This is a genomic window from Burkholderia oklahomensis C6786, from assembly GCF_000959365.1.
In the GTDB taxonomy this organism is placed as follows: domain Bacteria; phylum Pseudomonadota; class Gammaproteobacteria; order Burkholderiales; family Burkholderiaceae; genus Burkholderia; species Burkholderia oklahomensis.
This window is the reverse complement of the sequence record NZ_CP009555.1, coordinates 2,217,268-2,329,888: the sequence shown is the minus strand read 5'-3', so window position 1 is coordinate 2,329,888 and position 112,621 is coordinate 2,217,268. Positions and strand designations below refer to the sequence as shown.

Annotated in this window: 109 protein-coding genes, 1 tRNA gene and 1 pseudogene (2 of these 111 running past the window's edge); 41 read left to right on the top strand and 70 right to left on the bottom strand. The window is 65.2% G+C overall.

The window, feature by feature from the left end; genetic code table 11:
- On the bottom strand, positions 1-189 hold the beginning of the coding sequence (cynR, locus tag BG90_RS10535) for a transcriptional regulator CynR (RefSeq protein ID WP_010106447.1). 747 nt of this gene lie to the left of the window's left edge; the window shows 189 of its 936 coding nt (coding positions 1-189); the start codon lies at positions 187-189; its stop codon lies off the left edge, out of view.
- A gap of 116 nt (positions 190-305) precedes the next feature.
- Between cynR and BG90_RS10530 the strand changes: the two genes are divergently transcribed.
- The 3 genes from BG90_RS10530 (at position 306) to BG90_RS10520 (ending at position 2,859) form a co-directional block, all read left to right on the top strand.
- Positions 306-965: a carbonic anhydrase gene (locus BG90_RS10530; RefSeq protein ID WP_010106449.1), complete on the top strand. Its 660-nt coding sequence runs from the start codon at positions 306-308 to the stop codon at positions 963-965.
- A gap of 107 nt (positions 966-1,072) precedes the next feature.
- Positions 1,073-1,543, top strand: a complete 471-nt coding sequence (gene cynS, locus BG90_RS10525; RefSeq protein ID WP_010106451.1) for a cyanase — start codon at positions 1,073-1,075, stop codon at positions 1,541-1,543.
- A 116-nt stretch (positions 1,544-1,659) separates the two neighbouring features.
- Positions 1,660-2,859 carry an MFS transporter gene (locus BG90_RS10520; RefSeq protein ID WP_010106453.1) on the top strand — a complete coding sequence of 400 codons (1,200 nt, stop codon included), beginning with the start codon at positions 1,660-1,662 and terminating at the stop codon, positions 2,857-2,859.
- A gap of 306 nt (positions 2,860-3,165) precedes the next feature.
- Here the strand turns inward: BG90_RS10520 and gap are convergent, their stop codons facing one another.
- Together gap and tkt are read right to left on the bottom strand one after the other, a co-directional pair.
- A complete protein-coding gene (gap, locus tag BG90_RS10515) occupies positions 3,166-4,176 on the bottom strand; it encodes a type I glyceraldehyde-3-phosphate dehydrogenase (protein WP_010106455.1) in 1,011 nt (336 codons plus the stop codon).
- Between the two features lie 90 nt (positions 4,177-4,266).
- Positions 4,267-6,339 (bottom strand): transketolase, encoded by a 2,073-nt coding sequence (tkt, locus tag BG90_RS10510; RefSeq protein WP_010117095.1) that lies wholly within the window; start codon positions 6,337-6,339, stop codon positions 4,267-4,269.
- 218 nt (positions 6,340-6,557) lie between these two features.
- Between tkt and speE the strand changes: the two genes are divergently transcribed.
- From speE to BG90_RS10495, 3 genes are read left to right on the top strand one after another with little or no spacing between them, the layout of a single operon-like run.
- Positions 6,558-7,415 carry a polyamine aminopropyltransferase gene (speE, locus tag BG90_RS10505; RefSeq protein ID WP_010117096.1) on the top strand — a complete coding sequence of 286 codons (858 nt, stop codon included), beginning with the start codon at positions 6,558-6,560 and terminating at the stop codon, positions 7,413-7,415.
- A 39-nt stretch (positions 7,416-7,454) separates the two neighbouring features.
- Positions 7,455-7,871: a VOC family protein gene (locus BG90_RS10500; RefSeq protein ID WP_010117097.1), complete on the top strand. Its 417-nt coding sequence runs from the start codon at positions 7,455-7,457 to the stop codon at positions 7,869-7,871.
- Positions 7,868-8,629 carry a 16S rRNA (uracil(1498)-N(3))-methyltransferase gene (locus BG90_RS10495; RefSeq protein ID WP_010117098.1) on the top strand — a complete coding sequence of 254 codons (762 nt, stop codon included), beginning with the start codon at positions 7,868-7,870 and terminating at the stop codon, positions 8,627-8,629. Before BG90_RS10500 ends, BG90_RS10495 begins: the two co-directional genes overlap by 4 nt.
- 111 nt (positions 8,630-8,740) lie before the next feature.
- Here BG90_RS10495 and BG90_RS10490 read toward each other — a convergent pair whose 3' ends face one another.
- From BG90_RS10490 to BG90_RS10480, 3 genes are all read right to left on the bottom strand, one after another.
- Positions 8,741-9,307, bottom strand: a complete 567-nt coding sequence (locus BG90_RS10490; protein ID WP_010106462.1) for a barstar family protein — start codon at positions 9,305-9,307, stop codon at positions 8,741-8,743.
- A 16-nt stretch (positions 9,308-9,323) separates the two neighbouring features.
- Positions 9,324-9,755: a ribonuclease gene (locus BG90_RS10485; protein ID WP_010106463.1), complete on the bottom strand. Its 432-nt coding sequence runs from the start codon at positions 9,753-9,755 to the stop codon at positions 9,324-9,326.
- A gap of 328 nt (positions 9,756-10,083) precedes the next feature.
- A complete protein-coding gene (locus BG90_RS10480; protein WP_010111224.1) occupies positions 10,084-12,387 on the bottom strand; it encodes an NADP-dependent malic enzyme in 2,304 nt (767 codons plus the stop codon).
- 200 nt (positions 12,388-12,587) lie between these two features.
- Between BG90_RS10480 and thiL the strand changes: the two genes are divergently transcribed.
- Genes thiL through BG90_RS10465 form a run of 3 tightly spaced genes read left to right on the top strand, consistent with a single transcriptional unit; the run spans position 12,588 to position 14,698 of the window.
- A complete protein-coding gene (gene thiL / locus BG90_RS10475) occupies positions 12,588-13,589 on the top strand; it encodes a thiamine-phosphate kinase (protein WP_038802920.1) in 1,002 nt (333 codons plus the stop codon).
- A complete protein-coding gene (locus BG90_RS10470; RefSeq protein WP_010117102.1) occupies positions 13,579-14,151 on the top strand; it encodes a phosphatidylglycerophosphatase A family protein in 573 nt (190 codons plus the stop codon). Before thiL ends, BG90_RS10470 begins: the two co-directional genes overlap by 11 nt.
- Before the next feature lie 46 nt (positions 14,152-14,197).
- Complete coding sequence (locus BG90_RS10465; protein ID WP_010106473.1) at positions 14,198-14,698, top strand: CinA family protein; 501 nt, start codon at positions 14,198-14,200, stop codon at positions 14,696-14,698.
- 34 nt (positions 14,699-14,732) lie between these two features.
- Here the strand turns inward: BG90_RS10465 and BG90_RS10460 are convergent, their stop codons facing one another.
- The 18 genes from BG90_RS10460 to mpl form a co-directional block, all read right to left on the bottom strand.
- A complete protein-coding gene (locus BG90_RS10460; protein ID WP_010106475.1) occupies positions 14,733-14,954 on the bottom strand; it encodes a hypothetical protein in 222 nt (73 codons plus the stop codon).
- Positions 14,955-15,217: 263 nt separating this feature from the next.
- Positions 15,218-16,045 carry an orotidine-5'-phosphate decarboxylase gene (gene pyrF / locus BG90_RS10455; RefSeq protein WP_010106477.1) on the bottom strand — a complete coding sequence of 276 codons (828 nt, stop codon included), beginning with the start codon at positions 16,043-16,045 and terminating at the stop codon, positions 15,218-15,220.
- A 331-nt stretch (positions 16,046-16,376) separates the two neighbouring features.
- On the bottom strand, positions 16,377-17,450 hold the full coding sequence (locus tag BG90_RS10450) for an aldose 1-epimerase (protein ID WP_025989997.1): 1,074 nt from the start codon (positions 17,448-17,450) through the stop codon (positions 16,377-16,379).
- Between the two features lie 46 nt (positions 17,451-17,496).
- Positions 17,497-18,321: an SDR family NAD(P)-dependent oxidoreductase gene (locus BG90_RS10445; protein WP_025989998.1), complete on the bottom strand. Its 825-nt coding sequence runs from the start codon at positions 18,319-18,321 to the stop codon at positions 17,497-17,499.
- Positions 18,322-18,361: 40 nt separating this feature from the next.
- Positions 18,362-19,366 carry an L-arabinose ABC transporter permease AraH gene (gene araH, locus BG90_RS10440; RefSeq protein ID WP_010106490.1) on the bottom strand — a complete coding sequence of 335 codons (1,005 nt, stop codon included), beginning with the start codon at positions 19,364-19,366 and terminating at the stop codon, positions 18,362-18,364.
- Positions 19,367-19,483: 117 nt separating this feature from the next.
- A complete protein-coding gene (araG, locus tag BG90_RS10435; RefSeq protein WP_010117106.1) occupies positions 19,484-20,995 on the bottom strand; it encodes an L-arabinose ABC transporter ATP-binding protein AraG in 1,512 nt (503 codons plus the stop codon).
- A 111-nt stretch (positions 20,996-21,106) separates the two neighbouring features.
- A complete protein-coding gene (locus BG90_RS10430) occupies positions 21,107-22,108 on the bottom strand; it encodes an arabinose ABC transporter substrate-binding protein (RefSeq protein WP_025989999.1) in 1,002 nt (333 codons plus the stop codon).
- Between the two features lie 130 nt (positions 22,109-22,238).
- Positions 22,239-23,018, bottom strand: coding sequence for an SDR family oxidoreductase (locus BG90_RS10425; protein WP_025990000.1), 780 nt, complete (start codon positions 23,016-23,018; stop codon positions 22,239-22,241).
- Positions 23,015-23,704 carry a 2-dehydro-3-deoxy-6-phosphogalactonate aldolase gene (locus tag BG90_RS10420; RefSeq protein WP_025990001.1) on the bottom strand — a complete coding sequence of 230 codons (690 nt, stop codon included), beginning with the start codon at positions 23,702-23,704 and terminating at the stop codon, positions 23,015-23,017. Before BG90_RS10420 ends, BG90_RS10425 begins: the two co-directional genes overlap by 4 nt.
- 39 nt (positions 23,705-23,743) lie before the next feature.
- Entirely contained in the window at positions 23,744-24,757 is a 1,014-nt protein-coding gene (locus tag BG90_RS10415; protein ID WP_010106498.1) for a 2-dehydro-3-deoxygalactonokinase, read from the bottom strand.
- Positions 24,754-25,671, bottom strand: a complete 918-nt coding sequence (locus BG90_RS10410; protein WP_025990002.1) for an IclR family transcriptional regulator — start codon at positions 25,669-25,671, stop codon at positions 24,754-24,756. Before BG90_RS10410 ends, BG90_RS10415 begins: the two co-directional genes overlap by 4 nt.
- Before the next feature lie 263 nt (positions 25,672-25,934).
- The gene (locus BG90_RS10405) at positions 25,935-26,333 is read right to left on the bottom strand and encodes an EF-hand domain-containing protein (protein WP_010117109.1); all 399 of its coding nucleotides are present in this window, start codon (positions 26,331-26,333) and stop codon (positions 25,935-25,937) included.
- 91 nt (positions 26,334-26,424) lie between these two features.
- On the bottom strand, positions 26,425-28,059 hold the full coding sequence (locus BG90_RS10400) for a S10 family peptidase (RefSeq protein ID WP_025990003.1): 1,635 nt from the start codon (positions 28,057-28,059) through the stop codon (positions 26,425-26,427).
- A 480-nt stretch (positions 28,060-28,539) separates the two neighbouring features.
- Positions 28,540-29,310: a monofunctional biosynthetic peptidoglycan transglycosylase gene (gene mtgA, locus BG90_RS10395; protein ID WP_038802761.1), complete on the bottom strand. Its 771-nt coding sequence runs from the start codon at positions 29,308-29,310 to the stop codon at positions 28,540-28,542.
- 19 nt (positions 29,311-29,329) lie between these two features.
- Positions 29,330-30,208, bottom strand: coding sequence for a shikimate dehydrogenase (aroE, locus tag BG90_RS10390; RefSeq protein ID WP_045568130.1), 879 nt, complete (start codon positions 30,206-30,208; stop codon positions 29,330-29,332).
- Positions 30,205-32,283 carry a ribonuclease catalytic domain-containing protein gene (locus tag BG90_RS10385; protein ID WP_010122143.1) on the bottom strand — a complete coding sequence of 693 codons (2,079 nt, stop codon included), beginning with the start codon at positions 32,281-32,283 and terminating at the stop codon, positions 30,205-30,207. The genes aroE and BG90_RS10385 overlap by 4 nt, the downstream gene beginning before the upstream one ends.
- A gap of 115 nt (positions 32,284-32,398) precedes the next feature.
- On the bottom strand, positions 32,399-32,968 hold the full coding sequence (locus BG90_RS10380) for a YqiA/YcfP family alpha/beta fold hydrolase (protein ID WP_010106514.1): 570 nt from the start codon (positions 32,966-32,968) through the stop codon (positions 32,399-32,401).
- Positions 32,965-34,377: a UDP-N-acetylmuramate:L-alanyl-gamma-D-glutamyl-meso-diaminopimelate ligase gene (mpl, locus tag BG90_RS10375; RefSeq protein ID WP_010122141.1), complete on the bottom strand. Its 1,413-nt coding sequence runs from the start codon at positions 34,375-34,377 to the stop codon at positions 32,965-32,967. The genes BG90_RS10380 and mpl overlap by 4 nt, the downstream gene beginning before the upstream one ends.
- 193 nt (positions 34,378-34,570) lie before the next feature.
- Between mpl and BG90_RS10370 the strand changes: the two genes are divergently transcribed.
- The 10 genes from BG90_RS10370 to BG90_RS10325 all read left to right on the top strand — a co-directional run bounded on the left by BG90_RS10370 (position 34,571) and on the right by BG90_RS10325 (position 42,822).
- A complete protein-coding gene (locus BG90_RS10370; RefSeq protein WP_010106520.1) occupies positions 34,571-35,215 on the top strand; it encodes a hypothetical protein in 645 nt (214 codons plus the stop codon).
- A 4-nt stretch (positions 35,216-35,219) separates the two neighbouring features.
- Positions 35,220-35,774, top strand: a complete 555-nt coding sequence (locus BG90_RS10365; RefSeq protein WP_010122139.1) for a TlpA family protein disulfide reductase — start codon at positions 35,220-35,222, stop codon at positions 35,772-35,774.
- Between the two features lie 194 nt (positions 35,775-35,968).
- Entirely contained in the window at positions 35,969-36,421 is a 453-nt protein-coding gene (gene aroQ / locus BG90_RS10360; RefSeq protein WP_010106525.1) for a type II 3-dehydroquinate dehydratase, read from the top strand.
- Between the two features lie 66 nt (positions 36,422-36,487).
- Positions 36,488-36,961, top strand: coding sequence for an acetyl-CoA carboxylase biotin carboxyl carrier protein (gene accB / locus BG90_RS10355; RefSeq protein ID WP_010106527.1), 474 nt, complete (start codon positions 36,488-36,490; stop codon positions 36,959-36,961).
- Positions 36,962-37,046: 85 nt separating this feature from the next.
- The gene (gene accC, locus BG90_RS10350) at positions 37,047-38,414 is read left to right on the top strand and encodes an acetyl-CoA carboxylase biotin carboxylase subunit (RefSeq protein ID WP_010106529.1); all 1,368 of its coding nucleotides are present in this window, start codon (positions 37,047-37,049) and stop codon (positions 38,412-38,414) included.
- A gap of 2 nt (positions 38,415-38,416) precedes the next feature.
- Positions 38,417-39,319 (top strand): 50S ribosomal protein L11 methyltransferase, encoded by a 903-nt coding sequence (prmA, locus tag BG90_RS10345; RefSeq protein ID WP_010122137.1) that lies wholly within the window; start codon positions 38,417-38,419, stop codon positions 39,317-39,319.
- Between the two features lie 47 nt (positions 39,320-39,366).
- Complete coding sequence (locus BG90_RS10340; RefSeq protein WP_010122135.1) at positions 39,367-40,716, top strand: zinc-ribbon and DUF3426 domain-containing protein; 1,350 nt, start codon at positions 39,367-39,369, stop codon at positions 40,714-40,716.
- A gap of 67 nt (positions 40,717-40,783) precedes the next feature.
- Positions 40,784-41,287 (top strand): thiol peroxidase, encoded by a 504-nt coding sequence (gene tpx, locus BG90_RS10335; protein WP_010106535.1) that lies wholly within the window; start codon positions 40,784-40,786, stop codon positions 41,285-41,287.
- A 99-nt stretch (positions 41,288-41,386) separates the two neighbouring features.
- Positions 41,387-42,325, top strand: a complete 939-nt coding sequence (locus BG90_RS10330) for a carbohydrate kinase family protein (RefSeq protein WP_010122212.1) — start codon at positions 41,387-41,389, stop codon at positions 42,323-42,325.
- A 23-nt stretch (positions 42,326-42,348) separates the two neighbouring features.
- Positions 42,349-42,822 (top strand): outer membrane lipoprotein, encoded by a 474-nt coding sequence (locus BG90_RS10325; RefSeq protein WP_010106539.1) that lies wholly within the window; start codon positions 42,349-42,351, stop codon positions 42,820-42,822.
- A gap of 247 nt (positions 42,823-43,069) precedes the next feature.
- Here BG90_RS10325 and BG90_RS10320 read toward each other — a convergent pair whose 3' ends face one another.
- The 4 genes from BG90_RS10320 to BG90_RS10310 form a co-directional block, all read right to left on the bottom strand.
- Positions 43,070-43,669, bottom strand: a complete 600-nt coding sequence (locus BG90_RS10320) for a histone H1-like DNA-binding protein (protein WP_010106541.1) — start codon at positions 43,667-43,669, stop codon at positions 43,070-43,072.
- A gap of 28 nt (positions 43,670-43,697) precedes the next feature.
- Positions 43,698-44,024, bottom strand: coding sequence for a hypothetical protein (locus BG90_RS32475; protein ID WP_010106548.1), 327 nt, complete (start codon positions 44,022-44,024; stop codon positions 43,698-43,700).
- A 78-nt stretch (positions 44,025-44,102) separates the two neighbouring features.
- Entirely contained in the window at positions 44,103-45,317 is a 1,215-nt protein-coding gene (locus BG90_RS10315) for a ribonucleotide-diphosphate reductase subunit beta (RefSeq protein WP_025990533.1), read from the bottom strand.
- 366 nt (positions 45,318-45,683) lie between these two features.
- Positions 45,684-48,671 (bottom strand): ribonucleoside-diphosphate reductase subunit alpha, encoded by a 2,988-nt coding sequence (locus tag BG90_RS10310; protein ID WP_038802763.1) that lies wholly within the window; start codon positions 48,669-48,671, stop codon positions 45,684-45,686.
- Positions 48,672-48,695: 24 nt separating this feature from the next.
- Between BG90_RS10310 and BG90_RS37815 the strand changes: the two are divergent.
- Positions 48,696-48,978: pseudogene (locus BG90_RS37815) on the top strand (hypothetical protein).
- 152 nt (positions 48,979-49,130) lie between these two features.
- Here the strand turns inward: BG90_RS37815 and ampD are convergent.
- Genes ampD through BG90_RS10295 form a run of 3 tightly spaced genes read right to left on the bottom strand, consistent with a single transcriptional unit; the run spans position 49,131 to position 50,948 of the window.
- Complete coding sequence (gene ampD / locus BG90_RS10305; protein ID WP_010106555.1) at positions 49,131-49,721, bottom strand: 1,6-anhydro-N-acetylmuramyl-L-alanine amidase AmpD; 591 nt, start codon at positions 49,719-49,721, stop codon at positions 49,131-49,133.
- Complete coding sequence (locus tag BG90_RS10300; protein ID WP_038802764.1) at positions 49,718-50,035, bottom strand: PP0621 family protein; 318 nt, start codon at positions 50,033-50,035, stop codon at positions 49,718-49,720. The genes ampD and BG90_RS10300 overlap by 4 nt, the downstream gene beginning before the upstream one ends.
- Positions 50,036-50,048: 13 nt before the next feature.
- Positions 50,049-50,948: a cytochrome C assembly family protein gene (locus BG90_RS10295; protein WP_010117112.1), complete on the bottom strand. Its 900-nt coding sequence runs from the start codon at positions 50,946-50,948 to the stop codon at positions 50,049-50,051.
- 87 nt (positions 50,949-51,035) lie between these two features.
- Here BG90_RS10295 and ffh point away from each other — a divergent pair, with 87 nt between their 5' ends.
- Both ffh and BG90_RS10285 read left to right on the top strand, forming a co-directional pair.
- A complete protein-coding gene (gene ffh, locus BG90_RS10290; RefSeq protein ID WP_010117113.1) occupies positions 51,036-52,403 on the top strand; it encodes a signal recognition particle protein in 1,368 nt (455 codons plus the stop codon).
- Positions 52,404-52,500: 97 nt separating this feature from the next.
- Complete coding sequence (locus BG90_RS10285; RefSeq protein WP_010106566.1) at positions 52,501-53,052, top strand: hypoxanthine-guanine phosphoribosyltransferase; 552 nt, start codon at positions 52,501-52,503, stop codon at positions 53,050-53,052.
- A gap of 127 nt (positions 53,053-53,179) precedes the next feature.
- Here BG90_RS10285 and BG90_RS10280 read toward each other — a convergent pair whose 3' ends face one another.
- Positions 53,180-53,782 carry a MarC family protein gene (locus BG90_RS10280; protein WP_010106567.1) on the bottom strand — a complete coding sequence of 201 codons (603 nt, stop codon included), beginning with the start codon at positions 53,780-53,782 and terminating at the stop codon, positions 53,180-53,182.
- 24 nt (positions 53,783-53,806) lie between these two features.
- Positions 53,807-55,543, bottom strand: coding sequence for a proline--tRNA ligase (locus tag BG90_RS10275; protein ID WP_010106568.1), 1,737 nt, complete (start codon positions 55,541-55,543; stop codon positions 53,807-53,809).
- Between the two features lie 217 nt (positions 55,544-55,760).
- On the opposite strand from BG90_RS10275, the gene BG90_RS10270 reads away from it, so the two are divergent.
- Positions 55,761-56,411 (top strand): RNA pyrophosphohydrolase, encoded by a 651-nt coding sequence (locus BG90_RS10270; protein WP_010106569.1) that lies wholly within the window; start codon positions 55,761-55,763, stop codon positions 56,409-56,411.
- Between the two features lie 86 nt (positions 56,412-56,497).
- Entirely contained in the window at positions 56,498-57,055 is a 558-nt protein-coding gene (locus BG90_RS10265) for a CNP1-like family protein (protein ID WP_025990004.1), read from the top strand.
- A gap of 99 nt (positions 57,056-57,154) precedes the next feature.
- Here the strand turns inward: BG90_RS10265 and proB are convergent, their stop codons facing one another.
- The 4 genes from proB to rplU form a co-directional block, all read right to left on the bottom strand.
- On the bottom strand, positions 57,155-58,273 hold the full coding sequence (proB, locus tag BG90_RS10260) for a glutamate 5-kinase (protein ID WP_010117115.1): 1,119 nt from the start codon (positions 58,271-58,273) through the stop codon (positions 57,155-57,157).
- An 85-nt stretch (positions 58,274-58,358) separates the two neighbouring features.
- Positions 58,359-59,477: an Obg family GTPase CgtA gene (cgtA, locus tag BG90_RS10255; RefSeq protein ID WP_010106572.1), complete on the bottom strand. Its 1,119-nt coding sequence runs from the start codon at positions 59,475-59,477 to the stop codon at positions 58,359-58,361.
- Between the two features lie 184 nt (positions 59,478-59,661).
- Entirely contained in the window at positions 59,662-59,925 is a 264-nt protein-coding gene (gene rpmA, locus BG90_RS10250; RefSeq protein WP_004194025.1) for a 50S ribosomal protein L27, read from the bottom strand.
- 28 nt (positions 59,926-59,953) lie between these two features.
- A complete protein-coding gene (rplU, locus tag BG90_RS10245; RefSeq protein WP_010106580.1) occupies positions 59,954-60,265 on the bottom strand; it encodes a 50S ribosomal protein L21 in 312 nt (103 codons plus the stop codon).
- Between the two features lie 221 nt (positions 60,266-60,486).
- On the opposite strand from rplU, the gene BG90_RS10240 reads away from it, so the two are divergent.
- The 3 genes from BG90_RS10240 to BG90_RS10230 all read left to right on the top strand — a co-directional run bounded on the left by BG90_RS10240 (position 60,487) and on the right by BG90_RS10230 (position 63,403).
- Entirely contained in the window at positions 60,487-61,479 is a 993-nt protein-coding gene (locus tag BG90_RS10240) for a polyprenyl synthetase family protein (protein ID WP_010106582.1), read from the top strand.
- 30 nt (positions 61,480-61,509) lie between these two features.
- Positions 61,510-61,586 (top strand) — tRNA-Pro (locus BG90_RS10235).
- A gap of 164 nt (positions 61,587-61,750) precedes the next feature.
- The gene (locus tag BG90_RS10230; RefSeq protein WP_010117116.1) at positions 61,751-63,403 is read left to right on the top strand and encodes a site-specific integrase; all 1,653 of its coding nucleotides are present in this window, start codon (positions 61,751-61,753) and stop codon (positions 63,401-63,403) included.
- Positions 63,404-63,429: 26 nt separating this feature from the next.
- Here the strand turns inward: BG90_RS10230 and BG90_RS10225 are convergent, their stop codons facing one another.
- From BG90_RS10225 to BG90_RS36115, 8 genes are all read right to left on the bottom strand, one after another.
- Entirely contained in the window at positions 63,430-66,567 is a 3,138-nt protein-coding gene (locus BG90_RS10225; RefSeq protein WP_010117117.1) for a type I restriction endonuclease subunit R, read from the bottom strand.
- The gene (locus tag BG90_RS10220; protein ID WP_081469845.1) at positions 66,564-67,904 is read right to left on the bottom strand and encodes a restriction endonuclease subunit S; all 1,341 of its coding nucleotides are present in this window, start codon (positions 67,902-67,904) and stop codon (positions 66,564-66,566) included. The genes BG90_RS10225 and BG90_RS10220 overlap by 4 nt, the downstream gene beginning before the upstream one ends.
- Entirely contained in the window at positions 67,894-69,480 is a 1,587-nt protein-coding gene (locus tag BG90_RS10215; protein ID WP_010117119.1) for a type I restriction-modification system subunit M, read from the bottom strand. The genes BG90_RS10220 and BG90_RS10215 overlap by 11 nt, the downstream gene beginning before the upstream one ends.
- A gap of 263 nt (positions 69,481-69,743) precedes the next feature.
- On the bottom strand, positions 69,744-70,250 hold the full coding sequence (locus BG90_RS10210; RefSeq protein WP_010117120.1) for a hypothetical protein: 507 nt from the start codon (positions 70,248-70,250) through the stop codon (positions 69,744-69,746).
- Positions 70,251-70,437: 187 nt separating this feature from the next.
- Positions 70,438-71,241 carry a hypothetical protein gene (locus BG90_RS10205; RefSeq protein ID WP_124072253.1) on the bottom strand — a complete coding sequence of 268 codons (804 nt, stop codon included), beginning with the start codon at positions 71,239-71,241 and terminating at the stop codon, positions 70,438-70,440.
- Between the two features lie 133 nt (positions 71,242-71,374).
- Positions 71,375-72,169 (bottom strand): HesA/MoeB/ThiF family protein, encoded by a 795-nt coding sequence (locus tag BG90_RS10200; protein ID WP_010117122.1) that lies wholly within the window; start codon positions 72,167-72,169, stop codon positions 71,375-71,377.
- A 495-nt stretch (positions 72,170-72,664) separates the two neighbouring features.
- Complete coding sequence (locus tag BG90_RS10195) at positions 72,665-73,018, bottom strand: hypothetical protein (RefSeq protein ID WP_038802014.1); 354 nt, start codon at positions 73,016-73,018, stop codon at positions 72,665-72,667.
- Positions 73,015-73,473 (bottom strand): hypothetical protein, encoded by a 459-nt coding sequence (locus tag BG90_RS36115; protein ID WP_157135631.1) that lies wholly within the window; start codon positions 73,471-73,473, stop codon positions 73,015-73,017. The genes BG90_RS10195 and BG90_RS36115 overlap by 4 nt, the downstream gene beginning before the upstream one ends.
- Before the next feature lie 118 nt (positions 73,474-73,591).
- On the opposite strand from BG90_RS36115, the gene BG90_RS10185 reads away from it, so the two are divergent.
- A complete protein-coding gene (locus tag BG90_RS10185) occupies positions 73,592-73,960 on the top strand; it encodes a hypothetical protein (RefSeq protein WP_025990006.1) in 369 nt (122 codons plus the stop codon).
- A gap of 135 nt (positions 73,961-74,095) precedes the next feature.
- On the opposite strand, the gene BG90_RS34965 is transcribed toward BG90_RS10185, so the two are convergent.
- The 3 genes from BG90_RS34965 to BG90_RS10175 are packed head-to-tail and all read right to left on the bottom strand — an operon-like array spanning position 74,096 to position 75,758.
- Entirely contained in the window at positions 74,096-74,278 is a 183-nt protein-coding gene (locus BG90_RS34965) for a hypothetical protein (protein ID WP_124072252.1), read from the bottom strand.
- Positions 74,279-75,340: a serine/threonine-protein kinase gene (locus BG90_RS10180; protein ID WP_235363849.1), complete on the bottom strand. Its 1,062-nt coding sequence runs from the start codon at positions 75,338-75,340 to the stop codon at positions 74,279-74,281.
- The gene (locus BG90_RS10175; protein WP_025990007.1) at positions 75,300-75,758 is read right to left on the bottom strand and encodes a hypothetical protein; all 459 of its coding nucleotides are present in this window, start codon (positions 75,756-75,758) and stop codon (positions 75,300-75,302) included. Before BG90_RS10175 ends, BG90_RS10180 begins: the two co-directional genes overlap by 41 nt.
- 268 nt (positions 75,759-76,026) lie before the next feature.
- On the opposite strand from BG90_RS10175, the gene BG90_RS10170 reads away from it, so the two are divergent.
- Positions 76,027-76,887: an AAA family ATPase gene (locus BG90_RS10170; protein ID WP_010117130.1), complete on the top strand. Its 861-nt coding sequence runs from the start codon at positions 76,027-76,029 to the stop codon at positions 76,885-76,887.
- Positions 76,888-76,989: 102 nt separating this feature from the next.
- Positions 76,990-77,871 (top strand): replication initiation protein, encoded by an 882-nt coding sequence (locus BG90_RS10165; protein WP_010117131.1) that lies wholly within the window; start codon positions 76,990-76,992, stop codon positions 77,869-77,871.
- Between the two features lie 1,049 nt (positions 77,872-78,920).
- Here BG90_RS10165 and BG90_RS10160 read toward each other — a convergent pair.
- On the bottom strand, positions 78,921-79,223 hold the full coding sequence (locus BG90_RS10160) for a helix-turn-helix domain-containing protein (protein WP_010117133.1): 303 nt from the start codon (positions 79,221-79,223) through the stop codon (positions 78,921-78,923).
- A gap of 174 nt (positions 79,224-79,397) precedes the next feature.
- Between BG90_RS10160 and BG90_RS10155 the strand changes: the two genes are divergently transcribed.
- Positions 79,398-80,453 (top strand): hypothetical protein, encoded by a 1,056-nt coding sequence (locus BG90_RS10155; protein ID WP_010117134.1) that lies wholly within the window; start codon positions 79,398-79,400, stop codon positions 80,451-80,453.
- Positions 80,454-80,581: 128 nt separating this feature from the next.
- The gene (locus BG90_RS10150) at positions 80,582-81,790 is read left to right on the top strand and encodes a hypothetical protein (RefSeq protein WP_010117135.1); all 1,209 of its coding nucleotides are present in this window, start codon (positions 80,582-80,584) and stop codon (positions 81,788-81,790) included.
- Positions 81,791-81,859: 69 nt separating this feature from the next.
- On the opposite strand, the gene BG90_RS10145 is transcribed toward BG90_RS10150, so the two are convergent.
- The 3 genes from BG90_RS10145 to BG90_RS10140 all read right to left on the bottom strand — a co-directional run bounded on the left by BG90_RS10145 (position 81,860) and on the right by BG90_RS10140 (position 83,249).
- Complete coding sequence (locus tag BG90_RS10145) at positions 81,860-82,234, bottom strand: hypothetical protein (RefSeq protein ID WP_124072251.1); 375 nt, start codon at positions 82,232-82,234, stop codon at positions 81,860-81,862.
- A gap of 188 nt (positions 82,235-82,422) precedes the next feature.
- The gene (locus BG90_RS34955; RefSeq protein ID WP_010117138.1) at positions 82,423-82,608 is read right to left on the bottom strand and encodes a hypothetical protein; all 186 of its coding nucleotides are present in this window, start codon (positions 82,606-82,608) and stop codon (positions 82,423-82,425) included.
- A 284-nt stretch (positions 82,609-82,892) separates the two neighbouring features.
- Positions 82,893-83,249 (bottom strand): DUF7673 family protein, encoded by a 357-nt coding sequence (locus BG90_RS10140; RefSeq protein ID WP_010117140.1) that lies wholly within the window; start codon positions 83,247-83,249, stop codon positions 82,893-82,895.
- A 391-nt stretch (positions 83,250-83,640) separates the two neighbouring features.
- Between BG90_RS10140 and BG90_RS10135 the strand changes: the two genes are divergently transcribed.
- Positions 83,641-84,012: a hypothetical protein gene (locus BG90_RS10135; RefSeq protein WP_010117141.1), complete on the top strand. Its 372-nt coding sequence runs from the start codon at positions 83,641-83,643 to the stop codon at positions 84,010-84,012.
- Positions 84,013-84,026: 14 nt separating this feature from the next.
- On the opposite strand, the gene BG90_RS10130 is transcribed toward BG90_RS10135, so the two are convergent.
- The 4 genes from BG90_RS10130 to BG90_RS32450 form a co-directional block, all read right to left on the bottom strand.
- Positions 84,027-84,641, bottom strand: coding sequence for a M48 family metalloprotease (locus tag BG90_RS10130; RefSeq protein WP_010117142.1), 615 nt, complete (start codon positions 84,639-84,641; stop codon positions 84,027-84,029).
- 629 nt (positions 84,642-85,270) lie between these two features.
- A complete protein-coding gene (locus BG90_RS10125) occupies positions 85,271-86,134 on the bottom strand; it encodes a hypothetical protein (RefSeq protein ID WP_198140417.1) in 864 nt (287 codons plus the stop codon).
- A 68-nt stretch (positions 86,135-86,202) separates the two neighbouring features.
- Positions 86,203-86,484, bottom strand: a complete 282-nt coding sequence (locus BG90_RS10120; RefSeq protein ID WP_010117144.1) for a hypothetical protein — start codon at positions 86,482-86,484, stop codon at positions 86,203-86,205.
- Between the two features lie 2,705 nt (positions 86,485-89,189).
- Positions 89,190-89,510 (bottom strand): helix-turn-helix transcriptional regulator, encoded by a 321-nt coding sequence (locus tag BG90_RS32450; RefSeq protein WP_081469846.1) that lies wholly within the window; start codon positions 89,508-89,510, stop codon positions 89,190-89,192.
- 453 nt (positions 89,511-89,963) lie between these two features.
- Between BG90_RS32450 and BG90_RS10115 the strand changes: the two genes are divergently transcribed.
- The 7 genes from BG90_RS10115 to BG90_RS10085 all read left to right on the top strand — a co-directional run bounded on the left by BG90_RS10115 (position 89,964) and on the right by BG90_RS10085 (position 96,573).
- On the top strand, positions 89,964-91,259 hold the full coding sequence (locus BG90_RS10115; RefSeq protein ID WP_010106584.1) for an HlyC/CorC family transporter: 1,296 nt from the start codon (positions 89,964-89,966) through the stop codon (positions 91,257-91,259).
- Positions 91,260-91,366: 107 nt separating this feature from the next.
- The gene (locus BG90_RS10110; protein ID WP_025990010.1) at positions 91,367-92,644 is read left to right on the top strand and encodes a GspE/PulE family protein; all 1,278 of its coding nucleotides are present in this window, start codon (positions 91,367-91,369) and stop codon (positions 92,642-92,644) included.
- Positions 92,641-93,858 (top strand): type II secretion system F family protein, encoded by a 1,218-nt coding sequence (locus BG90_RS10105; protein WP_010117146.1) that lies wholly within the window; start codon positions 92,641-92,643, stop codon positions 93,856-93,858. Before BG90_RS10110 ends, BG90_RS10105 begins: the two co-directional genes overlap by 4 nt.
- Positions 93,859-93,902: 44 nt before the next feature.
- Positions 93,903-94,814, top strand: coding sequence for a prepilin peptidase (locus BG90_RS10100; protein ID WP_010106589.1), 912 nt, complete (start codon positions 93,903-93,905; stop codon positions 94,812-94,814).
- Positions 94,815-94,817: 3 nt separating this feature from the next.
- Positions 94,818-95,429, top strand: coding sequence for a dephospho-CoA kinase (gene coaE, locus BG90_RS10095; protein WP_010106591.1), 612 nt, complete (start codon positions 94,818-94,820; stop codon positions 95,427-95,429).
- 149 nt (positions 95,430-95,578) lie between these two features.
- Positions 95,579-96,334, top strand: coding sequence for a cell division protein ZapD (gene zapD, locus BG90_RS10090; protein ID WP_010106593.1), 756 nt, complete (start codon positions 95,579-95,581; stop codon positions 96,332-96,334).
- 35 nt (positions 96,335-96,369) lie between these two features.
- Complete coding sequence (locus BG90_RS10085) at positions 96,370-96,573, top strand: DNA gyrase inhibitor YacG (protein ID WP_010117147.1); 204 nt, start codon at positions 96,370-96,372, stop codon at positions 96,571-96,573.
- A 110-nt stretch (positions 96,574-96,683) separates the two neighbouring features.
- Here BG90_RS10085 and BG90_RS10080 read toward each other — a convergent pair whose 3' ends face one another.
- From BG90_RS10080 to secA, 4 genes are all read right to left on the bottom strand, one after another.
- Positions 96,684-97,133 (bottom strand): NUDIX domain-containing protein, encoded by a 450-nt coding sequence (locus tag BG90_RS10080; protein ID WP_010106595.1) that lies wholly within the window; start codon positions 97,131-97,133, stop codon positions 96,684-96,686.
- A complete protein-coding gene (locus tag BG90_RS10075) occupies positions 97,130-97,999 on the bottom strand; it encodes an ATP-binding protein (RefSeq protein ID WP_010117148.1) in 870 nt (289 codons plus the stop codon). Before BG90_RS10075 ends, BG90_RS10080 begins: the two co-directional genes overlap by 4 nt.
- Positions 98,000-98,019: 20 nt before the next feature.
- Complete coding sequence (argJ, locus tag BG90_RS10070; protein WP_010106597.1) at positions 98,020-99,261, bottom strand: bifunctional glutamate N-acetyltransferase/amino-acid acetyltransferase ArgJ; 1,242 nt, start codon at positions 99,259-99,261, stop codon at positions 98,020-98,022.
- Positions 99,262-99,418: 157 nt separating this feature from the next.
- Positions 99,419-102,205 carry a preprotein translocase subunit SecA gene (gene secA / locus BG90_RS10065; RefSeq protein WP_010106599.1) on the bottom strand — a complete coding sequence of 929 codons (2,787 nt, stop codon included), beginning with the start codon at positions 102,203-102,205 and terminating at the stop codon, positions 99,419-99,421.
- A gap of 672 nt (positions 102,206-102,877) precedes the next feature.
- On the opposite strand from secA, the gene BG90_RS10055 reads away from it, so the two are divergent.
- Positions 102,878-103,354 carry a DciA family protein gene (locus BG90_RS10055; protein ID WP_010106606.1) on the top strand — a complete coding sequence of 159 codons (477 nt, stop codon included), beginning with the start codon at positions 102,878-102,880 and terminating at the stop codon, positions 103,352-103,354.
- 37 nt (positions 103,355-103,391) lie between these two features.
- On the opposite strand, the gene BG90_RS34950 is transcribed toward BG90_RS10055, so the two are convergent.
- The 10 genes from BG90_RS34950 to ftsW form a co-directional block, all read right to left on the bottom strand.
- Positions 103,392-103,604 (bottom strand): hypothetical protein, encoded by a 213-nt coding sequence (locus BG90_RS34950; protein ID WP_124072249.1) that lies wholly within the window; start codon positions 103,602-103,604, stop codon positions 103,392-103,394.
- 34 nt (positions 103,605-103,638) lie between these two features.
- Complete coding sequence (gene lpxC, locus BG90_RS10050) at positions 103,639-104,556, bottom strand: UDP-3-O-acyl-N-acetylglucosamine deacetylase (RefSeq protein WP_010106607.1); 918 nt, start codon at positions 104,554-104,556, stop codon at positions 103,639-103,641.
- Positions 104,557-104,797: 241 nt separating this feature from the next.
- The gene (locus BG90_RS10040) at positions 104,798-105,304 is read right to left on the bottom strand and encodes a peroxiredoxin (protein WP_010106610.1); all 507 of its coding nucleotides are present in this window, start codon (positions 105,302-105,304) and stop codon (positions 104,798-104,800) included.
- Between the two features lie 184 nt (positions 105,305-105,488).
- Entirely contained in the window at positions 105,489-106,685 is a 1,197-nt protein-coding gene (ftsZ, locus tag BG90_RS10035; RefSeq protein ID WP_010117152.1) for a cell division protein FtsZ, read from the bottom strand.
- A 188-nt stretch (positions 106,686-106,873) separates the two neighbouring features.
- Complete coding sequence (gene ftsA / locus BG90_RS10030; RefSeq protein ID WP_010106614.1) at positions 106,874-108,106, bottom strand: cell division protein FtsA; 1,233 nt, start codon at positions 108,104-108,106, stop codon at positions 106,874-106,876.
- A 26-nt stretch (positions 108,107-108,132) separates the two neighbouring features.
- Entirely contained in the window at positions 108,133-108,885 is a 753-nt protein-coding gene (locus BG90_RS10025) for a cell division protein FtsQ/DivIB (protein WP_025990011.1), read from the bottom strand.
- Positions 108,886-108,905: 20 nt separating this feature from the next.
- On the bottom strand, positions 108,906-109,844 hold the full coding sequence (locus tag BG90_RS10020) for a D-alanine--D-alanine ligase (protein WP_010106617.1): 939 nt from the start codon (positions 109,842-109,844) through the stop codon (positions 108,906-108,908).
- A 1-nt stretch (position 109,845) separates the two neighbouring features.
- Positions 109,846-111,240: a UDP-N-acetylmuramate--L-alanine ligase gene (gene murC / locus BG90_RS10015; protein WP_010117153.1), complete on the bottom strand. Its 1,395-nt coding sequence runs from the start codon at positions 111,238-111,240 to the stop codon at positions 109,846-109,848.
- Positions 111,237-112,340 carry an undecaprenyldiphospho-muramoylpentapeptide beta-N-acetylglucosaminyltransferase gene (gene murG / locus BG90_RS10010; protein WP_010117154.1) on the bottom strand — a complete coding sequence of 368 codons (1,104 nt, stop codon included), beginning with the start codon at positions 112,338-112,340 and terminating at the stop codon, positions 111,237-111,239. The genes murC and murG overlap by 4 nt, the downstream gene beginning before the upstream one ends.
- Positions 112,341-112,461: 121 nt before the next feature.
- Positions 112,462-112,621 carry the end of a putative lipid II flippase FtsW gene (ftsW, locus tag BG90_RS10005; protein WP_010117155.1) on the bottom strand. It continues 1,127 nt past the right edge of the window, so 160 of the gene's 1,287 nt are visible here — the last part of the coding sequence; its start codon lies beyond the right edge, outside the window — the gene reads right to left on this strand; the stop codon is at positions 112,462-112,464.

Genomic DNA, 112,621 nt, shown 5'->3' with positions numbered 1-112,621 from the left:
CGCGGCGCCGAACTCGGTCAGCCGTACCGTGCGCGCCGAGCGGTCGAACAGTTGCACGCCGAGCGCGTCCTCGAGCTGCCGGATCTGCTGCGACAGCGTCGGCTGCGACACGTGCAGCGACTCGGCCGCGCGCGTGAAATTCCCCCGCTCGGCGACGGCGAGGAAATAGCGGAGATGTCGAAGCAGCATCGCGTCCCATGTATTGGTTATACCTATGCGAACAATAATAAACCGGTCTTGGACGCTATGGATCGTTTGCCTCATCCTTCGGTCATCGGCTCTCGCCATCGACCAAGGAGCACACGATGCAGGACATCATCGAAGGATTTCTGAAGTTCCAGCGCGACGCGTTTCCTCAGCGCTCCGCATTGTTCAAGCGCCTCGCCGCGAGCCAGCGGCCGCGCGCGCTCTTCATCTCGTGCTCGGACAGCCGCCTCGTGCCCGAGCTCGTCACGCAGCGCGAGCCGGGCGACCTGTTCGTGATCCGCAACGCGGGCAACATCGTGCCGTCGTTCGGCCCCGAGCCGGGCGGCGTGTCGGCGTCCGTCGAATACGCGGTCGCCGTGCTCGAAGTCGCGGACGTCGTCGTGTGCGGGCACTCGGACTGCGGCGCGATGACCGCGATCGCGTCGTGCGCGTGCCTCGACCATCTGCCCGCCGTGCGCGGCTGGCTGCGCTACGCGGACGCCGCGAAATGCGTGAACGAAGCGCGCGAGCATGCAGGCGAGCAGGCGCGCGTCGATTCGATGGTGCGCGAAAACGTCGTCGCGCAGCTCGCGAACCTCAACACGCACCCTTCCGTGCGGCTCGCGATCGAGCAAGGGCGCCTCGCGCTGCACGGCTGGGTGTACGACATCGAAACCGGCTCGATCGACGCGCTCGACGGCGCGACGGGCCGCTTCGTCTCGCTCGCCGACCATCCGGACGTGCGCGCGACGCCGCCGCGGCTCGATCGCGCCGCGTGACGCGTGACGCGTGACACATGACGCGTGACGCAGGTCGCGCAGCGCGTGTCGCGTCCCGCGGCGGCAATCTCCGTTCCCTTACCGATCACTCACCGCAAGGAGTCCATATGACCCAATCGCAACACAGCCAGTCCGCGCGCCAGGCGCTCACCGACCGCATCGTCGACGCGAAGACGCGCAAGAACCTCACGTTCGAGCAGATCAACGAAGGCACCGGCCTGAGCGTCGCGTTCACGACGGCCGCGCTGCTCGGCCAGCATCCGCTGCCCGCCGACGCCGCGCGCGTCGTCGCCGCGAAGCTCGACCTCGACGACGACGCGGTGCGCCTGCTGCAGACGATCCCCGTGCGCGGCAGCATCCCGGGCGGCATCCCGACCGATCCGACGATCTACCGTTTCTACGAGATCGTGCAGGTTTACGGCTCGACGCTGAAGGCACTGATCCACGAGCAGTTCGGCGACGGCATCGTCAGCGCGATCAACTTCAAGCTCGACATCAAGAAGGTCGACGATCCGGAAGGCGGCTCGCGCGCCGTCATCACGCTCGACGGCAAGTATCTGCCGACGAAGCCGTTCTGATCGCCGCTCCGACGTGCAGCGCGCTGCGGCGGGCCGGCCTCACGCGGCCCGCCGCGCGCCGCTCGCTTCGGTTTCGTTCGTCTCCCCCGACTCCATCCTTCTTCGCTACGCACCCCATGAATACCGTCACCGCCACCCCGCCCGCGCTGACGCGCGGGATGACGCTGCTGTTCGCGTGCGCTTGCGGCATCGTCATCGGCAACCTCTACTACGCGCAGCCGCTCCTCGCGGCGATCGCATCGAGCTTCGGGCGCAAGCCGGCCGAGCTCGGCTACCTCGTCACGCTGACCCAGCTCGGCTATGCGTGCAGCCTGCTCGTCGTCGTGCCGCTCGGCGACGTCGTCAATCGCCACGCGCTGATCGTGCGGCTGCTGTGCGCGAACGTCGTCGCGCTCGTCGCGGTCGCGTCGAGCACGAGCTACGGCTTCTTCATCGCGGCGAACGTATGCGTCGGCTTCGTCACGTGCTCGACGCAGTTGCTCGTGCCGTTCGCCGCATCGCTCGCCGACGACGCATCGCGCGGCCGCGCGGTCGGCACCGTGATGAGCGGTCTCTTGCTCGGCATCCTGCTCGCGCGCGTCGTGTCGGGCGCGATCGCCGACTGGCTCGGCTGGCGCGCCGTCTACGCAATCGCGGCGGCGGTCGTGCTCGCGCTCGCCGGTGTGCTCGCGACGAAACTGCCGAAGGACCGCCGCACCGCGCGCCTCGATTATCGAAAGCTGATGGGCTCGCTCGCGACGCTCGTGCGCAGCGAGCCGACGCTCGCGCTGCGCTCCGCGTACGGCGCACTCGTGTTCGCGTGCTTCAGCCTGCTGTGGACGGGCCTCACGTTCCTCTTGAGCGCGCCGCCCTATCGCTTCAGCGAAGGCGCGATCGGTCTGTTCGGCGTCGTCGGCGCGATGGGCGCGCTCGCGGCGGGCGCGGCGGGCCGGCTCGTCGACCGCGGCCACGCCCATGCGGCGACGGGCCTCTTCGCGGCCGCCGTGCTCGCATCGTTCGCGTTCATCGCGGCGGGCGCGCAGTCGCTCGTCGCGCTCGTCGCGGGCATCCTGCTGCTCGACGTCGGCGTACAAGGGCTGCACATCTCGAACCAGAGCGTCATCTATGCGCTCGCCACCGACGCGCGCAGCCGCATCACGACCGTCTATCTGACGAGCTACTTCATCGGCGGCGCGCTCGGCTCGGCCGTCGCGAGCGCCGCGTACCGCTTCGACGGCTGGCGCGGCGTGTGCACCGCGGGCGGCGCGCTGTCGAGCATGCTCGTCGCGCTGTGGTGCGTGGCGCACGGCATGCGCGCGAGGCGCGCGGCGCGCTGACGGGCGCGCGTCGGGCATCCGGCGTCGGGCCCGGACGTCGAGCGCCCGGCTTCGGGCTTCGGGCTTCGGGCTTCGGGCTTCGGGCTTCGGACCATTAGATCGTCGGGTTGCCGGGTTGTCGATGCCCGCGCGGGACGCGATGCCTGCATCGGAGACAGCGTGACGACGATCGCCGCATCCGTCGCCGTCGAACAGCAACGCATCGACGAAAAAAAACCGCGCCGATGAAAACTCATCGGCGCGGTTCGTTCGAGCCGTCGCTTCCGGCACGCCGCGGCGCGCGGAAGCGAGCGTCCCGCTGCGGGCTTACTTCGCGTTCGCGAGTGCGATTGCCGTGTCCAGCATGCGGTTCGAGAAGCCCCACTCGTTGTCGTACCAGCTCGACACCTTGACGAGACGGCCCGACACCTTCGTCAGCGTCGCGTCGAACGTCGACGAAGCCGGGTTGTGGTTGAAGTCGATCGACACGAGCGGCGCATCGTTGTAGCCGAGGATGCCCTTCAGCGCGCCTTCCGACGCTTCCTTCATGATCGCGTTGACTTCCTCGACCGTCGTGTCGCGCTTCGCGATGAACGACAGGTCGACGATCGACACGTTGATGGTCGGGACGCGAATCGCGTAGCCGTCGAGCTTGCCGTTCAGCTCCGGCAGCACGAGGCCGACCGCGGCCGCCGCACCCGTCTTCGTCGGGATCTGGCTGTGCGTCGCCGAGCGCGCGCGGCGCAGGTCTTCGTGGTAGACGTCCGTCAGCACCTGGTCGTTCGTGTACGCGTGGATCGTCGTCATCAGGCCGGTTTCGAGGCCGATCTTGTCGTTCAGCGGCTTGACGAGCGGAGCCAGGCAGTTCGTCGTGCACGATGCGTTCGAGATCACCGTGTGCTCGGCCTTCAGCACGTCGTGGTTCACGCCGTAGACGATCGTCGCGTCGACGTCCTTGCCGCCCGGCGCCGAGATGATCACCTTCTTCGCGCCGCCCTTCAGGTGCGCGCTCGCCTTTTCCTTCGACGTGAAGAAGCCCGTGCATTCCATCACGACGTCGACGCCCAGCTCGCCCCACGGCAGCTCGGCCGGGTTGCGGTTCGCGAGCACGCGGATCTTGTCGCCGTTGACGACGAGGTAGTCGCCGTCGACCTTCACTTCGCCCGGAAACTTGCCATGCGCAGTGTCGTACTGCGTCAGGTGCGCGTTCGTCTTCGCGTCGCCCAGATCGTTGATCGCAACGATCTCGAGATCGTGCTTCTTGCCGTTTTCGTAGAAAGCGCGCAGCGTGTTGCGGCCGATGCGGCCGTAACCGTTGATTGCAACGCGAATCGTCATGATGTATCTCCTGATGGCTGAAAAAATACTTCGTGCAGCTTCACGCGCGCCCGGCCGGCGCGGGGCGCGGCCGTCCGGGCGTGGAATGGATTACGCGAGCACCGCCTTCGCCGTTTCGACCACGCGCTCGATGGTGAAGCCGAAATGCTTGAACAACACGCCAGCCGGAGCCGACTCGCCGAACGTGTCGATGCCGACCACGCCGCCTTCGAGGCCCACGTACTTGCGCCAGAATCCGGTGACGCCCGCCTCGATCGCGACGCGGCGCACGCCGTGCGGCAGCACGCGCTCACGATATTCGGCGTCCTGCCGGTCGAACACGGTCGTCGCCGGCATCGACACGACGCGCGCGGCGATCCCCTGCTGCGCGAGCGGCTCGACCGCCTTCATCGCGAGCTCGACTTCCGAGCCCGTCGCGATCAGGATGATCTTGCGCGCGACGATCTCTTCGTCCCAGTCGCGCAGCACGTAGCCGCCCTTCTCGACGTTCGCGATCTGCGCGTCGGTGCGCGCGTTGAACGCGAGGTTCTGGCGGCTGAAGATCAGGCACGACGGATTCTGGTGCGACACCGCCTGGGTCCACGCGACGGCCGTCTCGACCGTGTCGGCCGGACGCCAGACGTCGAGGTTCGGGATCAGGCGCAGGCTCGCGACGTGCTCGACCGACTGGTGCGTCGGGCCGTCTTCGCCGAGGCCGATCGAATCGTGCGTGAACACGAAGATCGACGGCGCCTTCATCAGCGCGGCGACGCGCAGCGCGTTGCGGCTGTAATCGGAGAAGGTCAGGAACGTGCCGCCGAACGGCTTGTGGCCGCCGTGCAGCACGAGGCCGTTGATCGCGGCGCTCATGCCGAACTCGCGCACGCCGTAGTTGATGTGGTTGCCCCACGCCACGCCCGGGCCGTCCTGGTTCGCGCGCACAGCCTTCGACGCCTTCCAGTTCGTGAGGTTCGAGCCCGTCAGGTCGGCCGAGCCGCCGAGCAGTTCGGGCAGCACGGCGGCGAGCCCTTCGATCGTCTGCTGCGACGCCTTGCGCGTCGCGACCGTCTCGGCGCGCTCGTTCGCGCCGGCGACGATCGCCGCGGCCTTCGCGGCCCAGTCGGCGGGCAGCTTGCCCGCCATCCGGCGCTCGAATTCGGCCGCTTCCTGCGGGTACTTCGCGCGATATTGGGCGAACGCCGCGTTCCAGTCGCCTTCGCTGCGCTTGCCCGCTTCCTTCGCGTCCCACGCCGCGTAGACTTCCTGCGGAATCACGAACGGCGCCCACTTCCAGCCGAGCGCCTCGCGCGTCTTCGCGATTTCCTCCGCGCCGAGCGGCGCGCCGTGCACGTCGTGGCCGCCCGCCTTCGTCGCCGCGCCGTTGCCGATGCGCGTCTTGCAGCAGATGAGGGTCGGCTTGTCCGATTGCTTCGCCTTCGCGATCGCCGCGTCGACCGCGTCGACGTCATGGCCGTGCACGTCCGGAATCACGTTCCAGCCGTACGCCTCGAAGCGCTTCGGCGTATCGTCGTGGAACCAGTTGACGACGTCGCCGTCGATCGAGATCCCGTTGTCGTCGTACAGCGCGATCAGCTTGTTCAGCTTCAGCGTGCCCGCAAGCGAGCAGGCTTCGTGCGAGATGCCTTCCATCAGGCAGCCGTCGCCGAGGAACACGTACGTGTGGTGATCGACGATCTTCGCGTCGTCGCGGTTGAATTCGGCCGCCATCAGCGCCTCGCCGAGCGCCATGCCGACCGCGTTCGCGAGACCCTGGCCGAGCGGGCCCGTCGTCGTCTCGACGCCCGGCGTGATCCCGTACTCCGGGTGGCCCGGCGTCTTCGAGTGCAGCTGGCGGAAGTTCTTGAGCTCCTCGATCGGCAGCGCGTAGCCCGTCAGGTGCAGGAGCGCGTACAGCAGCATCGAGCCGTGACCGTTCGACAGCACGAAGCGGTCGCGGTCGGCCCAGTGCGGGTTCGCCGGATTGTGTTTCAGGTGGCGCGACCAAAGCGCGACGCCAATCTCGGCCATGCCCATCGGCATGCCGGGATGGCCGGAGTTCGCTTGCTGGACGGCGTCCATCGCGAGCGCACGGATCGCGTTGGCCATCAAAGTGGTGGGAGCGGGAGACGAAGTCGTCATGTCGAGTCCGGAGAACGAGTCGAGAAAACGGGGCACGGGCGGCATCCGGAAGCTCGCGGGCCAACCGTTCCCGGCGCGTGGTGCGGCGCCGGCAGGACGCGAAGCGGACGAGCAAACGGACGAGGCTGCAAAGCTTGTCATTTTAACAGATGCCCTCCGTGCAAGCCTTGTCCGAATCCGCCCGGCCGCGCGGTTTCTCGTCCGCCTTCCCACCCTCTATAATTCCCACCATCGGAACCGCCCCGCCAGCCGCACCCGCCGCCTTGAGCTCCACCCTCCTCTTCCACCCGACCCCCGACGTCGCCTACGGCTTTCCGAACGCCCGGCGGCTCGCGCGCATCGCATCCGAGCATCAGGAAATCGAGGTGTGGGAAACGTCGCTGCTCGGACGGCTCTTCACGCTCGACGGCCGGCCGATGACGTCGGTCGGCGACGAATTCGTCTATCACGAGTGCATGACGCACCCGGCCGCGCTCGCGCACCCGGCGCCCAGGAAAGCGCTCGTGCTGGGCGGCGGCGACGGCGGCGCCGCGCGCCAGTTGCTCAAGCATCCGTGCATCGAGCGGATCGTCGTCGCGGAGCTCGATCCGGCCGTCGTCGACATGGCGCGCCGCTTTCTCGGCGACGTCCATCAGGGCGCGCTCGACGATCCGCGCGTCGAGCTCGTGATCGGCGACGCCGCGCGCTACGTCGACCACGCATGCGAGCACTTCGACCTCGCGGTGTTCGACCTGACGCCGCCCGACTCCCCCGCCGCGAGCCTCTACACGCCCGAGTTCTACGCGCACCTGAAGCGCATCCTGACGCCGCAAGGCGCGGTGTCGCTGCACCTCGGCTCGCCGCTCTTCCACGGGGCGCGCATCACGGCGCTGCTCGCCGCGCTGCGCACGCGCTTCGCGGTCGTCGCGCCGCTGTGCGCGCACGTGCCGCTGTACGGCTCGCCATGGCTGATGGCGATCGCGAGCGATGCGCTCGACGCGGCGTCGCTGTTCTCGCATGACGTCGAAGAGCGGCTCGCCGAGCGGCGCATCGACGGATTGCGCTTCTACGACGCGAAGCTGCATCCCGCGCTCTTCACGCTGCCGCGCGTGCTGCGCGATACTCTCGGCATGCATCGCTAAGTTCGGCGAAGCATCCGCCTTTCCCGCAGGAGAACCCGTATGACCGACCCACGGCCGGCCGACGTGCCTTGGTTGACCCCTTATCTGACGGTGCGCAGCGCGCAGGCGTCGATTCAATTTTTTAGCGACGCGTTCGGCTTCGAAAAGCGCGACTTGATCGACGAAGACGGCGCGATCATGCACGTCGAGATGTCGTACCGCGGCCAGCTGATCGTGATGTTCGCGCCCGAGGGCGCGTTCGGCTCGACGGCCCGCACGCCGAAAAATTCAGGCGCGACCGCGCCGCAGTCGTTCTATCTGTACGTCGACGATGTCGATGCGACCTACCGGCGCGCGCTCGACGCGGGCGCGAAATCGCTGACCGCGCCGCAAGACCAGTTCTGGGGCGATCGCTTCGCGCAGATCGAGGATCTCGACGGCTACCGCTGGGCGCTCGCGCGGCGCATTGCCGCATGACGACGAGCACGTCCGCCATTCCGCGCTTTTTCGTCGACGCCGAGCTGCAAAGCGACGCGACGCTCGCGCTGCCCGCCGACGTCGCGCGTCACGTCCAGGTGCTGCGCCTCGCGGCGGGCGATGCGGTCACGCTCTTCAACGGCGCGGGCGGCCAGTATCGGGCGGAATTCGTCGAACTCGACAAGCGCGCGGCGCTCGTGCGCATCGGCGCGTTCACGCCCGCCGACGTCGAGGCGCCGTACCGGATCACGCTCGCGCAGGGCATCGCGGGCGGCGACAAGATGGATTGGCTGATCGAGAAGGCGGTCGAGCTGGGCGCGGCGGCGATCGCGCCGCTGTCGACCGCGCGCGGCGTCGTGCGCCTGTCCGGCGAGCGCGCGCAAAAGCGCGTCGCGCATTGGCAGGGCGTCGTGCGCGCGTCGTGCGAGCAGTGCGGGCGCAATCGCGTGCCGGACGTCGCGCCCGTCCGCGATATCCACGCGTGGCTCGCCGCCCTGCCCGCCGCGCCGGCGCCCGACGAGCTGCGCCTGATGCTGTCGCCGCGCGCGAGCGTCGGCTTCGCCGATCTGCCGGGCATGCCGCCCGCGGGCGGCGTCACGCTGCTGATCGGCCCGGAAGGCGGACTCGCGCCGGACGAAGAGGAGGCCGCGCGTGAGCGCGGCTTCGCGTCGATCCTGCTCGGCCCGCGCGTGCTGCGCACCGAAACGGCCGGGATCGCGATGCTCGCCGCGCTCGCCGCGCGCTGGGGCGGGTGGTAACGCGAAGCCGCCGCTGCGCGTCGCGGATCGGATGACGACAACACCCAAAGAAAAGGCCCGCTGCATGCGGGCCTTCGCGTCTTGCGGGCTGAAGCCGGCTGCCGCGCCGGCTCAGGCGAACGAGTAGAAGACGCGGAACGCGACCTTGCGCTCGGCCCAGAATTCCGCCGCTTCGCGGAACACGTCGAGCAGCGTCTCGCGCCCTTCCTTGTCGAATTTGTGCGCGATCGGCAGCGCTTCGAGCACGATCACGAAACCGGGCTGCGTGCCCGCCTTGTGGACGAGGTCCGTCAGGCAGTCGTACAGCGCGTCGTAGTTCTTGCCGAAGTGCTTCGGAAACAGGAACGATGTCGCGATCGTTTCCAGCACTTCCTGCTTCGATTGGGCATTCCCGCAATACGCATACAGGAAATGCTGGCCGAGCTGATTCGCTTCGTCGGCGAGATCCTGCACGCGAAATGCACGGATCGACTGCACGAGATTCGGTCGCACGGTCGCAAAAAGGCTCATAGGCTCCTCGATGGATGAAAGCCCGGGGCTGGCCGCGCCGTCGTCAGGCGCTCCGCCGGCGTGCGCCGCCATGCGCATCTGCATGACGCGCTGAAACAGGTTGCCGTCGCCGGCCGCGAAAAGATCCGCCGCAGCCGTCGTGTCGCGCGCGTAGATGTTGTCGCTCATGCCGCTCATCCCGAAGTCAATCAACGATACGTTTGAAACTGTTGTAGTGGTCGCCGGTGTAATAACAATTGTCGACGCGCCTCAAGGGACCGCCACAGACAATGCGCCGTGCACCGCGATTGCGGGCCCTCGGCGTCGGCACGGTGTACTCGTGGTAATAGCCGCGCCGCATCTTCGGCAAAATCCGTTCGTAGTTGCCGAATACCGCACCGTCTTTCTCGTACGGATAGGGGCCGCCTGCGGCGATCAGGCTCAGCGTGGTCGCTGCCTCGCGCGGCAACCGGGACGCGGGGACCGTGTCGACCTGCGCTGCCGCCCCATTTACCGCGGCGGCTTCCCGTGCGTATGCGGCGGAAACCAGACTGCCCGGCGAAACGCCGATGTTGCCTATCGCGACGATCGCGAAGACGGACGCGAGCGCGCCGTTGCGGAGCCACTTGCGTGCCATAAACGAAGGTTCCCGCTGTTAAATCAATAAGTTGACGACCAAGAAAGGCGTAAGCGTAGCGCTAATGCACGCGGGAATCAATGCTCGTTAGGCAAATGAAAGGAATAAATGGCACTCGTTGACGCTATTTTTTATCTTTTACAAGATAAAAGTAACTTATATAGGGTAAAATTACCGAGACGGCGTCAGCTGCGGCGGGTTTCTGCCTCCTCGCCGCCTCTTGCGGCCCAAGGGTGGCGTCGTCGGCTTCGGGAAGGCGCTATCTCCGCCATGCCCGACGGCGCGCCCGCAATGGGCGCGCCGTTTTTTTATCTACCGGCAATTTCGCTCAACGCGCAGCGTTCACGTCGGCAACCAGCAGCGCCGTCATGTTGACGATCCGGCGCACCGTCGCCGACTCGGTCAGCACGTGCACCGGCTGCGCCGCGCCGAGCAGGATCGGCCCGATTGCGATGTTGTTGCCGGCGGCCGTCTTCAGCAGGTTGTACGCGATGTTCGCCGCGTCGATGTTCGGCAGCACGAGCAGGTTCGCTTCGCCCTCGAGCGTCGATTCCGGCAGGATTTCCTTGCGCAGCGCCGCATCGAGTGCGACGTCGCCGTGCATCTCGCCGTCGACTTGCAGCTCCGGCGCGCGCTCGTGCAGGATCGCGAGCGTATCGCGCATCTTCTGCGCGGAAGGCGCGTTGCTCGTGCCGAAGTTCGAGTGCGACAGCAGCGCGACCTTCGGCTCGATGCCGAAGCGGCGCACTTCTTCCGCCGCCATGATCGTGATCTCGGCCAGTTGCTCCGGGGTCGGATCGACGTTCACGTGCGTGTCGACGAGGAAAATCTGGCGGCCCGGCAGCACGAGCGCATTCATCGCGCCGTACACGCTGCAGCCCTCGCGCTTGCCGATCACCTGGTCGATGAAGTGCAGATGGCGGTGCGTCGTGCTGATCGTGCCGCAGATCATCCCGTCCGCTTCGCCCTTCTTGACGAGCATCGAGCCGATCAGCGTCGTGCGGCGGCGCATTTCGACGCGCGCGAGCTGCTCGCTGATGCCCTTGCGGGACATCATCTTGAAGTAGGTCTGCCAGAAATCGCGGTAGCGCTCGTCGTGCTCGGTGTTGACGATCGTGAAGTCGACGCCCGGCGTGAGACGCAGGCCGTAGCGCTGGATCCGGTGCTCGATCACGGTCGGCCGGCCGATCAGGATCGGCTTCGCGAGCTTCTCGTCGACGACGATCTGCACCGCGCGCAGCACGCGCTCTTCCTCGCCTTCCGCGAACACCACCCGCTTCTTCTCGGCGGGCGCGCTGCGCGCGAGCTGGAACACCGGCTTCATCGTCGTGCCGCTGTGGTAGACGAACTGCTGCAGGTGGACCTTGTACGCGTCCATGTCCTCGATCGGACGAGTCGCGACGCCGCCGTCCATCGCCGCCTGCGCGACGGCGGGCGCGATCTTCACGATGAGGCGCGGATCGAACGGCTTCGGAATCAGATATTCGGGACCGAACGACAGATCCTGGATCCCGTAAGCGGTCGCGACGATGTCGCTCTGCTCCTGCTGCGCGAGCTCGGCGATCGCATTGACGGCGGCGATCTCCATCTCGCGCGTGATCGTCGTCGCGCCGACGTCGAGCGCGCCGCGGAAGATGAACGGGAAGCACAGGACGTTGTTGACCTGGTTCGGATAGTCGGTGCGGCCCGTCGCGAGCACGGCGTCCGGCCGCACTTCGAGCGCGACTTCCGGCAGGATTTCCGGAGTCGGATTCGCGAGCGCGAGGATCAGCGGCCGCTCGGCCATCCCCTTCACCATGTCCGCCTTCAGCACGCCGCCCGCCGACAGGCCGAGGAAAATGTCCGCGCCGCCGATCACGTCCGACAGCGTGCGCCCGCCGGTTTCGCGCGCGAAACGCTCCTTGTCCGGATCCATCAGCTCGGTGCGGCCCTTGTAGACGACGCCCGCCAGGTCCGTGACCGTGATGTTCTCGATCGGCAGGCCGAGGTCGACGAGCAGGTCGAGACACGCGAGCGCCGCGGCGCCTGCGCCCGACGCGACGAGCTTGACCTCCTTGATGCTCTTGCCGACGACCTTCAGCCCGTTCGTGACCGCCGCCGCGACGACGATCGCCGTGCCGTGCTGGTCGTCGTGGAACACGGGAATCTTCATCCGCTTGCGGCTTTCGCGCTCGACGATGAAGCAGTCCGGCGCCTTGATGTCCTCGAGGTTGATCCCGCCGAACGTCGGTTCGAGCGCGGCGATCACGTCGACGAGCTTGTGCGGATCGGACTCGTTGAGCTCGATGTCGAACACGTCGATCCCGGCGAACTTCTTGAAGAGGACGGCCTTGCCTTCCATCACCGGCTTCGACGCGAGCGGGCCGATGTTGCCGAGGCCGAGCACCGCGGTGCCGTTCGTCACGACGCCGACGAGATTGCTGCGCGCGGTGAAGCGCGCGGCGTTCAGCGGGTTCTCGACGATCTCCTCGCACGCGAACGCGACGCCCGGCGAATAGGCGAGCGCGAGATCGCGCTGGTTGATCATCTGCTTGGTCGGCGCGATCGCAACTTTGCCCGGCGTCGGGAATTCGTGGTAGTCGAGGGCGGCTTCGCGGAGCTTTTCTTTGGAAGAGGAGGACGTGGTGGACATGTGTCTCTACGGGGGGCTGCGGATTAGAATACCTGTTCGGCGCATTGTAGCGCCAATCCCACACCCAAAATCGCCGATTAGGGTTCGACAGCCGCGACCGAAACGTCATGAATCCGCCGCGCGCGGGCCGCCGCCACGCCGGACGCCGACGCGAAGCGCCTTACAATGGGCGTCATCTCAACGCTCGGACACCCGCGCCCGTGGCCCATCCCCCTCTTTCGGAATTCTCGTTGATCGACCGCTTCTTCGCGCGCCGCGCGAAGGGGCCGCATGCGCGCGCCGCGCTCGGCATCGGCGACGATTGCGCGCTGCTTGCGCCGCAACCGGGCAAGATGCTGGCGATTTCGACGGACATGCTGGTCGAAGGCCGGCACTTTCTCGCCGACGTCGATCCGCGCGCGCTCGGCCACAAGACGCTCGCCGTCAATTTGTCCGACCTGGCCGCGATGGGCGCGGCGCCGCGCGCGTTCACGCTCGCGTGTGCGCTGCCGCGCGCCGACGCCGATTGGCTCGAGGCGTTCGCCGACGGCCTCTTCGCGCTCGCGGACCGCCACGGCTGCGAGCTGATCGGCGGCGACACGACGAGCGGGCCGCTCAATCTGTGCGTCACCGTGTTCGGCGACGTCGAGGCCGACGCCGCGCTGCGTCGCGATGCCGCACGCGACGGCGACGACGTGTGGGTGTCCGGCACGCTCGGCGACGCGCGCGCGGGCCTCGGCGCGATCCGCGGCGAATGGCGCGCGGGCGAGCGCGAGGCCGCCGCGTTCCGCCAGGCGCTCGAGCGGCCGGAGCCGCGCGTCGCGCTCGGCGTCGCGCTCGCGGGCATCGCGCACGCGGCGCTCGACGTGTCGGACGGCCTCGCGGGCGATCTGCAGCACATCCTCGAGCGCTCGAACGCGTGCGCGGATGTGGACGTCGACGCGGTGCCGCGCTCGGCCGCGCTCGCGACGCTGCCCGCCGACGTGCAGCGCCGCTGCATGCTCGAAGGCGGCGACGACTACGAGCTGTGCTTCACGGCCGCGCCGTCCGCGCGCACCGCGATCGAGGCGGCCGGCGCGCGCGCGGGCGTGCCCGTCACGCGGATCGGTACAATACGCGGCTTGTCCGCGCCGACGGACGCGCCCGCCGTGACCTGGCGCGACGCGTCGGGCGCGCCGCTTTCGCTCACGCTGCACGGTTTCGATCATTTCCATGCCAACTGACCCGACGCCCCGTCCCGCCGATTCCTCCGGCCAGCCCGGCCCGGCGCCCGCGCCGCAGGATTCGCAGAAGATCGCGCGACGCCGCGCGACCGTGGGCTTCATGTTCTCGCACCCGGTCCACATCGTGTCGCTCGGCCTCGGCAGCGGCCTCGCGCCATTCATGCCCGGCACGTTCGGCACGCTGTTCGGCTGGCTCACGTTCGTCGCGCTGAACCGCTACCTGACCGTGCCCGAATGGTGGGCGCTCATCGTCGTCGGCTTCGTCGCCGGCATCTGGATGACGGGCTTCACCGCGAAGAAGATGGGCATCGCCGACCCGGGCCCCGCGGTCTGGGACGAGATCGTCGCGATCTGGCTCGTGATGCTGCTCGTCACGCCCGCGACGTTCGTCGAGCAGTTGTGGGCGTTCGTCGTGTTCCGCTTCTTCGACATGGTGAAGCCGCCGCCCATCCGCTACTTCGACCGGAATTTGAAAGGCGGCTTTGGCATCATGTTCGACGACCTGATCGCCGCGCTGATGACGCTCTTCGTGATCGCGCTGTGGCGCTCGTTCGTCGAGTGACGCCGTCCCGCTCTCGTTTACTGCCGTTCGCACCGGATCTTCCCGCATGCCAACCGATTCCGTCGTCCATCAGCTCGCGATCCGCGTCGGCAACAAGCTGCGCGACGAACACCTGACGCTCGCCACCGCCGAGTCCTGCACGGGCGGCATGATCGCGACCGCGATCACCGACATCTCCGGCAGCAGCGGCTGGTTCGAGCGCGGCTTCGTCACCTATTCGAATCTCGCGAAGACCGAGATGATCGGCGTGCCCGCCGATCTGATCGACAAGCACGGCGCGGTCAGCGAGCCCGTCGCGCGCGCGATGGTCGAAGGCGCGCTGCGCAACAGCCGCGCACAGGTCGCGCTCGCCGTCACCGGCATCGCCGGGCCGGGCGGCGGCTCCGAGCACAAGCCCGTCGGCACCGTGTCGTTCGGCTGGAGCAACCGGCTGCACACGTCGGTCGAAACGCTCGTGTTCAAGGGCGACCGCGAGCAGATCCGCGTGCAGGCGGCCACGCACGCGCTGCGCGGCCTCATCAAGCTGCTCGACGAGCAGGAGCGCTGAAGCGCCGCCGCCCGCGCGGCGGCGGGCGTTGCCATCACCGGATCGCGTCCGGCTCGACGACGATCCCGTTGCGGCTCGCGGTCGCGGGCTGTCCGAGCGCCTTTTGCCGCGCGGCGGATTCGTCCGACCACGCGCGGATCTCCTTCATCGGCTCGTTCTTCTTGTCGCCCGTCACGCGCATGCCGCCGTGCTCGACGTCGGTCGCGTCGCGCAGCGCGTAGCCGTCGGACTTTGGCGTGTCGTCCGCGACGAGCATGGGCTTCTTCCACGGGCGATCGAGCCGAGCCTGCCTTCGTGCCGCGTCGTCGGATTCATCAGGAATGGCGAGATCACGAATTTGTCGCAGGATTCGCGGATTCGCTATTTCCCGGCGTGCGCCGAAGCGACTCGACTTATTCGCGCGCGGCGCAGGCCGCGCGGGATGCGCCGCGCGCGATGCCTGTCAGCGTGAAAACGCGCCGCCGCCCCCGCCGACGCCAGGCGTTGCGCGCCGGACGCCGGCAAGCGCGGCAGCGACGCTCAGCGATGCGCGTTGATCGTATCGCGGGTCTGTTGCGCGGCGCGCGCGGCCGCGTCGGCGAAGTCGTCGTCGCGGCTCGCGTACAGGATCGCGCGCGACGAGTTGATCATCATCCCGGTGCCGTCGGCCGTGCGGCCCGCGGCGACCGTCGCCGCGACGTCGCCGCCCTGCGCGCCGATGCCGGGGATCAGGAGCGGCATGTCGCCGACGATCCCGCGCACCGCCTCGATCTCCTTCGGGAACGTCGCGCCGACGACGAGCGCGAGCTGGCCCGTCTTCGCGTTCCACTTGTTCGCCGCGAGATCGGCGACGACCTGGTAGAGCGGCCGGCCGCCCGTCTCGAGAAACTGCAGGTCCGAGCCGCCCGGATTCGACGTGCGGCACAGCACGATCACGCCCTTGTCCTCGTGGGCGAGATACGGCTCGATCGAATCGAAGCCCATGTAAGGATTGACCGTCACCGCGTCCGCGCGATAGCGCTCGAACGCCTCGCGCGCATACTGCTCGGCGGTGCTGCCGATGTCGCCGCGCTTCGCGTCGAGGATCACGGGCAGGCCGGGATGCTGCAGATGGATGTGCGCAATCAGCCGCTCGAGCTGGTCTTCGGCGCGATGCGCGGCGAAGTACGCGATCTGCGGCTTGAACGCGCTCGCGAACGGCGCGGTCGCGTCGACGATCTCGCGGCAGAAATCGAAGATCGCATCGGGCTGGTTCTCGAACCCCGCGGGAAACTTCGTCGGCTCCGGATCGAGACCGACGCACAGCAGCGAATTCGTGCGCTGCCAGGCGGCGCGCAGCGATTCGATGAAGGTAGGCGTGGAAGACATGGCGCTCACTCGCGGCTAAGCGGTTGGGAAGGCGCGTATTTTACCTGCGTCGGGATCGGGAATCGCGCGGGCGGGATGGCGCCGGGCGCGCCGGCGTCGCCGTCGGGCGCGTTGCGTGACGGCGCGACGCGGATTCTCGCGATCGAATCGACGCCGAATGCGCAAGCGGATCGGGTTCGGGCCGGTCGAGCAAGCGAGTGCGGCCGGTCGAGCCAGGTTATGTCCGAACCGATCGCGCCGGCGACGTAGAACGCGCCGCGCTCATCTCGCCTTGTCTCGCGCCCGACGCACACGCGCACGCGCACGCGCACGTCGACGATATCGGCCTTTTCTACGCGCTCGACCGCCGCTTCGGCTCACGCGCCGCAGGCGCCGCGCGCGCATCGGTACGCGCGACCGTGAAACGGAAACGCCGCATCAGACGCTCGCCCGGCGCGAGCAGCGTCATCCCGTGCGCGGCGCCGCCGCCCGGCAGATTCACCGCATCGATCGGATGATCGACAGGCTCGAAGCAGAAGAACGGCTCGCCGGGCGGCGTATACAGCACGTAACAGTCGGCGTCGGACGTGACCGTCAGCGCGAGCCGGCGCCGCGGCCATGCGATCGTCGCGCCGCCGCCCCAGCCGGTGAACGCGTGATTGACGAGCGTGTCCGGCAGCGGATACGCAATGCCGAAGCGCCACGCCGCCGGCGCGCCGACATGGCGCGACGGCAGCCAATCGGGCGTCGACAGCCACAGCCCGCTCGCGGCCGCCGCAAGCTCGGTCGACGCGTCGCGCACGATGAACGGATGCACGCCGAGCCCGAACGGCAAGCGCGCCGCGCCCGTGTTCTCGATCGCGAGCGCGATCGTCAGCGTCGCGCCGTCGAGCGCATAGACCTGCGTCGCCCGATAGGCGTACGGCGCGCCTTCGCTGCGATCGAGCGACAGGCACAATTGCGTGTCGGCCGCATCGTCGAGCCGCCAGCGCGCGAGCCAGCCGTCGCCGTGGATCGGCAGCGGCTCGGTCGTGCGATTGCGCGGCACGCGCACGAGCCGCCCGTCGCACTCGAAGCGCCCGCCGCCGATCCGGTTCGAATACGGCAGCAGCGGATAGCACGCGAGCTCGTTCGGATCGGTGCGCGCGCCGGGCGCGTCGCAGCGGCGGAAAATCGGCGTGAGCACGCCGTCGCCGCGCCAGTCGAAGCGCGTGACGCCTCCGCCCAGATGTGGCGCGACGTCGAGCCGCAGCACGTCGTTCGCGAGCGTCGCGATCTGCGCATCGGCCACGCCCGCGCCGCGCGCGATCTGCGAAGTCTGCGGCCCCGGACTCACCAGGTGTGCGGCGGCCGCACGCCGCGCAGTGCGCGTCCGCAAGGTCTGCACCGTATCGGCGGTCAAGGGGCGAGAGTGCGTCGCCGTCATGATTCAGTCCTCCTGCTTCCGTCGAGCTTCGTCATCCGAACGAATGTCACGCCCACCCGCCGTCGACGACGACGTCCTGCGCGGTGATCATCCGGCTGTCGTCCGCGGCGAGAAAGAGCGCCATCCGCGCGAGATCGCCGGGCAGCAGCTCGGCGTCGATGCACTGCCCCGCCTTGATCGCCGCACGGCCCGCATCGTCGAGCCACAGCCGGCGCTGCTTGTCGGTCATCACCCAGCCGGGCACGAGTGAGTTCACGCGAATCCCGAACGGCCCGAGCTCGCGCGCGAGCGCGCGCGTCAGCCCCTGCACCGCCGCCTTCGCGGTCGCGTAGACCGGATAGCCCGTGTTCTTCAGCATCCAGCTGATCGAGCCGAGATTGACGATCGCGCCGCCGCCCAGCTGTTTCATGTCGTCGATCACCGCCTGCGCGGCGAAGAACTGATGGCGCAGGTTCACGGCGATGCCGGCGTCGAACGATTCGGGCGTCACGTCCCGAATCGCGTGGCGCGCGTCGTTCGCCGCGTTGTTGACGAGCACCGCGATCGGACCGATATGCGCGCGGATCGTGTCGATCGCGCCGCGCAGCGCTGCGACGTCGGTGAGATCGCACGCGACGAACGCGGGTGCGTGCGCCGCATCGGCCAATCGCGCGGCGAGCGCTTCGCCCGCTCGCGCATCGAGGTCGACGAACGCGACGCGCGCACCCTGCCGCGCGAAGTGCTCGACGAACGACGCGCCGATGCCGGTCGCGCCGCCCGTGATCAGCACCGTGCGGCCGGCGAGGCTCGGATAGCGCGCGTAACGCACATCCGGCACGTCCTGCCCGTCCTGCGCATCGCGCGCGCCGCTCGATTCGTGATGCGAAGAAATGTCACTCATCTGTCCATTCCCGAAAAAACGGTCGAGGCGATCAATCGCGTGCGCCGCGATTCTTCAATTGATCGAGCAGCACGGCGGCGAGCAGGATCGCGCCGCGCACGAGATATTGGTAGAACGCATCGATGTTGAGCAGGTTCATCACGTTCTCGACGGTGCCCATGATCAGCACGCCGATCACGACGCCCGAGATCGACGCGCGTCCGCCCGCGAGCGACACGCCGCCCAGCACGCATGCGGAGATCACGTTCAGCTCGAAGCCTTGCGCGGCGTTCGGCTGGCCCGAGGTGATCCGCGACGCGAGGATCACGCCCGCGAGCGCGGTCACCGCGCCCTGGATCAGAAAGATGTAGACGCGCGTGCGCTCAACGTTGATCCCGGCGAGCCGCGACGCTTCCGGATTGCCGCCGATCGCGAGCGTGTTGCGGCCATACACGGTCTGATTGAGCAGCACGCCGAACACGACGAAGCACACGAGCGTCACCCAGATCGGCAGCGACACGCCGAGAAACGACAGGCCGCCCAGCGCGATGAACGTCTCCGACGACACGCCGACCGCCTGCCCCTTCGACACGATGAAGCCGAGCCCGCGCACGATCTCCATCGTCGCGAGCGTCGTGATCAGCGCGTTGATCCGCAGATATGCGATCACCGCGCCGTTGACGAAGCCGATGACCGCGCCCGCCGCGACCGCGGCGGCGATCGCGACGAACGTGTTGTCGGTCGCGTTGAGCACCATCGCGCACAGCACGCCGGCGAACGCGACCGTCGAGCCGATCGACAGGTCGAAATCGCGCGACGCGAGGCAGAACATCATCGTGCACGCGACCATCCCGATCTGCGAGATCGACAGCGCGAGGCCGAGCATGTTGTCGATCGAGAAGAAATGATCGACCGTCAGCGACATCGCGGCGAACATCACCGCGAAGATCGCAACGAGGCTGTAGTCGGCGACGTGCTGCCGCCAGCGCTGCCGGTCTTCGGCCGGTGCAACCGCCGCGTGCGCCGCGGCTTGTGGAAGATTCTCTCTCGCTTGCATGTCGTGTGCTCCTCTGCCGGGCGGCTGCGCCGCCCGCGTCTCCGATTTCCGAATCAGTCGTCCTGCCCGCCGCGAACCGTTGCGCGGAACCGTTGCGCGCCGATCGCGCGCCGCCTGTCACGCGGCGCGCGCGGTCGCGCCCTGCGGCAGCGCGAGATTCAGCACCGCCTCTTCGTTCGCTTCGCCGCGCGCGAGCTCGCCCGCGATCCGCCCTTCGCGCATCACGACGATGCGGTCCGATACGCCGAGCACTTCCGGCAGCTCGGACGACACCATCACGATCGCGCAGCCGCGCTTCGCGAGCTCGTAGATCACGCCGTAGATCTCGTGCTTCGCGCCGACGTCGATGCCGCGCGTCGGCTCGTCGAGGATCACGACCTTCAGATCCGGCTCGGCGAGCCAGCGCGCGAGAATCGCCTTCTGCTGATTGCCGCCCGACAGGAAGCGGATCTTCTGCCGACGGTTAGGCGTCTTGATCTTCAGCAGCTTGATGAAGCGCTCGGCGGTCTGCGCCTCGAGCTTGCGATCGAGGAAGAGGCCCGCGCGCAGCGCATGACGGCGGCAACTGATGTTGATGTTCTCGGCGACCGACGCGTGCGCGACGATCCCCTCTTCCTTGCGATCCTCGGGACACAGCACGATCCCGTGGCGAATCGCATCGCGCGTCGAGCGGATGTCGAGCAGCTTGCCGTCGAGCGTGAGCGCGCCGCCCGTGCGGCGGTCCGCGCCGTAGATCACGCGCATCAGCTCGCTGCGCCCCGCGCCGACGAGCCCGAAGAAGCCGACGATCTCGCCCGCGCGCACGTCGAAGCTCGCGCCCGCCCGCAGCGCGCCGCCTTCGAGCCCGCGCGCCGACAGACGCACGCCGCCGAGCTCGCGCGGCTCATAGTGATAGATGTCGCTGATCTCGCGGCCGACCATCTGGCGCACGAGCGTCTCGCGCGGCACGTTCGCGAGCGACGCGTGCGACGCGACTTGCCGGCCGTCGCGAAAGATCGTGCACGCATCGCAGAGCCGATAGATCTCGTCCATCCGGTGCGAGATGTAGATGAGCGCGCGGCCGTCGCGCCGCAGATCGCCGACGAGCTTGAAAAGCACCTCGGTCTCGCGGTGCGACAGCGAGCTCGTCGGCTCGTCGAGCGCGATCACGTGCGCGTTGCGCAGCAGCGCCTTGCAGATCTCGACCATCTGGCGCTGCGCGATCGACAGGCGGCGCAGCTTCGCCTGCGGATCGAGATCGACGCCCATCGCGGCGAGCCGCTCGCGCACGAAGCGCTGCGCCTCGCTCTTCCTGACCCAGCCGAGCGCGCTCGGCAGCCGGCCGAGCAGCAGGTTTTCGGCGACCGTCAGATCGGGCACGTACTGCAGCTCCTGATGGATCACCGCGATGCCCGCCGCGATCGACGCGGCGGCGCTCGGAAACCGCATCGCCTGCCCGTCGACGAGCACGCGGCCCGAATCGGGCTGATATTCGCCGCCGAGAATCTTGAGCAGCGTCGACTTGCCCGCGCCGTTCTCGCCCATCAGGCCGTGGACCTGCCCCGCGCGCACGTCGAACGAGATGCCGTCGAGCGCGCGCACGCCGGGAAAGACCTTGCCGATATTGTCAAAACGCAGTGCCGCAGCCACGTCGCCTCCGTCTCCTGCCATCCGTATTGCCATTTCGCCGCATCGCCGCGTTCTCCGCCTCGAGCGCCGCGCGTCGCGCGACGCCCGCATCGCGGGCGCGGCGAACGCCGCTCACTTCGACGCGAGCCCCATCGTCTCGCGCACGTGGCCGACGTTCTCGCGCGTCGCGAGCATGCCCGTCGTCAGCGTGAGAAGCGGCGGCTCCTTGCCTTGCGTGATCCACGTGTACATCAGCGCGGACGTCTCTTCGCCGTGCCGCTTCGGGCTGATGATCACGGTGCCGAAGAAGCCCGTCGGCTGCGGCTTCTTGAACTCGTTGAGCGCCGAGTCCGAGCCGCCGATGCCGATGCCGATCATGTCGGCCACCTTGAAGCCGCGCCCTTCCGCCGCGCGCACCGCGCCGAGCACCGCTTCGTCGTTGAGGCCGTACGCGACCCAGTGCTTGAACTGCGGATTCTTCGTGAGCGCGATGTTCGCCGCGTTGAACGCGTTCTCGGTGTCGGTCTTCGCCTGCGGCGCGGCGATCACGTTCGCCTTCGGAAAGCCCGCGGCGACGAGCGCGTCGGTTGCGCCCGTCGTGCGGTCGTGCGCGGTCGGCAACTGCTCGTACGTGATGTCGATCGCGCCGACTTCGCTCATGTTCCAGCCGCGCTTCTTGATCTCGGCCGCGATCCCGCTGCCGACCTGCTTGCCGATGTCGTACGCGGAGATGCCCATGTGCGGGACCGATTCGATCGGCTTGCCCGCGCCGTCGACGAGTCGGTCGTCGACCGTCATCATCTTCAGGCCGTGCGACTTCGCCTTCGCGACGATGCCCGGTCCGAGCTTCACGTCGGGCGTGCAGATGATGAAGCCTTGCGCTTTCTGCGCGGCGAGATTGTCGATCGCGCTCATCACCTTCTCGCCGGACGGCGCGCCGATCTTCACGAGCGTGAAGCCCTTCTCCTTCGCGGCCATTTCGGCGAATTTCCATTCGTCCTGGAACCACGGCTCCTCCGGCTGCTTGACGAGGAAGCCGATCTTCACGGGCTCGGCCGCGTGCGCGGACAGTCCCGCCGCCGCGACCGTCGCCGCTGCCGCTGCCGCCAGCGTGATGAACATTCTGCGTTTCATGTTGCTTGTCTCCTTGTTGTCTCCGTCACCGGATCTGTCGGCCGCTTCGTCGTCTCGACGCGGCGCGTGCGACCGTCGCGCGCCGCCTTCGCACGTCGTGCATCCCTGGCGGGACGACCGCGCGAATGAATCAGTCGTGGTACAGCACCGATCGGCCGCCGTCGATCGTGATGCAGCTCGCGTTGATGAACGGCGCCTCGTCCGACGCGAGGAACACCGCGGTCATCGCGACTTCGTCCGGCTGCCCGATCCGCTTCATCGGCTGCAGCGCGAGCGTCTCGCGCCGCGCGGCCTGCGGGTCGGGCTGCGCGTTCCACCAGTCGTGCGTCGCCCGCGTCTCGATGTAGCCCGGCGCGATCGCGTTTACGCGCACATTGCGCGGCGCGTACTCGATGCCGAGCGCGCGCGTCAGGCCCAGCACGCCGTGCTTCGCGACCGGATACGGAAAGCAGCCGGGAATGATCTTGAACGCATGCGTCGACGCGATGTTCACGATGCTGCCGCGCCCGCGCTCGACCATCCCCGGCAACGCCGCGCGACAACCGTTCCAGACGCCGTCGAGATCGACCGCGAAGCAGCGCCGCCAATCGTCGTCGGTGAGCGCGAGCGGATCGCGAAACACGTTGATGCCGGCGTTGTTGACGAGCACGTCGAGCGGGCCGAATGCGCGCGCCGCCTGCGCAACCGCGGCCGACATCGACTCGGCTTGCGTGACGTCCGTCCGTATCGCGAGCACGCGCGCATCGGCGACGTCGCGCCCGATCGCGTCGGCCGTCTCTTCGGCGAGCGCCGCATCGAGCTCCGCGAGCGCGACGGCCGCGCCTTCGCGCACGAACGCGCGCGCGACAGCAGCGCCGATGCCGCGTCCCGCGCCCGTCACGAGCGCGACCTTGCCCGCGAGCCGGTTCACCGCGCCGCTCCCTTGCGCGCAATCCGCCATCCCTTGACGAACGCCTGCGCGTGCGAAGCGGTGACGGCGGGCGCCTGTCCGGGCGCATACAGCGCCGAGCCGAGGCCGAAGCCGTTCGCACCCGCCGCGAGATACGGGCCCATGTTCTCGGGCGTGATCCCGCCGACCGGCACGAGCGGCACCCGCGCGTCGATCACCGCGCGCCACGCCTTCACGGCGGACTGGCCGAGCTGCTCGGCGGGAAACATCTTCAACACGTCCGCGCCGTTCGCGAGCGCGGCGAACGCCTCGGTCGGCGTCGCGACGCCGGGCGCGCATGCGATGCCGAGCGTCTTCGCGCGGCGCACGACGTCGCCGTCCGCATGCGGCATCACGATCAGCTCGCCGCCCGCGCGCACGACTTCGTCGACGTATTCGGCGCGCAGCACCGTGCCCGCGCCGACGATCGCGTCGGCGGGCAGCGCGGCGCGCAATGCGGCGATGCTGTCGAACGGGTCGGGCGAATTGAGCGGCACCTCGACGATGCGAAAGCCCGCTTCGTACAGCGCGGCGCCGTGCGCCGCCGCGTCGGCGGGCGTGAGCCCGCGCAGGATCGCGATCAGCGGACACGCGTCGAACGCGCGCATCAGCCCGCGATGCGGCGCGTACGGCGCGGGAAAACGGCGTGCTTCGGCATCCATTGACATCATCTCCTCCAGCAACTTCGTATCGAGACGCGTGCGCGTCTACTGCGGCGCAAGGACGGCGCCGCCTGCCGCGCCGACGAGCCCCGCCTGCGTCGCGATGCGCCACAGGCCGCGCTCGGACGCGCGTTCGACGATGCGCGCATCGTCGCAATCGAATTCGGCGAGCGCGCGCCGGTAGCGGTCGCACAACGCGCCGTCCCCGACGAGGCGCGGCGCCAGCGCCGCAAGCGATGCGCCGTGGCCGTCCAGCAACGCATCGAGCGCGTTCAGCTCGTGACCGATCAGCAGTCCGGACAAATAGTCGCCCTGGGCCCGCGGCGCGAGCTGCCCGGTCAGCCCGAGCGTGCGGGTGCTGAACAGCGTCGCGAGCAATCCTTCGCTGCGCTTGCGCCGTGCGATCCGCACGCCGCGCACGAACGCCGCCCAGTCCGGCGCATCGCCCGGCTGCATCGTGCGGCCGAGAATCGTGTGCCCGCGCAGCGCGGCGAACAGCTCGCCCGTCATGTACGTGCGAAACCACTCGATGCGCCCGTCGCGCACCCACGCCCATTTCGCGTGCGTGCCGGGCAGGCCGATCAGCGCGCCAGTGCGTTCGTGCGCAAGCGACGGCTCGGCGGCGAGCGTGCCGACGATCTGCGTTTCCTCGCCGCGCATCACGTCCGGCAGTTCGCCCGGCTCGAGCGCGCCCGGCACGATCGCGAGCGCCGAGCCGCGCGCGGTGCGAAGCCGCACGAGGCTCGACGCGAACGCATCGGCATCGGCCGGCATCGTCACGTAAGGCGCCTCGCGCCAGCCCTGCGCGCTGCCGACCATCCCGGACGCGAGCGCCGGCACGTGCGGCGTGCGGTCGAGCCATGCGCCGCAAGCGCGCTCGAACGCGGCATCGAACGCCTGCGACGGCGATTCGCCCGCCGCGCCGGGCAGGCTCATCACGCCGGCCGCGAACGCGCGCGTGTCGAGCACCGAGCCGTCGGCGTCGAACAGGTACGCGCGCAGCGACGTCGTCCCCCAGTCGAGCCCGATCAGCGCGGGCGTGATCGCGTGTGCGCTCATCGCTTGATCCTGCGCGTCGCCTGCGGCGCGCTCCAGCCTAGGTCGGCCGAAATCGCGCGCGCGCCGCGCTGCACGAGCGGCACGAGTTCGTTCATCCGGTCGAGCGACATGTAGGGAATCGTGCTCGCGACCGACAGCGCGGCGACGATCGCGCCCGACGCGTCGCGCACCGGCGCGGCGACGCAGCGAATCGACGTTTCGTTCTCCTCGAGATCGAACGTGTAGCCGCCCGCCGCGTAGTGCGCCATCCGCTGCAGGAACGTGCCGATGTCCGGACGGCGATCCGGCTTGAAGTTCACGCCCGCGAGCGCGCGCTTCGACGCGTCGAACAGCGAGCGCCACGTGTCCGGATCGAGGTCGAGCATCATCGCCTTGCCGATCCCCGTCGACGCGAGCGGCATCCGGTGGCCGATCCGCGAGCGCATCTCGAGGCCGCGCGTGCCGGGAATCTTGTCGATGTAAAGCACGTCGTCGCCGTCGCGCACGCCGAGGTGGATCGTGTCGAGCGTCGCTTGCGCGAGCGCTTCGAGATGCGGGCGCGCGACCGCCGTGAGCGGCATCTGCTCGAGCGCGATCGTGCCGAGCTCGATCAGCTTCGGACCGAGCAGATAGCCGCCTTGCACCTGGCGCAGATAGCGCGCCTGCACGAGGCTGCTGACGAGGCGGTGCGTCGTGCTGCGCGTCGTGCCGAGCGCGGCGCCGATCGCGCGCATGTCGCGGGCGCCGCCCGCGACCGCCTCGAGGATCGCAAGGCCGCGCAGCAGCGTTTGCGTGCCCGCCTGCTGCGCGGCGAGATCGAGCGGCGTGCTCGTCGCGCCGATGCTGTCGGCGAGCGTCGCGTCGGACGTATCGGACGCATCGGGATGGACGGCTGTCGCGCCGTTCAAGGCAAGCGTCATGGGCGTTTTGTTCATGGTGCAATGAACTCCGGCAATTCAGACACGCGAGCCGTCGGGTTCGCGACGATTGCGCATCTGCCGAAGCGTGTCGATGTGCTTCGGATTGTAGGGGGGCGCGCCGCCATCTCCAATATTTGAGTGCGGCGCTCATATATTGGGAATTCCAATCGTTCCCGCGAGCCGGTCGCGCATGAAAAAACGGGCTGAGCCGAGTGTCCGGCTGAGCCCGTTCGATGCGCACCCCGTGGTTCTCGTGGGGTAAGCGATGCGCGACTTGCTTACTTCTGTGTCGCGCTCTGCGATTGGATGTAGCGCTGCACGTCGGAGAACGACACGCGTCCCGTGCGGTTCGCGTCGATCTGCTTGAAGTTCTTCGCGACGTAGCCGAGGCCCGCTGCCTTCGCCTGCGCTTCGGTCAGGCCCGTGTTGTTCGCGTCGGCCGCCGCGAACTGGCGCTGCAGCTTGCGCACGACCTGCGCATGCAGCGCGGCGCCCGACGTCTGCGTGCCGGCCGTCGGCTTGCGCGCGGCGGGCGGCACGTACGGATCGCCGAGTTGCGCCTGCGTGTGGCGATCGGGTCGCGCGTCGCTCGCCGCCTCCTGCGCGAACGCCGCTTGCGTGAACGCGAGGCCCGCGGCGAACAGCGCCGACCACACGAATGCCGATTGGATTTTCATGTCAGCTCCGATGAGAAATGGGGTCGTCATGGCCCGACGCGCGCGGCGCATCATGCGCGCAGCGCGACGGGCGGTGAAGCATCGTTCGACGTCATTGCGCGACGGGCGTCGCACCATAGAACGTCACCAGATCGGCTTTCTCCCGCGGCCGCGACGTATCGTCCAGATAGACCATGTGCCCGCCCTGATAGTCCTTGATCGTCAGATTGGGCTGCGCGCCGAGACGGGAGAGATCGAGTTCCGTCTGATAAAACGGCGTCGCGATGTCGTGATAGCCGTTCAACGACAGCACCTTCAGCGAAGGATTGAGCGTGAGCGCCGTGGCCAGATCCGGAATCGTGTCGGGCAGGTCGAGGCCGTCGTGACTCCAGTCCCACGTATAGATCGCATTGCTCCCTACAGCATAGGCCGACTTCGCCGAGTACTTCAGCACGTTCGGCAAATAGGTGCCGATCGTGTCGGTGAACGGCTTCGTGATGAAGCTGCTCGACGGATCGCCGCCCGATGCGAGCGGGCTGTTCGTCGGCACGTTCACGCGCGCGTCGTAGCGGCCGATCAGCGTGCCCGGGATCAGCGCCAGCTGATAGCTGTTGTCGTACGCGGTCGGCAGCAGATTGAAGTTCGCGCGCCACAGCGAAGCGGTCGCCCCCGTCGAGTTCGACATCGTCGTCACGAGGCTCTGCGGCGGCTGCGTATTGCTCGCGAGATATGCGTTCACGGCCGGCGAATACGTGCCCGCCGTCAGGAGGCGCATCTGGTCGGCATACTGCGGCAGGTCCGTCGGATTCGGATTGTCGAGCCGGTAGTACGCGCCGACCGCGCCGTAGCTCGGCACGAAGCCCGCGCAACTGATCGCGCTCGACCCGTTGTTCGAATTGCCGACATTGTTGCTCGCCATGTCGCAGTTGCTGTTGTAGTTGAGGATCGACGACTGCAGCACGATCCCGTCGAGCTTCACGCCGGCCGTCTCGAGCAGGTTCGCGAGCACGTCGGTGCGCGGCGTGCCGTACGATTCGCCGAACAGGTACTTCGGCGAATCGTTGCGCCGATTCACCTGCAGGTAGCGGATCACGAAATCGCGAAATGCTCCGCCGTCCTGATCGACGCCCCAGAACGTCTGGTTCGTGTTCGGCGCGATCGCTTCCGAAAAGCCCGTGCCGATCGCGTCGACGAACACGAGATCGGTCGTGTCGAGGAGCGTTTCCTGGTTGTCGACGAACGGGAACGGCGTCGGACTGTTCGCGTTCGGATCGCCCGTCACGAGGCGCTTCGGCCCGAACGAGCCAAGGTGCAGCCAGACCGTCGACGAGCCGGGGCCGCCGTTGTAGAAGAACGTGACGGGACGCTTGCCGAGCGGCTGGTTGTCCGCCGTGTACGCGACGTAAAAGAACGACGCCTCGGCCGCGCCCGTCTGCGGGTTGCGCGCGGTCAGGTGGCCCGCGGTCGCGGTGTAGTTGATCGTCTTGCCGTTCAACGTGATCTGGTGATGCGTGATCGCGGCGTTCTCGGTCGCGGCGGAAGCCGACAGCGACGCGCTCGCGCTCGACGAATAACGGTTGGGATCTTGATACGGTTTGTCCGCGCCGGATGAGGTGTCGGCGCTGCTCGAACTGTTCTCGCTCGCGGCGGCGCTCGCGGCGGGATTCGCGTCATCTCCATTGCACGCTGCGAGGAGCAGCGAAGAGAATACTGCGGCTAATAACAGCTTCGTCTTACGTGCTGGCATAGTCGTTTTCCTTCTCTCATGTTGTTTTTAGAGCGGCCGGATAGGCGCCCCCACCTTGCTCGTTCGGCCCGATAAGCCAAGGCGTGGGCCAATATACGCGACAAGTTTCGATTTGAAAAATGACGAAACATTTGAAAGAAATAAGGTTTACTTTATTCTTTCAAATTCGATTTTTCATTTGACCAAAATCGATACGGAATCGGGCTTTCGAGCGGCATTTTGTCAATACGATCGAGACAAAACCGACGATGGAGCGGATTTTTTATTGCTTTATTCGCACTGCGCGGCGAAATTAATTTGACGATCGAAATAAATCGGGTAATTACCCGAATTCCCGACGTATCGATTTTGAAAGATTTGTGGAAGCGCAGATATTGGGATGGTGCGCCGCAAAAGGCGCGCTGATCTTCCGCATGAAGAAGCGCCGTCGATCGACGGGGGTGCGCGCCGGCAAGCGATCGCGCTGCGGCGCGTCCGCGCTCACTGCGACGCGGGCAATTCCGCCGCGCCCATCCGTCGCGCGATCACGCCCGCGCGCTGCGCAAGGTAAGACGAGCCGCGGTGCGTGTCGAAATACTTCGGATTCGGCAGCATCACCGCGAGGCGCGCCGATTGCCACGCGGAAAGCCGGCTCGCGGGAATCCGGAAGTAGTACTGCGCGGCGGCTTCCGCACCGTACACGCCGCGGCCGAATTCGACCGAGTTCAGGTAGATCTCGAAGATGCGCTCCTTGTCGAGCAGCGTTTCGAGCATCCACGTGATGATGAGCTCCTGCCCCTTGCGGATGTAGCTCTTCTCACTGGACAGGAACAGATTGCGCGCGAGCTGCTGCGTGATCGTCGAGCCGCCCGACACGATTCGGCCGTGCGCACGGTTCTTTTCCCACGCCTGCAGGATCGCGTCCACTTCGTAGCCCGAATTGTTCGCGAAATCGGCGTCTTCGGATGCGATCACCGCGCGCTTCAGGTTCCGCGAGATCCGCTCGTACGGCACCCACTGATGCCGGATCGTCACCGCGGGCCGCGCGGCCGACAAGCGCCACGCGTCGGCGCGCATGAACGCGCTCGAACCCGGATCGACCACCGTCCACATCGCGATCTGCGCGAAGTAATAGAGCTGCGTCGCGAGCCACGCGCCGGCGAACACGCCGCCCGCATATGCGAGCCAGCGCGCGAGACCGCGCCGGCGCGCACCGGTCGCGCCGCGCGCCGGCGCGAAGCCCGGGCCGCGCGAAACGGGACTGTTCCGCACCCCGCTGCGCCTCTCGCGCTCAGTGCGCCGCCGACGCCGCGAGCGCGGCGCGCAGCGCGGCGAGCACGGGCGCGCTGTCGGGCCGCACGCCGCGCCATACGTAGAACGATTCCGCCGCCTGCTCGACGAGCATCCCGAGACCGTCCGCCGCGCGCGCGCCGAGCGCCGCCGCGTGCTCCATGAAGACGGTCGGCCGCGCGCCGTACATCATGTCGTACGCGAGCGTCGCCGGGCCGAACGCCGCGGTGTCGCATTCGGGCAGCGCCGCGTCGAGGCTGCCCGCCGTCGCGTTGACGATCATGTCGTAAGGCTCGCGCGCGATCCGCTCGGGACCGCCGCCCGCGAGCACGCAGCCCGCGTCGTGCGCGGCTTGCGTGAACTGGCCGACGAGCTCTTCCGCCTTGCTCGCCGTCCGGTTGACGATCGTGAGCGACGCGGGCGCGCGCTCGAGCATCGGCAACACGACGCCGCGCGCCGCGCCGCCCGCGCCGAGCAGCAGGATCCGCGCGCCCGTCAGGCTCACGCCGAGATTCGTTTCGATGTCGCGCACGAGACCGACGCCGTCGGTGTTGTCGCCGAAGATGCCGCTCTCGTCGAAGCGCAGCGTGTTCACCGCGCCCGCCGCCGCCGCGCGCGGCGACAGCGTGTCGGCGAGCGCATAGGCTTCGAGCTTGAACGGCACGGTGACGTTCACGCCGCGGCCGCCCTGCGAGGCGAATTCGCGCACCGCGGCCGCGAAGCCGTCGAGCGGCGCGAGCAGATGCGTGTACGCAATCGCCTCGCCCGTCTGTTCGGCAAAGCGCGTGTGAATGAACGGCGACTTGCTGTGCGCGATCGGATTGCCGATCACCGCGTAGCGATCGCGCGCGTTCGCAGCGGGCTCGACGGTCGTGCTCATTTCGGCTGCTCCTCGCCGTTTGCGGACGCGTCGCCCTCGCCGCCCGCCGCGCCGCCAGCCTCGGCGAGCGCTTCCGCTTCGCTTTCGGCCGATTCGGCGGCGGCGTCGAGCAGCACGTCGTCGGCCGCTTCGGCCTCCTCTTCGTCCTCGGCCGGCTCGCCGCCCGACACCGTCGGCGCGTCGAGCACGCTGAGGAGCCGCACCGATGCCTCGATCGTCAGTTCGTCGACCGACATCACATCGAGCAGCACGCGCGTGCCGCGCGCGTGAACGCCGAGCGCGGGCACGTGCAGCAGCAGCGGCACTTCGTCGAGACGCACGAGTTCACCCTTCACGACGGTCGCGCTCACCTGCTTGCGGCCTTCCTGCTTGATCCAGCGCAAGCACCAGAAATACTCCATCCGGCGCTGATGATCGGCGTATGCGGCATACGTATCGTCGAAGCCCTGCACGACCGCGTACAGATCCGCGTCCTTCTGCTTGAACGGCGCGGCGAGCTTCGCGGTCACGCCGTGCTGCACGCACGCGAGCAGTTGCCATTGATTGACGAGGTCGACGTAGCGGCGCAGCGGCGACGTGCTCCACGCATACTGCGGCACGCCGAGCCCTTCGTGCGGCGCGGCGCTCGTCTGCATCCGCGTGCGCTTCGGCCCGCTCGGCATGCCGAACGCACGCTGCGTGCGATAGATGCCCGGCACGCTGTGGTCGTGCAGGAACGCGCCCCACGTCGAGTTCGCGAGGATCGCGAGCTCGGACACGATCAGATCGAGCGGCGAACCGCGCCGGCGCGGCGTGATCGTCACGCGCTCGCCTTCGACGTAGAAGTTGTAATCGGTATTGCGCTGCACTTCGCGCCTGAGCCCGTAGCCCGCGCGCGCGACCTGGCGCTTCTCGAAGAGCGCCTGCGCGAGCGGCCAGAGCACCGCGATATCGTCCTTGTGCGGGTAGTCGCCCGTGCCGGCCGCGAGCGCATCCTCGGTGACGAGCTCGTCGAGCGTGTTGTGGCGCAGGTTGCTCTTCACGTAGACGTATTCGGCGCGCGTCTCGTTCGCGACGATCTCCTGCGTGTCGCGCTTCACGATGATGTACAGCGACAGCGCCGGGCGGTAGCCGCCCTCCTTCAGCGTGAAAACGTCGACGACGTCGTCCGGCAGCATCGTGATCTTGTCGCCCGGCATGTAGACGGTCGACAGCCGCGCGCGCGCGACCGCGTCGACCGCGTCGCCGCGCACGACGCCGAGCGCGGGCGCCGCGATGTGCACGCCGATCCGCACGCGCCCGTCGGTCAGATGCTCGACCGAGAACGCATCGTCGATCTCGGTCGTCGTGATGTCGTCGATCGAGAACGCGCCGACGTCCGCACGCGGCAGGTCGTCGGGCAGCTTGCCGACCGTGATGGACGGAAAGCCCGTGCCGTGCGGAAAGTACTCGGCGAGAAAGCGCGCTTCGTGCAGCGCGCGCGCGGACGGAATGCCGCCGCAGTCGAGCATCAGCCGCGCGGGCGACACGCCGCGCGCGAGCGCCGCCGCGTCGAGCGCCTTGTATTCGATCGAGTTCTTGTCCGGCTTCGTCAGGAGGTTGAGCGCCTTGCCGGCGAACGCGTCGGGCAGCTTGCCCGCCTTCAGCTCGTCTTCGTAGCCGGCCTGCACGAGCGCCTGCTGGCGCTTGCGCTCCAGCGCGGCGAGCGCCATCTTCAGCTGCTCTTCGGGCGCGCGCTGATACTGGCCGCGCCCCTTGCGACGAAAATAGACGGGCGAGCCGTGCAGGCGCAGCACGAGCGCCGCGCGCTCGACCGGGCCGTAGCTCGCGCCGAAATATTCGTCAGCGAGCGTCGCGTACGCGAATTCCTCGGCGGGCGCGCATTCCCACAGAAAATCCAGGTCGATCTGCTGCGCGGCCTCGTCCGCCTGCTGCATCAGCTCGTTCGCGGCGGGTTTCTCGAATTCGATCAGCACGTCCTTCGCGCGCACCTTCGCGCGCCGGCCGCCCGGCAATTCGACCTGAAACGCGTCGCCCTGGCGCGACAGCACGCTGCCCGCCTTGAAACTGCCCGATTCCTCGAAGAAAACGTTCACTCAGTACTCTCGTCTTTCGTTCAGACTTCCGCGCGCCGCGCTTCGCTTCGGAAGCAGGCGACGCCGCGTGTGGTGTGTAAGGCGCCATGCGCCGGACCTCGCATCCGGCGCCGACCTATCCGGCGTCACAAAATGCGAGAACGTCGTCGATGTAGTCGGCAAACTCGCTGATCCCGTGATCGCTGCCTTCGATGACGCGGGTTCGCGCGCCCGGATAGCGTGCGAGCATCTCGCGGTAGTCGAGCACTTCATCGCCCGTCGCCGCGAACAAATAGTAGCGCTCGGGCCGCGTGACCGCCGCGACGCGCAACGCGTCCAGCTCGTCCAGATGATGCGGCTCGACGACGATCGTGCCGCCGCCGTGCCAGAGCGGCTGCTCGCCGAGATAGCGACGCAGGTCGCGCTGCGGCTGCGTCGCCGGATTGAGCAGCACCGCGCGCCAGCCGTGCCTTTCCGCGAGCCAGGTCGCATAGTAGCCGCCGAGCGAGCTGCCGATCACGGTGACGTCGCGCGCAGGCATGCCGGCGACTTCCGCCTCGGCCGCCGCGATCGCGTCGAGCGGCGCCACCGACAACGCCGGGCAGCGCCACTCGTCCGCGCGTCCGAGATCGGCGAGCCGGGCGGCAAGCGCGCGCGCCTTGAACGACTGCGGCGACGAGCGGAAGCCGTGCAGATACAGGATCACGCGCCGCTCCGGGCCGACGCCGCGTCGCCGCGCGCCGACAGCGCGTCGAGCAGCTTCTGATGCACGCCGCCGAAGCCGCCGTTGCTCATCACGAGCACGTGGTCGCCCGGTCGCGCCGCCGCCGTCACCGCCTTCACGAGCGCGTGCAGGTCGTCGAACGCGTGCGCCTTGTCGCCGAGCGGTGCGAGGGCATCGGGGAGGCTCCAGCCGAGCGCGTCGCGGCCCGTCGACGCGCCGTAGCCGAACACGAGATCGGCGTCGGCGAGACTCGCCGGCAGCTGCGCCTTCATCGTACCGAGCTTCATCGTGTTCGAACGCGGCTCCAGCACCGCGAGAATTCGGCTGTTTTCGCCGCCGATGCGGGCACGAAGACCGGCGATCGTCGTTTCGATCGCGGTCGGATGATGGGCGAAATCGTCGTAGACGGTCACGCCGTCGACGCTGCCGCGCACTTCCATCCGACGCTTCACGTTGCGGAACGCCGCCAGCGCGGCGGCCGCCTGCGCAGGCGGCACGCCGACATGGCGCGCGGCCGCGATCGCGGCGAGCGCGTTCATCCGGTTGTGCTCGCCCTGCACCTGCCAATCGACGGCGCCGACGCGCTCGCTGCGCCAATACACGGCGAAGCGCTCGTCGACCGGCACGCCATCCTCGGCGGGCAGCGCCTGCCAGCCGCCATCGACGCCGAAGCGCTCGACGTCGCTCCAGCAGCCGCGCGACAGCACGCGTTCGAGCGCGTCCTCGCGGCCGTTCGTCACGAGCCGGCCGACGCCCGGCACCGTACGCACCAGGTGATGGAATTGCGTTTCGATCGCGGCGAGATCCGGGAAGATGTCGGCATGATCGAACTCGAGATTGTTCAGGATCGCGGTGCGCGGCCGGTAGTGGACGAATTTCGAGCGCTTGTCGAAGAACGCGGTGTCGTATTCGTCCGCTTCGATCACGAAGAAGCTCGAATCGGTGAGGCGCGCGGACACGCCGAAGTTCAGCGGCACGCCGCCGATCAGGAAGCCGGGATTCAGGCCCGCGTCTTCCAGGATCCACGCGAGCATCGAGCTCGTCGTCGTCTTGCCGTGCGTGCCGGCGACAGCGAGCACCCACTTGCCCGCAAGCACGTGCTCGCCGAGCCACTGCGGACCGGACACGTACGGCAACCCGCGATCGAGGATCGCCTCCATCAGCGGATTGCCGCGCGACACCACGTTGCCGATCACGAACAGATCGGGCTTCAGGTCGATCTGTTCGGCGCCGTAGCCTTCGATCAGCTGAATGCCCTGCGCCTCGAGCTGCGTGCTCATCGGCGGATAGACGCCCGCGTCGCAGCCGGTCACGGTGTGGCCCGCCGCGCGGGCGAGCACGGCGAGACCGCCCATGAAGGTGCCGCAGATGCCGAGAATATGGATATGCATAAAGCTTCGCGCCGCGTGGGCGTAGTCGAATCGGAGGCTGGCCGCGCCTCACGCCGGTTGCCGGGGAAACACGTGCGACGTGGCGCTCGCGCCGCCGCGCAAAGGGGGCTATTGTAACTGACGGCCCCGACGCGAACGACGGTTGACGCAACCGCCGGGCCGCTCGGCACCGATCTAGTATGATTGCCGGATCATGTCTCGCAAAACCCTACTCGACCCGCGGCGCGTACGCGACGAAATCGCGCTCGCCGCGGCACGCCTGATCGCCGAAGACGGGCTCGACTACGCCGGCGCGAAGCGCAAAGCCGCGCGCCAAGTGCTCGGCGACAGCCGAATTGCCGGCGAATGGTTGCCGGATAACGATCAGATCGAAGAAGAACTGCACGAATACCTCGCGCTGTTCCAAGGCGAGACGCAGCCCGCCGAACTGCGCCGGCTGCGTCTCGTCGCGCTCGCGTGGATGGAGCGGCTTGCGCCGTTCAATCCGTACATCGCGGGCGCGGTGCTGAACGGCACGGCGAACGCGCATTCGGACGTCCACCTGCAAGCCTTCTGCGACAACCAGAAGGACGTCGCGATCTATCTGTTGAACCAGAACATCCAGTACGACGTATCCGAGACCCGCCACTTCGCGGGACGCGGCGACGTCGAGACGCTCAGCTTCCTGTGGCGCGAAGCGCGCGGCGCCGAACCCGTCGGCATCCACGTCGCACTGTATACGAGCGACGATCTGCGCGGCGCCGTGAAGGCGGACGCCCGCGGACGCCTGTCGCGAGCCGACGCGCAAGCGCTGCGCGCGCTCGTCGAAGCGCCGCCCTCCTCACCAACCGAATCTTGAACCGATGAACAGCAAAGGTATTTTCGCAGGCATCGTGATCGCGGCCGTCGCGGTCGCCGGCGGGCTCGCCGCCGGCCACTGGGTGCGCGGCGGCAGTTCGGCCGGCGGCAGCGCGCCGGCGAGCGCGCCCGCCGCGGGCAACGCGGTCGACGCGCTGTGGGCGGCGTCGTATCCGGGCGTCGACGGCAAGCCGCAAGGGCTCGCTGCCTTCAAGGGCCAGAAAGTGGTCGTCAATTTCTGGGCGTCCTGGTGCGGCCCATGCGTCGAAGAGATGCCGGCGCTCGTGAAGCTGTCGCGCGAATATGAGAAGAAAGGTGTGCGTTTCGTCGGGATCGGCGTCGATTCCGAGCAGAACGTGAAGAATTTCCTGAAGAAAGTGCCGGTCGACTATCCGATCGTCGTCAGCGGCTATGCCGGTGCCGATCTAGCCCGGAATTTCGGAAACACAGCCGGCGCGTTGCCTTTTACCGTCGTCATCGACGAAACCGGCAAGGTTCGCGAAACAAAATTGGGGCAAATCCATCCGGACGAGCTGAAACGCACGCTCGACATGCTCTGATCCGAGCCGCCCTGCTACCGGCGCGTTGCCGATATTTGGGATCGATTAGCGTCAACTTACGCGGAGTTGACCGATTCTGACTGCGCCGGCGCGCGGATTCGCGCTTGCCGAAGCAATAGTCCATTCGGCAAAACTAGACAAATTTCTCTAATTGGCGATAAAGTTCGCGCAATTCCGCAGAAAAAGAAGCGACCATGACACGATTGCTGGTACTGCACGGCCCCAACCTGAACCTTCTCGGCACCCGGGAACCGGAGGTGTACGGCCGCGTGACCCTCGCGCAGATCGATCAGGCGCTGGCCGCACGGGCGCAGGAGGCGGGCGTCGAGCTCGAGTCGTTCCAGAGCAACCACGAGGGCGCGCTCGTCGACCGCGTCCAGGCTGCGAGAAACGACGGCACCGAGTTCATCCTGATCAATCCGGCTGCGTATACGCATACGAGCGTCGCGATCCGGGATGCGCTCGCGGGCGTCGGCATTCCGTTCGTCGAGATTCATCTGTCGAACGTGCACCGCCGCGAGCCGTTCAGGCATCACTCTTATTTCTCCGATCAGGCCGAAGGCGTGATCTGCGGCCTCGGCTGGAAAGCTTATCTGTACGCGCTCGAATACGCGCTCGACAAACTGCAAGGCGCGTCGCGCGGCTGATTTTCAAGAACTCGATTCAGCGCCGGTCCCGAACCGGCGTTTCACGTATTGAAAGGGGAACTCCCGATGGACCTTCGCAAGCTGAAAACTCTGATCGACCTCGTCTCCGAATCCGGCATCTCCGAGCTGGAAGTCACCGAAGGCGAAGGCAAGGTGCGCATCGTCAAGAACGCGCCGCCGGTCTATGTGCAGCAGCCGGGCGGCTACGCGCCGCAGGTGAGCGCCCCCCCTCCCGCCATGACGCTGCAGGCCGAAGGCGCGAGCGCCCCGGCACCCGCCGCCGCGCCCGCCGTGAGCGCGCCGCAAGGCCACGTCGTGACGTCGCCGATGGTGGGCACCTTCTACCGCGCGCCGTCGCCGGGCGCCGATCCGTTCGTCCAGGTCGGCGACACCGTGAAGGAAGGCCAGACGCTTTGCATCATCGAAGCGATGAAGCTCCTGAACGAAATCGAGTCCGACAAGGCAGGCGTCATCAAGGAAATCCTCGCCGAAAACGGCCAGGCCGTCGAATACGGCCAGCCGCTTTTCGTGATCGGCTAAGACCCGCCGCGCGGCGCGCCCGTCAGCGACGCCGCTCCTCTCAAGGCGCGCGCTCGCGCGCCCATCGAAGAGACGAATACTCGCTATGTTTGAAAAAATCCTCATTGCCAATCGCGGGGAAATCGCGCTGCGCATTCAGCGCGCGTGCCGCGAGCTCGGCGTCAAGACGGTGGTCGTCTATTCCGAGGCCGACAAGGAAGCCAAGTATGTGAAGTTGGCCGACGAAGCAGTCTGCATCGGCCCGGCTCCGTCGAATCTGAGCTACCTGAACATGCCGGCCCTCATCAGCGCGGCCGAAGTCACCGACGCCGAAGCGATCCACCCGGGCTACGGCTTCCTGTCGGAAAACGCCGATTTCGCCGAGCGCGTCGAGCAATCGGGCTTCACGTTCATCGGCCCGCGTCCGGACACGATCCGCATGATGGGCGACAAAGTCACCGCGAAGCAGACGATGATCCGCACCGGCGTGCCCTGCGTGCCGGGTTCGGACGGCGCGTTGCCGGACGATCCGAAGGAGATCGTGAAAATTGCGCGCTCGGTCGGCTATCCGGTGATCATCAAGGCGGCCGGCGGCGGCGGCGGACGCGGAATGCGCGTCGTCCATACCGAGGCGGCGCTCGTGAACGCGGTCAACATGACACGCGAGGAAGCGGGCCGCGCGTTCGGCAATCCGCAGGTCTACATGGAGAAGTTCCTCGAGAATCCGCGCCACATCGAGATCCAGGTGCTTGCCGACTCGCACAAGAACGCGGTCTGGCTCGGCGAGCGCGACTGTTCGATGCAGCGCCGTCACCAGAAGGTGATCGAGGAAGCGCCCGCGCCCGGCATCGCACGCCGCCTGATCGACCGGATCGGCGATCGCTGCGCGGACGCGTGCAAGAAGATGGGCTACCTCGGCGCGGGCACGTTCGAGTTCCTGTACGAGAACAACGAGTTCTACTTCATCGAGATGAACACGCGCGTCCAGGTCGAGCATCCGGTGACGGAGCTGATCACGGGCGTCGACATCGTCCAGGAACAGATCAGGATCGCCGCGGGCGAGAAGCTGTCGTTCCGCCAGCGCGACATCCAGTTCCGCGGCCACGCGATCGAATGCCGGATCAACGCCGAAGATCCGTTCAAGTTCACGCCGTCGCCGGGCCGGATCACGTCGTGGCACACGCCGGGCGGCCCGGGCATCCGCGTCGATTCGCACGCGTACAATGGTTATTTCGTCCCGCCCAACTACGATTCGATGATCGGCAAGCTGATCGCCTACGGCGCGACGCGCGAGCAGGCGATCAGCCGGATGCGCATCGCGCTGTCGGAAATGGTGGTCGAAGGCATTCTGACCAACATTCCGCTGCATCGCGAGCTGATGCTCGATTCGAAGTTCGTCGAAGGCGGCACGAGCATCCACTACCTCGAAAACCGGCTCGCGCAGAAACAGCAGGCCGCGCCGGAAGAAGCGTAATCATGAGCTATCGGGAACTCGTCGCCGAACTGCCGCGCGAGCACGCGGAGGCACTGTCCGACGCGCTCGTCGAGCTGGGCGCATTGTCGGTGTCCGTCGAGGACGCCGATGCCGACACGCCGGACGAGCAGCCGCTCTTCGGCGAACCGGGTCTGACGCCCGAGCGCACCGCGTGGCAGCATTCGCGCGTGATCGCGCTCGTCGACGCGACGCAGGATCCCGCGGTGCTGCTCGCCGCCGCCGCGAACGAAGCCGGCCTTGCCGAAACGCCGCGCTTCGAGCTGCGCGAAGTCGAGGAGCAGGACTGGGTGCGGCTCACGCAATCGCAATTCGACCCGATCCACATCGGCGAGAAGATCTGGGTCGTGCCGTCGTGGCACGACGCGCCGGAGCCCGACGCGCTCGTGCTCGAGCTCGATCCGGGCCTCGCGTTCGGCACGGGCAGCCACCCGACGACGCGCCTTTGCATGGAATGGCTCGAGCAGACCGTGCAGCCCGGCCAGACGGTGCTCGACTACGGCTGCGGCTCCGGCATCCTCGCGATCCTCGCGAAGAAGTGCGGCGCGGGCAGCGTGACCGGCATCGACATCGATCCGCAAGCGGTCGAAGCGGCGCGCCAGAACAGCGAGCGCAATCGCGCGGACGTCGCGTACGGCCTGCCCGACGACTGCCCCGACGGCGAATTCGACATCGTCGTCGCGAACATCCTGTCGAATCCGCTGAAGCTGATGGCATCGATGCTCGCATCGAAAGTGAAGCCGGGCGGGCGCATCGCGCTGTCGGGCGTGCTCGCGCGGCAGGCGGACGAAGTCGCGAGCGTCTACGCCCGCTATATCGATATCGCCGTCTGGCGCGAACACGAAGGTTGGGTATGCCTCGCCGGAACGCGGCGGGAAAGCCATTAGAATAAGCGCTGTCCTTCACTCAGGCCCCGCTGGCTGCCCGGCTGACCATGCTCCTTGCGACGCGCTGCCCTCATTGTGAAACCGTCTTCCGACTGCAACAGGAACAGCTCGCGCTGCACGACGGTCTCGTGCGCTGCGGCCACTGCCAGCTGGTGTTCGACGCGGCGCGCACGCTCGTGCCCGCCGAGCCGGACGCGGCCGCTGCGCAAGCAGCGCCGCACGCGCCACAGCAGCAGCCGGCGCCGCAGCGTCTGTTCGACGCGACGTCGCCCGATCTTCGTCCGCTCGAAGCCGGCCACCGCGATTTCGCGCCGGGCGCATGGGACATGTGGGCGCCCTGGCTCGACGGCACCGTCGATCCGAAGCTGCAGATGACGGGCGCGAGCGTCGGCGCCGCGGCGAACGGCGCGGCCGCGACACGCGTTCCCGCAGACGAATCGCGCGAAATTGCATCCGACGCGTCGACGCACGAAGTGCCCGCCCCCCCCGAAACGCCCCGAGCGCATCTGGCAGAAACGCCCGCGCTCGCCGAACAAGCGGCTCGCACGCCGCCTGCGTCCGACACCGCCGCGCATGCCGCCCAAACGTCCGACGCGGACATGCCCGCCGTCGGCATCCGGCACTTTCCCCCGCCGCCTAGCCCGACGCTCGATATCGCTCGCACGGATGCCAGGCGCGAGCCCGAAGCCGCGCGCCCCCCTGCGCCCGGCTCCCGGACGCACGATGCGGCCGAACCCGTGCTCGCGTCGCCCGCGGCCGCAACCGCTGCGCTCGCCGATGCCGCCCACGACCACGAGCCGCGCTTCGGCGCTGCGGCGTCGCCCCGAACCGACGCCGAGCCGTTCGCGACGTCGCCCGAACCCGACAATCGCGAACATTTCGCGATGACCCGCGAAACGCGGACGAGCGCGGCGGGCGGCGGCTTCGCGCGTGCGCTCGGCGTGCTCGTCGCGCTGGCGCTCGCGGCGCTTCTCGCCGCGCAGCTCGCGTGGTGGCAGCGAGAGACGATCACGATCTACTGGCCGTCGACGGAGCCGCTTTTCAAGCAGGCGTGCGCGAAGCTCGGCTGCATGGTCACGCCGCCACGCGCGATCGACGGCCTGCGGCTCGACGCATCGGATCTGCGCCAGCTCGACGGTCCGCGCCTCCTCGAGCTGAAGGTGCCGCTCACGAACCGCTATCGCGTCGCGCTCGCATATCCGTCGATCGAGCTCACGCTGCTCGACGAAGCCAACAACATCACCGCGCGCCGCGTGCTCGCGCCGCGCGACTACGTGCGCCCCGGCGCGCGCGTCGAAGCGGGCATGCCCGCCGGCGCGACGCAGACGATGACCGTCAGAATCGAGACCGACGGCATCGCCGCGTCGAATTTCCGCGTCCAGATCTTTTATCCGTAACGCGCCGCGATGCGGCGCGTGGCCTCAACCCGTGCGCCGCATAGGCGCACACATTTGGAGCACGAACATGAGCAAAGTCACGCTGGGTGGCAACCCGATCGAAATCGCCGGCACGTTCCCGATCATCGGCTCGCAAGCTCCCGACTTCAAGCTGGTCGGCAAGGACCTCGCCGACCTCTCGCTGGCGAGCTTCGCCGGCAAGCGCAAGGTGCTGAACATCGTCCCGAGCCTCGACACGCCGACCTGCGCGACGTCGACTCGTAAGTTCAACGAAGCGGCGAGCAAGCTCGACAACACGGTCGTCATCGTCGTGTCGGCCGACCTGCCGTTCGCGGCAACCCGCTTCTGCACGACGGAAGGCCTCGCGAACGTCGTCACCGCATCGACGTTCCGCAGCGGCCGCGCGTTCGCCGACGCATACGGCGTGAACGTGACGAGCGGTCCACTCGACGGCCTGACCGCGCGCGCGGTCGTCGTGATCGACGAGAACGACAAGGTCACGCACACCGAGCTCGTCGGCGAAATCAAGGACGAGCCGAACTACGATGCCGCCCTCGCCGCACTGAAGTAAGCCGCACCGAACGGCCGCGCCGCGCGCCGCCTGCCTGCCGCGCGGCGGGCGCACGCGCGGCGCGGCCGCCCTCTCAACTTCTCTACAGGAACGCACACCTTGGCTACGCTGATTTGCGGTTCGATCGCCTACGACAACATCATGACCTTCGAAGGGCGCTTTCGCGAGCACATCCTGCCCGACCAGGTGCACCTCATCAATCTGAGCTTCCTCGTGCCGACGATGCGCCGCGAATTCGGCGGCTGCGCGGGCAACATCGCGTATGCACTGAAGCTGCTGGGCGGCGACGCGCGAATGATGGGCACGCTCGGCGCGATCGACGCGCAGCCGTACCTCGACCGCCTCGATGCACTGGGGCTTTCGCGTGAATACGTTCGCGTGCTGCCCGACACGTACTCGGCGCAGGCGATGATCACGACCGATCTGGACAACAACCAGATCGCCGCATTCCACCCGGGCGCGATGATGCAGTCGCACGTGAACCACGCGGGCGAAGCGCAGGGCGTCAAGCTCGCGATCGTCGCGCCGGACGGCTTCCAGGGGATGGTCCAGCACACCGAGGAGCTCGCGCAGGCGGGCGTGCCGTTCATCTTCGATCCGGGCCAGGGTTTGCCCCTCTTCGACGGCGCCACCTTGCGCCGCAGCATTGAACTTGCGACTTACATTGCTGTCAACGACTACGAAGCCAAGCTGGTGTGCGACAAGACGGGTTGGTCCGAAGACGAAATCGCCAGCCGGGTTCAGGCGCTCATCATCACGCGCGGCGAGCATGGTGCGACGATCCGCCATCGTGACGGCGAGGAACAGATTCCGGCCGTGCGGGCGGAGCGGATCATCGATCCGACCGGCTGCGGCGACGCGTTCCGCGGCGGCTTGCTGTACGGGATCGAGCACGGCTTCGACTGGGCGACGACGGGGCGCCTCGCGAGCCTGATGGGTTCGCTGAAGATCGCGCACCAGGGTCCGCAGACTTACGCGCCGACCCGCGCGGAAATCGATGCTCGCTTCGAGACCGCGTTCGGCTACAGTCCGAAGTGAATCTTGTTTGGAGAAGATGAAACATGTTGACCAGGAAAACCCTCACGCTGGCCGCGATGCTGACCGCGACGGTGACGCTCGCCGGCTGCTTCACGCCGCCGGGTTCCGCCGACGTCTATAGCGTCGGCCAGGCGCAGCGCGAACAGACCGTGCGGATGGGCACGGTCGAGAGCGTCCGCGCAGTGCGGATTCAGGGCGACGGCGGCGGCGGCGCGCTCGGCACGCTCGGCGGCGGCGCGCTCGGCGCAGTTGCCGGCAGTGCGATTGGCGGCGGCCGCGGCTCGGTGCTGACCGCGATCGCGGGCGGCATCGCCGGTGCGGTCGCCGGCAATGCAGTCGGCCAGGGCCTCAGTTCGGCGAACGGCGTCGAAATCACCGTGCGCCTCGACAACGGCGACCTGCGCTCGATCACGCAGGCGGCGACGCCCGAAGTGTTCCGCGCGGGCGAGCGCGTGCGGCTGCTGTCGAGCGGCGGCGTGACCCGCGTCACGCACTGATCGACATCGGCGCGCCGGCAAGCACGTCCGGCGCACTGGGGCACGACGCGGCGCGAGCCGCACGATCGAAAACGCATGCGCATCTCGCGCATGCGTTTTTTTTGTGCGCTTCACCCGAGAGCAAGCCCCACGCCGCGGCCGGCAATGAAAAAATCCCGCCACCGGCAAGCCGATGACGGGATCTCGATCGAGTAGAACTACTCGATTCAGGACACAGCGAATGTGTCCGTCTTGGCGCAGCGAGTCTCTACGGACGGCTGCCGGTCGGGAACGGCCATGCCGCTGCCGGGTTGAGCGCGGTCTTCGCGCCCGATGCCGGAGCAACCGATGCCGTCGACGCCGTCGTCGCCGGCGCAGCCTTCTTCACGACCGCCTTCTTCGGCGCAGCCGCTTTCTTCGCGGGCGCAGCCTTCTTCGCAGGCGCGGCCTTCTTCGCAGCAGCCTTCTTCGCCGGTGCGGCCTTCTTCGCGGCAGCCTTCTTCGCCGGCGCCTTCTTCGCAGCGGCCTTCTTCGCCGCAACCTTCTTCACGGCGACTTTCTTCGCAGCGGCCTTCTTCGCCGGCGCCTTCTTCGCGGCAACCTTCTTCGCCGCAACCTTCTTCACGGCGACTTTCTTCGCAGCAACCTTCTTTGCCGCGACCTTCTTCGCCGCGACCTTCTTGGCGGCAACCTTCTTCGCTGCGACCTTCTTCGCCGGCGCCGCCTTCTTGGCAGCGACCTTCTTCACGGCGACCTTCTTCGCAGCAACCTTCTTCACCGCTGCCTTCTTCGCCGGTGCGGCCTTCTTGGCAGCGACCTTCTTCGCGGCGACCTTCTTGGCAGCCGGTTTCTTCTTGGCAAGTGCCATCATTTTCTCCTTCAGGTTCAGATGAGAGTCAGTTCAAACTACACCCTTCGTCAAAACCCGCTTCCCGCGGACGTTTATCAGGACGTGCGCTGCGAAGCGGGCTATTCATCGGCGTACGCGGATGACGCTTGCTTACGCTAATGAATACGGTATGGCGCGCCGTGCCCCTTGGCACCGCGCGCCAAATCAAGTCGGCGGCCGGCGCGCCCTGCGCCGCCGCCCCTAATCGCTTGATCGAGCCGGCGGCCGTTCGGCCGCCCGCCTTTTCCGGAGGGAAGTTTGCCCATCCCACTGAAGGGTTCGCAAAGTGCCTGTCGTGTACTTGGGCCCTTGAGGCACCGGACATGCTTTGCATCAGGCGTTCTTGCTCCTAAACCTTGCGCCGGGCGCAGTGCCCGGCATGAACATCGTTACTCGTCGACTGCGCGTCGGGTCATTCCCACGACAGCGCGCCGCCCGTCTGATACTCGATTACCCGCGTCTCGAAGAAGTTGCGCTCCTTCTTCAAGTCGATCATCTCGCTCATCCACGGGAACGGGTTTTCCTCGTTCGGGAACAGCGGATCGAGGCCGATCTGCTGGCAGCGGCGATTGCTGATGAAGCGCAGGTAGCTCTTGAACATCGACGCGTTCAGGCCCAGCACGCCGCGCGGCATCGTGTCCTCCGCGTAGCGGTACTCGAGATCGACGGCGTGCTTGAACAGCTCGCGGATCTCGGCGCGGAACTCGGCCGTCCACAGGTGCGGGTTCTCGAGCTTGATCTGGTTGATCAGGTCGATCCCGAAGTTGCAGTGCATCGACTCGTCGCGAAGGATGTACTGGTATTGCTCCGCCGCGCCCGTCATCTTGTTCTGCCGGCCGAGCGCGAGAATCTGCGTGAAGCCGACGTAGAAGAACAGGCCTTCCATGATGCACGCGAACACGATCAGCGACTTCAGCAGCTTCTGATCGGCCACCAGCGTGCCCGTCTTGAAGGCTGGGTCGGTCAGCGTATGGATGAACGGAATCAGGAACTCGTCCTTCGCGCGGATCGACGACACCTCGTGATACGCGTTGAAGATCTCGCCTTCGTCCAGGCCGAGCGATTCGACAATATATTGATACGCGTGCGTGTGGATCGCCTCTTCGAACGCCTGGCGCAGCAGGAACTGCCGGCACTCCGGCGCCGTGATGTGGCGGTAGGTGCCGAGCACGATGTTGTTCGCCGCGAGCGAATCGGCGGTCACGAAGAAGCCGAGGTTGCGCTTGACGATCCGGCGCTCGTCCTCGGTCAGGCCGTTCGGGTCCTTCCACAGCGCGATGTCGCGGGACATGTTGATTTCCTGCGGCATCCAGTGATTCGCGCAACCGGCCAGGTACTTCTCCCACGCCCACTTGTACTTGAACGGGACGAGCTGGTTGACGTCGGTCTGGCCGTTGATGATGCGCTTGTCGGCGACGTTGACCCGCGCTTCCGACGCGACGGCTGCGGACGCATGCGGCGCCACGGCGAAATCGCCTGCGAAGATGTCGCGCGCCGACGAAGCTTGATGAACGGCAGGCATCGCAGCCTGCAATCCGACAGCCATTCCTGCGGGGTCGCGCATCGCGTTTTGCTGCGCACCGCTCGCGGGAGTTGCGGCAGTCTTCTCGTCATCCCAGTTGAGCATAAATTCTCACCATCAATTTAGATCGGTTTGTACCATCTTTTCCTGAGCGATAAAAGGGTTCGCTCATGAAAAATCCTTTTTTCGATTCGCGTTGCGACCTCGATACAACACTTTGAGCAACGCATCGTCATTCATGCAGAGCGCGATGTGTGCCGCGCGTGATTCGCGAGGTGCGCTCGACGCATCGAACGCGGATCGAAACGCGACGTCGTCGGGGATGTTTCGATCACTCTTCCTGCTGCCTGCAACGCGCTTGCTGCGTTACAGATTCCTTATCATTTTTTTAGTAGAGAGCGGCGCGCACTTCAACCTTTATCGGTCTTCGTCGCACGCCGCTCGCACTCATCGAGCGCTACGCGCGCCGCATCACTGGCACGCTTCGCACTCTTCGAAGCCCGGATCGCCCGGACGCATCGTGCACACCGGACCGTCCGCCTCGATCGGCGCCGCGTTCAGCGCGCCCGACTGCGCATCGCCGCCCGCCGCGCCGAAGCCGCCTGCCGCGCCCTGCGCGCCGCCCGCCGCACCGCCGCTCGAGCCGCCGGACGTCGGCACCGCGTTCAGCGCGCCGTGCGCGACCGTCGACTTCTCGACGTGCGTCGCCGCCATCGTGCGCAGGTAGTAGGTCGTCTTCAGGCCGCGCAGCCACGCGAGCTTGTAGACCTCGTCGAGCTTCTTGCCCGACGCGCCGCCCATGTAGATGTTCAGCGACTGCGCCTGGTCGATCCACTTCTGACGACGCGACGCCGCCTCGACGAGCCACTTCGGATCGACTTCGAACGCGGTCGCGTAGATCGCGCGCAGGTCGGCCGGGACGCGGTCGATGCGCGAGAGCATGCCGTCGAAGTACTTCAGGTCGGCGACCATCACCTCGTCCCACAGGCCGCGCTCCTTCAGGTCGCGCACCAGGTACTCGTTGACGACCGTGAATTCGCCCGACAGGTTCGACTTCACGTACAGGTTCTGGAAGGTCGGCTCGATGCACGCCGACACGCCGATGATGTTCGAGATCGTCGCCGTCGGCGCGATCGCGACGCAGTTCGAGTTGCGCATGCCGAACGAGTCGATCCGCGCGCGCAGCACCGGCCAGTCGAGCGTCGCGCTCGTGTCGACCTCGACGTAGCCGCCGCGGGCTTCCGTCAGCAGCTTCAGCGTGTCCTGCGGGAGGATGCCGCGATCCCACAGCGAGCCGCGGTAGCTCGAATAGCGGCCGCGCTCTTCGGCGAGCTCGGTCGACGCGTAGTACGCGTAGTAGCAGACCGCCTCCATCGAGCGATCGGCGAACTCGACCGCCGCCTCCGACGCGTACGGCGTGCGCAGCAGGTGCAGGCAGTCCTGGAAACCCATGATGCCGAGGCCGACCGGACGGTGCTTCAGGTTCGAGTTACGCGCCTTCGCGACCGCGTAGTAGTTGATGTCGATGACGTTGTCGAGCATCCGCATCGCGACGCCGACCGTGCGCTTCAGCTTCTCCTGGTCGAGCGCGTAGCTGCCGTCGGCCTGCTTCGCGAGGTGCGCGACGAGGTTCACCGAGCCCAGGTTGCAGACGGCGATCTCGGTATCGCTCGTGTTCAGCGTGATTTCCGTGCACAGGTTCGACGAGTGGACGACGCCGACGTGCTGTTGCGGCGAGCGCACATTGCACGGATCCTTGAACGTGATCCACGGGTGGCCGGTCTCGAACAGCATGCCGAGCATCTTGCGCCAGAGCTGCTGCGCCGGAATCTTCTTGAACAGCTTGATCTCGCCGCGCGCGACCTTCTCTTCGTAGCCGACGTACGCCGCCTCGAACTCGGCGCCGAACTTGTCGTGCAGGTCCGGGCAGGTCGACGGCGAGAACAGCGTCCAGTCGGCGCCTTCCATCACGCGCTTCATGAACAGGTCGGGAATCCAGTTCGCCGTGTTCATGTCGTGGGTGCGGCGACGGTCGTCGCCCGTGTTCTTGCGCAGCTCGAGGAATTCCTCGATGTCGAGGTGCCACGACTCCAGGTACGCGCACACCGCGCCCTTGCGCTTGCCGCCCTGGTTCACCGCGACCGCCGTGTCGTTGACGACCTTCAGGAACGGGACCACGCCTTGCGACTTGCCGTTCGTACCCTTGATATGCGAGCCGAGCGCGCGCACGCGGGTCCAGTCGTTGCCGAGGCCGCCGGCGAATTTCGACAGCAGCGCGTTGTCCTTCAGCGCTTCATAGATGCCGTCGAGGTCGTCCGCGACCGTCGTCAGGTAGCACGACGACAGCTGCGAGCGGCGCGTGCCCGAGTTGAAGAGCGTCGGCGTCGAGCTCATGAAGTCGAAGCTCGACAGCACGTTGTAAAACTCGATCGCGCGCGCTTCGCGGTCGATCTCGTTCAGCGCGAGGCCCATCGCGACGCGCATGAAGAACGCCTGCGGCATCTCGATGCGGGTGCCGTCGACGTGCAGGAAGTAGCGGTCGTACAGCGTCTGCAGGCCGAGGTAGCCGAACTGCAGGTCGCGGCTCGCGTCGAGCGCATCGCCCAGGCGCTTCAGGTCGAACTGCAGCAGCTTGTCGTCGAGCAGTTCGGCTTCGACGCCGCGCTTCAGGAACTGCGGGAAGTATTCGGCGTAGCGCATCGACATTTCCGCCTGCGTCACTTCCTCGCCGAGGATCTCGCGGCGGATCGTGTGCAGCAGGATGCGCGCCGTGACCTGGCTGTACGCCGGGTCCTTCTCGATCATCGTGCGCGCGGCCAGGATCGCCGAATCGTAGACCTGGGTCATCGGCACGCCGTCGTACAGGTTCTTCACCGTTTCCGAGACGATCGGCTCCGGGCTCACCGCGTCGCCGAGCCCTTCGCATGCCGACACGATCAGCGCGTGCAGCGCGCTCATGTCGAGCGGGCGCGTGACGCCGTTGTCCGTCACGTTGATGCCGCCGGCCGCCGACGTCTCGACGTCCGCCGCCTCGCCCGCGTGGACGCGCTCGAGGTGACGCTTCTCGCGGTACAGCACGTACGCGCGCGCGACGTTGTGCTCGCCGCCGCGCATCAGCGCGAGCTCGACCTGATCCTGAATGTCTTCAATATGGAACGTGCCGCCGTTCGGGCGGCTGCGCAACAGCGCGCGCACGACGCTCTGCGTCAGTTGCTCGACGAGCTCGCGCACGCGTGCCGACGCGGCGCCCTGGCCGCCGTTGACGGCCAGGAACGCCTTCGTCACCGCGATCGCGATCTTCGACGGTTCGAACGACACCACGCTGCCGTTGCGGCGGATCACCTTGTAGTCGGCGTACGTCGTCTGCGACGCAAGTGCCGGCGCGCCTTGTGCGCCACCGGCGAGAGGGCGGCTCGCCGCGCTCTCGAATTGGGACGTCGCATTGTCGGTGGTTTGCATGGGCAAAACTCCTGGTGTTGGGTGATGCGGAAGGGACCGCGGATTAATACGGACGGTGCGCCACGAGGTGCGCGAGCGGTAAGACGCGGAAGAAGCGGCTGCCGTGCCGGTTGGGCCCACGCGACGCGCTCGATTCGACATTGGCCTTCATCATGCGCATCGCGCCCCTGGCTACACTTTTCCACGCGGGTCGCAGCGCGCCGGACCGCTGGCCGGATGCGCCGCACTGAGAATGTCGCGCTCCGGCGATGACGCCGGAACCGCGTTCGGGAACGGAAAATGCCCCCGATCGACACACTATATGTAGTGCCGAACTGCTCGATTGGCCCCAAGTATAGTGGAGCCTCGCGGAAGCGCCAAAGGAAAAATTTGCTCGAAGTCTATTGACAAGCGCGATACGCCGACACGACAAGGCACGCCCGGCGAAACACTGCGATGCGCGTCAAAAAGACCTCGCGCTCAGTGCTTCCGGTAGGGAAAGTATCGAGCCGGAAAACCGGCATCGTCAGAGAGACGTTGCCAATCGAAGTGCGGACCGGGATCGGTCTTGCGTCCGGGCGCGACGTGCTCGTGGCCCGCGAACGCATCGATCGGGTAATGCGCGGCGAGCGCGCGCGCGAGCGCGGCGAGCGTCGCATATTGCGGCGCGTCGAATGCGACGTCGTCCGCGCCTTCGAGCTCGATGCCGATCGAGAAATCGTTGCAGCGCTCGCGGCCGAAGAAGCTCGACGCGCCCGCGTGCCAAGCGCGCGCGTCGCACGACACGAACTGGATCAGCGCGCCGTCGCGCCGGATCAGGAAGTGCGCGGATACCCGCACGCCGCGCAGGTGCGCGTCGTAGAACGGATGCGCGTCGCAATCGAGTCGATTCTGGAACAGCTCGACGATCGCATCGCCGCCGAACTCGCCGGGCGGCAGGCTGATGTTGTGGATCACGACGAGCGAAGGAGCGACGCCTTCTGGCCGCGCTTCGAAATTCGGCGACGGCTCGCGCAGCGCGCCGTCGACCCAGCCGCCGGCATCGACGGTGAAGCGCCTCGCGCCGCTCATCGCTCGCTGCGGCCGCCCGAATGCGCGGCGTGACGCGCCGCATGCTCCGGACTGCAGAAATACTCGCTGCCCGCCGCGATCGCATCGCTCTTCGGCGCATGCACGCCGCACTCCGCGCAGCGGACCATCGGCTCGGGCAGCGCGCCGCCGTCGCCCGCGCGGCCCGCACCGCCCTGGTCGGCCGCGGGGCCTGCGTTGCGGCCCGCTTCGCCGCCGGCAAACGGCCCGTCGCCGCGCGCCTGCGCCCGGCGAATCTTTCTCGCGAGCCACGAGCTCGCGAAGAACAACACGATAAGGAGAAGGATTTGTCGCATCGAGATCAGGTGTTCAAACCACGGAGCGGTGCAGCAGCACCTCGAGAACGAAGCGGCTGCCGACGTACGCGAGCAGCAGCGCGACGAACGACGCGAGCACCCAGCGCGCGACGCCGCGGCCGCGCCAGCCGGACGCCTTGTGCGCGACCAGGAGCCCGCCGAACATCAGCCAGGACAGGATCGCGAACACGGTCTTGTGATCGAGCTTGAGCGCGCGCGCGTCGATCTGCTCGCTGAACAGGATGCCCGTCGCGAGCGTCAGCGTGAGCAGCACGAAGCCCGCGCCGATCAGGCGGAACAGCAGCTTCTCGAGCGTGAGGAGCGGCGGCAGCGTATCGAGCAAGCCGGCGATCCAGCTCGACGACTCGCGCAGCCCGTCGTGCCGCAGCGCGTGCAGACGCCGCTCGACCATCAGCATCAGCACCGCGTGCAGCGCCGCGATCGCGAAGAGCCCGTACGCGATGTTCGCGATCAGGAAGTGCAACTTGAAGAGCGGCGCGGCCGCATACGGCAGCACGTGCACGCCGCCGAACGCCAGCGGCAGGAGCGACGCGACGCACGCTAGCGGCAACACGAGGAGCCGCATGCCGTCGAGCGGAAAGAAGAAGCTCTCGATCCAGTAGATGCCGGCGCCGAGCCAGAACATCGCCGACAGCGCGAACGCGAAGCCGAACACCATCGCGTCGTGCGGGAAGATCGTCATGTGCAGCAGCACCCCATGCGCGAGCAGCGCGGCGCAGAGGATCGTGCGCCCGAGCCCGCCCATCCCGGCCGAGGCGGGTTCGCGCGTGTGCGGGACGGCCGGCACGCTCGCGACGAGCGGCCGCGCCGCGCCGACGCGGCGCGTGCGCCAGCTGGCGACGGCGAGGCCGCCATATAAGAGCGCGGTGAGGGCATACAGTACAATATCCATGTTCGAAGTTTACACTAGGCCCCCTACCCGCGACGGCCGGCTTTTTGTCCCACTCGCGCCTGCGGGCTTCACTGTCCATCGCTCCCCATGCTCGACAATCTCACCCAACGGATGGCGCGCGTCGTCAAGACGCTGCGCGGCGAGGCCCGGCTCACCGAGGCGAACACCCAGGAGATGCTCCGCGAGGTGCGGCTCGCGCTCCTCGAAGCCGACGTCGCGCTGCCCGTCGTCCGCGATTTCATCGCGAAGGTCAAGGAAAAAGCGCTCGGCGAGGATGTGGTCGGCAGTCTGTCGCCCGGTCAGGCGCTCGTCGGCGTGGTCCAGAAGGAACTGACCGCCGTGATCGGCGGCGACTATGAAGGCAAGGCGGTCGAGCTGAATCTCGCCGTCACGCCGCCCGCGATCATCCTGATGGCCGGCCTGCAGGGCGCCGGCAAGACGACGACCGTCGGCAAGCTCGCGAAGTTGCTGCGCGAGAAGTACAAGAAGAAGGTGCTCACCGTCTCGTGCGACGTCTACCGCCCCGCCGCGATCGCGCAGCTGAAAACGGTGAGCGAGCAGGTCGGCGCCGACTTCTTCCCGTCTACGCCCGACCAGAAGCCCGTCGACATCGCGAACGCGGCCGTCGACTGGGCGAAGCGCCACTATCACGACGTGCTGCTCGTCGATACCGCAGGCCGCCTCGGCATCGACGAAGCGATGATGCAGGAGATCACCGCGCTGCACGCGGCGCTCAAGCCGGTCGAGACGCTCTTCGTCGTCGATGCGATGCTCGGCCAGGACGCCGTCAACACCGCGAAGGCGTTTAACGACGCGCTGCCGCTCACGGGCGTCGTGCTGACGAAGCTCGACGGCGACTCGCGCGGCGGCGCCGCGCTGTCGGTGCGCCACGTGACGGGCAAGCCGATCAAGTTCGTCGGCGTCGCCGAGAAGCTCGACGGCCTCGAGATCTTCCACCCGGACCGGATGGCAAACCGGATCCTCGGGATGGGCGACATCCTCGCGCTCGTCGAGGAAGCGCAGCGCGGCGTCGACATCAAGGCCGCGGAAAAGCTCGCCGACAAGGTCAAGAAAGGCGGCGACTTCGATCTGAACGATTTCCGCGCGCAGATCTCGCAGATGAAGAACATGGGCGGGCTGTCGTCGCTGATGGACAAGCTGCCCGCGCAATTCCAGCAAGCCGCCGCGGGCGCCGACATGAGCCAGGCCGAAAAGCAGATCCGCCGGATGGAAGGCATCATCAATTCGATGACGCCCACGGAGCGCGCGAAGCCCGAGATCATCAAGGCGACGCGCAAGCGCCGGATTGCGGCGGGCGCGGGCGTGCCGGTGCAGGAAGTCAACCGGATGCTGAATCAGTACGACCAGATGCGCACGATGATGAAGAAGCTGAAGGGCGGCAACCTGCAGAAGATGATGCGCGGCATTAAGGGCATGATGCCCGGCATGCGCTGATTCGCCGCGGCGCCGCGCACGGGTATATGCTGTAGCGCGTGGCGCCGCATTGTTTCATTCTTATTAGTATCCCAGACGAGACCGCTCGCCAGACCTCATGAATCGAGAAGAAGCCCTCCACATTTTCCAACACTCCGAAGAGATCGTCTCCGACGACGAGGTCAACGCGTCGATCGGCCGGATGGCTGCGGAGATCCGCGGCCAGATCGGCGAGGAGTTCCCGCTCGTGCTGTCGGTGATGGGCGGCGCGGCGGTGTTCACCGGCATGCTGCTGCCGCACCTCGATTTCCCGCTCGAGTTCGACTACATCCACCTGACCCGCTATCGCAACACGACGAAGGGCAGCCCCGAGATGCATTGGCGCGTCGCGCCGCGCGAATCGGTGAAGGACCGCATCGTGCTCGTGCTCGACGACATCCTCGACGAAGGCGAAACGATGGCCGCGATCCGCGACCGCATTCTCGAGATGGGCGCGAAGCGCTTCCTGTCCGCGGTGCTGTGCGAGAAGACGCTCGCGAAGGCGAAGCCGCTGCATCCGGACTTCTGCGGGTTCGCGGTGCCGGACCGCTACGTGTTCGGCTGCGGGATGGATGCGAAGGGCTACTGGCGCAACCTGCCGACGATCCGCGCACTGACGGCGGACGTCTGACGCCGGCGCGGCGGCACTCGCGCGTCGCACCGAAGACACCAAGGAAAAGCGGCTCGCGTGTGATGCGCGAGCCGCTTTTCCTTGTTCGGCGATCGAAGGTACCGCACCGTCGCAGTCCGTCAGCCCATCACAACTGGTGAACGAACGCGCGAATGCCCGCCATCATCATCTCGACCGAGATCGCGACGAGCACGAGCCCCATCAGACGCTCGAACGCGAGCACCGTGCGCTCGCCGAGCCACTGCTGAATCCGTTCGGCGAGCACGAGCGTCACCGCGCACACAAGCATCGTCACCGTCAGCGCGCCCACCCATTCGAACATCTTGCCGGGCGCCTGCGACGTGAGCAGCATCACCGTCGCGAGCGCCGACGGCCCGGCGAGCGCCGGAATCGCGAGCGGCACGATGAACGGCTCGCCGCCCGCGCGCGGATCGCTGCCGAGCGCGCCGTCCGGATGCGGGAAGATCATCCGGAGCGCGATCAGGAACAGCACGATTCCGCCGCCGATCCGCAGCGACACATCGGTCAGGCTCATCATCCGCAGGAAGCGGTCGCCGACGACCATGAAGAACAGCAGGATCACGAACGCGATCGCCACTTCGCGCAGGATCACCTTCACGCGCCGCTCGCCCGGCACGTCCCGCAGCGCCGCGATGACGAGCGGGATGTTGCCGAGCGGATCGGTAATGAGGATGAGGAGCACCGTCGCCGACAGGAAATTCGACTCCAACGCGCTCCCCCGTTTCGCCGACGATCAGCGGCCGAGCGCCGCGCGAACTTTCTCGACGATCACCGCCGCGGCCGAATCGGCGGGCAGCAGCGTCGCCTCGGCGTCGCGGCGGCCCTGGTACTCGACCTTGCCGTCCTTCAGGCCGCGCTCGCCGATCACGAGGCGATGCGGCACGCCGATCAGTTCCCAGTCCGCGAACATCACGCCCGGACGCTCGCCGCGATCATCGAGGATCACGTCGACGCCCGCCGCGGCGAGAGCCGCGTAAAGCTGGTCGGCCGCTTCGCGCACCGCGTCGCTGCGGTCATAGCCCATCGGGCACAGCACGACCTCGAACGGCGCGATCGCCTCGGGCCAGATGATCCCCTTGTCGTCGAAGTTCTGCTCGATCGCCGCGCCGAGGATCCGCGTAATGCCGATCCCGTAGCAACCCATCACCATCGGCTGCGCCTTGCCCGACTCGTCGATGAACGTCGCACCCATCGCTTCCGAATACTTCGTGCCGAGCTGGAACACGTGGCCAACTTCGATGCCGCGGCAGATGTCGAGCGCGCCCTTGCCGTCCGGCGACGGATCGCCCGCCTTCACGTTGCGGATGTCGGCGATCACGGGCTCCGGCAAGTCGCGGCCCCAGTTCACGCCGGCGACGTGGTAATCGACTTCGTTCGCGCCGACGACGAAGTCGCTCATGTTCGCGACCGTGCGATCGGCGATCACGCGCACCGGCTTCTTCGTGCCGATCGGGCCGAGGTAGCCGGGAGGCGTGCCGAACCAGTCGACGATTTCCGTCTCGGTCGCGAAGCGATAGCCGGCCAAGCCCGGCAGCTTCGCCGTCTTGATCTCGTTCAGATCGTGGTCGCCGCGCAGCATCAGCAGCCAGATCGTCGGCTCGGCGCCGTCGTTGTCGGTCGCGAGCACGATCGACTTGATCGTGCGCTCGAGCGGGATGCCCAGCAGCTCGGCAACCGCCTCGCACTTCGCCTTGCCGGGCGTCGCGACCTTCTGCATCGCCTCGGCGGGCGCCGCGCGGCTCGCGAGCAGCGGCAGCGCCTCGGCCGCCTCGACGTTCGCCGCGAAGTCGGACGTCGGGCAGTAGGCGATCGCGTCCTCGCCGGTGTCGGCGATCACGTGGAATTCGTGCGAACCGCTGCCGCCGATCGAGCCGTTGTCGGCCGCGACCGGACGGAACTCGAGACCGATCCGCGTGAAGACCCGCACGTATGCGTCGTACATTTTCTTGTACGACTCCTTGAGGCCTTCGTGATCCCTGTCGAACGAATACGCGTCCTTCATGAGGAACTCGCGGCCGCGCATCACGCCGAAGCGCGGCCGGATTTCGTCGCGGAACTTCGTCTGGATCTGATAGAAGTTCACCGGCATCTGCCGATAGCTTTTGATCTGGTTGCGCGCGATGTCGGTGATCACCTCTTCGTGAGTCGGCCCGATCACGAAGTCGTTCTGCTTGCGATCCTTGAAGCGCAGCAGCTCGGGGCCGTACTGCTCCCAGCGCCCCGACTCCTGCCACAGCTCGGCGGGCTGCACGGCGGGCATCAGCAGCTCGATCGCGCCCGCCCGGTTCATCTCTTCGCGCACGATCGCCTCGACCTTGCGGATCGAGCGCAAGCCGATCGGCAGATAGTTATAGATGCCGCCGGCGACGCGGCGGATCATGCCGGCTCGCACCATCAGCTTGTGACTGACGATCTCGGCGTCGGCGGGTGCTTCCTTCAGGGTGCCGATAAAGAAACGAGAGGCTTTCATGCGAACGGTTCCATTAGCGGCGGCCAACGCGGGCCGCCCGAAAAAAGTCTAAAGGTGAATTAACGGCTGCGCGCGTGGCGTGCGGCGCAGGTGACATACCAGACAAATCGGGGACAGTGTAGATGACGCACCTCGCCCGGATTCGCTCCGTTCCGGTGCGCGGCGCCCGTTATCTGTTTATAATCAAAGCAATTTTAAAGGATTCGAAGGTGGTTGTATGCTGGATCGTGAAGGCTTTCGCCCGAACGTCGGCATCATCCTCTTGAACGCGCGCAACGAAGTGTTTTGGGGCAAGCGGCTCCGCGAGCATTCCTGGCAGTTTCCGCAAGGGGGCATCAAGTACGGCGAGACCCCGATGCAGGCAATGTACCGGGAGCTGCACGAGGAAACCGGGCTGCTGCCGGAACACGTCAAGATCATCGGCCGCACTCGCGACTGGTTGCGTTATGAGGTGCCAGACAAGTTCATCAAGCGCGAAGTGCGCGGACATTATCGCGGCCAGAAGCAGATCTGGTTCCTGCTGCGAATGGTCGGGCGCGATTGCGACATCTGCCTGCGCGCGACGGATCATCCGGAGTTCGACGCATGGCGCTGGAACGAATACTGGGTGCCACTCGACGCGGTGATCGAGTTCAAGCGGGATGTGTATCAGTTGGCGTTGACCGAACTGTCGCGTTTCCTGCGCCGCCCGGCGCAGCGTTCCGACAAGTTGCGCGGTCCGCGCGCGTCGCGCTTTCCGCGCGTTGCGAACGGACACGCGACCGCGGAAACACCGGCAGCGATCGACACGTCGGCAGTCTGTTCGGAAGTCGAGCCGGGCGCGAGCACGCTCGACGAAAACCCTCCCCGCCTGACCTTGCGCGATTGACGCACGAGTTCGTCCGACGGGAATGAAAAACGCATGACCGGGCGCGGCATTGAAGGATGCCGCGCTTTTTTTACGAGGTACGCATATTGAAAGCGATTGCTCTTGCCGCTGCGTCGATCGTCGCGGCCGCCGCGCTGGCCGGCTGTGCCCATTCGAACACCCCGACCAACAAGGACGACAGCGCATTCACCTACCTGCTCGACCGTCAGCCGCAATGGACTGAAAACAAGGTCGAGACGCTGCCGCCGCTGCCGCAGACGAGCGATCTGCTGCCGTTCAACGTGTCGCAGAACACGCCGCTCAAGTTCTCCGTCGATTCGAAGTCGCTCGACGTCGGCACGGACGGCGTCGTCCGCTACGTCGTCGTCGTCACGAGCCCCGCGGGCGCGCGCAACGTCAACTACGAAGGAATTCGCTGCGACACGTACGAATGGCGCCAGTACGCGGTGCTGAACGCGGATCACGACGGCTGGGACCGCACGGTCGCAACCGACTGGCAGCGGATCGAAAACGGCGAGCTGAACGCGTACCACGCGGCGCTCTATCAGGATTTCTTCTGCGCGAACAAGATGCCGACGGGCAAGCGCTCGGCGATCATCGAGAACATTCGCTACAACCGGACGACGCTCAATCAAATCCGCTGAGCCGGCGCAAGCGATCGCGGCGCGCCGGCGCACCAACGCGCCGATGCAATCGGCTGCGCGGGCCGCACGGCCGCGGTCGGACAGGACGACGGCGCCGCGTCAGACGAGCACGAGGTTGTCCCGATGGATCAGTTCGGGCTCCAGCATGTAGCCGAGCACCGCTTCGATCTCGCCGCTCGGCTTGCGCTGAATCAGCTTCGCCTCGGCGCTGCTGTAATTGGTAATGCCGCGTGCGACTGCGCGGCCCGTGTCGTCGACGCACGCGATCACTTCGCCGCGCGCGAATACGCCCTGCACCGCGACGACGCCGATCGGCAGCAGGCTCTTGCCGCCCGCCGTCAGCTTGTCGACCGCGCCCGCGTCGATGACGACGTGGCCACGCACCTGCAAGTGGTCCGCCATCCACTGCTTGCGCGCCGCCACTCTCGCGGTGCGTGCGATCAGCTGCGTGCCGATCGCCTCGCCCGACGCGAGCCGCACGAGCACTTCATGCTCGCGGCCGCTCGCGATCACGGTGTTCGCGCCGCTGTGCGCGGCGCGCTTCGCTGCGAGAATCTTCGTCAGCATGCCGCCGCGGCCGATGCTCGACCCCGCGCCGCCCGCCATCGCCTCGAGCTCGGGCGCGCCGGCGCTCGCCTCGCCGACGAGCGTCGCACTCGGATCCTTGCGCGGATCGGCCGTAAAGAGCCCCTTCTGATCAGTGAGGATGATGAGCGCGTCGCCTTCGATCAGGTTCGCGACGAGCGCACCGAGCGTGTCGTTGTCGCCGAACTTGATTTCGTCGGTGACGACGGTGTCGTTCTCGTTGATGATCGGCACGACGCCGAGCCGCAGCAGCGTGAGAAGCGTCGAACGCGCGTTCAGGTAGCGTTCGCGGTCGGCGAGGTCCGCGTGCGTGAGAAGAATCTGCGCGGTGCGGATGCCGTGCTCGGCGAAGCGACTCTCGTACACCTGCGCGAGCCCCATCTGCCCGACGGCCGCGGCCGCCTGCAGTTCGTCGATTTCGCGCGGCCGCTTGCTCCAGCCGAGGCGCTGCATCCCTTCCGCGATCGCGCCCGAACTGACGAGCACCACTTCCTTGCCCGCGCCGCGCAGCGCGGCGATCTGGGCAGCCCATCGGCCGATAGCGTCATGGTCGAGCCCGCGGCCGTCGTTGGTGACGAGGCTCGAGCCGACCTTCACTACCAAGCGTTTCGAATCGGCGATGATCGAACGCATCGTGCGCTGTCTCCTGTGAGTGATGCGCAAATGAATCCCGCGCGCCGTGCGGACCGCGCGGCGCAGTTTGCGGCCGCGGCGGCGCTTACGGCGCGTCGGCTTCGCGCTCGTGCGGTTCGCCGGCGGCGGACGGCACGTCGCGGAAGCGCACGTCCGACGCCAGATCTTCGGCGACCTCGGCGCGATGCGCGTCCGAATGCGCGGAGAGATAGTCGTAAATCGCGTAGACGAGGCCTTCGCAACCCTGCCCCGTCAGCGCGGAAATCTCGAATACGGGGCCAGTCCAGCCGAAGCGCTCGATGAAATCGGCGACACGCGCGCCGCGCTCGTCCTCCGGCACCATGTCGAGCTTGTTCAGGACGAGCCAGCGCGGCTTCTCGTGCAGCGATTCGTCGTACTTGCGCAGCTCGCCGACGATCGCCTTCGCCTCCGCGACGGGATCGACGTTTTCGTCGAACGGCGCGAGATCGACGAGATGCAGCAGGAGACCGGTGCGCTGCAAATGCCGCAGGAACTGATGGCCGAGCCCCGCGCCTTCCGCCGCGCCTTCGATCAGACCCGGAATGTCGGCAATCACGAAGCTCTTGCCCGGCCCGACGCGCACGACGCCGAGATTCGGCGCGAGCGTCGTGAACGGATAGTCGGCGATCTTCGGCTTCGCGTTCGACACCGACGAGATGAACGTCGACTTGCCCGCGTTCGGCATCCCGAGGAGGCCGACGTCCGCAAGCACCTTCAACTCGAGCTTCAGCATGCGCCGCTCGCCCGGCTTGCCGTCCGTCTTCTGGCGCGGCGCGCGGTTCGTGCTCGACTTGAAATGCAGGTTGCCGAGGCCGCCCGCGCCGCCCTTCGCGACGAGCACCTTCTGATCGTGCTCGGTCAGATCGGCGATCAGCTCGCCCGTGTCCATGTCGTTGATGATGGTGCCGACCGGCATGCGCAGCGTGATGTCGTCGCCGCCCTTGCCGTAGCAATCGGAGCCACGGCCGTTCTCGCCGTTGCGCGCCAAGTGCTTCTTCGCGTATCGGTAGTCGATCAGCGTGTTGATGTTGCGATCCGCGATCACGTATACGCTGCCGCCGCGACCGCCGTCGCCGCCGTCCGGTCCGCCGAACGGAACGAATTTCTCGCGGCGCATCGACGCGCTGCCATCGCCCCCGTCGCCGGCGATGACTTCGATTCGCGCTTCGTCAATGAACTTCATCCGTCACTCCGTCCAGTATTACTGCCATTCCCGCTATTGTGCCGTGCGGCGCCGCGCTTGACCAATCGGCCGAACGGCCGATGCGCGCGCCGGATGCCTGCGCGCAAAATTCGCGCACAAAATAAAAAAGGCCCCGCTGTTACCGCGGGGCCTTTTCTTGGCTACGAAGCCCGTCGCGCCTGACTCAGGCAGCGGCCGGGACGACGACGACCGTGTGCTTCTTGGCGGCGCCCTTCGTCGTGAACTTCACATGGCCGTCGACCAGCGCGAAGAGCGTGTGGTCCTTGCCCATGCCGACGTTTTCGCCTGCGTGCATGCGCGTGCCGCGTTGACGCACGATGATGCCGCCCGCGTTGATCGCCTGGCCGCCGTACACCTTGACGCCGAGACGCTTCGACTCAGAGTCGCGGCCGTTCCGGGACGAGCCGCCTGCTTTTTTGTGTGCCATCTGATTGCTCCTTTACCGAGGGAGGCGCTTACGCGTTGATCGCGTCGATGCGCAGCTCGGTGTAGTTCTGGCGGTGGCCGCCGTGCTTTTGGTAGTGCTTCCGGCGACGCATCTTGAAGATGGTGACCTTGGCATGACGACCGTGCGATACGACGGTGGCCTTGACGGAAGCCCCACTGACCAGCGGCGTACCGAACTTAATCGATTCGCCTTCGCCCACTGCGAGAACCTGGTCGAGCGTGATTTCTGCGTCAATGTCTGCCGGCATCTGTTCTACTTTCAGTTTTTCGCCAACGGCAACCTTGTACTGCTTGCCGCCGGTTTTTATGACCGCGTACATTGAGAACCTCACTCTGGATCCATTTTTCCGTGCACCGTGCGCGGAAAACACGTGATTATACATAGAGTTAGCGCTTCGGTCAAAGATCATCCGCGTCTCCCGCGCCCGACCGTGGCGCGGACATCGGCCGAACGGCCGAAAAACGCGTGAAGAAGTCGCACGACGGCCCGGCTCGCGGGCGATTCGCCTTATAATCCGCGGCACTACCCATTTCCATGATCATGTCGTCGACTGCCACCCCCTCCCTCAGCGCCGCCCACCTGCTCGCCCCGATCGCAAGCGATATGGAGCAGGTGAATCGCGTCATTCGGCAAAGCCTCGCGTCCGACGTGCTGCTGATCAACCAGATCGCCGAGTACATCATCGGCGCGGGCGGCAAGCGGCTGCGACCGGCGCTTCTCCTTCTCGTCGCGGGCGCGCTCGGCGAAAACACAAGCCAGAAGCACGTGCTCGCGGCCGTCGTCGAATTCATCCATACGGCGACGCTGCTGCACGACGACGTCGTCGACGAATCGGAGCTGCGGCGCGGCCGCAAGACCGCGAACGCGCTGTTCGGCAACGCGGCGAGCGTGCTCGTCGGCGATTACCTCTACTCGCGCTCGTTCGAGATGATGGTGGGCGTCGGCAAGATGCGCGTGATGGAGATTCTGTCGGAAGCGACGACGATCATCTCCGAGGGCGAGGTGCTGCAGCTCCTGAACATGCACGACGCCGACGTCGACGAAACCCGCTACATGCAGGTGATCCGCTACAAGACCGCGAAGCTGTTCGAGGCCTCGGCGCGCCTCGGCGCGGTGCTGGCGGGCGCCGACGCGCCGACCGAGGCCGCCGCCGCCGAATACGGCCGCCGGATCGGCACTGCGTTCCAGATCATGGATGACTGGCTCGACTACGCGGGCACCGCCGCGTCGATGGGCAAGAACGCCGGCGATGACCTGCGCGAAGGCAAGCCGACGCTGCCGCTCATCTATCTGATCGAACGCGGCACGCCCGAGCAGTCGGCGCTCGCGCGCGAAGCGATCGAGCAAGGCGGCACCGACCGCTTCGACACGATCTTCGACGCAATCACGCGTTCGGGCGCGCTCGATCACACGCTCGAATGCGCCCGCCAAGAGGCTCAGGCAGCCGCCGCAGCAATTTCTTCATTCCCCTCTTCCATTTTCAAAGAGAGCCTGCTAGAATTATGCTCTTACTCGACGTCACGTCAGTCTTGATCTAGACTGAAGCGACGAAAGAGTCCAAATCGGGGTGTAGCTTAGCCTGGTAGAGCGCTACGTTCGGGACGTAGAGGCCGGAGGTTCGAATCCTCTCACCCCGACCAGAATTTTCCTTACGAAACAGCGGCTTAGACAGCCGCTGTTTTTGTTTCAGGGACCTGCAGTGGCAAATCAGTGGCAACCGCCTGCCACTTCACGCTGCAGCTGACTAAAGTTTTTCGGCCCCTGGTGCCTATACGGTGTTCCATAACAACGGAGCATCCCAATCATGGCATCCATCGAGAACCGCTCTCGAATCCAGGTCACCGTCCAGAAGCACGACGACCTCACCAAATCCTTCGCCCGCACGGCCGACCCGGCCATCCAGGCTTACCTCCAGAAGCTGCGCGACCAGGGCTACAAGCCCAAGCTCACGAGTCTGGACGACTACTACGTCATCCGCTCACGCAGCGTCGGCCACAAGAACCAGTCCTTCACGGCCCGGAGCGAAGCCGAGGCCATCCGTATCAAGAACAAACTCGAAAGCGAGCAGGCGTATGACCTGTTCACCGACTACGCCAGCGCCAAGCAGCATACGCTTGCCGACCTGCTGATTCGGTACCTCCACAAGGAGGCCCCCCGCCACAAGAGTTTCGAGGTCGAGGCCTACAAAATCAACATGCTGCTGGAGGACGCCGGGCTGCCCCGGCAGGACCTCGCGGCGATAGTGGCCGCCCACCCGAACCCCCACCCCAAGGTCAGGGACATGAAATTCCGGAAGGCAACCGGTACCCGTGTGAGCAAGCCCTCCGAAACCAGCAGGTTCATCCGCAAGTCCTTTGCTGCCGTCATCCCGGACGATTTCACCGACTACATCGATGAGCGCTGCCAGGAAGTGTCACCCGCCACGGTCGACCGGGAAATCGACATCTTCTCGGCCGTCTGTAATATCGCCATTGAAACCTGGCGCATTCGTGTCGCAAAGAACCCGATGGACGGCGTGCGCCGTCCGCGCTACTACAACGAGCGCGACCGCCGTCTGAAGGGTGACGAGGAAACCCGACTGCTTGCCGCCGCGCGCGAAGAAGACCGCAGATGGTCCATCGAAGCCCGCCTGCAGGAGCTGATGTCTGACGTGCGCATCGAGGCGGAGCGAGCCCACACCACCTATCGACGCAAGCTGACCATCAAGGAAGCACGCAAGCTGCATGCGAGCGAGGCCGAACAGTCCTTCAAGCATGTTCCTCAGCTGGAAACCTTCATCAACTTTCAGCTGATGACCGGCGCGCGGCGCAGCGAAACCCTTACCCTGACATGGGCCAACGTGGACCTCGACGCCCAGACGGCGTTTCTGCCCGAAACGAAAAACGGCCGTCCCCGCAAACTCCCTCTCCGTCTCGACCTTGTCGAGATGCTCCGGAATCTGCCACGAAACGGCAAGCTGGTCTTCCCGATTGGCGTCGACGGGTTGCGCAAGGCGTGGTCGCGGATTTGCAAGAAGGCAGGCCTGGACGGAAAGGAAGATGGCCTGCGCATCCACGACCTCCGGCATGAAGCCATTTCCCGGGTCGCCGAAGCGGGAAGCAACACGCCCGGCGGATTTTCGCTCGTAGACCTTCAGGCATTCAGCGGCCACCGCGACACCCGCATGCTGCTTCGTTACGCGCATCTCTGTGCGCAGAGCCTGGCAAAACGCCTCGACGCGGCTTTTGGCGATAAGCCTGAAGATGTTGCACATCGTGGCATCCGGCGTCTCAAAAAAGGCGCCGGCGTGACGCTGCAGGAAGTCATCGCCGAGGGTGCAGCTGCGACACTGGGTCAGTTCGACGGCGACAACACGGGCGGCGCACAGATGGAGCAGCCACCTCGGCCTGCGCCAGCCATGCCGACCAGCGCCATCGGGAACGTCGTCCATATTGACTTCACCCGCAGGGTTGCCTGACCGGAATCTCGCCCGAACCCGCCGGGTCAGGCAACGGCCCACTCGGCGGACAGCGACTCGGCCTGCTGCAGCACGGTATCCGTCGCTTCCTCCTGCCGGTCGGGCGGGTACTTGTAGCGTTTAAGCAGCGTCTTGACCATCACCCGCAGCTTCGCCCGCACGGTTTCCCGCTTCGCCCAGTCCACCGTCACCGAGCTGCGCAGCCGGACCACCAGTTCGACCGCGATTTTCTTCAGGGTTTCGTCGCCGAGTTCGCGCACCGCCGCCTCGTTGGTCGCGAGCGCGTCGTAGAACGCCATCTCGTCCGGGCTCAGACCCAGGCGCATGCCCTGCTGGGCTGCCTCCTGGAACTGCTTCGCCATTTCGATGAGCTCCTCGATGACCTGCGCCGTCTCGACCGCCCGGTTACGGTAGCGTGTCAGGCTTTGCTGCAGCAGCTCCGAGAACTTCGCACCCTGCACGACGTTGGTCTTGAAGCGCGCCTTGATTTCGCCCTTCAGCAGCCGTTCCAGCAGTTCGACCGCGAGGTTGCGTTCCTTCATGTGGCGCACGTCTTCGAGAAACTCGTCGGACAGCACGCCGATGTCCGGCCGCTTCAGGCCTGCCGCTGCGAATATGTCGATGACTTCGGCACTCACCACCGCGCGACTGATAATCTGCCGCAGCGCGTGTTCCTTCTGCTCATCGGCCAGCGCCCTGTCCGCGCCACCGTGCTTGGTCAGCGCCGCCTTCACGGCCTGCAGGAAGGCCAGCTCATCGCGATACTGGAGCGCTTCATCGAGCGTGCAGCACAGCGCAAAGGCCTTGCTCGCTGCAAGCACGGTGTCGGCAAAGCGCTTCTTGCCGTCGTCGAGACCGAGCACATGGTCCGCCACGGCGGGCAGCAGTTGCCAGGCTCTGGAGCGGAACTCGTCGTAGGCGACGCCGTGCAGCATGGTGTGCAGCACGTCCATCTGCTCCTGGAGAACGGCCAGGGCATCATGCGCATCGATGGTCGGCTTGCCCCGCCCGTGAGCCTGGGTGTAGGTGGCCAGCGCCGCCTTCAGCTCGTTGGCGATACCGATGTAATCGACCACCAGCCCGCCGGGCTTGTCCCTGAAGACCCGGTTCACGCGCGCGATGGCCTGCATCAGGTTGTGGCCGCGCATCGGCTTGTCCGCATACATCGTGTGCATGCAAGGCGCATCGAAGCCGGTCAGCCACATGTCGCGCACGATGACAAGCCTGAACGGGTCGGCCGGATTCTTGTAACGCGTTTCGAGGCGCTTGCGCACCTCCTTCGGATAGATGTGCGGCTTCAGGAGCGCCTTGTCGGACGCAGAGCCCGTCATCACTATCTTGACGGCCCCCTGCGTCGGGTCGTCACTGTGCCAGTCCGGCCGCAGCGCGACGATGGCGTTGTACAGATGCACGCAGATGTCGCGGCTCATCGCGACAATCATGGCCTTCCCGTCCATCACGGACTGCCGGCTCTCGAAGTGCCCGACGATATCGGCGGCAATCTTCTGGATGCGGGGCGGTGCACCGACGAGCTGCTCCAGCGCGGCCCAGCGGCGGAGCTTCGCCACCCGGGCTTCGTCGGTTTCCTCGTCCTCGGTCAGTTCCTCCACTTCGCTGTCCAGCAACGAGACGTCGACCTCCTTCAGCTCCAGACTGGCGAGCCGGCTCTCGTAATAGATGGGCACGGTCGCGCCATCCTTCACGGCCTGTTCGATGTCGTAGATGTGGACATAATCGCCGAACACGGCGCGTGTGTCGCGGTCATCCAGCGAGACCGGCGTGCCGGTAAAGGCCACGAATGTGGCACCGGGCAGTGCATCGCGCAGGTACTGGGCATAGCCATAGCGCACGGCAGTGGCGCCGGCCGGGTCCGACTGCCCGGCCTTGTCGTTTTCGACCAGGCGCGCGTCGAAGCCGTACTGGCTGCGGTGCGCCTCGTCGCAGATGACCACGATGTTGCGCCGGTCAGACAGCACAGGGAACGTATCCTCGTCCGCGCCAGGCGTAAATTTCTGGATGGTGGTGAAGACAATGCCGCCGGACGGCCGGTTGGCCAGCAGGCGTCGCAGTTCGGGGCGGGTGTCGGCCTGCACCGGCGTTTCGCGCAGCAGTTCGCTGGCACCCGCAAACACGCCGAAGAGCTGGTTGTCGAGGTCGTTGCGGTCGGTGACAACCAGCAGCGTCGGGTTACCCATGCCTTCGTGCGCCATCAGCGCACCGGCGAGACAGGTCATCTCGATACTCTTGCCGGCCCCCTGGGTGTGCCAGACCACCCCGCCCTTGCGCGAACCGCCCGGTGCAGAGGCCTTCAGTACGCTCTCCACGACGGCGCGCACCGCGTGGAACTGGTGATAGCCGGCAACCTTCTTCACGAGTTCGCCTTCGTCCTCGAACAGGACGAAATGGTGCAGGTAGTCGAGCAGCAGGTCACGCTGGAAGAGGCCCAGCGTCAGCGTTTCCAGCTCGCGCATCGTGCCGAGCGGGTCAGTCGTGACGCCATCGATGGTGCGCCAGGCCATGAAGCGTTCGCGGCTTGCAGTCAGCGAACCCATGCGGGCGCTCGTGCCATCGGAAATGACCTGCAGCGCATTGGCGAAAAACAGGTCGGGGATGTCCTGCTGGTAGGTCTGAAGCTGGTTCCAGGCCGCCCAGATGTCGGCGTCCTGGTCGCCTGGATTCTTCAGCTCGACCACGACCAGCGGCAGGCCATTGACGAACAGCACCAGGTCCGGCCGGCGCGGCCGCTTGGCGCCCTGCACCGACAGCTGATTGACGGCTAGCCAGTCATTGCCGGCGACGTCCGAAAAATCGACCAGACGCACCCGGTCGCCACGAGTCTCGCCGTCTTTCTGGAACTCGACCGGCACGCCGTCGACCAGCCAGCGGTAGAGCTGACGGTTCGCGTTAACGAGACCCGGCACGTTGGAATTGAGGACGTGGCGTAGTGCATCGTCGCGCGCCCCCGCCGGGATGTCCGGATTGAGGCGTGCGATGGCGTCAGCGAGCCGGCGGCGCAGCACCACGTCGCGGTAACTGTCGCGTTCGGTGCCAGGCGTTTTCCCGTCCGGCGGCGAGATGTCGGCGCCGTGCACGGTCTGCCAGCCAAGGTCGGTCAGCCACTCAAGCATGGCTTGCTCGACGACGTCCTCGGAAATGCCTCTCACGCGAACGTCTCGTTCAATTGCGCCTCGGCTTCTGCGGAGCGAAGCTTGCCGGAGATGAGGCGAGGAAGAAGCGCGTCGCGCAGCTTGGAGAGTGTTCGTGCGTTCTGCTTTCCCGCGACGATTCGCTCGTACAGCGGCTCGGATATAGCAGAAAATGCGGATGCGACATCGGGTGGCGGGACCACAATTCTGAACCGGTCAATGTCTCCCTTCCCGAGATGGATAACGGTCGTTGCCGTTTCAGTCGCCTCGATATGAGCCAACGGCGCAGCTATGGCACACCGCACAAACGCAGCCGAGTGACCGTTCACCGGTTTGAACACGCAAATTCGCTGATTCATCCATGCCTCCTCGCCGCCCCAAAGGTACGCACGGAACTCGCCATCCATGCCCACGACAATGTCTCCGGGCCGAAGCCTGTAGCCCTTGGGGTGAACCTCTGGTGTCCAGACGCCTGGCGCTTCATCTTTCAGGTCCCGAATACGGACAAGCGGTAGTCCGTCGCCTTCAGAGTTGAAAAGCTTGGATGCGAACGGAGCTCCGTAGGTCACCTGAGCTACCTCATACACGTCACCAACTTTCCATCCCTTCGGAATCCGCCCCATCGCTGATTCATGAAATTCCGCAGGAAACAGCTTCGCCACAGCCGCGTCCATGCATTCGGGCTCGCGACCTCCTACTTTTGCCCGTACCGGGTCGAAATCGATGAACCAGCTCTTGAAGAGCGCCTGTGCAATAGATTCGAGGGTGGCGTTGGTTTGGCGAAGGAGCTCAATGCGCCCATTTAAGGCCGCCGCGAGGTCAGCTATGCCCTGTTGTATATCGAGAGGCGGAAGCGGAACATTAAATGATTCTATGTGCCCCTTCGTTATTGCTCGGCGACTGCCTCCTGCGTTGAACGATTCGATATAGGCCTTCGAGTCTTGCAAAGCGAGCCAAGCCGCAAGGTACCCCGAATGACAGAGCGTACTGTCTGTGCGAATCAGCATAACGTGCTGGTTCACACAAGCCGGAAGCACGTGTGACGGTACAAGGCACCCACGTCCGAACGTGACCCCGTCGCCGGTGATATTCAACAGAACATCACCATCCTGCAGCTCGGCACCCGCCAAATCTTTGGCTTGCTGGTCGCTGATGTTCGCGAGACCTGCTTCATCGAAACGATGGTCAAAGACGTTTTGGCTACGGACCAACGCATACCGTGCCCTCGATTCGAGATAGCTTTCCGCGCCTCCTTTTGGAGTCGCACCGGAGCGAATCTTTATAGCGATAGACTTAAGTGCAACAGTCGGCCAAGAGCTTTCACCGTCTGTATCAGTCTGCAACTCAGACCGCATAACCCATCCCTCCGAGCTTTTCCCGAATCACCGCATCAAGCTCCGTGCCCTTCGCCATCTGCTCGGCGAGCACCGAGGTCAAGCGCTCCATCTTCTCGTTGAACGCCTCGTCATCATTCTCGGCTTCCTCGGCTCCGACGTAGCGACCAGGCGTCAGCACATGCCCATGCTCAGCAATCTCGGCCAACTTCACGGCCCGGCAGAAGCCCGGTACATCGGTATACAGTTCGTCGGCACTGTCCTCGCCATCAGCCCGCCAGCGGTGCACAGTCGCTGCAATACGCGCAATGTCTTCGTCGTCGAACACGCGAACCACGCGGGTTTCCATCCGACCGAGCTTGCGCGCGTCAATAAACAGCATTTCGTTGCGCCGGTCGCGCCCGCGTTTGCCCCCTGGCACCGCCCCGCCGCTCTTGTCCTTGGCCAAGAACCACAAACACGCCGGAATTGTAGTGTTGAAGAAAAGTTGCGGCGGTAGCGCCACCATCACGTCCACCACGTCGGCGTCGACCATCGCACGGCGGATATCGCCCTCGCTGTTCTGGTTGGTGCTCATGCTGCCGTTGGCCAGCACCACGCCGGCCTGCCCGCGCGGGCTCAGGTGGTGGACGATGTGCTGCAACCAGGCGTAATTCGCATTGGCCGCCGGCGGCGACCCATATGACCAGCGGCGGTCTTCGGTCAGCCGTTCCCCGCCCCAGTCGCTAATGTTGAATGGCGGATTCGCAAGCACATAGTCGGCGCGCAGGTCCGGGTGTTGGTCACGGTGAAAGGTGTCCGCCGGCTCCTTGCCGAGGTCAGCCGCAAAGCCCCGGATGGCCAGGTTCATTGCCACCAGCCGCCAGGTCGTCGGATTCGCCTCCTGGCCGTAAATACTGATATCGTCCGCCTTGCCGCCGTGCGCCTCGATGAACTTTTCACTCTGTACGAACATGCCGCCCGAACCGCAGCACGGGTCATAGACGCGTCCCTGGTGCGGCGCAAGAACCTCGACCAGCACCTTCACCACGGACGCCGGCGTGTAGAACTGGCCGCCCTTCTTGCCCTCGGCGGTGGCGAACTGGCCCAGAAAATACTCGTACACCTCGCCGAGCAGGTCTTTTGCACGGTGGCCCTCGCCGAACCCGACGGTGGAAATCAGGTCCACCAGTTCACCAAGGCGGCCCGGTTCGAGCTGAGTACGTCCGAAACGCTTGTCGAGAATGCCCTTCAGCCGTGGATTGTCAGCCTCAATGGCTTCCAGCGCGGCATCGATGCGCGCGCCGATGTCAGCCTGTTTCGCCTGCGCCCGCAGCGTCTCCCAGCGAGCCGATGCCGGCACCCAGAAGACGTTGGCCATGGTGTAGTAATCGCGCTCTTCGAGCGCCTCTGCATGGTCGGCCGCGTCGGGCAGATAAAGGTCGTCGTTCCCGTCAGCGAACGCGGCGGCAAGCTGTACGCGGCGCTCGTCGAACGCATCCGAAATGTATTTGAGAAAAATGAGGCCGAGCACGATGTGCTTGTATTCGGCGGCATCCATTGAGGAGCGCAGCTTGTCGGCGGCGGCCCAAAGGGTTTTCTTGAGGTCCTGATTCATGCGGCGCGATGGTTGCCCGGTCGTCTAATAAAGGCTCAATGATAATCGCCCGCACGCACCCGGTCACTGCAACTTTTACCGCATCTAGCGGCACTTACCTCAGCCAGGAGCGGTCGTAGCACTCGCTGCCGCCGCTTAAGGCATCGATGGAGACAAGGCTGCAATCTCACGATTGAGCCCTCGTCTGGCATCGGCCGGCCCCGAGCACCCCTGAAGAGCTGGGCTCGCCGACTCGCGGCACACGCAGACATGGCGTCTCAACATCAGCCGTAGATGCCTCCTTTAATGCTGTCGTGTCCAAACGAAAACTCGCGCTTCACCAGCGCGAGTTTCAAATCAATTGACGACGGGCACCCCGCGGCCGGGTTTGTCTGTTCCTCTGCAATCAGCGACAGCAATCCCCGCCTCCTTGCCATCGCCGCCATTTGCCGCACAATCGCAAATTCCCTGGCGTTGACCTCGAGTGTCATGAAAAATCGGCCGGTCGATGCCTCTCGCCAGAATCTCAGGCCGCCCGGAGTGTGCGGGTAGCTGCCCTGTGCGAGCTCGAGGCTGCTCTCCTGCTGCGCCATCCAGTCATGCGGCTCGACAAGGCGTCCCCCCTCCACCTCGTCCAAACCCAGGTCGCCGGCCCATTCATCCTCCGTCGCGTAGGCAACAGGAAAAAAAAGGCCACGCGGCGTAAAGGCAAAATAGCCCGCCACATTGACCTCCGCCGCGACGACCCAGTCCATCGACATCAGCTCCTCTACCGCATCCATCACCAGCATGACCTGTCCTCCAGAATGATTGGTTGAAAGCGTGCTGCCTGCAGCCCGCCTCCTTTGTATAGTCACGCGGGAAGACGCCCCGACCCGTGATGATTACCAGCCTCGACGTGAACAGCCGAAATGCCTTGCTGACTCATGCAACTGCCGCACGCCCGGCTCGCCGCAATGGTCGGGGCGAGCATCAGCTTCAGGCGCGCGGGCCCTCATCAGTCATCGCATCGACCTTGGTCCCAACGTTCGAAAATCCGTGGCCGTCCCGGGCGGCGATTAGGTGCAGCAAGGTCTGCGGCGGCGACGCATAGACCGGCATCCTCGTCATGATGGGCAGCGACGATGACGACGGCAGCTGCGGCAGCGACGGGTTAAATTTGTTCCAGGTCTTCGCGGCCTCCCACGTCAGGCGCGCAACCTGCGCACGTACACCCGCGAACATGGGCAGCGCGCGGAGGCGCTCCAGTTGGGCGGCATGTGCCGCCCTGTCGCGCATTTTTGCGCGCTCAACCAGAATTGCCTCGTACGCGCGGAATTCAGCAGGAGCGAGGCGCCAGGACCAGGTTTCGTCGGTACCGGTTTCCGTTGTGCCCAAATGAAAGCGTTTTTGCATCCGGAACAGCTCATACCGGCCCCACCTGAGGTTTTCGCCGCGCGTGCGCACATCGCGCACCGGTCCGGGCAACGCCGCAGCGCGGTCGAGCAATCCATGCCTGCCACGCGTTGACATGAGAACCCAGCGTATCTGCCCATCGCCAGGCAACGCGATGATGTGTACGGACGCCTCCCCGCGCCCCTTGTAGTACGCACGCTGATGGGCCAGGCGGGTCACATGAAAGTGCGTGTCGAGTTTCCTTGCCAGACGCAACAGATGCTCAGGCAACACGTCGTCGCCGGTCCAGGCTATGTGTCCGGACTGAGCGTACAGCATCATTAGCTGCATCGCCGCCGTGTTGTTTCGGGGGATTCGTACCCGCGCAAGCGTTTCCAGGTCTGACATCGGTTGCTTCCTCGGAGTTGTTTATCCGTATAGCAACCGATGTCAATGCGATAAGAGACCAGTCCAGGCGTACGAATGAACTGGGAGTTGAGAACCAAAAGCGCAAGTGCCAGCACCCCCTCCCGTCTGCAACTCAGAAGATGTCGCCTACACCTTCGGTGCCGACAAAGTGTTCGCACGGGACGCCCTCGAGATACTGGAGCCGGTTGCTCGGGGCAAGAACGTTGCGGTTCCCGTCGTACTCGATATAGATTGCCGGCGTCGTTTCGGCGTTCCAAGGCGTATACAGCGACATGAACACGCCTACCGACGTCGAGGCGAGTACGCCGTTCGGCCACACGACCTGCGGCCGGCCGCCGGCGGCGCCGTACCGCGCTTGCTCGGCCGCCAGTTTCGCCTCGGTGACGAATCCCATGCAGCGCATGCATGGCCGAGAGGGCAACGAAGTGATGACCTGTCCGGTTATGAAATAGCGGCCTTCCTCATCGTGAACATCCATCCCGACGTCGATGTACGGAATGGCATAGCGTCTCGCGAAACGCTCGAGTTGTTCGCGAGCCGTTATGGAGTCGACGCACCCGAAAATTACGTCGCATCGCTTCAGCTCGTCCGGCACTTCCTGCCACGGCCTGGCGAAACCACGAACGGCGACCTTACTGTTGACCGGTCGCAGTTTGCGCTCGACAACATGCACCTTGTACTCTTCGTCGTCCGCCTCCTGCTCCGTCAGCCCCACCATGCGGTTTGTATTCGTGTCGTCGGCACGGTCGGGGTCGATGAGTAGAAGGTTACCGATGCCAATATGCGCCAACTGCTGCGACACATGCGAGCCACCACCGCACAGCCCAATGACGGCGGCGGAGGCCGCCTGCAGGCGCTCGTCCGACCCCTGACCCAGAAAGCTCTGCCTGCTGTGTCGATTGCTCATGATGTACTCCTTGTTTGTTCGAAACCGCAGCGATGCAGAGCCGTGCAGCAGTCGGTTGTTCGGATTCAAGCGGGTCCCATACATGCGCGCGCGCATCGTCATAACTCAGCACGACGGCGCCGTGCGGTAGCTCTGGACGAACGGTGAGAAAGTCAGGGACAAAGCGCGCATTCTCCCTGCGGTCAACTGGGCTGAAATTCGGCGTGCCCCGATGGTCGTGTCGATGCACGTGAAAGACGCTCAGCGGCTCCGCGTGAGCGCGCATCATCAGTCGCCGAAAGGCCGCTCCGGAAACTGACGCACCTACGGTGGGGTCGTCGATGTACTCGCCGTCGGCAACCGCCTCGTATTGCATCGCGGTCAGTTGCCAAGCGTCGTTGACGCGTGACGAACGACAAGTGATAAAGCCGACCCGCTCCCCAGCAAATGGATGGGTCCGGTGCAAATCTTCGTGAATCTGTTTGAGCAGTTCCTCCGGAATGGTGATGTTGGCCGTCATCGCAGCGCTCGCAGGTGAGCCAACAGCATATCCATCAGCGGGAGGTCTGACGACACCCCAGTCCAGGACCAGGTGTACCAGGTCTTTCCAGCGATGATTTCGCACGTCCAGTTTGCAGCCTTGTCACGAATCATGTGCCGCTCGGCGATTTGCTGTGTCAGATACAGGCGGGTGGGATATCCCCCCGGCCCGCCCGCCGGCAATAAAAGCGCATCGAGGATATATTCGCGCTCTCCGACCTCGATATGCAGGGCCGGCAACATCACGAACTTCTTTGTGCCGTCGACCACGACCCTGGCGTCGGGATAGACGGCTTGAAGGGCCGCCACGCGTGCAGGTTCGAGGCTCATGACGAGCTGCCCTGCTTGACATGGCTGACGAAGACCTCTCCGGCATGCACGTGAATGGTCTGGTCATCCGCCAACTCTTCAAACTTTCCTGGCCCCAGCACACGGTCGAGCAGACGGTCGGCCGCAACGCCGACCGCCGCCTTGAACACTGCGACCACGTAGGCGCCTTCTTTCACTCGCACCTTGCGATTGTCAACGGTGACCTCGACCAGGTGCGCGTGTTCACCTTCGTGCGGATGCTTGTGATGCTGGTGCCCGGCATGCTTCGGCGCTTCCGCCTCCTCGATTTTTACGTCGATGATTTCGACGCCGCCATCCGGGAGCGGCACCTCAGCCCGAATCTCAAGTTCGCGAACGACGCCGGAGTCAGAAGACTGTCGGTGGACGTCGCCACCCATAGCCGGGGACACCCCCTGGAATTCGTCGCTCTTCCCTACCGTACCTGCAGGTTTCATGGTAACTCCGTGCGAAGTTGCTAAACTGTTATAAATTGCTCTTGAGCAATTTCAGGACCAATCATATGACTTGCTCTTTGGCGTGTCAATTGCTTTTGAGCAATTTCTCGAGGATGTCATGACGGAAGAAAACGAACGGTCGTTCGATAACGATGCGTTCTATCGTGCTTTGGCGGCCACGGTGGACGCGCGCGAAATTACGTGGAAACAGGCCAGTCAGGAAACGGGAGTCAGTCCGACCACTTTGACGAGGATGGCGAAAGGCCGTAAGCCCGACGGCGCCAGCCTCGCCGTACTGGCAACGTGGGCCGGACTAGACCTCTCCACCTTTGTGAAGCTGGCCGCGAAAGCGCCTAAGGGCGAGCCGCTGGCGCTGGCAACTGCTCATCTTCGAGCAGACCCCAACCTCAGCGATAGCTCAAAGGACGCACTGGAGGAAATGATGAAGGCCGCCTACATCAGCCTTAGAAGGAAGGACAAGAAGTAAGGAAACGAGCCATTAAGACGGGAAAAACGCCCGGTTCGGTGCTGGGGACTAACGTCGACGAAGGGCGTGGTTCTCGATAATTCGCGGCACCACGCGGCCAGGCGGCTGCGCGGTGCTTGTCTCGGGTACTTTCCTTCAGCTTGCCCGTTTGGCGGGCAACTTCCAGTGCACGTAACCGGCCGCATCGATGAACTCAATCGCACGATGCGGACGCTCTTCAACGCGGGGAGCGACCACTTTTGCAGCGGACGGCGTCTGCGGAGACGCCAGTTTCGCCCGAGTGAGATAGGACGACCTTTGATTCTTGACAGTAGTCATTCAGTACTCCTTCAAGAACTTCCGTATGGTCTTTTCATCGATTTTCGCCGCACAAAAATCTTTGAGCTTCGATACCGTCTTCTCCGTGCGTCTGGTTGCAGTCGACTCTCCGCTACCCGTCACTGTCAATGTGAACTCCCGGCCATCGACCGACTTGGTCCATTCCCGGCCGCCGTCCGGGTAGACCTCGTACTGCCAGTCCAGTTCGTTGCCTTCGATACTCCCTAGGGCGTTGGATACCTCGATGATTGCGCCATATCGCGCATTGACATCAACGCTGAGGCACTTCTTCACAAGCGTTCGAAGTGGATTGGGGATGTGCGCCGGAAACGTCGACCGGTCCGGAAAAGCTCCCTTCTGCACTGCGGCGGAAAAGTCCGCAAACGACTTGAACTGCTTCAACGGTTCGTAAAAGGCGTCATTGCCACAGCACATTCTGTATAGCGTAAGACCAACCTGGTAGATATCGAATGCGACCGAATGTTCCGACTCGACCAGCGCCTCTGGCGGAATGTTCTTCACGTAACTGACCGGAGGCTCGGCCTTACCGTCCACTCGCATCCGCTGCGCGAGTCCGAAATCCGACAGAAGCGCTTCGTTGCGGCTCGATAGCAGAATGTTGTCGGGCTTGATATCGAAGTGAATCAGCTTCTTCGAATGAATGTTGTGCAACCCGCTGAGAAACTGGATACCGTACCTGACGATTTCCCGGACAGTCAGGAACCGTTGTTCGAGCAGCCCATTGAGCGAGCCGTTCGGGTAATACGGCATCGCGAGGTAGATATGGTCCGTGTCCTCGCACGCGTAATGGATTGGCACCACGTTGGCGTGGTCCCCCATGTAGAGGATGCTCGCCTCACGATAGTAATCTGCCGCATCTTTAATCGACGACTTCGTGATTCGCTTTATTGCGAGCTGGGCATCCATTTGAATATCGTGCGCGCGAAAAACGGTCGAGTTCTTGCCTTCGGAACCAATCTCGTCACCGAGCTTGAAGCACAACTGTGCCTGCGTATCCGCCTTAAGCATGTGCAGCCCCAATCGCTGCAACGATAGCCTCACGCTCTTCCTTGCTGTGCTTCATCCAGTTTTCTACCGCCGGATAGTCCGCATCCCCGTCAAGATGGGACTTAAGCTGCGTGCGCGGCATGCCCAGTTTGGCAGCAATATTTGCAATCCGGCCGCAAAAGTAGCCTTCGACGTCGCTGCTTGCAAACGCCTCCTGGATTACGCCTTCGAGCTCGATTCGCTCAATGGACGGATTCTGCGCATTTCCTTCACTGACCCGGATGCCAGCTCGTGTCACGTCGTACTCACGGATAACATCAAGGATAGTGCTACGCACGAACTTCAGCTGCTCCGGCGTATCCATGGCTTTGGGAACCGTGACTTCCTCGACGTTGAGGATTTCCGATTCTGACGCGTCGTAGACTACGAAGGTCACCTGTTTTGGCGCAACGCGTATTCCAATAGTTCGCATTCTGTCCCCTCGGTGCGGTGTCGGCAGGACGGCTCATCTCTTTCGACAGTCGGGCATACATACCAGACAGGCCGACACCGGGCGGCACGAAGTATAGCGGAACCCAAACGCCCCTCTCCAGCAATCGGCGGGATTACTCGATGTCCGATACGGCATAACGGCCAATTCACTCCGAACCTGAGTCACCTGTCCGCGCAAATTGTAACAATTTGTATCGCGCTAAGTTTTCGTCCCTATACGGTGTTTCCACTCAACACAGGAACACCCTATGAGCCTGACGCCGCTCGACCTCAACTGGGCGCTTACCGCCGCACTGCCACCACTCGATTTCGTCCTTCCCGGCCTGCCTCCCGAGACGCTTGGCTTGCTGGTCGCGCCAGGCGCGACCGGCAAATCACACCTTGCCCTCGACATGGGTCTTTCACTCGCGCTTGGCAGGACAGTCGCGGGCGGCCTGTTCCCTGCGCAAAAGCCGGGTCGCGTCGTTGTACTGGCCGGTGAGGAATGCCCGCGCCTGCTCGCCGAGCGCCTGCGCAATCACCTTCGCCACGACGAACAAAGCGACCCGCGTCTATACGACAACCTCGTTCTGCTTCCGATGGCCGGTCAATCCTGCCTTCTGCTCGATGACGGAAAGCCAACCAGCTTATTTTCTGAATTGAAGGCAATTGGCGGCGGCGCCCGCCTCATCATCGTGGACCCTTTGCGGCGCATGCACAATGGCGACGAAAACGACAGCGGCCTGATGACAGCGCTCGTAGTCGCCATGGAACAGCTCGCAGCGGCTACGGGCGCCGCTGTCCTTGCACTTCACCATTCAAACCGCTCATCCGCCGCCTCTGACGCCAGCGCACAGCACGCAGCGCGCGGTTCGTCCGCTCTTGTCGACGGTGCGCGCTGGCAAGTCAACCTGTCGCGAATGGACGAGAAGACAGCCCAAAGCCGGCATCTCTCGGAGTCAGAGCGCGCGCTTTACGTCGCGCTTGACTTCGCCAAGACAAATTACCTTCCCCCGCGCCCACGCTGCTGGCTAAAGCGGCACCCTGGAGGTCGGCTCATGCTCGACTCCGCCGCGCCCGTCGCGGTCATGAACCCCGTTAAACGGGACGCTCGCGCCCTCTCAAAGTAAAGGAGACGCCCCGGCTCGTGCCAAGGACATACTTCGGGCGACTTCGTAGGACCAGGACAGCAACAGACAATCAAATAACGCACTGCCGGGGCGATAGCCCCGATGGATACATCCGCCATTTTCCTGGACCGCCTGCCGCACCGTCCATATTGCACGAACGAGCTCGACAAAGGCCTGGTGGTTCGACCGGCAGCCACGGCGCTCACCCATCGGTTCATTCAACCGAACGCACCGCTCGAAATCACGTGGCTCGTATTCGACGTCGACAAGAAAGACGCCGCCTACCTCTGGGAGTTGAGAAATCTGCCCGCCCCCACGATAGCAGTAACCAATCGCGTCAACAGACACGCGCACCTTTTCTACGGGCTGACCACGCCAATCGTGAAAAGCGCCGCCGCGAGGGATGCGCCTCTCCGATATGCGGCGGCGGTGCAGGCCGCCTTTTGCGCCAAGCTTCCGTCTGACCTCGGATACAGTCACCTTATAGCCAAGAATCCGTTTCACTCGCACTGGCAGACCATCTGGCATCATCGCCTTTACGAACTTGGCGAACTGGCAGAATACGTCAATCTTCGAAAGAGCCCTGTCCGGCTCGACGCCCCGCTAGTCGGACTCGGCAGAAACTGCACGCTTTTCGATGAAGTGCGCACATGGGCTTATCAGTGGACTCGCGAATACAAGCGCAACGGCGCGTCCCCGACGGAATGGGCTACGGCCTTATTAGGAAAGGCCGAGAGCCTGAATACGTTCGAGGTGCCATTGCCGTATAGCGAAGTCAAATCCATCGCCCGCAGCATCGCCAGGTGGACCTGGCGGCGCTTCACCGACGAGGCATTCTCGGCCATCCAGGCAGCACGCGGACAGCGCGGCGGCCGACCGCGCACCACAACCCGGAACGGTCAGCCGTGGGTCACAGCGGGAATCAGCCGCGCCACGTACTATCGCCGGCTCAAAGCCACCGCCGGCCAGTTCGAGCTATGCTAGAGGCTGCTCTTGCACGCAGAATGAGGAAGCCCCATGCATGCGGAGGACCGCCTGCCGACGTCGGAACTGCTCGCCCGCTGGAGGGCGTTGCAGAACGGCGACCTGGCAATCGAAACCAACTGGTACTAGCTCAACGAGCGGGGCGACATCGTTGTCACTCCACCTCCGACAAACAGGCATCAGGCGATTGCCGGCAACATTGCATTTCAGTTGTCCCGCCAGTTGGGGCCGTTGGCGGTGCAGTCAGTTCCTGCCGTGACGTCGGCGGGCATACTTGTTCCCGATGTTGCCTGGATGCCGGAGGACCGCTGAAGCGCAGCGCTTGAATGCGGCGACGACCCGCTGCCGTTTTCGCCAAACATTTGTGTAGAGGTGTTGTCGCCGTGCAATCACCACCTCGAGATGTTCCGCAAAATCCGGGCGTACATTGAAGGCGGGTCCAAGGAGGTAATCCTTGTCGGCATGCAGGGCGAGGTACGTTTCTGGCGCCATGAAGGAGAGTCGTCGACTTCCAGTTTGGGACTTTCTTTAGTCGTCAACCAATCGCTGGTATCTGCCTCTGAAAAAAATTGGTTCAGCGGGCCTCGCTGAGGCTCGTTTTTCCTTGTCGGAAGCTATCGGTTTTCCCGTCGCTCAGGTGGACACCGCCTGATAAAGAAATGCTGTCCGGCATGCTTCCATGCCTTCGGCTCAGTTCAACCGGGCCTCAACATACAGAATATCGCCTTTCGTTTGGCTAGCCGCATACAGGCCCTTGCTGCAGGTCTGAGTGTTACCACTATCTTAATTATCTGCCACACCGCCAACGTAGCCCGTCGCATCTGAGACAAAACCCATATCAGATAGCAGCGGATAAGTGCCCGCTGACGGCGGGCACTCCGCTTCCGTGCGGTCATAATTTTTTTTGGGGCTTGACTGAGGCGCCCTCAGTCTCCACGGGACGTGGCTTCAGCAGTGGGTGAACAACAATCTCAAGAGCTTCAGCCCACTTCGTCCCGTCGCACCTGAGACAAAACCCATATCAGATAGCAGCGGATAGGTGGCCGCCGTCAGCGGGCACCCCGCTTCCGTGGGGTCATAGCTTTTTGGGGCTTAACTGAGCCACCCTCAGTCTCGGCGGAACGCGGCTTCAGCAATAAGTGAACGTCAGTCTCGAGCGCATCGGCCAACTTCGTGAGGTTGTCCAATGAAATGTTCACGATGGTCCGCTCGACCTGGCTGACATACGTCCGGTGCAGGCCCGCCTCATCGGCGAGCTTCTCCTGCGACAGCCCACGCTGCTGCCGTTGGTCACGCAGGTTCGCAGCGAGTCGCGCACGTACGGCGGCCGCAGTATTCGGAGAGATTGCCATGCCGGGCACTCTCCGAAATTGAGCATCAAACGTCTACAGCCATTACATCTACAGATTTTACATCTACAGCCGATATATCTACCATTGATAGCCGCCCGGTGGCTCCAGCAACATTCGGCGTGCGTCCGGGGGCGTGAGCAACGAGCAATCAACAAGAAAATCACCGTCAAATCAATGAAAAGTACTTCACTTCTCACCAGGCTTCGCCCTTCGGCGGCAATCATCTTTTACGGTGCCGCCTTACTGGCGGGCTGTTCCACAGTCAACAGTTCCGGCAGCGCTCCGGTCGGGTCGTCCGGTGCTACCGAGAAATTTCAGGCCATCGCATTCTGGCCGCATACCGACGGCCTCTATGTCCTGCTCGAGCAGCAGCCAGCAGGCAACTGGAAGGTCGAGGATTTGAACGGCTCGCCCTTGTATGCGCAGAACGACCGGCAGGAGGTACTGCGGGTCCACCGCCTGGCGGGCCCCTCAAGCCCATTGCAGATTTCGCTCGCACATCCGGCCGTCGAGAATATCGCCGAGCAGCGTTCATTCGGCGGCTTTGACCATACTGGCAACGGCATGTGCAACCCCATATGGAGGGGCAACGTCAGAGTCACCAACGGCTGCGCAAGCCGACTCGTTCGCCCACGCGGGGCAGATGTCGCTGACGCCGTCGCGGACACCGTGACGTTGGGCGCCGCTGCTCGGCCTGGCGCGGGGGGTACGATTCGCTACGAGATTGACCCAGACGCCATCCGGGACCTCGTTGCCCATTCAGACCTGTTCGATGCAATGCGTCGTGGGCAGGACTTCCAGAACGCACGGCGCGAACGCGAATATGAAGCGCGCTGGCTCGCCTGCGTACAGCGAAATACGACCGAGTGCTATGACACGTTCGTGCAGCTATACGGCGGCTACCTGAGCTCTGGAATGTATGACCCGAAGGGTTACACCGCCCGAGCGCGTGATATCGCATTGACCCGTATGAACGCCAACAAGGCCCTTATCGAGCAAAGGGCGGCTGCCCTGCGGCGCTCGTTGCGCCCGGGTTCCGAAACGAATTTTGGCCGTGTTCTCGAGGTCAGAGGCACGTCGGTTGAAGTGGCAGTTGCGCTTCCAGGTATCGGCAACGCACAGTGGGTACCCATCGAGTACATCTATCCGCCCGGCTATGCATCCGCCGAATTCTTCGGCGGGCAGCCGCAACGGCCGGTGCTCGACAAGCGCCTCGTCTACGGCGAATAACGCCTCACTGGCGACAATCCGCACCACGCGACGATGGACGGTCGAGCGCGGCGGCCCTAAGTAAACTGTGCCAAGGTCGTGTCCTTGTCCGTCGCCCATCAGACAATATGCGCAACTAGAACAATTCCATGAAACTGAATTCGCTGACTGCCGCGCGCACTACGCAAATAAAAAACAGGTTCTTCGCGCTAGGCGCGTGCACCATATCGGCTGCAATGGTCGCCGGTTGCGCGACAACATACACAGTCGACGATGGGCGTAAGCTGGACGATGCCCTGACGACGCAGGTGCGCAACTACGTGGTGGGCGAACAGGCACTGCGCCCGGCAGTGAACGCTTCGGCCGCGCTGCACGACCCGGATTGCTCAAAGACATGGGAGGTCCCGTTCGAGGCCGCGACGTCGTATGGCGAAAGCGATTCGAACATGCGGGTAGCCTTGGTCCGCGTCGCCGGCATTGACGAGCACCTGCGCGTAATCGCAACAACGCCGGGCTTTCCGATTCAACCCGGCGCAATCATTTCGGAGCTGGATGGCTACAAATCCGACAACGCAATGAAGATGATTAGGGAGCTCAGCGAGCTTCGGGAAGACGGGAAACCGTTCAACCTGAAGACGGCGGCCGGCGAAAGCGTCACCGTTACACCCGTCCAGGCGTGTCGCGGACATCTGTCTTTGTTCAATCCTGGAAAGCACGGGAACGACCAGTACTACCACTGGGACGTTGTGCTTTTCCCTGACGAAGTCGGTGCGGTGAATCTGACGCCGGCTGAGGCAGAGTGGATTGTCCTTTGGACGCAGGGTCTGTCGGAAGAAGGCGGCGGCCGAATGAAGACCTACTCATACACGGTGGAGGCGGCCAAGATGTTGGCAGGGTCCATTCTTTCGGGGGCAACGATGGGCGCAGGCGGCGCAGCAGGTAACGCAGCCGCTGCGGCGGGCGCTTCGCTGGCCAGCGCATTCTCCCATATCGCCGCCGCCGAGGCTCCGGGCATTATTGCCCAGGCCACTGCAAAAGCAACGGCGAACGCTGCCACCCTGCACGGGGTCAACTGGGTCGCTTCGACTGTTTTTGACCGGGCGGACAAGTGGGCATTCGAGCGGATGAGCAAGCTCGGCATGGACCCCCGCACTGGCCTTGAACTGCAACTGCGGCTAGTACAGGCCGGCGCAGTACATAACGGCCTGCTCTTCGACGAACACCGGCTCGAGCAAATTAATCAACTGGTTGCATCCCTACCCGAGAATCCGCAAGAGCCAACGGCACAGAACCATCACGCTACAGCCGATATGACGCAAGCTGGAACAAAGGACGTGGCTGCGGCCTCTGCCCAATAGCAACCAAGAATGGCGGCGGCCCTGCAAATGCCGCAGCCATGCTCCGCTAACGGCCACCAGACCACCGACCTAATCGAACGTCGACGACGGATAGTCTGCTACGGAGAAGCCCGTCATGACGTCAATACCATTGACCGTCATGTTTCCGGTCACCGGATGTATTCCAATTTCCGACCCGACTGTATGTCCCGCCACCTCGGGTATCTCGTCACCGTCTCCCGCCACGACCACAATGCGACCGGTTCTCACGAGGTAGGCGAACGTCACCATATACGCCATGAAGGTACTACCAGCCCACAGGAATGCCTGCCAATAACGCACCGACTGGACGAAAGCAGGAAGGGTTGCCGGATGGTCGTTGAACCACGCAATGCATATCGTACCGAGCAGCGGTAGCACGCCGACAGGGACAGCCACGATTGCGACCCGTCGCAGCATGTTCACGGCGACCTCCTTTTTCGTTTTTTTGATTGCTCTTGTCGACTATATGCGTGCTCGCGTGCTGCAGCAAGCCGTCCAGCCAAAAAGTTGCCTCCCGGGGAGGGAGGCAATAAGGCGGCGTTGAGCCGCACGGACGTATCTCCATCACGTCCGCGAATTCACTTCGTTATCGAACACTCGCCGGAAGCGCATCAGACCACATGAGGGAGCCTGCTCAGGTCCTCGCATGGAACAGCAAGCGCCATGCGAACCTTATGGCCCTTGAGCTCAGGAATGTGCTCAAGGCGCGCGATAGCGTCATCGAGATAGTCGGCGTGAACGCCAATCACGCGGTACTCGGGGTCCTCGTGTGTCGTGGTTACCAAATATGAGTTCATGATTAATTGTCCTTGTCTGGTTATCGGCGACCGAAAAAAACCGGTCAGCTTATTACGTATAGTCACCGCCTCGATGCCTTGAAAAGTGCGCGCAGACGCCCCACCGTGTACCCGGCGAAAAACGCGAGGACGATAACGAGCACCACTTCGGTGTACGACCACTTGACCATAACTGCTCCAGTGAAATGCGGCGGCGGAGAAAGCCGGCCACATGATGTATAGGAATAGCTGGCGAAGGTTCGAAACACAGACCCACGCCGGCACCGACTTCGGGCGAGGCGCGACTAGGCCTTCTTGGGCCGTCGCCTCGGCAACATGCCAAATCTCTCCATCAGGTCCAAGACGGGTGCGGGGCCAGCTGAGCCAAAAATGTAGTACAGGTCAAAGCCGCGAGGCTGGCCCTGCCTGAACCACTGCATCACAGCGATTACATCGTCGAAGTGCGCATCGTCGATTCGACGGCAGAGCAGATACGCATCAGGACACGCGAATTGGGCGTTGTGCAGACTGACCAGAAATGCGGCGATGGGTCTGGTGCTGCCCCCCTGATGCCGGCATGCTTCAAATAGCCGCCACGCGGCCTGGGCGCCGGGAATATCGGCGAATGCTTCGCAGAGCGGCGGGGTTTGCGTTTTTTTCATATTGCGTTTTTCATCTCAGTGTTGGGATGAAAAATATAGGGACCATTTTTATTCGGACCGGGGTATGCGGCGTTATTCCCTGGACGCCCCGGCGGACCGCCTGACACTCGCAACAGAAATCGACAAAGGGACAGAACATGCGTACAATCTCTCCCCCGCTCGAAAAACACAACAAGGAAACAAGATGGGCACCGTAATCGAACTCGCTGCGTTCAGACGCGTAAAGGCATTTCCTCCTACGGCTCCCAACGCTGTGCGGCCGTTGTCCGTACAGACTGCAAAACCTCGTCCATCTGCCACCACCCTATCGCCCGACGACCGGTGGAACGCACTCTCGCGACCCGTGAGGTTCAAACCCGGAGCAGCGATTAGCAGCCGCACGCGAGAGGCCGTGCTCCAACTGCTGGATTTTGAGTTTCCGAACGACATCGTGGTCGATGACGACGGGCGTGAGTACCTGTGGTACGTCGCCGAGCACGAACGGGCACGCGCCTATTTCAGGCTATTCGGGTACGACATCGACTTGCTCGAGGATGCCGATGCCATGCATGCCCTGTGGCTCCGTCTGGATGGATATGGCCTGTACGTTAAAAAATACCTAGAAGACCCTGTCTGGTTCTGCGAGTTTATGACCTGCGGTATGCCTGCGGTCTGGTACCGGTACATCAAGGCAGTTGCGCGACAGGACCACGCACAAGCCGCCCGTCTCTCCTACCTCGTGGACATCGACCCATTCACACGGCCGACTCCAAACGCTGACTGAGCTGTGCGGAGCGTCTAGTTGCGGACCGTGCTCAGCCCGAGCGCCGACAGGCGCTCATCTGCTGTCGGGTGCTGCGGGTCTGGCGTGAGATGCAGGAGCGCGGTGTGGGCGCCAGCGCTGGCGTCAAACCCAGCCTTGGCCGCGAGCACGAAACCATACCGGTCAGCCTCGAACTCCTCCCGCCGATATAGCGGCCATTCCTGGCTTGCGTAACGGACCACCTGCGTCCAGCGCGTAACGTCTCCACCGGCGTCGGCTATGAGTGCTGCGTAGCGCTGCGGCAGGTGCCCAAGCACGACATGCCCCATCTCGTGGGCAAAGACAAATCCGAGTTCGTCGTCATTGCTGTCGTCGATAAAATCCTTGGAGACCAAGATGCGGTTGCCCAAAAGCGCCATAACGGGCCAGCCGACATTCGGATACGAAAAAACAATGACGCGCCAAGGACCATTGCCCAAAGCAGCGGCCAAGCGGTTCGCGATGCTCTCTGCCCGCTCGACATCGGGGTCTTCCGGAGCAATCGCGACCTTTGACAGCGCGCGCCATGTGTCATCGCAATACTGACCTGCGATGAAGAGGGCGTTGCTTGCGTTGCCGCTGACATCCGCCCTGGCCGGCATGGTCAGCATTGCGGTGGCGAGCGCGACACAACACGTGAGTGGCTTCACTATCGTTGGACTTTTTCTTTAGTTTTAAGTCGAGCCTTGGGGACACACGGCTGGTCCGAACACCATGCGGCGCGACCGGCGCCATGGCAGCAGTGCCTTGATGTTAACAAGTTGAGAGCGTGGACAGGCGACCCTTAGGTAACAAAATTTCACGCCGCGCATGTGGACGTCGATTAATTGTGTCTACGCCGCTGGCTGAACCTGTCTACGGCCGTTTCTCCCTGTAAATCAATACGCTAGCATTGCTTCCATCTGAGGCGAGCATGGTCAGAGATTGCAGCGCCCCTTGCAAGTGTCCTTTGCGTACCGACAAAGAAGCTGCAAGCGTCGGGTTGGCTTGGGCCTGAGATTGTGTCAAACGGAACGAGTAAGCAGCGCCTTCAGTGAGCAGAAGCGAGGCGCTTTGCTAATGCTTGCGAAGTCGGAGCCAGCGCGGTCTTTAAGCACATCGTCACCTAAAGATGGGACTGGGAGAGAAAGCTACGCAGGCGAGGTTGCCGCTGCTTTACGTGCGGAGCTCAGCAGTTCGTGGTCGGTGCCGGCCTTAAGCAAAGGCGCCTCGGGGCATTACTGCCGAGCAGCGTCATCAATTACTTGACTTCGATTTGTTGCGACGGGATAGCGTTGAGAATCCAACACTCTTGATGGACGTACTGCAGCTCTAAGTGGTTCTTGTAAAGCGTATGCGCTGCGTCCAAGCTTGCCTGAGTGGACGGCGTCGAATTTTTATCGTCTATCTCCTTCGCTTCCAACCAATTCTTCTGTAGCACAAGGGTCTTCGGAAAAGCCTGCACCTTCAATTGCTTGTTCACCACGTTCGAGACAACACCGGCGAATTTATACGAATCGATGACCGTGATTTTTCCGTCGCCATCTACATCTACCGGATTCGAAAACCACTTGAACGCAAGCAACAAGAACAGATTCGCGGGCCAATTCTGCGGCCCAGTTACGAGAGTCTCGGACGTGGGGTGACTTAGGCTCTCGTGAAGATTTGTGGCACCGATGAATATAACCTCCGGGTCGCTCTCACCAGCGCCATTTGGCTTACTCCCGGCTCCAATATAGTTGAAAACGCCGGCGTAGCACTGCCCGAGATAAACGATTGCCCGCTTCAGGTTGGGTGACGATTTGATGCTATTTAGCAATCGATACGGTGTTATCGGTGGCGCCGCGTCAAGTCCCTCAAGACCACCGTGTCCCGTCACAAACATGACCAAGCTTTCGTGGGTGTTCTTTGCCTGGTCCAGAAAAAAATCCTGCGATTGCTTCACCGTGACTGGCGAGGTGGTGCCGCTTTTTATGAAATTCTCGATTGAGACTCTATCTGCCCCATCGACATAAATGTCGATATTGGCAATGCTTACGCCTGCCTTCTCCAAACACATAACGCCGAACGCAAGGTCCTGGACGTGCCGCGCCTCAGCGTCCGCACGCGCCGGCAGAAACAGCACCCACCTGGTGTTGCCCCCAATTAGACTCATTATTCTTTTGGCGTTTTGAAGAGCCCACCTGCACGTACTTAGACGCGCATGTTGCTCAAAGAGGTCGGCTTACGAATGTCCGAAAAATAGAACAGCTCATCGATTTCGAGCTTGTCCGCACCGTCTTCAACCTTGTGCAGCACCTTTCCACTGTCGCTCAGTTCAAAAACGCTCGTGCCGGTCTTCAGGTAAAAAGCGGCTGCTCGATGACCGGCCGAAGCTTCAGATTTGAACAGGAGCCACTCGCCCAAATTGACACATTCCTTCACGGAATCGTCTATCTCGGGAAGACGGTCTGATTGAATGTCGTGCTGCTTCATCTGGCTCTCCTGGGCTCGCTCGGCGAAACGCGATTCTGAAAATCTATCGCACCATTGTTTTGATAGAGTCAACCTAGTGCAGGCCCACCAAAATCCGGCCACATTGTGGCACAAAACTAATGTAGTGCACTTTTCCGTACAGGTCAGTGGTGGTTAACACACAGTTGCGCGGCCACAAACGGCATCACGCCTGAGACCGCAAAATTCATTCCGCATCCTGCCGGGCTCCGTAGTCGTAGTCGCACCCTCACCTAGCTAACGGCAGGACGCGGCTATTCTGAAGAAAAGCTTCCCCGGTTCAGCCGGCGCATCCTCGACATCGGACAAGCAATACCTATCGAGAACGTTGCGACCCGACACCACTCAAGTTGAAGGGCTCTACCGGCTTGTGCCTATACGTGACAGGCCAGACGAAAAACACATCGTCAGCACAGGCCAAGGCGCGCCAACGCCCTCTTTTATTCGGATGGGGGCGCGCCAACGCCCTCCTCTTTCCACCGCAGTCCGTGACTGCCGCGACGCCAATCGCGACGCCTTGTGGCGCCTGATGCTCGTAATGGAGCTCGTCGGGTGCGAAAGGGAGGCAGTGGACTAATCCCGGTTTTGGCCGGAGTAACCCCACTGCTTTATCTTATGTATCGCTGATACGAATGGGTGCGAGCACGAAACGGGTCCACGAAGGAAATGTCGTGGTGTCCCTGACTATTGAAAAATCGAGTGCGAGTCTCGACTCGGGGACGCGGGAAATCCGCGTAACCGATGCCAGAGAGGATGGCTGCGTTATCGCATGCTGTGAAGCATGCCTCGGCGGGATTTCGCAAGTGCGAGAGACCCGTCGGCCGACCTAAGAGTGACTCGGAGTAGCGTCCGGGAGGCTTAAGGGCGGGCTGATAGCTTAAACCTCTACATGCGCCTATTCAAACGGTGCTATCTGGAAAGCGAAAGTGCGATTTAGGGCCTGCAGTGCCTGGAACATGCCGGAAAATTTGGACATCAAGCGACATGTGCGAGTAAGAGAGGTGCTTCCCGGTTCGACCCTCCGAAAGACGGAAAAGCCCGTAGTGTCGTTGTCCAGATTGAGGCGGTCGCGGTCTACGTGAACGTAGGACGATAGTCTAAGTGAAACAAAATGCGCTCGGAAGCTCGCTGCGGTGGCACGCAGCGGGACGGGTTTAACGCACCCGCAAATCTCGAGAGCGTATGAGCGGGCCGGTTCGGCGATGAAGTGCGGGGTCAATCCTGCACGGAGCTGTGCCGGCGACAAGGCAAACGGTGGAGTGGTGGTGCGAATCATTGCGCGTGGCAGCGAATGATTCGATTTGGCGACCGGCTTGGCGGCCAGTCGCTTGCTGATGACCCTTGGCGGGGTCAGTAGCATAGGAACGTAGCGCCGTGCGCGCGGTCCTCATCGGTGTGTATCTCAGATTCCGGACGTCGCCGGATGTAAAACGACATTCAGGCCCCTCAGAGAGGGGCCTTTCCGAACGTCCACGAGCATCAAGCCCTCAACGTCAGATGACCCATTGGTCTTTAATCCCTACCCGAGCGTATAAAACTTCTGACTAACTATTTATACCGATTTATCACCATTGCCTAATTATTTATACAATGACGCTTTCCAAAAAATAAATAGAAAAGGAATTGCACTTATAAATAACCCATGTTAATCTTCAACCCGTCAACGTGCTGCACGCCACGTGAATTATCATTTTGGTCTGGCTCGTTGACAGCAAGAGAATTGCAAATTGGTGTTAGCCCGTTTGCAGTCGCACTCTCGCGTCAGCGGGAATTGCCCGAGGGGCAGACCTGGTTGCTACGCAGGTCGAGTTATCACCGCCGGAAAGGTGGTTTGCAGCACTCTCCCGCGTCAGCGGGAATTGCTCAGCGATGAGCGCAGTACCGCAGTACCTCGCCCCGCGTCAGCGGGGATTGCCCGAAAGGCAGGCCTGGCTGTTACGCAGGTTGCGTTATCACCGCCGGAAAGGTGGTTTGCAGCACTCTCCCGCGTCAGCGGGAATTGCTCAGCGATGAGCGCAGTACCGCAGTACCTCGCCCCGCGTCAGCGGGGATTGCCCGAAAGGCAGGCCTGGCTGTTACGCAGGTTGCGTTATCACCGCCGGAAAGGTGGTTTGCAGCACTCTCCCGCGTCAGCGGGAATTGCTCAGCGATGAGCGCAGTACCGCAGTACCTCGCCCCGCGTCAGCGGGGATTGCCCGAAAGGCAGGCCTGGCTGTTACGCAGGTTGCGTTATCACCGCCGGAAAGGTGGTTTGCAGCACTCTCCCGCGTCAGCGGGAATTGCTCAGCGATGAGCGCAGTACCGCAGTACCTCGCCCCGCGTCAGCGGGGACTGCCCGAAAGGCAGGCCTGGCTGTTACGCAGGTCACGTTGTCGCCGCCGGAAAGGTGGTTTGCAGCATTCTCCCGCGTCAGCGGGGATGGCCCGATGCGTCTCCCGCATTGCCCGGGCGCCTGCCGAAGCAGGCACCAATGCCTGCTCCAGCTCCGCGCCGGGGCAGGCATTGGCTTAAGGTGCCTTTCTCTATGTCCTCAGCTATGTTTTCCAGACAGAGTCGACTACCGCCTCAATGGTCTGTCGTCACTCGCGCCGTTCGAAAGCTTCCCAACCCACGGAGCTCGCACTTATCGAGCAGGCGACAGAAGCCGGGCGCGGAGCACCCGTTAATTCAACACTAGCCAATCGAATTCAACATTCGACTTCCAGACGGGCGAGCTTTCTCTTCGTACCTGCCCGCAAATCCCGCGCGACCGCGACAGAACTCCGGTCGCGGCGCTTTTTGACGGACGGCGTAGCCGTCACTGTTTGGCTTTGCTCAGGAGGCTCCAGCAACCGCCGCGACAGCCAGCCGAGAAACACTTCAGGATGCCAGTAGACTCGGTTACCGAGCTTCACGGGAGCGGGCAAAATGCCCTCGTTTATCCAGTTTTCGACCGACCTGACAGAAATGTCGAGAACGTCCGCGACGGCTTGCTTGGTCAGCGGGGTGAATGCTTGATGAAGGGTCATAACGGGACCATTTCTTGTTGAGGTCCTTTGTATAGGTAATGCGGTGCAGCGCAGCTTCGCGAAAACAACCGCAGATTGCACTTTTACAAATTGTTACATTCATTCGTGAAGAAGCCAGTGGCAAATTGGTGGCAATCGGTGGCCAGTTGCCACTTCGCGCAGCTTCGCGAAACCGAACGAAGGTAAGCGCAAGTTATTGATTTATAATGGTCTCAACACAACACGAAACACCGCTTTAGGCACGGGAAACCCGTTCGGGACGTAGAGGCCGGAGGTTCGAATCCTCTCACCCCGACCAGATTTGCAGAAAACCGCGCACACGATGCGCGGTTTTTTTTTGCGCGACGGCCGTCGTCGCCCCGCGGCACCATGCGGTACGACGTCGTACGCGAACCGACCGCGCCCCTCTGCTATAGTCTTTTCCATTCCTGTCATTCACCGACTCTCCGACGCGTGGACCAAATTCCCTTATGGGCGCAAATCGGCGCCATCTTCCTGCTTCTTCTCTGCTCCAGCTTCTTCTCCATTTCTGAAACCGCGATGATGGCGCTCAACCGCCATCGGCTCAAGCATCTCGCGGGCCGCGGCGCGCTGGGCGCGAAAACGACGCAGGGGCTCCTCGCGCGGACGGATCAACTGCTGAGCGTGATCCTGATCGGCAACAACCTGTTCAACACGATCATCCCGGTGCTGACGACGTCGATCGCGCTGCGCACGTTCGGCCACGACAATTTCGTGCTGTCGATCGCGACCGGCATCGTCGCGTTCCTCATCATCGTGTTCGCGGAAATCACGCCGAAGATCGTCGGCGCGACGTTCCCCGAGCGGATCGCGCTGCCGGCGAGCGTCGTGATCGCGCCGCTGATGCGCGTGATGATGCCCGTCGTATGGTTCGTCAACACGCTGTCGGGCTCGATCCTCGCGGCGCTGCGGATCAACACGAAGGGGGGGCGCGACCAGCGGCTGTCGACCGAGGAGCTGCGCTCGCTCGTGCTCGAATCGGGCAGCTTCATGCCGACCAAGCACCGCAGCATCCTGCTCAACCTGTTCGATCTCGAGAACATCACCGTCGACGACGTGATGATCCCGCGCCGCCAGATCGAGGCGCTCAACATCCTCGCGCCGCTCGACGACGTGCTGCATCAGATCGAGACCTGCTATCACAACCGGCTCGTCGTCTACGAAGGCGACATCGACCGCGTGCTCGGCGTGCTGCACGTGCGCAAGACGCTCGCCGCGCTCCACAACCAGGATTTCGACCGCGAGACGCTGCGCGAACTGCTCACGGAGCCGTACTACGTGCCGTCCGGGACTCCCGTGTTCCAGCAGTTGCAGTACTTCCAGGAAAGCCGGCAGCGCACGGCGCTCGTCGTCAACGAGTACGGCGAGCTGCAGGGGCTCGTCACGCCCGAGGACATCATCGAGGAGCTGATCGGCGAATTCACGACGACAATGCCGAGAAGCGAGAATTCGAAGAGCGGCTGGGACGCGAACGGCGAATGCATCGTCGCGGGCAGCATGCCGCTGCGCGAGCTGAACCGCTGGCTGCACCTGAGCCTGCCGACCAAGGGCCCCAAGACGCTCAACGGCCTGATCCTCGAAATGCTCGAGGAAATTCCCGAAGGCGACGTCTGCCTGAAGATCGGCGACGTGATGATCGAAGTAATGCGCAGCGACGATCAGGGCGTGCGCACGGTCAAGCTGTTCAAGCCGCGCACGTCGCGCGGGGGACGCGCGCTGAGCGCGTGACGCGCGACCCGCGGCGCGGTTGGCCGATCGGCCGACTCGCGGCCGCCCTGCGCGGCGCGCGATGATCGCTCCATCGTGTCGAGCAGGCGGCCGCGAGGCCGGGTCCGATGTCCGCAACATCCTCTTCTCCCTCTTTTGCGTCCGCATGGCCGGCGCCGCCGCTTGCGCCCGCGGCATCCGCCCCGCCCCGTCCCCGCGCCGCCGAACTCGCCGACGACGCGCCCGCGGTCGGCATCGTCGCCGACATGCTGCGCGCGGCGCATGAACGCGACGCGTCCGACATTCACGTCGAGCCAGGCGAATCGGGCTGGCGCGTTCGTCTGCGGATCGACGGCGTGCTGCACGAATTCGCGCGGCCGCCCGCCCATCTGCGCGACGCATGCGTGACGCGCATCAAGGTGCTCGCGCGGATGGACATCGCCGAGCGTCGCGTGCCGCAAGACGGCCGGCTGCGGCTCGCACTCGCGCCGGGGCACGCGGGCGACTACCGGGTCAGCTCGCTGCCGACGCTGCACGGTGAGAAACTCGTGCTGCGGCGTCTCGAGACGCTTCCCGCCGGTCTGTCGCTCGCCGCGCTCGGCTTCGACGCCGCGCAGACGCGCCGCGTCGAGGCGGCGATCGGCGCGCCGCACGGTCTCGTCCTCGTCACGGGACCGACAGGCAGCGGCAAGACGCTGTCGCTGTACTGTTTCCTGCAAATGCTGAACGACGTGTCGCGCAACGTCTGCACGGTCGAAGACCCGGCCGAAATCGAGCTCGACGGGATCAATCAGGTCGGCGTGCGCGAGAAAGCGGGGCTGACCTTCGCGGTCGCGCTGCGCGCGTTCCTGCGCCAGGATCCCGACATCATCATGGTCGGCGAGATACGCGACGCGGAAACCGCCGACGTTGCGCTGAAGGCCGCGCAAACGGGCCACCTCGTGCTGTCGACACTGCATACGAACGACGCGCCCGCGGCGGTTGCTCGACTGCTCGACATCGGCGTCGCGCCGTACAACCTCGCTGCCGCGCTGCGACTCGTGACGGCCCAGCGTCTCGTGCGCCGCCTCTGCGCCGCGTGCCGCGCGCCATCGGACGCATCGCCCGATGCGCTGCGCGCGGCGGGCCTCGACGCCGCTTCGCTCGACGCCGGCTGGCGCCCGTATGCGGCGACGGGCTGCGCCGCGTGCCACGGAATCGGCTATCGGGGACGTATCGGCATTCACCAGGTGATGCCGCTGTCCGCCGAGCAACGCAACCTGATCGTCGCACGCGCGAGCAGCGCCGAACTCGCGCGGCAGGCGCACGCCGAAGGCATGACGAGCTTGCGCGACGCGGCGCTCGCACGCGTGCGCGACGGCACGACGAGCCTGGACGAAGCACTCGGCGCGACGGAGGCTGGATGAGCGCGCGCAGCCCGGCCACGCCGATCGAGGCCCGTTACCGCTGGGCGGGCGTGACGACCGATGGCGCGCGACGCCGCGGCACGCTGATCGCCGTCAATGCGTCCGCCGCGCGCACGGCGCTCAAACGGATGGGCGTCACGGTGCTGCATCTCGAAGCGCGCGGCACGGCGCCGCAGCCCGGCGCGCGCGCACGCGACGTCACACGTTTCACGCGTCAACTCGCAGGACTCCTGCATGCGGGGCTCGCGCTCGCGCCGTCGCTCGAACTGCTCGCGCAGGCGACGCAGCGAAGTGAAATGCCCCGCATCGCGGCAGGACTCGCGCGGGAGATCATTGCAGGACGGCAGTTCTCCGCCGCCCTGCGCCGCTACCCGCGCCAGTTCGATCCGCTCTTCTGCCAACTGGTCGCGGTCGGCGAAACGGCGGGCGCGCTCGCCAAGGTGCTCGCGCGGCTCGCCGACGATCGCGAACGCGCGGCCGCCCAGCATGCACGGGTCAGAGGCGCGCTCGCTTATCCGGTTGCCGTGCTGCTGTTCGCGCTCGCGATCACAGCGGCCCTGCTGATTTGGGTCGTGCCGACGTTCGAACAGATCTTCGCGGGCTTCGGCGCCGCGCTGCCGGCGCCGACTCGCTTCATCCTGACACTGTCGGCCGGCGTGACGCGCTGGAGCGCGCCTGCCGTGGCGGCCGCATTGTTCGTCTGCTTCACCGCCCGTCATGCGGCGCGCCGCTCCGAAACCGCGCGCCTCGCGCTCGCGCAGGCGCTGCTGCGCGCCCCCCTCGCCGGACCGCTCGTGCGCATGCTCGCCGCTGCGCGCTGGAGCCGTGCGCTCGGCACGCTGCTCGCCGCCGGCACGCCGCTCGTCGACGCGTTCGCCGCGCTATCGAACGCGACCGGCAACGCGCGCTTCGATCGCGCGACGGCCGGCATCGCCGCACGCCTGCAGCACGGCGTGCGGCTCGCTCACGCAATGCGCGCCGAAGACTGTTTTCCGGACGACGTCGTGCAGCCGATCGCCGTCGCCGAAGAGTCGGGGACGCTCGATACGATGCTCATCGACATCGCGACGCTCTGCGATCGCCGCATCGACGAACAGATCGGCGTGCTTGCGAGCCTGTGCGAGCCCGTCGTGATCGTCGTGCTGGGCGCACTGATCGGCGCGCTCGTGGTCGCGATGTACTTGCCGATCGTCCAGCTCGGCAACGTGGTGTAGCATCGCAGCCGAATCCGACTCCATTTGCGATGCCAACCGCCTCGATGACGCCCAATCCGTTCCTTTCCGATCCGGCCGCGCACGCGGCCGCCGGGCCGCTCGCCGCGTTCGCGATGCTCCCCACGGGGATGCAGCTTGCGTTCGCGATCGTGTTCGGCCTCGTCGTCGGCAGCTTCATCAACGTCGTCGTCCATCGGCTGCCGATCATGATGAAGCGCGCGTGGCTCGCGGAAATCGCCGAAGCGACGGACGAGCCGCCCGCCGACGACGGCCTGCCGCCGCGCTACAACCTCTGCGTGCCGCGCAGCGCGTGCCCGCACTGCGGCCACGTGCTCCGCGCGTGGGAGAACATTCCGGTCCTCAGCTACATCGCGTTGCGCGGCCGCTGCCGCCGCTGCCGTGCACCGATCGGCGCACGCTATCCGCTCATCGAACTCGCGAGCGGCGCGCTCGCCGCCGGCGCGCTCGCGCTCTTCGGGCCGAGCGGCGCTGCGCTCGCCGCGTTCGGCCTGTGCGCGGCGCTCCTCGCCATGAGCGCGATCGACATGCAGACCGGCTTCCTGCCCGATTCGCTGACGCTGCCGCTCTTGTGGGCGGGCCTGTGCGTCAATCTGTGGGATACGTTCGCGAGCCTGCGCACTGCGGTGATCGGCGCAATCGCCGGCTACCTGTTCCTCTGGTGCATTCTGTGGCTGTTCAAATTGCTGCGCGGAATCGAAGGGATCGGTTACGGCGACCTGAAGCTCCTCGCCGCGCTCGGCGCGTGGCTCGGCTGGGAAGCGTTGCCGCAGATCGTGCTGATCGCCGCCGTCGCGGGTGCGGCGATCGGTCTCGTCGCGACCTGGCGCGGCCGCATGCGCTTCGAGGAACCGCTGCCGTTCGGCCCGTTCCTCGCGGCAGGCGGCGCGGCGACCCTCTTTTTCGGCACGCCGTTCTACCTGCTGCTCGGAGGCTGACCTATGTTTTCAGTGGGATTGACGGGCGGAATCGGCAGCGGCAAGACGACCGTCGCGAATCTGTTCGGCGAGCTCGGCGCATCGATCGTCGATACCGATCTGATCGCGCACCGCATCACCGCGCCGCGCGGCCTCGCGATGCCGCTCATCGCGCGCGAGTTCGGCGCGGAGTTCATCGCAGCCGACGGTTCGCTCGATCGCGCGAAGATGCGCGCGCTGATCTTCAGCGACGAATTCGCGCGCAAGCGACTCGAAGCGATCACCCATCCGCTGATCCGCGAAGAGACCGAGCGCGAGGCCAGCGCGGCACAAGGCGCGTACGTCGTCTTCGTCGTGCCGCTCCTCGTCGAGTCGGGAACGTGGAAGGCGCGTGTGGACCGCGTGCTCGTCGTCGATTGCGACGTCGAAACGCAAATCGCGCGCGTGATGCGCCGCAACGGCTTCAGCCGCGAGCAGGTGGAGGCGATCGTCGCACGACAAGCGCCGCGCGACGCACGGCTTGCCGCCGCCGACGACGTGATCGTCAACGACGATGCGCCGCACGACGAACTCGCAGCCGAAGTCGCCGCACTGCACCAACGCTATCTCGCGTACGCAGCCGCGGCGAAGCATTGACGAGCCTGCGGCGCATACGTTGCATCCGATGCACGCAACCGCAACACGCCGTCATGCGTCCCGAAAAATGGCGTGATTGCTAGGGTAGGCAGTGAGCATTAGAATGTCCCTGCAATTTTGGTCACCCCCAACGCGAGAGGCGAGCGCGCTTGATTCTTTACGAGTATCCGTTCAACGAGCGAATCCGCACGCTGTTGCGTCTCGAAGATTTGTTCGAACGCTTCACGTTCTTCGTGGCTCAAGAGGACGCGAGAGAGCATCATGTCGCGCTGACGACGCTGTTCGAAATCTCCGAAGTCGCGGGCCGCGCAGATCTGAAATCGGATCTGATGAAGGAACTCGAGCGCCAGCGGCAGACGCTCGCGCCGTTTCGCGGCAATCCCGGCATCGAGCAGAACGCGCTCGAAGCGGTGCTCGGCGAAATCGAGCAGACGCTCGCGAACCTCGCGCAGATGCAAGGCAAGACCGGCCAGCATCTGATCGACAACGAATGGCTCGCAAGCATCCGTAGCCGCGCGGTCATCCCCGGCGGCACCTGCAAATTCGATCTCCCGTCGTACTACGCGTGGCAGCAGTGGCCCGCCGAGCAGCGCCGCCAGGACATCGCCAAATGGGCAATGCCGCTCTTGCCGCTGCGCGACGCCGCGATGATCGTGCTGCGCCTCGCGCGCGAATCCGGGCAGGCCTCGAAGGTGATGGCGATGCAGGGCAGCTATCAGCAGATGCTGTCCGGACGCAGCTATCAGCTGATGCAGGTGCGCGTCCCTCCCGAACTGCGCGTGATTCCCGAGGCGAGCGCAAACAAGTACATGCTGTGGGTGCGCTTCACCGCGCAAGACGGCGACGTCCGGCCGCGCGCGGTCGACATCGACGTACCGTTCCAGCTCACGCTCTGCAATCTGTAACAGCGGCCTCGCGCCGCGTCGATCATCGCATCCGTATGGTTACTGTCGTGAAATGCCCGTCCTGCTGCAAGGAAGTCCGCTGGACGCCCGAAAACCGTTTCCGCCCGTTCTGTTCCGCCCGCTGCAAGCAGTTCGATCTCGGTGCCTGGGCAGCCGAGAAGTACAGGATCGGCGGAACGGATGACGAAGCGCCGTCCGACGACGACGCAGGCCATCGGGAAGACGGCGGCCGCGGCTGACCGCCGCCGCGTCGAACGGCCGGCCGGATGCGGCCGGCGCCGCGGACCGCGTCCCAAGAAGGTCGTGACTGGATAGAAGGAAAGCTGGCGGACCGAAGGCCCGCGCACGTTTATTGCTGCTCGCCGACCCGCTCGCGCGCGAGCAGTTCGAGCACGGGAAGCGCGGCAGGCAGCAGCGGCTCGACGTCGACAGGCAGACGCTGCCAGACGAACGCCTGCCCTTCGCGGCTATGCGGCTCGCCCGTCCAGCCCGTCACCTTGCAGAAGTACAGGCGGACGTACGCGTGCGGATAGTCGTGCTCGAGCGTGTGCCAGCGATGGCACGCGGTCACGGCGATGCCGAGCTCCTCGTGCAGTTCGCGGGCGAGCGCGTCTTCGACGCTCTCGCCTGCCTCGAGCTTGCCGCCCGGAAACTCCCAGTAGCCCTCGTAAGGCTTGCCGGGCAAACGCTGCGCGAGCAGATAGCGGCCATCCGGCTGCACCAGCACGCCGACCGCGACTTCGGTGACCTTGCGGGCGACGCCGGCAGGCGCCGCGTCGTTCGATACTTCGATACTCATACGTTCTCCTTGCGGCCCGCGCGATCGCGCGCGAACTGCCATGCGACCCGGCCGGAGCGCGAGCCGCGCTCGAGCGCCCAGACGAGCGCGTCGCCGCGCGCCGTATCGATCTCGGCGTCATCGCAGCCGAAATGCTTGAGCCAGTGCCCGACGATCGTCAGATAGTCGTCCTGCTTGAACGGATAGAAGCTGACCCAGAGGCCGAAGCGCTCCGACAGCGAGATCTTCTCCTCGACGACCTCACCCGGATGGATCTCGCCGTCCGGCAGATGCTTGTACGTCTCGTTGTCGCTCATGTACTCGGGCAGCAGATGGCGGCGGTTCGACGTCGCATAGATCAGCACGTTGTCGGACTGCGCGGCGACCGACCCGTCGAGCGCGACCTTGAGCGCCTTGTAGCCCGATTCGCCCTCTTCGAACGACAGATCGTCGCAGAACACGATGAAGCGCTCGGGGCGCGCGGAGATCAGCTCGACGATGTCGCCCAGATCGTGCAGATCCTCCTTGTCGACTTCGATGAGCCGCAGCCCGTCGGCTGCATATGCGTTCAGGCACGCCTTGATCAGCGACGACTTGCCGGTGCCGCGCGCGCCCGTCAGCAGCACGTTGTTCGCGGGCTTCCTGTTCACGAACTGACGCGTGTTCTGCTCGATCAGCGCCTTCTGGCGATCGATGTTCTGCAGATCGTCGAGCGCGATCGTCGAACGCGCAGCGACCGGCTGCAAATAGCCGCGTCCCTGGCGCTTGCGCCAGCGGAACGCGAACGCGGACGTCCAGTCGATCGCCGACGGCGACGGCGGAAGAATCGCTTCGAGGCGCCCAAGCAGCGCTTCGGCGCGGGTGAGAAACTGCTCGAGTGGGTCCATGATGTCGCGCCCCGTATGACTTACGAACGATAGTCGGCGTTGATGCTCACGTAATCATGCGACAAATCGCAAGTCCAGATCGTCGCTTGCGCGTCGCCGCGGCCGAGCAGCACGCGGATCGCAATCTCGCTCTGCTTCATCACGCGCTGGCCGTCCTCTTCCATATATGCGGGATTGCGGCCGCCCGCCTTCGCGACGAGCACGTCGTCGAGATACAGATCGATCTTGCCGACGTCGAGGTCCGCGACGCCCGCGTAGCCGATCGCCGCGAGAATGCGGCCGAGGTTCGGGTCCGACGCGTAGAACGCCGTCTTTACGAGCGGCGAGTGGCCGATCGCGTACGCGATCTGGCGGCACTCGGCGACGCTCTTGCCGCCTTCGACCTTCACCGTCATGAATTTCGTCGCGCCTTCGCCGTCGCGCACGATCAGTTGCGCGAGCGTCTGGGCGACTTCGGTCACCGCGTCGCGCAGCGCCGCGTAGGCGGGCGAATCGGTCGACGCGATCTCGGGCAGGCTCGCCTTGCCCGACGCGATCAGGATGAACGAGTCGTTGGTCGACGTGTCGCCGTCGATCGTGATGCAGTTGAACGAGCGGTCCGCGACGTCCTTCACGAGCGCGTCGAGCACCGGCTGCGCGACCTTCGCGTCGAACGCGAGGAAGCCGAGCATCGTCGCCATGTTCGGCTTGATCATCCCGGCGCCCTTGCTGATGCCCGTCAGCGTGATCGTATGGCCGTCGATCGTCACCTGGCGCGATGCCGCCTTCGGCAGCGTGTCCGTCGTCATGATCGACTGCGCGGCGTCGTACCAATGCGCGGCCGCGCGGTTCGCGAGCGCGGCGGGGAGGCCGGCCTTCAGGCGGTCGATCGGCAGCGGCTCGAGGATCACGCCCGTCGAGAACGGCAGCACCTGCTCGGGCGCGATGCCCGCGAGGCGCGCGAGCTCCACGCAGGTTTCGCGCGCATGCGCGAGACCCGGCTCGCCCGTGCCCGCGTTCGCGTTGCCCGTGTTGACGACGAGCGCGCGAATGCCGGCGCCGCCCGCGCGCACCTTCGCCAGATGCTCGCGGCAGACCGTCACGGGCGCCGCGCAGAAACGGTTCTCGGTGAACACGCCCGACACGGTCGCGCCTTCGTCGACGAAGACGACCAGCACGTCCTTGCGGTTCGGCTTGCGAATGTTCGCCTCCGCCCAGCCGAGCGTCACGCCGGCGACGGGATGCAATTGCGCGGGATCGATCGAGGGAAAATTGACAGCCATCTGAAGCACCTGCCCCGAAGGAAAATGCCGGCGCTCGAGCCGGCATCGATTGGATTGAAGAACCGGCGGCCGCTCGCGCGCGCCGCCGCGCATCACACCTCGAAAATCTTGCGCACAGACGACGCGGCGCGCTCATCGCGCGCCGCCTTCGATCACGTCAGTTCAGCTTGCCGTGACAGTGCTTGTACTTCTTGCCGCTGCCGCACGGACACGGATCGTTGCGGCCGACCCGCGGCACTTCGCCCGCCGGGCCGCTGTGGCTCATCGCGTGGCCGACCATCTCGGCCGTCGCATCCGCGACCGCCACGCCGCCCGCGGCAGCCGCCGCCGCGAAATCGGCGTGCTGGAATTCGACGTTATCGAGATGACCGCCCTGCTCCTCGATCTGCTCGGCCGCTTCCTCCAGCTGCTCGGGCGACTGGATCTGCACGTTCATCACGATCCGCGTGACTTCCTGCTTCACCGCGTCGAGCATCGCCGCGAACAGTTCGAACGCCTCGCGCTTGTATTCCTGCTTCGGGTTCTTCTGCGCGTAGCCGCGCAGGTGGATGCCCTGGCGCAGATGATCGAGCGCCGCGAGATGCTCGCGCCACAGACGGTCGAGCGTCTGCAGCATGATCGAGCGCTCGAATGCGCTGAACGACTCGCGGCCGACCAGCGCGACCTTCGCTTCGTAGTGCTCGTCGGCCGCCGTCGTGACGGCGTCGAGAATCTCGTCCGCATTGATCGACGACGACTCGTTCACCATTTCCTGGATCGCGAGATCGAGCTGCCAGTCGTTGCGCAGCGCCTCTTCGAGCTCCGGAAGATCCCACTGCTCTTCGATGCTGCCCGCCGGCACGAACTGGCGGACCACTTCCGACATCACGCCGTGCCGCATCGCGCCGATCGTCTCGGCGATGTCGTGCGCCTCGAGCAGCTCGTTGCGCTGCTGATAGATCACCTTGCGCTGATCGTTCGCGACGTCGTCGTATTCGAGCAGTTGCTTGCGGATATCGAAGTTGCGCGCCTCGACCTTGCGCTGCGCCGACTCGATCGAACGCGTGACGATGCCTGCTTCGATCGCCTCGCCTTCCGGCATCTTCAGGCGCTCCATGATCGCGCGCACGCGGTCGCCCGCGAAGATGCGCAGCAGCGGGTCCTCGAGCGACAGGTAGAAGCGCGACGAGCCCGGATCGCCCTGACGGCCCGCGCGGCCGCGCAGCTGATTGTCGATCCGGCGCGATTCGTGACGCTCGGTGCCGATGATGTGCAAGCCGCCCGCGGCCTTCACCTGCTCGTGCAGCGTTTCCCACTCGTCGTGCAGCTTCTGGATCCGGCGCGCCTTGTCGTCGGCCGGGATCGATTCGTCGGCGTCGATGAACGCGGCCTGCTTCTCGGCGTTGCCGCCGAGCACGATGTCGGTGCCGCGGCCCGCCATGTTCGTCGCGATCGTGATGCGCTTCGGCCGGCCCGCCTCGGCGACGATCGCCGCTTCGCGCGCGTGCTGCTTCGCGTTCAGCACTTCATGCGGCAGACCCGCCTGCTTGAGCAGGTGCGACAGCAGTTCCGAGTTCTCGATCGACGTCGTGCCGACGAGCACCGGCTGGCCGCGCTCGTAGCATTCGCGGATGTCGCGGATCACCGCGTCGTAGCGTTCCTTCGCGGTCTTGTAGATCTGGTCCTGCTTGTCGATCCGCTTCGGCGGCCGGTTGGTCGGGATCACGACCGTCTCGAGGCCGTAGATCTCGTTGAATTCGTACGCTTCGGTGTCCGCCGTCCCGGTCATGCCCGAGAGCTTCGCGTACATCCGGAAATAGTTCTGGAACGTGATCGACGCGAGCGTCTGGTTCTCGCTCTGGATCTTCACGTGCTCCTTCGCCTCGACCGCCTGGTGCAGACCGTCGGACCAGCGGCGGCCCGGCATCAGGCGGCCCGTGAATTCGTCGACGATGATCACTTCGTCGTTCTGCACGACGTAGTGCTGATCGCGATGGAACAGCGTGTGCCCGCGCAGCGCCGCGTACACGTGGTGCATCAGCGTGATGTTCTGCGGCGCGTAGAGGCTCTCGCCGTCGCCGATGAGGCCCCATTCGGCGAGCATCCGCTCGGCCTTCTCGTGACCCGACTCGGTCAGGAACACCTGGCGGCCCTTCTCGTCGAGCGTGTAGTCGCCCGGCTTCTCGACGCCCGTGCCGTCCGCCTTCTCTTCGCCGATCTGACGTTCGAGGAGCGGCGGCAGCGCGTTCATCCGCACGTACAGCTCGGTGTGATCTTCCGCCTGGCCCGAGATGATGAGCGGCGTGCGCGCTTCGTCGATCAGGATCGAATCGACTTCGTCGACGACCGCGAAGTTGAGCGGCCGCTGCACGCGCGCATCGGTCTCGTAGACCATGTTGTCGCGCAGGTAGTCAAAGCCGAATTCGTTGTTCGTGCCGTACGTGATGTCGGATGCGTACGCCGCCTGCTTCTGGTCGTGCTCCATCCCCGACAGATTGATGCCGACCGACAGCCCGAGGAAGTTGTAGAGCCGGCCCATCCACTCGGCGTCGCGCTGCGCGAGGTAGTCGTTGACCGTCACGACGTGCACGCCGCGGCCCGCGAGCGCATTCAGGTACGCGGCGAGCGTCGCGACGAGCGTCTTGCCTTCGCCCGTGCGCATTTCGGCGATCTTGCCGTAATGCAGCACCATCCCGCCGATCAGTTGCACGTCGAAGTGGCGCATCTTCAGCACGCGGCGGCTCGCCTCGCGGCACACGGCGAACGCTTCGGGCAGCAGCTTGTCGAGTGCCTCGCCGGCCGCGATGCGCTGACGAAACTCCCCTGTCTTGCCGCGCAACTGGTCGTCCGTCAGCGTCTCGATCTGCGTTTCAAGCGCATTGATCGCCGCGACGGTCTTTTGGTATTGCTTGACGAGCCGCTGATTGCGGCTGCCAAAAATTTTCTGAAGAAAACCGGTTGTCATCGGATCGGGTGTGCGTCGGTGCAACGGCCCCGGAGCGGTGAACGCCCTCCCCGGCGCGCCGAGCCTCGGCGGCTTAGCGTAGAAGTGAATTCAAACGTTGAATTTTAGCACGCGCACCAAGGCGCGCCGGTGTCGGCGGCGGCGGCCGCCACGGGGCGCGGTTCGGCCGCGTGGGCAGGCAAAAATGCGGCGGGCGGGAGCGGCGCAGCGTCCCGCGCCGGCAGCCGACGCCAGGACTCGCGTGAAGCGCCGTAGCGGCGGTCGCGCCAACACGATGAACTGACCTCGGGGATGGCCATAGACGGGCGGGCAGGCAACACGGCGAACGGCGGTTCGGGATCGGCATCCGACGTCGGGGCCGGCTTTGGCTTTGGCTTTGGCTTTGGCTTGGGCTTGGGCTTGGGCTTGGGCTTGGGCTTGGGCTTGGGCTTGGGCTTGGGCTTGGGCTTGGGCTTGGGCTTGGGCTTGGGCTTGGGCCCCGGTTCGCCCATCTGCGTGGCCGCCGGTTCTAGTTGCAGCGTCGGAAGCCAGTATTCGCGATGAAACTCGGGACTCGGCACCCGACAGTCGATACCCGCGGCCGCCAAACGACATCGCGGTACAATCGGCGCATCGCTCCACCATCCGGTCGCCCGTCACGCGCCAAACCACGCGGCGCTGCCGATTTCCCTCATGAACCGACCGCCGAAGCAATTTCGTCCTAACGACTGGTCGCGGCCGCAAGCCGCCGCCGACGTCCTCAAGCGCACCGACGCGTTCGCCGCGCTGCGCGCAGGCGTCGAGCAAGTCGCGGCGCTGCAGCGGGACCTCACTGCATTGCTCCCCGATTATCTGGCGAATCACGTCGAGCCGGGCTTCATCAAGGACGGCACGCTCACGCTGTTCGCCGCGCACAACGCGCTCGCCGCACGGCTGCGGCAGGTCGAGCCGCGCCTCCTGTCCGAGCTGCAGGCGCGCGGCTGGGCCGTGGCGGCGCTTAAGGTGCGCGTGCGCCCGCAGCCCGCGCCCGAGCCGCCGCGCGTCAAGCAAGCGCGGATGTCGACGGCCGGCACCGACGCACTTCGCCAACTCGCGGACACGCTCGAGCCGTCGCCGCTGCAAAGCGCGCTCGCGCGGATGGCCGCGCGCCACACGAAAGCCCCTCGCTAATCAGCCCGCGCCGCGTAGCCCGCGCCGCGACGTATCCTCACGCGGAACCGGAGACATGGGCCCCATCGCCGGACGGCGCGCCGCGCGCGGCACCGAAAGCGCGGCTCATCGACGCACGGCGCGCGGCGATGAATCCGGCCGCCGCCGCGAGATCGCAAACGGGACCGCAGCGCGCGACGCCGCAGCGTCGCCAACCCGCAAAACGCTCGACGCGATAAAAAAGCGGCCCGCGGGCCGCCTTTCTCATCATCTTCGTCTTCGCGCCGCCGGGGCGCGTCAGCGCATCACGCGAACGCCGTCTGCGCGTCGAAGCCGAAACCCGTCGGCGCCGCCTTCGGATCGTCGAACGTGACGATTTCGTACGCGTCCTCGTGCGCGAGCAGCTCGCGCAGCAGCGCGTTGTTCAGCCCGTGGCCCGACTTATACGCCGTGTACGACGCGAGGAGCGGATGGCCGACCACGTACAGGTCGCCAATCGCGTCGAGCATCTTGTGCTTCACGAACTCGTCGTCGTAACGCAGACCGTCGTTGTTCAGGATCCGGTACTCGTCGAGCACGATCGCGTTGTCCATGCTGCCGCCGCGCGCGAGCCCGAGCTCGCGCATCATCTCGACCTCGTGCGCGAAGCCGAACGTGCGCGCACGCGCGATCTCGCGAACGTACGACGTATTCGCGAAATCGACCTCCAGTTCCTGGCCCGTCTTGTCAACGGCCGGATGGCGGAAATCGATCGTGAACTTGAGCTTGAAGCCGAAGTACGGATCGAGGCGGGCGAACTTGTCGCCGTCGCGGATCTCGACGGGCTTCGTCACCTTGATGAACTTCTTCGCCGCGTTCTGCTCTTCGATGCCGGCCGACTGGATCAGGAACACGAACGAAGCCGCGCTGCCGTCCATGATCGGGATTTCCTCGGCCGTCACGTCGACGTAAAGGTTGTCGATGCCGAGGCCCGCGCACGCCGACATCAGGTGCTCGACCGTCGACACGCGCGCGCCGTCCTTCTGCAGCACGGACGCAAGCCGCGTGTCGCCGATCGACAGCGCCGAAGCCGGGATGTCGACGGGCGTCGGCAGATCGACGCGCGAAAACACGATGCCCGTGCCGGGCGCCGCGGGGCGAAGCGTCAGTTCGACCTTGCGGCCGGAATGCAGGCCGATGCCGACGGTCTTGACGATCGATTTGATGGTGCGCTGCTTCAACATGGTCAAAGTCTGCTTGATTGAGGATATCAATCAGGAGTTTTATTCGATAGATGAGATTATAGCGTAAATCCCTATTTCGCGTCGTGATGATCGACGTTTCAAACTGTTTCGACACATTACCCGGCAGCAATGCGAGACGGGCCGACGCCCGGAACGGAGGCGTTCCCGGTCGTCAGCCCGTGTTACAACTGCGCATCGAGCGCGCCGCGGCGTTGCCGGAAGGCAACGCCGCACGCGTCTTTCAGCGCGTCAAACTCGCCAGCACGCTTGCCGCATCGCTCACTTCGAACTTGCCCGGCGCTTCGACGAACAGCGTCTTGACCACGCCATCGTCGATCACCATCGCGTAGCGCCGGGAGCGAATCCCCATGCCACGCGCCGACAGGTCCTGCGCAAGTCCCAGCGCATGAGTGAAAGCCGCGCTGCCGTCCGCCATCATGCGCACCTTGCCCGCGGTGTGCAGATCGCGTCCCCAAGCGCCCATCACGAATGCGTCGTTGACGGCAACGCACCAGATCTCGTCGATGCCCGCCGAGCGCAACTGCTCGGCATGCGCGACGTAGCCCGGCACATGCTGCGCCGAACAGGTCGGCGTGAACGCGCCCGGCAATCCGAAGATCACCACGCGCCTACCCGCCGTCTGCTCGCGCACGCCGAAGGCGTTCGGCCCCAGCGTGCAGCCCGCGCGCGCATCGTCGAGATACTCGAAGAGCTCCGCGTCGGGCAGCGTGTCGCCCACTTGAATCATGCCTGGTCCTTCAAAGCGATACGGTCGTTCGCAACAGACGACACGGCCCGCCCCAGCCTCGCGCGAGCGAAGAGGGCAAATTGCCCGGCCCGGCGTCGCGAGCGACGCGGCCTGTCGTCAGCCGTTTCATCCGTCACGTCGGCTCGTGCCGCGCGCTGTGTTGCGCGGCGCGAAGCCTCGCGCGTCAGTCGGCCTGCTTGCGCAGGAATGCCGGGATGTCGTACGTGTCGACACCCTTCTCCTGCAGCGCCTGCACGTGCGACGCAGCCGTCTCGCGCGAATTGCGCCACACGGCCGGCGTGTCGAACGCGCCGTAATCGCCGGTGTTCACGTGATGCGAAGACGCGTAGCCGTGCGACGCCGCGCCGACCGGCTGGTTGTCCGTGCCGGTGCGCAGGAGCGTCATCGGCGCGGACTGCTGCTTCTTCGCCGCGCGGCCCAGGCCCGTCGCGACGACCGTCACGCGCAGCGCGTCGCCCATCGCGTCGTCGTACACCGCACCGAAGATCACGGTTGCGTCGTCGGCCGCGTAGCTCTTGATCGTGTTCATCACTTCGCGCGTTTCCGACAGACGCAGCGACCGGCTCGACGTGATGTTGACGAGCACGCCGCGCGCGCCCGACAGATCGACGCCTTCGAGCAGCGGGCTCGCGACCGCCTGCTCGGCCGCAAGACGCGCGCGATCGACGCCGGCGACCGTCGCCGTGCCCATCATCGCCTTGCCCTGCTCGCCCATCACCGTCTTCACGTCTTCGAAGTCGACGTTCACGAGGCCGTCGACGTTGATGATCTCGGCAATGCCCGCGACTGCGTTGTTGAGCACGTCGTCAGCGCACTGGAAGCACTTGTCCATCTCGGCGTCGTCGCCCATCACCTCGAACAGCTTGTCGTTCAGGACGACGATCAGCGAATCGACGTGATCCTCCAGTTGCTGCGAACCGGCTTCCGCGACGCGCATCCGCTTGCCGCCTTCGAACTCGAACGGCTTGCTGACGACGCCGACGGTCAGAATGCCCATCTCCTTCGCGATCTGCGCGACGACCGGAGCCGCGCCCGTGCCGGTGCCGCCGCCCATGCCGGCCGTGATGAACACCATATGCGCGCCGCGCAGCGCGTCGGCGATGCGCTCGCGCGCTTCTTCGGCCGCCGCACGGCCCATCTCCGGCTTCGCGCCGGCGCCGAGGCCGGTGTTGCCGAGCTGGATCACGGACGACGCACGCGAACGCGACAGCGCCTGCGCGTCGGTGTTCATCACGATGAAATCGACGCCCTGCACGCCTTTGTTGATCATGTGCTGCACCGCGTTGCCACCTGCGCCGCCAACGCCGATCACCTTGATGATCGTGCCGTTGGTCTCGGTTTCCAGCATTTCGAATTCCATTGTTGCCTCCGTCAAGAAAAGAACCGCTATTCGGCCGTTATTCGGCGGAAGATCGGGCAACCTTCCGTCGCGCGCCGGCCGCCGGCACCGGCGCGAATTTCGAAATCACTCCAAGAAAACGCTGGGCCGCCCCAGGTTTTCTCGCCCTCTTCGGGTGACCTGGCGTACAGCGCCAGGTCTGGGGACACTTAAAAGTTGCTCAGGAACCACTCCTTCATCCGCGAGAAGATCTGTCCCGCGGAACCGGATTGCACGGCGACCTTGCGACCGCGCATCCGTTGAGCGCTGCCTTCGACGAGCAGGCCCATCGCCGTCGAATAGCGCGGATTGCGCACGACGTCGGCAAGCCCACCCGCGTATTCCGGCGCGCCGATGCGCACCGGCTTCAGGAATATGTCTTCGCCCAACTCGACCATGCCGGGCATCATCGCAGCACCGCCCGTCAGCACGACACCCGAACTGAGTAACTCTTCGTAACCCGACTCGCGCACGACCTGCTGCACGAGCGAGAACAGCTCTTCGACGCGCGGCTCGATGACGGCCGCGAGCGCCTGCCGCGACAGCGTGCGCGGACCGCGTTCGCCGAGGCCCGGCACTTCGACCATCTCGTCCGGATCGGCGAGCGCCTGCTTCGCGATCCCGTAGCCGACCTTGATGTCTTCCGCGTCGGGCGTCGGCGTGCGCAGCGCCATCGCGATGTCGCTCGTGATCTGGTCGCCCGCGATCGGAATCACCGCCGTGTGGCGGATCGCGCCTTCCGCGAAGATCGCGATGTCGGTCGTGCCGCCGCCGATGTCGACGAGCACGACGCCGAGATCCTTCTCGTCTTCCGTCAGCACCGCGAGCGACGACGCGAGCGGCTGCAGGATCAGGTCGTTCACTTCGAGCCCGCAGCGGCGCACGCACTTGACGATGTTCTGCGCGGCGCTCACCGCGCCCGTCACGATGTGCACCTTCACCTCGAGGCGGATGCCGCTCATGCCGATCGGCTCGCGCACGTCTTCCTGGCCGTCGATGATGAATTCCTGCGTGAGGATGTGCAGCACCTGCTGGTCCGTCGGGATGTTGATCGCCTTCGCGGTTTCGATCACGCGCGCGACGTCCGTCTGCGTGACCTCCTTCTCCTTGATCGCGACCATCCCGCTCGAGTTGAAGCTGCGGATGTGGCTGCCTGCGATGCCGGTGAAGACGTTGGTGATCTTGCAGTCGGCCATCAGCTCGGCTTCCTCGAGCGCGCGCTGAATCGATTGCACGGTGGCCTCGATGTTCACCACCACGCCTTTCTTCAGCCCCTTCGACTCGCTCTGGCCGAGGCCGATGACCTCATAGTGGCCCTCGCCCTTCAGCTCGGCGACGACGGCCACCACCTTCGACGTGCCGATGTCGAGGGCAACCAGCAGATCCTTGTAGTCTTTGCTCATAGAGTGCTCTTGCGTGTGATGTCGTGTTACTTCTTGCCCTTGTCGGTATCGCTCAGGAACCGCATGCCCGCCGCGCGGATCGCGAATCCGTTCGGATAGCGCAGATCCGCGTACTCGATGTCGCTGCCCCAGCGCTGCGTGACGGACGGCCACGCGGCGACGAGGCGCTGGATCCGATCGGGCAGCGAATCGCTGTTGCGCTCCCGGCCGAGCTCGACCTGCATGCCGTTCGAAAGCTTCACCGTCCACGCGTAGCGCGGCGACAGCGTCACTTCCTCCGGCGTCGCGTGAATCGGCGCAAACCATTTCGCGAAGTCGCGATAGCGCGCGACGACTTCCTTCGCGCTGCCCTCGGGCCCGTCGAACACGGGCAGCTCTTCGTCGAGCTCGCCCTGGTTCGCGGTGAAGAGCTCGCCGTCGACGCTCACGAGCTGGTCGTTGCCCCATGTCCCGAGCGGCTTGTACTCCTCGAGCGTGACGGCGAGCGCGTTCGGCCACACCCGGCGCACGCTCGCGTGGCGCACCCACGGCATCTGCTCGAACGCGACCCGCGCGAGGTCGAGATCGACGGTGAAGAAGTTGCCCTTCAGCCGCCCGACGACGCCTGCGCGCACGGTCGGCGCGTTGATGTGCTCGGTGTCGCCGTCGATCCGGATCTCGCGCAGCGCGAATGCCGGGCGCTGGATCAGCCAGTAGCAGCCGGCCGCCGCCAACACGAGCAGCAGCAGCGCGTACAACGCGCTGGCGGCAAGGTTGAGTTGGCGAACGTTATTCCACATGGTTCAAATCCGGTCCTGCATCAGTCGAGCGTAAGCGACAGCACTTTCACCACCAGCTCCGAATAGCTGATGCCGACCGCGCGCGCCGCCTTCGGCGGCAGCGAGTGGTCGGTCATCCCCGGCGCGGTGTTCACTTCGAGGAAATATGCGTTGCCGGCGGCGTCGAGCATGAAATCCGCGCGGCCCCAATCCGTGCAGCCGAGCACGTCGAACGCGCGGCGCGCGATGCGCTTCAGCGCCGCTTCCTTCGCGGCGTCGAGGCCGCACGGAATCAGGTATTGCGTGTCGTCTGCGATGTACTTCGCGTGATAGTCGTAGAACTCGCCGGCGGGCACGATCTTGATGAGCGGCAGATCGAGATCCGCGGCGATGCACGCGGTGTACTCGCCGCCGCCTTCGATGCTCTTCTCGACGATCACGATCTTGTCGTGCTTCGCCGCTTCTTCCAGTGCGGCGGGCAACGCATCGGCGCTTTTCACCTTCAGCACCGCGACGCTCGAGCCCTCGCTCGCCGGCTTCACGAAGAGCGGCACGCCGAGCTTCGCGACGATGTCCTTCGCGCGCGCCGCGTAGTCGTCGCCGCGCATCACCGTCTCGAACGGCGGCGTCGGGATGCCCGTCTGCTGCCAGACGAGCTTCGTGCGGAACTTGTCGAGCCCGAGCGCCGAGCCGAGCACGCCGCTGCCCGTGTAGCGGATGCCGTAGAAATCGAGCGCGCCCTGAATCTGGCCGTTCTCGCCGTAGCCGCCGTGCAGCGCATTGAATGCGCGCGCGAATCCTTCGTCCTTGAGCGCCGACAGCGGCCGCTCCGCCGGGTCGAACGGATGCGCGTCGATGCCCGCGTCGCGCAAGCCCTGCAGCACCAGCCTGCCGGAATTCAGCGACACGTCGCGCTCGGCGGATTCCCCGCCGAGCAGCACCGCCACCTTGCCGAAACGTTTCGGATCGATCCCGCTCATGTCATCCCTTCTGTTGCGTGTCTTGCGCGAGCTTGCCCGGCACTCCGCCGATCGAGCCCGCACCCATCGTGATCACCACATCGCCGACGCGCGCGACCTTCGCGAGCGCGTCCGGCACCTCGTCGACCGTCGCGACGAACACCGGCTCGACCTTGCCCGCCGCGCGCAGCGCGCGCGACAGCGCATCGCCGTTCGCCGTCGTAATCGGCGCCTCGCCCGCCGCGTACACCTCGGTCAGCACGAGCGCGTCGACGGTCGACAGCACGTTGACGAAATCGTCGAAGCAGTCGCGCGTGCGCGTATAGCGATGCGGCTGGAACGCGAGCACGAGCCGGCGGCCCGGGAACGCGCCGCGCGCGGCCGCGATCGTCGCCGCCATCTCGACCGGATGGTGGCCGTAGTCGTCGATCAGCGTGTACGCGCCGCCTGCGACCGGAATCTCGCCGTAGCGCTGGAAACGCCGGCCGACGCCGTTGAACTCCGCGAGCGCCTGCTGGATCGCCGCGTCGGCCACGTCGAGATCGCTCGCGATCGCGATCGCGGCGAGCGCGTTCTGCACGTTGTGCAGCCCGGGCAGGTTCAGCACGACGGGCAGCGGCTCGCGCCCTTCGCGCAGCACCGTGAAATGCATCCGGCCGTCGCGCGCCTCGACGTTCTCCGCGCGCACCTGCGCGTCCGGCGCGAAGCCGTAACGCACGACGGGCTTCGAGATCAGCGGCACGATCTGCCGCACGTTCGGATCGTCGATGCACACGACCGCGCTGCCGTAGAACGGCAGCCGCTGCGTGAATTCGATGAACGCCTGCTTGAGCCGCGCGAAGTCGTGGCCGTAGGTATCCATGTGATCGGCGTCGATGTTCGTGATGACCTCGATCACCGGATACAGGTTCAGGAACGACGCGTCCGATTCGTCCGCCTCGGCGACGATGAAATCGCCCGTGCCGAGCCGCGCGTTCGCGCCGGCGCTCGTGAGGCGCCCGCCGATCACGAACGTCGGATCGAGCCCGCCCGCCGCGAGCACGCTCGCGACGAGGCTCGTCGTCGTGGTCTTGCCGTGCGTGCCGGCGATCGCGATCCCCTGCTTCAGGCGCATCAGCTCCGCGAGCATCACCGCGCGCGGCACGATCGGCACGCCCAGACGGCGCGCGGCGAGCACTTCCGGGTTGTCCGAGCGCACCGCGGTCGACACGACGACCGCGTTCGCGCCTTCGATGTTCGCCGCATCGTGGCCGATCGACACGCACGCGCCGAGCGCCTCGAGGCGCTCGGTCACCGCGTTGCGCGCGAGATCGGAGCCGCTCACCTGATAGCCCAGGTTCACGAGCACTTCGGCGATGCCGCTCATGCCCGCGCCGCCGATCCCGACGAAATGAATGTGTTTGACGATGTGTTTCATTGCTTTCCTTCCTGGTTCGCGCCTGCCACCGCCGCGCACACGTGCGCGACTTCCTCGGTGGCGTCCGGCTTCGCGAGCGAGCGCGAACGTTCGGCCATCGCCGCGAGCGATTCCCGCGACTGACCGCGCAACCAATCGGCGAGCAGCTCGGCCGACAGGTCGCGTTGTTGCACCAGCACCGCCGCGCCTTGCTCGGCGAGGAATTCGGCGTTGGTCGTCTGATGATCGTCGACCGCGTGGGGGAACGGCACGAACAGCGCCGCGACGCCGACTGCCGCGATCTCCGCGACCGTCATCGCGCCCGAGCGGCAGATCACGAGATCCGCGTTCGCGTAGGCGGACGCCATGTCGTCGATGAACGGCACGAGCTCCACGTCGCTGCCGCACGCGAGGCCCGCGGCTTCATAGTTTTCCTTCAGCGTATCGATGTGCTTCGCGCCCGCCTGATGCACGACCTGCGGCCGCTCGTTCGGCGCGAGGAGCGCAAGCGCGCGCGGCACGACTTCGTTCAGCGCCGCCGCGCCGAGGCTGCCGCCGACGACGAGCAGCTTCAGCTTCCCGCTGCGCGCCGCATAGCGTGCTTGGGGCGGTTCCGCGTGCGCAAGTTCCGCGCGAATCGGATTGCCCGTCCATTCGGCGTTCGGCAGCGCGCCCGGGAACGCGACGAGCACGCGCTTCGCGAGCTTCGCGAGCACTTTGTTCGTCAGGCCCGCGATCGAGTTCTGTTCGTGCAGCACGAGCGGACGGCCCGTCAACACGGTCATCAGGCCGGCCGGGAACGTGATGTAGCCGCCCATTCCGAGCACGACGTCGGGCTGCACGCGGCGCAGCGCGTGCAGGCTCTGCGTGCACGCGCGCAGCAGGTTGAACGGCAGCGCGAACCTCGTCTTCAGCCCCTTGCCGCGCAGCCCGCCGAAGCGCACGTACTCCATCGGGATCCCGTGCTTCGGCACGAGCGTCGCCTCCATGCCGGCCGGATTGCCGAGCCACACGACACGCCAGCCCTGCGCCTCCATCCGATGCGCGACCGCGAGCCCCGGGAACACGTGGCCCCCGGTGCCGCCAGCCATCACCATCAGCGTGCGCCGAGTCGACGTCATACCTTCCCTCCCCGCATCAGCAGGAATGAACGAATGTTTTGGCTGCGGCCGCTGCGCTTGACTTCGCGCGCTACGCGCACGAAGTCAGCCTTCGCCGAAATCGCGTGCTGACGCGGGGAGGTCATACCTTCCCTCCCCGCATCAGCACGCGATTTTCATAATCGACACGCAGCAGCACCGCGAGCGCGACGCAGTTGAGCAAAATGCCCGAGCCGCCGTAGCTGACGAGCGGCAGCGTAAGACCCTTGGTCGGCAGAAGGCCCAGATTCACACCCATGTTG

What these genes read in the sequence shown, in the direction of transcription:
- BG90_RS10500 (WP_010117097.1), top strand. Translation starts at nt 7,455, where the DNA reads ATGACCGACCCACGGCCGGCCGACGTGCCTTGGTTGACCCCTTATCTG.
- BG90_RS36115 (WP_157135631.1), bottom strand. Translation starts at nt 73,473, where the DNA reads ATGAAACCTGCAGGTACGGTAGGGAAGAGCGACGAATTCCAGGGGGTG.
- BG90_RS10105 (WP_010117146.1), top strand. Translation starts at nt 92,641, where the DNA reads ATGAGCGCGCGCAGCCCGGCCACGCCGATCGAGGCCCGTTACCGCTGG.
- BG90_RS10100 (WP_010106589.1), top strand. Translation starts at nt 93,903, where the DNA reads ATGACGCCCAATCCGTTCCTTTCCGATCCGGCCGCGCACGCGGCCGCC.
- BG90_RS10480 (WP_010111224.1), bottom strand. Translation starts at nt 12,387, where the DNA reads ATGTCCACCACGTCCTCCTCTTCCAAAGAAAAGCTCCGCGAAGCCGCC.
- araH (WP_010106490.1), bottom strand. Translation starts at nt 19,366, where the DNA reads ATGCAAGCGAGAGAGAATCTTCCACAAGCCGCGGCGCACGCGGCGGTT.
- BG90_RS32450 (WP_081469846.1), bottom strand. Translation starts at nt 89,510, where the DNA reads ATGACCCTTCATCAAGCATTCACCCCGCTGACCAAGCAAGCCGTCGCG.
- BG90_RS10185 (WP_025990006.1), top strand. Translation starts at nt 73,592, where the DNA reads ATGACGGAAGAAAACGAACGGTCGTTCGATAACGATGCGTTCTATCGT.
- BG90_RS10195 (WP_038802014.1), bottom strand. Translation starts at nt 73,018, where the DNA reads ATGAGCCTCGAACCTGCACGCGTGGCGGCCCTTCAAGCCGTCTATCCC.
- BG90_RS10075 (WP_010117148.1), bottom strand. Translation starts at nt 97,999, where the DNA reads ATGGACCCACTCGAGCAGTTTCTCACCCGCGCCGAAGCGCTGCTTGGG.
- argJ (WP_010106597.1), bottom strand. Translation starts at nt 99,261, where the DNA reads ATGGCTGTCAATTTTCCCTCGATCGATCCCGCGCAATTGCATCCCGTC.
- tpx (WP_010106535.1), top strand. Translation starts at nt 40,784, where the DNA reads ATGAGCAAAGTCACGCTGGGTGGCAACCCGATCGAAATCGCCGGCACG.
- ffh (WP_010117113.1), top strand. Translation starts at nt 51,036, where the DNA reads ATGCTCGACAATCTCACCCAACGGATGGCGCGCGTCGTCAAGACGCTG.
- BG90_RS10220 (WP_081469845.1), bottom strand. Translation starts at nt 67,904, where the DNA reads ATGCGGTCTGAGTTGCAGACTGATACAGACGGTGAAAGCTCTTGGCCG.
- pyrF (WP_010106477.1), bottom strand. Translation starts at nt 16,045, where the DNA reads ATGTCTTCCACGCCTACCTTCATCGAATCGCTGCGCGCCGCCTGGCAG.
- BG90_RS10450 (WP_025989997.1), bottom strand. Translation starts at nt 17,450, where the DNA reads ATGACGGCGACGCACTCTCGCCCCTTGACCGCCGATACGGTGCAGACC.
- murC (WP_010117153.1), bottom strand. Translation starts at nt 111,240, where the DNA reads ATGAAACACATCGTCAAACACATTCATTTCGTCGGGATCGGCGGCGCG.
- BG90_RS10295 (WP_010117112.1), bottom strand. Translation starts at nt 50,948, where the DNA reads ATGGATATTGTACTGTATGCCCTCACCGCGCTCTTATATGGCGGCCTC.
- BG90_RS10040 (WP_010106610.1), bottom strand. Translation starts at nt 105,304, where the DNA reads ATGATTCAAGTGGGCGACACGCTGCCCGACGCGGAGCTCTTCGAGTAT.
- aroQ (WP_010106525.1), top strand. Translation starts at nt 35,969, where the DNA reads ATGACACGATTGCTGGTACTGCACGGCCCCAACCTGAACCTTCTCGGC.
- BG90_RS10055 (WP_010106606.1), top strand. Translation starts at nt 102,878, where the DNA reads ATGAACCGACCGCCGAAGCAATTTCGTCCTAACGACTGGTCGCGGCCG.
- BG90_RS10080 (WP_010106595.1), bottom strand. Translation starts at nt 97,133, where the DNA reads ATGAGTATCGAAGTATCGAACGACGCGGCGCCTGCCGGCGTCGCCCGC.
- BG90_RS34965 (WP_124072252.1), bottom strand. Translation starts at nt 74,278, where the DNA reads ATGACTACTGTCAAGAATCAAAGGTCGTCCTATCTCACTCGGGCGAAA.
- BG90_RS10520 (WP_010106453.1), top strand. Translation starts at nt 1,660, where the DNA reads ATGAATACCGTCACCGCCACCCCGCCCGCGCTGACGCGCGGGATGACG.
- BG90_RS10020 (WP_010106617.1), bottom strand. Translation starts at nt 109,844, where the DNA reads ATGAGCGGGATCGATCCGAAACGTTTCGGCAAGGTGGCGGTGCTGCTC.
- BG90_RS10315 (WP_025990533.1), bottom strand. Translation starts at nt 45,317, where the DNA reads ATGCTCAACTGGGATGACGAGAAGACTGCCGCAACTCCCGCGAGCGGT.
- BG90_RS32475 (WP_010106548.1), bottom strand. Translation starts at nt 44,024, where the DNA reads ATGCAAAGCATGTCCGGTGCCTCAAGGGCCCAAGTACACGACAGGCAC.
- BG90_RS10155 (WP_010117134.1), top strand. Translation starts at nt 79,398, where the DNA reads ATGAAAAGTACTTCACTTCTCACCAGGCTTCGCCCTTCGGCGGCAATC.
- BG90_RS10325 (WP_010106539.1), top strand. Translation starts at nt 42,349, where the DNA reads ATGTTGACCAGGAAAACCCTCACGCTGGCCGCGATGCTGACCGCGACG.
- BG90_RS10275 (WP_010106568.1), bottom strand. Translation starts at nt 55,543, where the DNA reads ATGAAAGCCTCTCGTTTCTTTATCGGCACCCTGAAGGAAGCACCCGCC.
- BG90_RS10300 (WP_038802764.1), bottom strand. Translation starts at nt 50,035, where the DNA reads ATGCGACAAATCCTTCTCCTTATCGTGTTGTTCTTCGCGAGCTCGTGG.
- BG90_RS10460 (WP_010106475.1), bottom strand. Translation starts at nt 14,954, where the DNA reads ATGCTCGTCGCGGACGACACGCCAAAGTCCGACGGCTACGCGCTGCGC.
- BG90_RS10470 (WP_010117102.1), top strand. Translation starts at nt 13,579, where the DNA reads ATGCCAACTGACCCGACGCCCCGTCCCGCCGATTCCTCCGGCCAGCCC.
- rplU (WP_010106580.1), bottom strand. Translation starts at nt 60,265, where the DNA reads ATGTACGCGGTCATAAAAACCGGCGGCAAGCAGTACAAGGTTGCCGTT.
- BG90_RS10210 (WP_010117120.1), bottom strand. Translation starts at nt 70,250, where the DNA reads ATGCTGGTGATGGATGCGGTAGAGGAGCTGATGTCGATGGACTGGGTC.
- BG90_RS10175 (WP_025990007.1), bottom strand. Translation starts at nt 75,758, where the DNA reads ATGCGAACTATTGGAATACGCGTTGCGCCAAAACAGGTGACCTTCGTA.
- BG90_RS10230 (WP_010117116.1), top strand. Translation starts at nt 61,751, where the DNA reads ATGGCATCCATCGAGAACCGCTCTCGAATCCAGGTCACCGTCCAGAAG.
- BG90_RS10160 (WP_010117133.1), bottom strand. Translation starts at nt 79,223, where the DNA reads ATGGCAATCTCTCCGAATACTGCGGCCGCCGTACGTGCGCGACTCGCT.
- BG90_RS10420 (WP_025990001.1), bottom strand. Translation starts at nt 23,704, where the DNA reads ATGTCAATGGATGCCGAAGCACGCCGTTTTCCCGCGCCGTACGCGCCG.
- BG90_RS34950 (WP_124072249.1), bottom strand. Translation starts at nt 103,604, where the DNA reads ATGATGAGAAAGGCGGCCCGCGGGCCGCTTTTTTATCGCGTCGAGCGT.
- gap (WP_010106455.1), bottom strand. Translation starts at nt 4,176, where the DNA reads ATGACGATTCGCGTTGCAATCAACGGTTACGGCCGCATCGGCCGCAAC.
- cgtA (WP_010106572.1), bottom strand. Translation starts at nt 59,477, where the DNA reads ATGAAGTTCATTGACGAAGCGCGAATCGAAGTCATCGCCGGCGACGGG.
- rpmA (WP_004194025.1), bottom strand. Translation starts at nt 59,925, where the DNA reads ATGGCACACAAAAAAGCAGGCGGCTCGTCCCGGAACGGCCGCGACTCT.
- tkt (WP_010117095.1), bottom strand. Translation starts at nt 6,339, where the DNA reads ATGCCGCCCGTGCCCCGTTTTCTCGACTCGTTCTCCGGACTCGACATG.
- BG90_RS10215 (WP_010117119.1), bottom strand. Translation starts at nt 69,480, where the DNA reads ATGAATCAGGACCTCAAGAAAACCCTTTGGGCCGCCGCCGACAAGCTG.
- accB (WP_010106527.1), top strand. Translation starts at nt 36,488, where the DNA reads ATGGACCTTCGCAAGCTGAAAACTCTGATCGACCTCGTCTCCGAATCC.
- BG90_RS10370 (WP_010106520.1), top strand. Translation starts at nt 34,571, where the DNA reads ATGTCTCGCAAAACCCTACTCGACCCGCGGCGCGTACGCGACGAAATC.
- proB (WP_010117115.1), bottom strand. Translation starts at nt 58,273, where the DNA reads ATGCGTTCGATCATCGCCGATTCGAAACGCTTGGTAGTGAAGGTCGGC.
- BG90_RS10165 (WP_010117131.1), top strand. Translation starts at nt 76,990, where the DNA reads ATGGATACATCCGCCATTTTCCTGGACCGCCTGCCGCACCGTCCATAT.
- BG90_RS10465 (WP_010106473.1), top strand. Translation starts at nt 14,198, where the DNA reads ATGCCAACCGATTCCGTCGTCCATCAGCTCGCGATCCGCGTCGGCAAC.
- BG90_RS10430 (WP_025989999.1), bottom strand. Translation starts at nt 22,108, where the DNA reads ATGAAACGCAGAATGTTCATCACGCTGGCGGCAGCGGCAGCGGCGACG.
- BG90_RS10130 (WP_010117142.1), bottom strand. Translation starts at nt 84,641, where the DNA reads ATGCTGACCATGCCGGCCAGGGCGGATGTCAGCGGCAACGCAAGCAAC.
- BG90_RS10400 (WP_025990003.1), bottom strand. Translation starts at nt 28,059, where the DNA reads ATGCCAGCACGTAAGACGAAGCTGTTATTAGCCGCAGTATTCTCTTCG.
- accC (WP_010106529.1), top strand. Translation starts at nt 37,047, where the DNA reads ATGTTTGAAAAAATCCTCATTGCCAATCGCGGGGAAATCGCGCTGCGC.
- aroE (WP_045568130.1), bottom strand. Translation starts at nt 30,208, where the DNA reads ATGAGCACGACCGTCGAGCCCGCTGCGAACGCGCGCGATCGCTACGCG.
- BG90_RS10415 (WP_010106498.1), bottom strand. Translation starts at nt 24,757, where the DNA reads ATGAGCGCACACGCGATCACGCCCGCGCTGATCGGGCTCGACTGGGGG.
- BG90_RS10205 (WP_124072253.1), bottom strand. Translation starts at nt 71,241, where the DNA reads ATGTCAGACCTGGAAACGCTTGCGCGGGTACGAATCCCCCGAAACAAC.
- BG90_RS10365 (WP_010122139.1), top strand. Translation starts at nt 35,220, where the DNA reads ATGAACAGCAAAGGTATTTTCGCAGGCATCGTGATCGCGGCCGTCGCG.
- BG90_RS10240 (WP_010106582.1), top strand. Translation starts at nt 60,487, where the DNA reads ATGTCGTCGACTGCCACCCCCTCCCTCAGCGCCGCCCACCTGCTCGCC.
- BG90_RS10340 (WP_010122135.1), top strand. Translation starts at nt 39,367, where the DNA reads ATGCTCCTTGCGACGCGCTGCCCTCATTGTGAAACCGTCTTCCGACTG.
- BG90_RS10110 (WP_025990010.1), top strand. Translation starts at nt 91,367, where the DNA reads ATGTCCGCAACATCCTCTTCTCCCTCTTTTGCGTCCGCATGGCCGGCG.
- BG90_RS10140 (WP_010117140.1), bottom strand. Translation starts at nt 83,249, where the DNA reads ATGAAAAAAACGCAAACCCCGCCGCTCTGCGAAGCATTCGCCGATATT.
- BG90_RS10150 (WP_010117135.1), top strand. Translation starts at nt 80,582, where the DNA reads ATGAAACTGAATTCGCTGACTGCCGCGCGCACTACGCAAATAAAAAAC.
- coaE (WP_010106591.1), top strand. Translation starts at nt 94,818, where the DNA reads ATGTTTTCAGTGGGATTGACGGGCGGAATCGGCAGCGGCAAGACGACC.
- BG90_RS10120 (WP_010117144.1), bottom strand. Translation starts at nt 86,484, where the DNA reads ATGAAGCAGCACGACATTCAATCAGACCGTCTTCCCGAGATAGACGAT.
- lpxC (WP_010106607.1), bottom strand. Translation starts at nt 104,556, where the DNA reads ATGTTGAAGCAGCGCACCATCAAATCGATCGTCAAGACCGTCGGCATC.
- BG90_RS10490 (WP_010106462.1), bottom strand. Translation starts at nt 9,307, where the DNA reads ATGAGCGACAACATCTACGCGCGCGACACGACGGCTGCGGCGGATCTT.
- ftsZ (WP_010117152.1), bottom strand. Translation starts at nt 106,685, where the DNA reads ATGGAATTCGAAATGCTGGAAACCGAGACCAACGGCACGATCATCAAG.
- secA (WP_010106599.1), bottom strand. Translation starts at nt 102,205, where the DNA reads ATGACAACCGGTTTTCTTCAGAAAATTTTTGGCAGCCGCAATCAGCGG.
- ftsA (WP_010106614.1), bottom strand. Translation starts at nt 108,106, where the DNA reads ATGAGCAAAGACTACAAGGATCTGCTGGTTGCCCTCGACATCGGCACG.
- BG90_RS10025 (WP_025990011.1), bottom strand. Translation starts at nt 108,885, where the DNA reads ATGTGGAATAACGTTCGCCAACTCAACCTTGCCGCCAGCGCGTTGTAC.
- BG90_RS34955 (WP_010117138.1), bottom strand. Translation starts at nt 82,608, where the DNA reads ATGAACTCATATTTGGTAACCACGACACACGAGGACCCCGAGTACCGC.
- BG90_RS10200 (WP_010117122.1), bottom strand. Translation starts at nt 72,169, where the DNA reads ATGAGCAATCGACACAGCAGGCAGAGCTTTCTGGGTCAGGGGTCGGAC.
- ampD (WP_010106555.1), bottom strand. Translation starts at nt 49,721, where the DNA reads ATGAGCGGCGCGAGGCGCTTCACCGTCGATGCCGGCGGCTGGGTCGAC.
- BG90_RS10285 (WP_010106566.1), top strand. Translation starts at nt 52,501, where the DNA reads ATGAATCGAGAAGAAGCCCTCCACATTTTCCAACACTCCGAAGAGATC.
- BG90_RS10170 (WP_010117130.1), top strand. Translation starts at nt 76,027, where the DNA reads ATGAGCCTGACGCCGCTCGACCTCAACTGGGCGCTTACCGCCGCACTG.
- BG90_RS10530 (WP_010106449.1), top strand. Translation starts at nt 306, where the DNA reads ATGCAGGACATCATCGAAGGATTTCTGAAGTTCCAGCGCGACGCGTTT.
- BG90_RS10320 (WP_010106541.1), bottom strand. Translation starts at nt 43,669, where the DNA reads ATGGCACTTGCCAAGAAGAAACCGGCTGCCAAGAAGGTCGCCGCGAAG.
- BG90_RS10270 (WP_010106569.1), top strand. Translation starts at nt 55,761, where the DNA reads ATGCTGGATCGTGAAGGCTTTCGCCCGAACGTCGGCATCATCCTCTTG.
- mpl (WP_010122141.1), bottom strand. Translation starts at nt 34,377, where the DNA reads ATGCATATCCATATTCTCGGCATCTGCGGCACCTTCATGGGCGGTCTC.
- BG90_RS10405 (WP_010117109.1), bottom strand. Translation starts at nt 26,333, where the DNA reads ATGAAAATCCAATCGGCATTCGTGTGGTCGGCGCTGTTCGCCGCGGGC.
- cynS (WP_010106451.1), top strand. Translation starts at nt 1,073, where the DNA reads ATGACCCAATCGCAACACAGCCAGTCCGCGCGCCAGGCGCTCACCGAC.
- BG90_RS10410 (WP_025990002.1), bottom strand. Translation starts at nt 25,671, where the DNA reads ATGAACAAAACGCCCATGACGCTTGCCTTGAACGGCGCGACAGCCGTC.
- BG90_RS10085 (WP_010117147.1), top strand. Translation starts at nt 96,370, where the DNA reads ATGGTTACTGTCGTGAAATGCCCGTCCTGCTGCAAGGAAGTCCGCTGG.
- BG90_RS10495 (WP_010117098.1), top strand. Translation starts at nt 7,868, where the DNA reads ATGACGACGAGCACGTCCGCCATTCCGCGCTTTTTCGTCGACGCCGAG.
- murG (WP_010117154.1), bottom strand. Translation starts at nt 112,340, where the DNA reads ATGACGTCGACTCGGCGCACGCTGATGGTGATGGCTGGCGGCACCGGG.
- prmA (WP_010122137.1), top strand. Translation starts at nt 38,417, where the DNA reads ATGAGCTATCGGGAACTCGTCGCCGAACTGCCGCGCGAGCACGCGGAG.
- BG90_RS10310 (WP_038802763.1), bottom strand. Translation starts at nt 48,671, where the DNA reads ATGCAAACCACCGACAATGCGACGTCCCAATTCGAGAGCGCGGCGAGC.
- BG90_RS10485 (WP_010106463.1), bottom strand. Translation starts at nt 9,755, where the DNA reads ATGGCACGCAAGTGGCTCCGCAACGGCGCGCTCGCGTCCGTCTTCGCG.